At 64.4% G+C, this 111,277-nt stretch carries 114 protein-coding genes, 1 tRNA gene and 1 pseudogene (1 of these 116 cut by a window edge); 47 read left to right on the top strand and 69 right to left on the bottom strand.

All coding sequences use genetic code 11. The annotated features are described in order from the left end of the window. A protein-coding gene (locus U5A67_RS00580) for an NADP-dependent malic enzyme (RefSeq protein WP_321815925.1) crosses the window boundary here: on the bottom strand, positions 1 to 1,541 show its 5' portion. Its footprint begins 754 nt before the window's first position; the window shows 1,541 of its 2,295 coding nt (coding positions 1-1,541); its start codon is at positions 1,539 to 1,541; its stop codon lies beyond the left edge, outside the window. Between the two features lie 181 nt (positions 1,542 to 1,722). On the opposite strand from U5A67_RS00580, the gene thiL reads away from it, so the two are divergent. The 4 genes from thiL to U5A67_RS00560 are packed head-to-tail and all read left to right on the top strand — an operon-like array spanning position 1,723 to position 4,396. Beyond that, entirely contained in the window at positions 1,723 to 2,712 is a 990-nt protein-coding gene (gene thiL, locus U5A67_RS00575; RefSeq protein ID WP_321815924.1) for a thiamine-phosphate kinase, read from the top strand. Next, a complete protein-coding gene (locus U5A67_RS00570) occupies positions 2,702 to 3,271 on the top strand; it encodes a phosphatidylglycerophosphatase A (protein WP_321815923.1) in 570 nt (189 codons plus the stop codon). Before thiL ends, U5A67_RS00570 begins: the two co-directional genes overlap by 11 nt. A gap of 45 nt (positions 3,272 to 3,316) precedes the next feature. After that, positions 3,317 to 3,817, top strand: a complete 501-nt coding sequence (locus U5A67_RS00565) for a CinA family protein (RefSeq protein WP_205981467.1) — start codon at positions 3,317 to 3,319, stop codon at positions 3,815 to 3,817. A 39-nt stretch (positions 3,818 to 3,856) separates the two neighbouring features. Continuing rightward, complete coding sequence (locus tag U5A67_RS00560) at positions 3,857 to 4,396, top strand: cupin domain-containing protein (RefSeq protein WP_321815922.1); 540 nt, start codon at positions 3,857 to 3,859, stop codon at positions 4,394 to 4,396. A 15-nt stretch (positions 4,397 to 4,411) separates the two neighbouring features. On the opposite strand, the gene U5A67_RS00555 is transcribed toward U5A67_RS00560, so the two are convergent. The 15 genes and pseudogenes from U5A67_RS00555 to U5A67_RS00485 form a co-directional block, all read right to left on the bottom strand. Beyond that, positions 4,412 to 4,852 (bottom strand): nuclear transport factor 2 family protein, encoded by a 441-nt coding sequence (locus U5A67_RS00555; protein ID WP_321815921.1) that lies wholly within the window; start codon positions 4,850 to 4,852, stop codon positions 4,412 to 4,414. A gap of 138 nt (positions 4,853 to 4,990) precedes the next feature. Further along, a complete protein-coding gene (locus U5A67_RS00550) occupies positions 4,991 to 5,770 on the bottom strand; it encodes a glycosyltransferase family 2 protein (protein ID WP_321815998.1) in 780 nt (259 codons plus the stop codon). 301 nt (positions 5,771 to 6,071) lie between these two features. Continuing rightward, complete coding sequence (locus U5A67_RS00545; RefSeq protein ID WP_321815920.1) at positions 6,072 to 6,494, bottom strand: OmpA family protein; 423 nt, start codon at positions 6,492 to 6,494, stop codon at positions 6,072 to 6,074. A 31-nt stretch (positions 6,495 to 6,525) separates the two neighbouring features. Then, positions 6,526 to 6,603: pseudogene (locus U5A67_RS00540) on the bottom strand (ESPR domain-containing protein); the annotation flags it as partial. 887 nt (positions 6,604 to 7,490) lie between these two features. Continuing rightward, positions 7,491 to 8,306 carry an orotidine-5'-phosphate decarboxylase gene (pyrF, locus tag U5A67_RS00535; protein ID WP_205984002.1) on the bottom strand — a complete coding sequence of 272 codons (816 nt, stop codon included), beginning with the start codon at positions 8,304 to 8,306 and terminating at the stop codon, positions 7,491 to 7,493. A 163-nt stretch (positions 8,307 to 8,469) separates the two neighbouring features. Continuing rightward, positions 8,470 to 9,660 carry an aldose 1-epimerase gene (locus U5A67_RS00530; protein WP_321815919.1) on the bottom strand — a complete coding sequence of 397 codons (1,191 nt, stop codon included), beginning with the start codon at positions 9,658 to 9,660 and terminating at the stop codon, positions 8,470 to 8,472. Positions 9,661 to 9,991: 331 nt separating this feature from the next. Beyond that, positions 9,992 to 10,900: an SMP-30/gluconolactonase/LRE family protein gene (locus U5A67_RS00525; RefSeq protein WP_321815918.1), complete on the bottom strand. Its 909-nt coding sequence runs from the start codon at positions 10,898 to 10,900 to the stop codon at positions 9,992 to 9,994. Beyond that, a complete protein-coding gene (locus tag U5A67_RS00520) occupies positions 10,897 to 11,697 on the bottom strand; it encodes an SDR family NAD(P)-dependent oxidoreductase (protein WP_321815917.1) in 801 nt (266 codons plus the stop codon). The genes U5A67_RS00525 and U5A67_RS00520 overlap by 4 nt, the downstream gene beginning before the upstream one ends. 31 nt (positions 11,698 to 11,728) lie before the next feature. Next, positions 11,729 to 12,763: an L-arabinose ABC transporter permease AraH gene (gene araH / locus U5A67_RS00515; protein ID WP_205984006.1), complete on the bottom strand. Its 1,035-nt coding sequence runs from the start codon at positions 12,761 to 12,763 to the stop codon at positions 11,729 to 11,731. Between the two features lie 19 nt (positions 12,764 to 12,782). Next, positions 12,783 to 14,294, bottom strand: coding sequence for an L-arabinose ABC transporter ATP-binding protein AraG (araG, locus tag U5A67_RS00510; protein ID WP_321815916.1), 1,512 nt, complete (start codon positions 14,292 to 14,294; stop codon positions 12,783 to 12,785). A gap of 103 nt (positions 14,295 to 14,397) precedes the next feature. Beyond that, complete coding sequence (locus U5A67_RS00505) at positions 14,398 to 15,399, bottom strand: arabinose ABC transporter substrate-binding protein (RefSeq protein ID WP_321815915.1); 1,002 nt, start codon at positions 15,397 to 15,399, stop codon at positions 14,398 to 14,400. 180 nt (positions 15,400 to 15,579) lie between these two features. Next, positions 15,580 to 16,356 carry an SDR family oxidoreductase gene (locus U5A67_RS00500; protein WP_205984009.1) on the bottom strand — a complete coding sequence of 259 codons (777 nt, stop codon included), beginning with the start codon at positions 16,354 to 16,356 and terminating at the stop codon, positions 15,580 to 15,582. Beyond that, the gene (locus U5A67_RS00495; RefSeq protein ID WP_205984010.1) at positions 16,353 to 17,063 is read right to left on the bottom strand and encodes a 2-dehydro-3-deoxy-6-phosphogalactonate aldolase; all 711 of its coding nucleotides are present in this window, start codon (positions 17,061 to 17,063) and stop codon (positions 16,353 to 16,355) included. Before U5A67_RS00495 ends, U5A67_RS00500 begins: the two co-directional genes overlap by 4 nt. 45 nt (positions 17,064 to 17,108) lie before the next feature. Continuing rightward, the gene (locus U5A67_RS00490; protein WP_321815914.1) at positions 17,109 to 18,137 is read right to left on the bottom strand and encodes a 2-dehydro-3-deoxygalactonokinase; all 1,029 of its coding nucleotides are present in this window, start codon (positions 18,135 to 18,137) and stop codon (positions 17,109 to 17,111) included. A gap of 23 nt (positions 18,138 to 18,160) precedes the next feature. Then, the gene (locus U5A67_RS00485) at positions 18,161 to 19,138 is read right to left on the bottom strand and encodes an IclR family transcriptional regulator (protein ID WP_321815913.1); all 978 of its coding nucleotides are present in this window, start codon (positions 19,136 to 19,138) and stop codon (positions 18,161 to 18,163) included. 404 nt (positions 19,139 to 19,542) lie between these two features. Between U5A67_RS00485 and U5A67_RS00480 the strand changes: the two genes are divergently transcribed. Both U5A67_RS00480 and U5A67_RS00475 read left to right on the top strand, forming a co-directional pair. Further along, positions 19,543 to 19,956 carry a type II toxin-antitoxin system RelE/ParE family toxin gene (locus U5A67_RS00480; protein ID WP_415767510.1) on the top strand — a complete coding sequence of 138 codons (414 nt, stop codon included), beginning with the start codon at positions 19,543 to 19,545 and terminating at the stop codon, positions 19,954 to 19,956. Beyond that, positions 19,953 to 20,273 (top strand): helix-turn-helix domain-containing protein, encoded by a 321-nt coding sequence (locus U5A67_RS00475; RefSeq protein ID WP_321815912.1) that lies wholly within the window; start codon positions 19,953 to 19,955, stop codon positions 20,271 to 20,273. The genes U5A67_RS00480 and U5A67_RS00475 overlap by 4 nt, the downstream gene beginning before the upstream one ends. Before the next feature lie 66 nt (positions 20,274 to 20,339). Here the strand turns inward: U5A67_RS00475 and U5A67_RS00470 are convergent, their stop codons facing one another. From U5A67_RS00470 to U5A67_RS00460, 3 genes are all read right to left on the bottom strand, one after another. Next, a complete protein-coding gene (locus U5A67_RS00470) occupies positions 20,340 to 20,729 on the bottom strand; it encodes a RidA family protein (RefSeq protein WP_027815644.1) in 390 nt (129 codons plus the stop codon). A gap of 72 nt (positions 20,730 to 20,801) precedes the next feature. Further along, entirely contained in the window at positions 20,802 to 22,283 is a 1,482-nt protein-coding gene (locus U5A67_RS00465; protein ID WP_321815911.1) for a D-aminoacylase, read from the bottom strand. Positions 22,284 to 22,378: 95 nt separating this feature from the next. Beyond that, on the bottom strand, positions 22,379 to 23,377 hold the full coding sequence (locus U5A67_RS00460; RefSeq protein ID WP_321815910.1) for a MurR/RpiR family transcriptional regulator: 999 nt from the start codon (positions 23,375 to 23,377) through the stop codon (positions 22,379 to 22,381). 157 nt (positions 23,378 to 23,534) lie between these two features. Between U5A67_RS00460 and U5A67_RS00455 the strand changes: the two genes are divergently transcribed. Then, positions 23,535 to 24,827, top strand: a complete 1,293-nt coding sequence (locus U5A67_RS00455) for an amino acid deaminase (protein WP_205984017.1) — start codon at positions 23,535 to 23,537, stop codon at positions 24,825 to 24,827. A 12-nt stretch (positions 24,828 to 24,839) separates the two neighbouring features. Here the strand turns inward: U5A67_RS00455 and U5A67_RS00450 are convergent, their stop codons facing one another. Together U5A67_RS00450 and U5A67_RS00445 are read right to left on the bottom strand one after the other, a co-directional pair. Then, positions 24,840 to 25,298, bottom strand: a complete 459-nt coding sequence (locus tag U5A67_RS00450) for a MarR family winged helix-turn-helix transcriptional regulator (RefSeq protein WP_321815909.1) — start codon at positions 25,296 to 25,298, stop codon at positions 24,840 to 24,842. Between the two features lie 85 nt (positions 25,299 to 25,383). Beyond that, on the bottom strand, positions 25,384 to 26,979 hold the full coding sequence (locus tag U5A67_RS00445; protein WP_321815908.1) for an MDR family MFS transporter: 1,596 nt from the start codon (positions 26,977 to 26,979) through the stop codon (positions 25,384 to 25,386). Between the two features lie 107 nt (positions 26,980 to 27,086). Between U5A67_RS00445 and U5A67_RS00440 the strand changes: the two genes are divergently transcribed. Next, positions 27,087 to 27,917: an EcsC family protein gene (locus tag U5A67_RS00440; protein WP_321815907.1), complete on the top strand. Its 831-nt coding sequence runs from the start codon at positions 27,087 to 27,089 to the stop codon at positions 27,915 to 27,917. On the opposite strand, the gene U5A67_RS00435 is transcribed toward U5A67_RS00440, so the two are convergent. From U5A67_RS00435 to U5A67_RS00420, 4 genes are all read right to left on the bottom strand, one after another. Further along, complete coding sequence (locus tag U5A67_RS00435; RefSeq protein WP_321815906.1) at positions 27,887 to 28,900, bottom strand: alpha/beta hydrolase; 1,014 nt, start codon at positions 28,898 to 28,900, stop codon at positions 27,887 to 27,889. The two genes, U5A67_RS00440 and U5A67_RS00435, sit on opposite strands and share 31 nt — an antisense overlap. Before the next feature lie 58 nt (positions 28,901 to 28,958). Further along, positions 28,959 to 29,393, bottom strand: a complete 435-nt coding sequence (locus U5A67_RS00430; RefSeq protein WP_205984022.1) for a CHRD domain-containing protein — start codon at positions 29,391 to 29,393, stop codon at positions 28,959 to 28,961. 302 nt (positions 29,394 to 29,695) lie between these two features. Continuing rightward, the gene (locus tag U5A67_RS00425) at positions 29,696 to 29,872 is read right to left on the bottom strand and encodes a hypothetical protein (protein ID WP_321815905.1); all 177 of its coding nucleotides are present in this window, start codon (positions 29,870 to 29,872) and stop codon (positions 29,696 to 29,698) included. Between the two features lie 145 nt (positions 29,873 to 30,017). Then, complete coding sequence (locus U5A67_RS00420) at positions 30,018 to 30,167, bottom strand: hypothetical protein (protein WP_321815904.1); 150 nt, start codon at positions 30,165 to 30,167, stop codon at positions 30,018 to 30,020. Positions 30,168 to 30,263: 96 nt separating this feature from the next. Here U5A67_RS00420 and U5A67_RS00415 point away from each other — a divergent pair, with 96 nt between their 5' ends. Then, positions 30,264 to 30,695: a LysR substrate-binding domain-containing protein gene (locus U5A67_RS00415; RefSeq protein WP_321815903.1), complete on the top strand. Its 432-nt coding sequence runs from the start codon at positions 30,264 to 30,266 to the stop codon at positions 30,693 to 30,695. 586 nt (positions 30,696 to 31,281) lie between these two features. Here the strand turns inward: U5A67_RS00415 and U5A67_RS00410 are convergent. Further along, complete coding sequence (locus U5A67_RS00410; RefSeq protein ID WP_321815901.1) at positions 31,282 to 31,563, bottom strand: hypothetical protein; 282 nt, start codon at positions 31,561 to 31,563, stop codon at positions 31,282 to 31,284. Positions 31,564 to 31,919: 356 nt separating this feature from the next. After that, positions 31,920 to 33,269, bottom strand: a complete 1,350-nt coding sequence (locus U5A67_RS00405; RefSeq protein WP_321815900.1) for an MFS transporter — start codon at positions 33,267 to 33,269, stop codon at positions 31,920 to 31,922. A 129-nt stretch (positions 33,270 to 33,398) separates the two neighbouring features. Between U5A67_RS00405 and U5A67_RS00400 the strand changes: the two genes are divergently transcribed. Further along, complete coding sequence (locus tag U5A67_RS00400; RefSeq protein ID WP_321815899.1) at positions 33,399 to 34,304, top strand: LysR family transcriptional regulator; 906 nt, start codon at positions 33,399 to 33,401, stop codon at positions 34,302 to 34,304. Between the two features lie 30 nt (positions 34,305 to 34,334). On the opposite strand, the gene U5A67_RS00395 is transcribed toward U5A67_RS00400, so the two are convergent. The 5 genes from U5A67_RS00395 to U5A67_RS00375 form a co-directional block, all read right to left on the bottom strand. Then, a complete protein-coding gene (locus U5A67_RS00395; protein ID WP_321815898.1) occupies positions 34,335 to 35,306 on the bottom strand; it encodes a threo-3-hydroxy-L-aspartate ammonia-lyase in 972 nt (323 codons plus the stop codon). Continuing rightward, entirely contained in the window at positions 35,303 to 35,977 is a 675-nt protein-coding gene (locus U5A67_RS00390; RefSeq protein WP_321815897.1) for a transcriptional regulator, read from the bottom strand. Before U5A67_RS00390 ends, U5A67_RS00395 begins: the two co-directional genes overlap by 4 nt. A 57-nt stretch (positions 35,978 to 36,034) precedes the next feature. After that, positions 36,035 to 36,157 (bottom strand): hypothetical protein, encoded by a 123-nt coding sequence (locus tag U5A67_RS00385; protein WP_321815896.1) that lies wholly within the window; start codon positions 36,155 to 36,157, stop codon positions 36,035 to 36,037. Between the two features lie 177 nt (positions 36,158 to 36,334). Further along, a complete protein-coding gene (locus U5A67_RS00380; RefSeq protein WP_321815895.1) occupies positions 36,335 to 36,874 on the bottom strand; it encodes a single-stranded DNA-binding protein in 540 nt (179 codons plus the stop codon). Positions 36,875 to 37,046: 172 nt separating this feature from the next. Beyond that, the gene (locus U5A67_RS00375) at positions 37,047 to 38,252 is read right to left on the bottom strand and encodes an MFS transporter (RefSeq protein ID WP_321815894.1); all 1,206 of its coding nucleotides are present in this window, start codon (positions 38,250 to 38,252) and stop codon (positions 37,047 to 37,049) included. Between the two features lie 230 nt (positions 38,253 to 38,482). Between U5A67_RS00375 and uvrA the strand changes: the two genes are divergently transcribed. Continuing rightward, positions 38,483 to 41,383 (top strand): excinuclease ABC subunit UvrA, encoded by a 2,901-nt coding sequence (gene uvrA, locus U5A67_RS00370; protein ID WP_205984033.1) that lies wholly within the window; start codon positions 38,483 to 38,485, stop codon positions 41,381 to 41,383. Positions 41,384 to 41,507: 124 nt separating this feature from the next. Next, complete coding sequence (locus tag U5A67_RS00365) at positions 41,508 to 42,605, top strand: AI-2E family transporter (RefSeq protein ID WP_321815893.1); 1,098 nt, start codon at positions 41,508 to 41,510, stop codon at positions 42,603 to 42,605. Between the two features lie 83 nt (positions 42,606 to 42,688). Here the strand turns inward: U5A67_RS00365 and purU are convergent, their stop codons facing one another. The 5 genes from purU to U5A67_RS00340 form a co-directional block, all read right to left on the bottom strand. Continuing rightward, the gene (gene purU, locus U5A67_RS00360) at positions 42,689 to 43,558 is read right to left on the bottom strand and encodes a formyltetrahydrofolate deformylase (RefSeq protein ID WP_205984035.1); all 870 of its coding nucleotides are present in this window, start codon (positions 43,556 to 43,558) and stop codon (positions 42,689 to 42,691) included. A gap of 64 nt (positions 43,559 to 43,622) precedes the next feature. Continuing rightward, positions 43,623 to 44,492: an NUDIX hydrolase gene (locus tag U5A67_RS00355; RefSeq protein ID WP_321815892.1), complete on the bottom strand. Its 870-nt coding sequence runs from the start codon at positions 44,490 to 44,492 to the stop codon at positions 43,623 to 43,625. An 18-nt stretch (positions 44,493 to 44,510) separates the two neighbouring features. Then, entirely contained in the window at positions 44,511 to 45,137 is a 627-nt protein-coding gene (locus tag U5A67_RS00350; RefSeq protein WP_321815891.1) for a LysE family translocator, read from the bottom strand. 21 nt (positions 45,138 to 45,158) lie between these two features. Continuing rightward, the gene (locus U5A67_RS00345) at positions 45,159 to 45,725 is read right to left on the bottom strand and encodes an adenine phosphoribosyltransferase (protein WP_205984038.1); all 567 of its coding nucleotides are present in this window, start codon (positions 45,723 to 45,725) and stop codon (positions 45,159 to 45,161) included. Positions 45,726 to 45,804: 79 nt separating this feature from the next. Beyond that, positions 45,805 to 47,811, bottom strand: coding sequence for a cation:proton antiporter (locus U5A67_RS00340; protein WP_321815890.1), 2,007 nt, complete (start codon positions 47,809 to 47,811; stop codon positions 45,805 to 45,807). Positions 47,812 to 48,107: 296 nt separating this feature from the next. Here U5A67_RS00340 and kdsD point away from each other — a divergent pair, with 296 nt between their 5' ends. The 11 genes from kdsD (at position 48,108) to U5A67_RS00285 (ending at position 57,901) form a co-directional block, all read left to right on the top strand. After that, positions 48,108 to 49,094: an arabinose 5-phosphate isomerase KdsD gene (kdsD, locus tag U5A67_RS00335; protein WP_205984040.1), complete on the top strand. Its 987-nt coding sequence runs from the start codon at positions 48,108 to 48,110 to the stop codon at positions 49,092 to 49,094. Beyond that, complete coding sequence (locus U5A67_RS00330; protein ID WP_321815889.1) at positions 49,094 to 49,669, top strand: HAD family hydrolase; 576 nt, start codon at positions 49,094 to 49,096, stop codon at positions 49,667 to 49,669. The genes kdsD and U5A67_RS00330 overlap by 1 nt, the downstream gene beginning before the upstream one ends. Beyond that, the gene (gene lptC, locus U5A67_RS00325; protein ID WP_321815888.1) at positions 49,666 to 50,265 is read left to right on the top strand and encodes an LPS export ABC transporter periplasmic protein LptC; all 600 of its coding nucleotides are present in this window, start codon (positions 49,666 to 49,668) and stop codon (positions 50,263 to 50,265) included. Before U5A67_RS00330 ends, lptC begins: the two co-directional genes overlap by 4 nt. 32 nt (positions 50,266 to 50,297) lie before the next feature. Then, complete coding sequence (gene lptA, locus U5A67_RS00320; protein WP_321815887.1) at positions 50,298 to 50,990, top strand: lipopolysaccharide transport periplasmic protein LptA; 693 nt, start codon at positions 50,298 to 50,300, stop codon at positions 50,988 to 50,990. 20 nt (positions 50,991 to 51,010) lie between these two features. Then, positions 51,011 to 51,778, top strand: a complete 768-nt coding sequence (gene lptB / locus U5A67_RS00315; protein ID WP_205984151.1) for an LPS export ABC transporter ATP-binding protein — start codon at positions 51,011 to 51,013, stop codon at positions 51,776 to 51,778. Between the two features lie 326 nt (positions 51,779 to 52,104). Beyond that, the gene (locus U5A67_RS00310; protein ID WP_205984044.1) at positions 52,105 to 53,619 is read left to right on the top strand and encodes an RNA polymerase factor sigma-54; all 1,515 of its coding nucleotides are present in this window, start codon (positions 52,105 to 52,107) and stop codon (positions 53,617 to 53,619) included. A gap of 177 nt (positions 53,620 to 53,796) precedes the next feature. After that, positions 53,797 to 54,153 (top strand): ribosome hibernation-promoting factor, HPF/YfiA family, encoded by a 357-nt coding sequence (hpf, locus tag U5A67_RS00305; protein ID WP_027815676.1) that lies wholly within the window; start codon positions 53,797 to 53,799, stop codon positions 54,151 to 54,153. Positions 54,154 to 54,599: 446 nt separating this feature from the next. Beyond that, positions 54,600 to 55,055 carry a PTS IIA-like nitrogen regulatory protein PtsN gene (gene ptsN / locus U5A67_RS00300; protein ID WP_027815677.1) on the top strand — a complete coding sequence of 152 codons (456 nt, stop codon included), beginning with the start codon at positions 54,600 to 54,602 and terminating at the stop codon, positions 55,053 to 55,055. A gap of 189 nt (positions 55,056 to 55,244) precedes the next feature. After that, the gene (hprK, locus tag U5A67_RS00295; protein ID WP_027815678.1) at positions 55,245 to 56,213 is read left to right on the top strand and encodes an HPr(Ser) kinase/phosphatase; all 969 of its coding nucleotides are present in this window, start codon (positions 55,245 to 55,247) and stop codon (positions 56,211 to 56,213) included. 119 nt (positions 56,214 to 56,332) lie between these two features. Then, a complete protein-coding gene (gene rapZ, locus U5A67_RS00290) occupies positions 56,333 to 57,226 on the top strand; it encodes an RNase adapter RapZ (protein ID WP_205984045.1) in 894 nt (297 codons plus the stop codon). 39 nt (positions 57,227 to 57,265) lie between these two features. Further along, positions 57,266 to 57,901 (top strand): LON peptidase substrate-binding domain-containing protein, encoded by a 636-nt coding sequence (locus U5A67_RS00285; RefSeq protein ID WP_205984046.1) that lies wholly within the window; start codon positions 57,266 to 57,268, stop codon positions 57,899 to 57,901. Between the two features lie 32 nt (positions 57,902 to 57,933). Here the strand turns inward: U5A67_RS00285 and mutY are convergent, their stop codons facing one another. Further along, complete coding sequence (gene mutY, locus U5A67_RS00280; protein ID WP_321815886.1) at positions 57,934 to 59,082, bottom strand: A/G-specific adenine glycosylase; 1,149 nt, start codon at positions 59,080 to 59,082, stop codon at positions 57,934 to 57,936. A 15-nt stretch (positions 59,083 to 59,097) separates the two neighbouring features. Then, the gene (mutM, locus tag U5A67_RS00275; RefSeq protein ID WP_205984048.1) at positions 59,098 to 59,928 is read right to left on the bottom strand and encodes a bifunctional DNA-formamidopyrimidine glycosylase/DNA-(apurinic or apyrimidinic site) lyase; all 831 of its coding nucleotides are present in this window, start codon (positions 59,926 to 59,928) and stop codon (positions 59,098 to 59,100) included. 153 nt (positions 59,929 to 60,081) lie between these two features. On the opposite strand from mutM, the gene U5A67_RS00270 reads away from it, so the two are divergent. The 8 genes from U5A67_RS00270 (at position 60,082) to hisC (ending at position 67,457) form a co-directional block, all read left to right on the top strand. After that, positions 60,082 to 61,941 (top strand): tetratricopeptide repeat protein, encoded by a 1,860-nt coding sequence (locus U5A67_RS00270; RefSeq protein WP_321815885.1) that lies wholly within the window; start codon positions 60,082 to 60,084, stop codon positions 61,939 to 61,941. A 10-nt stretch (positions 61,942 to 61,951) separates the two neighbouring features. Then, positions 61,952 to 62,611 carry a lipoprotein insertase outer membrane protein LolB gene (gene lolB / locus U5A67_RS00265; protein WP_321815884.1) on the top strand — a complete coding sequence of 220 codons (660 nt, stop codon included), beginning with the start codon at positions 61,952 to 61,954 and terminating at the stop codon, positions 62,609 to 62,611. A gap of 129 nt (positions 62,612 to 62,740) precedes the next feature. Beyond that, positions 62,741 to 63,643: a 4-(cytidine 5'-diphospho)-2-C-methyl-D-erythritol kinase gene (gene ispE / locus U5A67_RS00260; RefSeq protein WP_321815883.1), complete on the top strand. Its 903-nt coding sequence runs from the start codon at positions 62,741 to 62,743 to the stop codon at positions 63,641 to 63,643. Between the two features lie 50 nt (positions 63,644 to 63,693). Next, positions 63,694 to 63,770, top strand: a tRNA-Gln gene (locus tag U5A67_RS00255). A 64-nt stretch (positions 63,771 to 63,834) separates the two neighbouring features. Then, positions 63,835 to 64,791: a ribose-phosphate pyrophosphokinase gene (locus U5A67_RS00250; RefSeq protein WP_205984152.1), complete on the top strand. Its 957-nt coding sequence runs from the start codon at positions 63,835 to 63,837 to the stop codon at positions 64,789 to 64,791. 169 nt (positions 64,792 to 64,960) lie between these two features. Then, positions 64,961 to 65,563, top strand: coding sequence for a 50S ribosomal protein L25/general stress protein Ctc (locus tag U5A67_RS00245; RefSeq protein ID WP_205984052.1), 603 nt, complete (start codon positions 64,961 to 64,963; stop codon positions 65,561 to 65,563). A 155-nt stretch (positions 65,564 to 65,718) separates the two neighbouring features. Further along, on the top strand, positions 65,719 to 66,321 hold the full coding sequence (gene pth, locus U5A67_RS00240) for an aminoacyl-tRNA hydrolase (RefSeq protein ID WP_167067373.1): 603 nt from the start codon (positions 65,719 to 65,721) through the stop codon (positions 66,319 to 66,321). Positions 66,322 to 66,389: 68 nt separating this feature from the next. Further along, positions 66,390 to 67,457, top strand: coding sequence for a histidinol-phosphate transaminase (gene hisC / locus U5A67_RS00235; protein WP_321815882.1), 1,068 nt, complete (start codon positions 66,390 to 66,392; stop codon positions 67,455 to 67,457). An 84-nt stretch (positions 67,458 to 67,541) separates the two neighbouring features. On the opposite strand, the gene U5A67_RS00230 is transcribed toward hisC, so the two are convergent. The 3 genes from U5A67_RS00230 to rsmD all read right to left on the bottom strand — a co-directional run bounded on the left by U5A67_RS00230 (position 67,542) and on the right by rsmD (position 69,168). Beyond that, positions 67,542 to 67,799 carry a YfhL family 4Fe-4S dicluster ferredoxin gene (locus tag U5A67_RS00230; RefSeq protein WP_205984054.1) on the bottom strand — a complete coding sequence of 86 codons (258 nt, stop codon included), beginning with the start codon at positions 67,797 to 67,799 and terminating at the stop codon, positions 67,542 to 67,544. A gap of 83 nt (positions 67,800 to 67,882) precedes the next feature. Next, a complete protein-coding gene (coaD, locus tag U5A67_RS00225; protein ID WP_205984055.1) occupies positions 67,883 to 68,383 on the bottom strand; it encodes a pantetheine-phosphate adenylyltransferase in 501 nt (166 codons plus the stop codon). Positions 68,384 to 68,502: 119 nt separating this feature from the next. After that, positions 68,503 to 69,168: a 16S rRNA (guanine(966)-N(2))-methyltransferase RsmD gene (gene rsmD, locus U5A67_RS00220; protein WP_205984056.1), complete on the bottom strand. Its 666-nt coding sequence runs from the start codon at positions 69,166 to 69,168 to the stop codon at positions 68,503 to 68,505. Positions 69,169 to 69,489: 321 nt separating this feature from the next. Between rsmD and ftsY the strand changes: the two genes are divergently transcribed. After that, entirely contained in the window at positions 69,490 to 70,653 is a 1,164-nt protein-coding gene (gene ftsY, locus U5A67_RS00215; protein ID WP_321815881.1) for a signal recognition particle-docking protein FtsY, read from the top strand. A 93-nt stretch (positions 70,654 to 70,746) separates the two neighbouring features. Here the strand turns inward: ftsY and maiA are convergent, their stop codons facing one another. Then, positions 70,747 to 71,394, bottom strand: coding sequence for a maleylacetoacetate isomerase (gene maiA / locus U5A67_RS00210; protein ID WP_321815880.1), 648 nt, complete (start codon positions 71,392 to 71,394; stop codon positions 70,747 to 70,749). A gap of 46 nt (positions 71,395 to 71,440) precedes the next feature. Next, complete coding sequence (locus U5A67_RS00205; RefSeq protein ID WP_205984059.1) at positions 71,441 to 72,139, bottom strand: fumarylacetoacetate hydrolase family protein; 699 nt, start codon at positions 72,137 to 72,139, stop codon at positions 71,441 to 71,443. A gap of 263 nt (positions 72,140 to 72,402) precedes the next feature. Here U5A67_RS00205 and ybiB point away from each other — a divergent pair, with 263 nt between their 5' ends. From ybiB to leuA, 3 genes are all read left to right on the top strand, one after another. Then, the gene (gene ybiB, locus U5A67_RS00200; RefSeq protein WP_321815879.1) at positions 72,403 to 73,374 is read left to right on the top strand and encodes a DNA-binding protein YbiB; all 972 of its coding nucleotides are present in this window, start codon (positions 72,403 to 72,405) and stop codon (positions 73,372 to 73,374) included. 380 nt (positions 73,375 to 73,754) lie between these two features. After that, on the top strand, positions 73,755 to 73,958 hold the full coding sequence (locus U5A67_RS00195; RefSeq protein WP_205984061.1) for a hypothetical protein: 204 nt from the start codon (positions 73,755 to 73,757) through the stop codon (positions 73,956 to 73,958). Continuing rightward, the gene (gene leuA, locus U5A67_RS00190) at positions 73,948 to 75,594 is read left to right on the top strand and encodes a 2-isopropylmalate synthase (RefSeq protein ID WP_321815878.1); all 1,647 of its coding nucleotides are present in this window, start codon (positions 73,948 to 73,950) and stop codon (positions 75,592 to 75,594) included. Before U5A67_RS00195 ends, leuA begins: the two co-directional genes overlap by 11 nt. A gap of 149 nt (positions 75,595 to 75,743) precedes the next feature. Here the strand turns inward: leuA and U5A67_RS00185 are convergent, their stop codons facing one another. Continuing rightward, the gene (locus U5A67_RS00185) at positions 75,744 to 76,127 is read right to left on the bottom strand and encodes a nuclear transport factor 2 family protein (RefSeq protein ID WP_205984063.1); all 384 of its coding nucleotides are present in this window, start codon (positions 76,125 to 76,127) and stop codon (positions 75,744 to 75,746) included. 617 nt (positions 76,128 to 76,744) lie between these two features. On the opposite strand from U5A67_RS00185, the gene rpoH reads away from it, so the two are divergent. From rpoH to cydB, 4 genes are all read left to right on the top strand, one after another. Beyond that, complete coding sequence (rpoH, locus tag U5A67_RS00180) at positions 76,745 to 77,686, top strand: RNA polymerase sigma factor RpoH (RefSeq protein WP_321815877.1); 942 nt, start codon at positions 76,745 to 76,747, stop codon at positions 77,684 to 77,686. 380 nt (positions 77,687 to 78,066) lie between these two features. Next, on the top strand, positions 78,067 to 78,345 hold the full coding sequence (gene cydP, locus U5A67_RS00175) for a cytochrome oxidase putative small subunit CydP (protein ID WP_205984065.1): 279 nt from the start codon (positions 78,067 to 78,069) through the stop codon (positions 78,343 to 78,345). Then, entirely contained in the window at positions 78,335 to 79,921 is a 1,587-nt protein-coding gene (locus U5A67_RS00170; RefSeq protein ID WP_321815876.1) for a cytochrome ubiquinol oxidase subunit I, read from the top strand. The genes cydP and U5A67_RS00170 overlap by 11 nt, the downstream gene beginning before the upstream one ends. A 31-nt stretch (positions 79,922 to 79,952) precedes the next feature. Then, positions 79,953 to 81,089, top strand: a complete 1,137-nt coding sequence (cydB, locus tag U5A67_RS00165) for a cytochrome d ubiquinol oxidase subunit II (protein WP_321815875.1) — start codon at positions 79,953 to 79,955, stop codon at positions 81,087 to 81,089. An 81-nt stretch (positions 81,090 to 81,170) separates the two neighbouring features. On the opposite strand, the gene nagE is transcribed toward cydB, so the two are convergent. The 5 genes from nagE to U5A67_RS00140 form a co-directional block, all read right to left on the bottom strand. Continuing rightward, on the bottom strand, positions 81,171 to 82,922 hold the full coding sequence (nagE, locus tag U5A67_RS00160; RefSeq protein ID WP_321815874.1) for an N-acetylglucosamine-specific PTS transporter subunit IIBC: 1,752 nt from the start codon (positions 82,920 to 82,922) through the stop codon (positions 81,171 to 81,173). A gap of 185 nt (positions 82,923 to 83,107) precedes the next feature. Then, positions 83,108 to 85,744, bottom strand: coding sequence for a phosphoenolpyruvate--protein phosphotransferase (gene ptsP, locus U5A67_RS00155; protein ID WP_415767490.1), 2,637 nt, complete (start codon positions 85,742 to 85,744; stop codon positions 83,108 to 83,110). Between the two features lie 12 nt (positions 85,745 to 85,756). Beyond that, positions 85,757 to 86,764, bottom strand: coding sequence for an SIS domain-containing protein (locus U5A67_RS00150; protein ID WP_321815994.1), 1,008 nt, complete (start codon positions 86,762 to 86,764; stop codon positions 85,757 to 85,759). Further along, positions 86,757 to 87,860 carry an N-acetylglucosamine-6-phosphate deacetylase gene (gene nagA / locus U5A67_RS00145; RefSeq protein ID WP_205984070.1) on the bottom strand — a complete coding sequence of 368 codons (1,104 nt, stop codon included), beginning with the start codon at positions 87,858 to 87,860 and terminating at the stop codon, positions 86,757 to 86,759. Before nagA ends, U5A67_RS00150 begins: the two co-directional genes overlap by 8 nt. Before the next feature lie 127 nt (positions 87,861 to 87,987). Then, a complete protein-coding gene (locus U5A67_RS00140) occupies positions 87,988 to 88,722 on the bottom strand; it encodes a GntR family transcriptional regulator (protein WP_205984071.1) in 735 nt (244 codons plus the stop codon). Between the two features lie 399 nt (positions 88,723 to 89,121). Here U5A67_RS00140 and U5A67_RS00135 point away from each other — a divergent pair, with 399 nt between their 5' ends. Next, entirely contained in the window at positions 89,122 to 89,559 is a 438-nt protein-coding gene (locus U5A67_RS00135; RefSeq protein WP_205984072.1) for a MarR family winged helix-turn-helix transcriptional regulator, read from the top strand. A gap of 93 nt (positions 89,560 to 89,652) precedes the next feature. Here the strand turns inward: U5A67_RS00135 and U5A67_RS00130 are convergent, their stop codons facing one another. The 6 genes from U5A67_RS00130 to U5A67_RS00105 form a co-directional block, all read right to left on the bottom strand. Continuing rightward, complete coding sequence (locus U5A67_RS00130) at positions 89,653 to 90,465, bottom strand: MetQ/NlpA family ABC transporter substrate-binding protein (protein WP_321815873.1); 813 nt, start codon at positions 90,463 to 90,465, stop codon at positions 89,653 to 89,655. 218 nt (positions 90,466 to 90,683) lie between these two features. Continuing rightward, positions 90,684 to 91,328 (bottom strand): SCO family protein, encoded by a 645-nt coding sequence (locus U5A67_RS00125; protein ID WP_205984074.1) that lies wholly within the window; start codon positions 91,326 to 91,328, stop codon positions 90,684 to 90,686. 4 nt (positions 91,329 to 91,332) lie between these two features. Further along, positions 91,333 to 92,238, bottom strand: coding sequence for a heme o synthase (gene cyoE / locus U5A67_RS00120; protein WP_321815872.1), 906 nt, complete (start codon positions 92,236 to 92,238; stop codon positions 91,333 to 91,335). A gap of 9 nt (positions 92,239 to 92,247) precedes the next feature. After that, a complete protein-coding gene (locus tag U5A67_RS00115; protein ID WP_321815871.1) occupies positions 92,248 to 93,357 on the bottom strand; it encodes a COX15/CtaA family protein in 1,110 nt (369 codons plus the stop codon). A gap of 39 nt (positions 93,358 to 93,396) precedes the next feature. Then, positions 93,397 to 94,050: a cytochrome C oxidase subunit I gene (locus tag U5A67_RS00110; RefSeq protein ID WP_321815870.1), complete on the bottom strand. Its 654-nt coding sequence runs from the start codon at positions 94,048 to 94,050 to the stop codon at positions 93,397 to 93,399. Between the two features lie 100 nt (positions 94,051 to 94,150). Next, a complete protein-coding gene (locus U5A67_RS00105) occupies positions 94,151 to 94,945 on the bottom strand; it encodes an SURF1 family protein (RefSeq protein WP_321815869.1) in 795 nt (264 codons plus the stop codon). Positions 94,946 to 95,074: 129 nt separating this feature from the next. Here U5A67_RS00105 and U5A67_RS00100 point away from each other — a divergent pair, with 129 nt between their 5' ends. After that, positions 95,075 to 95,284 (top strand): twin transmembrane helix small protein, encoded by a 210-nt coding sequence (locus U5A67_RS00100; protein ID WP_027815714.1) that lies wholly within the window; start codon positions 95,075 to 95,077, stop codon positions 95,282 to 95,284. Between the two features lie 130 nt (positions 95,285 to 95,414). Here the strand turns inward: U5A67_RS00100 and U5A67_RS00095 are convergent, their stop codons facing one another. From U5A67_RS00095 to U5A67_RS00060, 8 genes are all read right to left on the bottom strand, one after another. Next, positions 95,415 to 96,272 (bottom strand): cytochrome c oxidase subunit 3, encoded by an 858-nt coding sequence (locus U5A67_RS00095; protein ID WP_205984079.1) that lies wholly within the window; start codon positions 96,270 to 96,272, stop codon positions 95,415 to 95,417. Positions 96,273 to 96,373: 101 nt separating this feature from the next. After that, positions 96,374 to 96,598, bottom strand: a complete 225-nt coding sequence (locus U5A67_RS00090) for a DUF2970 domain-containing protein (RefSeq protein ID WP_205984080.1) — start codon at positions 96,596 to 96,598, stop codon at positions 96,374 to 96,376. Between the two features lie 17 nt (positions 96,599 to 96,615). Further along, the gene (locus U5A67_RS00085) at positions 96,616 to 97,197 is read right to left on the bottom strand and encodes a cytochrome c oxidase assembly protein (protein WP_415767483.1); all 582 of its coding nucleotides are present in this window, start codon (positions 97,195 to 97,197) and stop codon (positions 96,616 to 96,618) included. A 40-nt stretch (positions 97,198 to 97,237) separates the two neighbouring features. Then, complete coding sequence (locus tag U5A67_RS00080; protein WP_205984082.1) at positions 97,238 to 97,378, bottom strand: cytochrome oxidase small assembly protein; 141 nt, start codon at positions 97,376 to 97,378, stop codon at positions 97,238 to 97,240. 158 nt (positions 97,379 to 97,536) lie between these two features. Beyond that, complete coding sequence (ctaD, locus tag U5A67_RS00075) at positions 97,537 to 99,150, bottom strand: cytochrome c oxidase subunit I (protein ID WP_183722503.1); 1,614 nt, start codon at positions 99,148 to 99,150, stop codon at positions 97,537 to 97,539. A gap of 154 nt (positions 99,151 to 99,304) precedes the next feature. Further along, the gene (gene coxB / locus U5A67_RS00070; protein WP_321815868.1) at positions 99,305 to 100,936 is read right to left on the bottom strand and encodes a cytochrome c oxidase subunit II; all 1,632 of its coding nucleotides are present in this window, start codon (positions 100,934 to 100,936) and stop codon (positions 99,305 to 99,307) included. A 93-nt stretch (positions 100,937 to 101,029) separates the two neighbouring features. Continuing rightward, positions 101,030 to 101,506, bottom strand: a complete 477-nt coding sequence (locus U5A67_RS00065; protein WP_321815867.1) for a DUF2244 domain-containing protein — start codon at positions 101,504 to 101,506, stop codon at positions 101,030 to 101,032. 297 nt (positions 101,507 to 101,803) lie between these two features. Further along, positions 101,804 to 102,808, bottom strand: coding sequence for a methyltransferase domain-containing protein (locus U5A67_RS00060; protein ID WP_321815866.1), 1,005 nt, complete (start codon positions 102,806 to 102,808; stop codon positions 101,804 to 101,806). A 227-nt stretch (positions 102,809 to 103,035) separates the two neighbouring features. Here U5A67_RS00060 and U5A67_RS00055 point away from each other — a divergent pair, with 227 nt between their 5' ends. Continuing rightward, entirely contained in the window at positions 103,036 to 103,824 is a 789-nt protein-coding gene (locus U5A67_RS00055; RefSeq protein ID WP_415767480.1) for a ComF family protein, read from the top strand. Between the two features lie 44 nt (positions 103,825 to 103,868). Beyond that, positions 103,869 to 104,339, top strand: coding sequence for a tRNA (uridine(34)/cytosine(34)/5-carboxymethylaminomethyluridine(34)-2'-O)-methyltransferase TrmL (gene trmL / locus U5A67_RS00050; protein ID WP_205984086.1), 471 nt, complete (start codon positions 103,869 to 103,871; stop codon positions 104,337 to 104,339). A 13-nt stretch (positions 104,340 to 104,352) separates the two neighbouring features. On the opposite strand, the gene U5A67_RS00045 is transcribed toward trmL, so the two are convergent. From U5A67_RS00045 to secB, 3 genes are read right to left on the bottom strand one after another with little or no spacing between them, the layout of a single operon-like run. Then, the gene (locus tag U5A67_RS00045) at positions 104,353 to 104,886 is read right to left on the bottom strand and encodes an O-acetyl-ADP-ribose deacetylase (RefSeq protein ID WP_321815864.1); all 534 of its coding nucleotides are present in this window, start codon (positions 104,884 to 104,886) and stop codon (positions 104,353 to 104,355) included. 47 nt (positions 104,887 to 104,933) lie between these two features. Next, complete coding sequence (locus tag U5A67_RS00040) at positions 104,934 to 105,932, bottom strand: NAD(P)H-dependent glycerol-3-phosphate dehydrogenase (protein WP_321815863.1); 999 nt, start codon at positions 105,930 to 105,932, stop codon at positions 104,934 to 104,936. Positions 105,933 to 105,970: 38 nt separating this feature from the next. Beyond that, positions 105,971 to 106,438 (bottom strand): protein-export chaperone SecB, encoded by a 468-nt coding sequence (secB, locus tag U5A67_RS00035; protein WP_205984089.1) that lies wholly within the window; start codon positions 106,436 to 106,438, stop codon positions 105,971 to 105,973. Positions 106,439 to 106,553: 115 nt separating this feature from the next. On the opposite strand from secB, the gene U5A67_RS00030 reads away from it, so the two are divergent. Beyond that, on the top strand, positions 106,554 to 106,694 hold the full coding sequence (locus tag U5A67_RS00030; RefSeq protein WP_321815862.1) for a hypothetical protein: 141 nt from the start codon (positions 106,554 to 106,556) through the stop codon (positions 106,692 to 106,694). A gap of 3 nt (positions 106,695 to 106,697) precedes the next feature. Here the strand turns inward: U5A67_RS00030 and grxC are convergent, their stop codons facing one another. Both grxC and U5A67_RS00020 read right to left on the bottom strand, forming a co-directional pair. Beyond that, on the bottom strand, positions 106,698 to 106,961 hold the full coding sequence (gene grxC / locus U5A67_RS00025) for a glutaredoxin 3 (protein ID WP_027815727.1): 264 nt from the start codon (positions 106,959 to 106,961) through the stop codon (positions 106,698 to 106,700). Further along, positions 106,958 to 107,383, bottom strand: a complete 426-nt coding sequence (locus tag U5A67_RS00020; RefSeq protein WP_205984090.1) for a rhodanese-like domain-containing protein — start codon at positions 107,381 to 107,383, stop codon at positions 106,958 to 106,960. Before U5A67_RS00020 ends, grxC begins: the two co-directional genes overlap by 4 nt. A 203-nt stretch (positions 107,384 to 107,586) precedes the next feature. Between U5A67_RS00020 and gpmA the strand changes: the two genes are divergently transcribed. From gpmA to U5A67_RS00005, 3 genes are all read left to right on the top strand, one after another. Beyond that, positions 107,587 to 108,333 (top strand): 2,3-diphosphoglycerate-dependent phosphoglycerate mutase, encoded by a 747-nt coding sequence (gene gpmA / locus U5A67_RS00015; protein WP_205984091.1) that lies wholly within the window; start codon positions 107,587 to 107,589, stop codon positions 108,331 to 108,333. A gap of 398 nt (positions 108,334 to 108,731) precedes the next feature. Further along, on the top strand, positions 108,732 to 110,303 hold the full coding sequence (locus tag U5A67_RS00010; protein WP_205984092.1) for a S41 family peptidase: 1,572 nt from the start codon (positions 108,732 to 108,734) through the stop codon (positions 110,301 to 110,303). A gap of 171 nt (positions 110,304 to 110,474) precedes the next feature. Further along, positions 110,475 to 111,230, top strand: a complete 756-nt coding sequence (locus U5A67_RS00005) for a molybdopterin-synthase adenylyltransferase MoeB (RefSeq protein ID WP_321815861.1) — start codon at positions 110,475 to 110,477, stop codon at positions 111,228 to 111,230. Positions 111,231 to 111,277: the final 47 nt, after the last annotated feature.

Below are 111,277 nucleotides of genomic sequence, written 5' to 3'. Positions count from 1 at the left end.
CGATAGCGCTCGTCATGGTCGGTGTTGACGACCGAGTAGTCCTGACCCGCGATCAGACGCAGGCCGTAGCGCGCGATGCGCTGCTCGATCACTGCCGGACGGCCGATAAGAATAGGCTTGGCGAGCTTTTCGTCGACCACGATCTGCACCGCGCGCAGGATGCGCTCTTCTTCGCCCTCCGCGAACACGATGCGCTTCTTCTCCGGCTCCACGGCGCGCGCGAGCTGGAAGATCGGCTTCATGGTGGTGCCGCTGTGGTAGACGAACTGCTGCAGATGCTGCTCGTAGGCGTCCATGTCCTCGATCGGACGAGTCGCGACGCCCGAGTCCATTGCCGCCTTGGCCACTGCCGGCGCAATCTTGACGATCAGGCGAGGGTCGAAGGGCTTCGGAATCAGATACTCGGGCCCGAACTGCAGATCCTGAATGCCGTAGGCCGTGGCCACGACATCGCTTTGCTCCTGACGCGCCAGTTCCGCGATCGCGTTCACCGCGGCGATTTCCATTTCGCGCGTGATGGTGGTCGCACCCGCGTCGAGCGCGCCGCGGAAGATGAACGGGAAGCACAGAACGTTGTTGACCTGATTCGGATAGTCCGTGCGGCCAGTGGCGAGCACGGCGTCCGGGCGCACTTCCAGCGCGAGTTCCGGCAGGATTTCCGGTGTCGGATTCGCGAGCGCCAGAATCAGCGGCTTCGGCGCCATCACCTTGACCATGTCCTGCTTGAGCACACCGCCGGCAGAAAGACCGAGGAAAATATCGGCGCCTTCGATCACTTCGGCGAGCGTGCGCGCCTCGGTTTCGCGGGCGAAACGCTCCTTGTCCGGGTCCATCAGCTCGGTGCGGCCCTTATAGACCACGCCGGCGAGGTCGGTCACGTAGATGTTTTCGAGCGGCAGGCCCAGATCCACCAGCAGATCCAGACAGGCCAGCGCCGCCGCGCCCGCGCCCGACGCGACCAGCTTCACTTCCTTGATGTCCTTGCCGACCACCTTCAAACCGTTGGTGAAGGCCGCAGCCACCACGATGGCCGTACCGTGCTGGTCGTCGTGGAAGACCGGAATCTTCATGCGCTTTCGCGCTTCGCGTTCGACGATAAAGCACTCGGGCGCCTTGATGTCTTCCAGATTGATGCCGCCGAAGGTGGGTTCGAGCGCGGCGATCACGTCGACCAGCTTGTGCGGGTCCGACTCGTTCAACTCGATATCGAACACGTCGATACCGGCGAACTTCTTGAACAGCACCGCCTTGCCTTCCATCACCGGCTTCGAGGCCAGCGGCCCGATATTGCCCAGACCCAGCACGGCCGTGCCGTTGGTCACGACGCCCACCAGGTTGCTACGCGCCGTGAAGCGCGCGGCGTTGAGCGGGTTCTCGACGATGGCCTCGCACGCGAACGCCACGCCCGGCGAGTAGGCCAGCGACAGATCGCGCTGGTTGATCATCTGCTTGGTCGGCGCGATGGCGATCTTCCCGGGCGTCGGGAACTCGTGGTAATCGAGGGCGGCTTCGCGCAGCTTGTTCGTAGCGGAATTCGACATGGGAGGCGGGAGATGGGAGGTGAGTGCGGATTAGAATGACAACTCGAACGCGGACCGAACCAATTGTAGCGCCAATACTCACAGGCATTCCTTTCAGTTCGGGTGCAACTGCCGCGACCGGATTGCGGGGAACACCGCACACGAATTCATCGCCACCGCATTGCCATCGTCACCTTTCGTCATGCTTTCCGAGTTTTCCCTGATCGATCGATACTTCGCGCAACGCGCGCGCACCAACACGCGGCGCGCGGCGCTCGGCATCGGCGACGACTGCGCGCTGATCGCGCCCGCCGCCGGCGAGATGCTGGCCGTCTCGACCGACATGCTGGTCGAAGGCCGTCACTTTTTCCCCGATGTCGATCCGCACGCGCTGGGTCATAAAACACTGGCCGTGAACCTGTCGGATCTGGCCGCGATGGGCGCGCGGCCGATTGGCTTCACGCTGGCGTTCGCGCTGCCCAGGCCGCAGGAAGACTGGCTGGCCGCCTTCAGCGCAGGCCTGTTCGAACTGGCCGACCGCTTCGACTGCGAGCTGATCGGCGGCGACACCACGGCCGGGCCGCTCAATCTGTGCGTCACCGTGTTCGGTTCGGTCCGGCAGGACGTCGCGCTTCGGCGCGATACCGCCCAGCCGGGCGACGACATCTGGGTCTCCGGCACGCCCGGTGACGCACGCGCGGGTCTGGGCGTGCTGCGCAACGAATGGCGGGTCAGCGACGCCGATGCCGCCGTGTTCCGCCGCGCGCTCGAATACCCGCAGCCGCGTGTCGAGCTGGGCCTTGCGCTGCGCGGCGTGGCGAGCGCGGCGCTCGACATTTCGGACGGCGTGGCCGGCGATCTGCGCCACATCCTGGAGCGCTCGAAGCTTGCCGCGACCATCGACGTGGACAGCCTGCCGGTCTCGCCCGCGCTCGCGCGTCTGCCGCGCGACACCCAGTTGCAGTGCGCGCTCGCGGGCGGCGACGATTACGAACTCTGTTTCACGGCGGCGCCCGCGCAGCGCGCAGCCGTCGAGGCGGCCGCGCAACAGGCCAGTATTCGTGTCACACGCATCGGTACAATGAGTGCCCCGACTTCGCCGCGCGCCGCACCCACGATCGCCTGGCGCGATGCAGCGGGCACGGCACTCAACCTGACGTTGCAGGGTTTCGACCACTTCCATGCAGACTGACCCCACGCCCTCGCCCGCCAACGAACTCGCGACGACCGGCGCACCGGCCCAGAGCAACGGCCCGCGCCAGGACGGCCCGCGTCGCGCCGATGCGTCCTTCATGCTTTCGCATCCGTTTCACATCATTTCGCTCGGCTTCGGCGCGGGGCTCTCGCGGCTTGCGCCCGGCACGGCCGGCACGCTGTTCGCGTGGGCCGCGTTCGAAGTGCTCAACCGCTACATCACGGTGACCGACTGGGGTCTGCTGATCATCGTGGGCTTTTTTGCGGGCATCGGCATCACGGGGTTCACGGCGAAGAAGATGGGCGTGAGCGACCCGTCCGCCATCGTCTGGGACGAGATCGTCGCGTTCTGGCTCGTGCTGCTGATGATCACGCCCGTGGGCATCGAAGGCAGATTGTGGGCCTTCATCGTCTTCCGCTTCTTCGACATGGTGAAGCCGCCGCCCATCCGCTACTTCGACCGGCGCTTCAAGAGCGGCCTCGGCATCATGCTCGACGATATGGTCGCCGCTTTCTTTACGCTGCTCGTCATCGCGCTCTGGCGCATGTCGGTTTAACGCCATCTGCGCGACTTCACCGCGCTACCCACCGGATTGCCCGCAATGCCTACCGATTCCGTCGTTCATCAACTCGCTATCCGCGTCGGCAACAAGCTGCGCGACGGGCGTCTCATGCTCGCGACCGCCGAATCCTGCACGGGCGGCATGGTCGCCACCGCCGTCACCGATATCTCGGGCAGCAGCGGCTGGTTCGAGCGCGGTTTCGTCACCTATTCGAATCAGGCCAAGACCGAGATGATCGGCGTGCCCGCCGAACTGATCGAGAAACACGGCGCGGTGAGCGAGCCGGTCGCGCGCGCGATGGCCGAAGGCGCGCTGCGCAACAGCCGGGCACAAGTTTCGCTCGCCATCACCGGCATCGCCGGTCCGGGTGGCGGCACGCCGGAAAAACCGGTCGGCATGGTGTCGTTCGGCTGGAGCAACCGGCTGCATACGAGCGTCGAGACGCTGGTCTTCAAGGGCGACCGCGAACAGATCCGCGTGCAGGCTGCCGCGCACGCACTGCGCGGGCTGCTTGCGCTGATCGACGAACAGGAACGTTGAGCGCCCGGCCAGGCCGGGCTCATTGAGGAGACGCGCGTCATGGCCGTGGCACACAACGAGGTCGAAGAACTGATCCGCCGCTTCGGGCTCGAACCGCACCCCGAAGGCGGCTACTACAGCGAAACTTATCGCGCCGACACCTTCGTGCAACGCGAAGGCGCGACGCCCGGCGACGGCACGCGCGCGGCCTCGACGGCCATCTACTTCCTGCTCGCGCACGGCGCGTATTCGGCGTGGCACCGCATCCGCTCCGACGAACTCTGGCACTTCTACGCGGGCTCGCCCATCGAGATTCATTCGATCGACGAACGCGGCGTGCTCTCCACGCGCAAGCTCGGCCACGCGCTCGATCATCCGGGGACGGTGTTTCAGGCGGTGGTGCCGGCGGGACACTGGTTCGCGGCGCGCTGCTGCGATCCGTCGACTTACGCGCTGGTGGGCTGCACCGTCGCGCCCGGCTTCGAGTTCAGCGAGTTCGAGATCGCCGATGTGGACGCGCTCATCGAGCAATTTCCGCTGCATCGCGCGCTGATCGAACTGCTCGGCAAACGCGCGACGCTTGCCGCAAAAAAAGACTAAAGCCTGCGCGCCCGCCTAGCGCTGCGGCGTGCCTTGCGACGAAACGGCTTGCCAGCCCATCGGGCCGCCACGGACGAATACATCGGTGAAGGTCGAGTGGCGAAGCGGCGCTTTGGGCGAGAGCTGATACTCGCACACGCCATTGACGATCGCCATATCGCCATAAATGCGGATCGCCATCGACGTGAATCGTTGCTGCATGCTCTGCCCAGGCTTGTGGCCCATGACCACGTCGCTCTTTTCCTGGATGCTGCCCGTGTCCGTCACCAGCAGGAAATCGGGATGCAGGATTGCATCGACGATACGCGGGTCGTTCGACATGCCCGAAGCCAGCCAGGTTTGCTCGATGCGTTCAACCTGAGCCCGATCCGACGCCACATCCGCGTGAGCGGTCGATACCAGCGCCGCGCCGCAGAACAGGCAAGCAGCGATGAGTTTTGAAAACCGGTGTTTCATTTTTCTACCTTAAACATTCAAAGTACCGTTGCGGGCAAACCTGCTGCGGCCCGCACCGCAAGAGTCACGAATCATACTGGCCCACGTATCGCAAATTACATCGGCATCCTGAATTTCGAAGAAGTTCGATCGGCGATTTCAATGGCTGCCGCTCGCCTCCATGTCCCAATTGGACTCGCGCAGTTCGCGCATCGCCGCGCGGGCGCGCTCGAGGAAGCGCAGCGACGCATCGCGGGGCGCCGCAATGGCCTCGTCGGTCACCGACTGCATCCCCATCGATATGCGAAAAAATCGTTCGGCGTGAATCGACCGGTGATAGTGCATGCGCACGCGCTTGCAATCGCTTAGTCGCGGATTGCCAAACAGGCGCAACAGGGCAAGCGCCAGCGCACCGTCCTCGCCGCCGACGCGCCGGAACAGGTCATCGAGCGGAAAGCCACCGAGCGCCGCGAACACGGCGCGGCGAATCACAAGACAGCTCGGCACCGTGTTGCTCAGCGCTGCTGCCAGCTCCGGGAATTGCGGATGAGAAACGATCTCGGCGGGAAAACCATCGAAGTCCATGTCGAGCCGGATCGATTTCTGGCGCGGATGTTCGACAAGATAAGCGGCCGCCGCGCCAAGCGCTCCAGGCAAATATTCATCGTCGGCATCGAGGAACGCCAGCACGGGATGCGCCGCGTGCATGGCACCCCAATTCCGCGCGCGAGCGGCGCCGCCATTCAGCGGCATGGGCAACAGTTCGATCTGCGGGGACTGGTGTGCATAACGGCGCACGAGTTCGGCTGAACCGTCGCACGAACCGTCATCCACCACGATGATCTGCGCGGCCTCGGGCTGCCTGACGCAACTGTCGAGGGCGCGCGCGAGCGTGTGCTCGGCATTGAAACAAGGGATGACGACGGACATCGGCAGCACGGCGGCCGATGAAACGGCTGATGTCAGTGAACGCATGGCGGACCCTTCATTGGACGATGACTAGCACCCGGCCAATTATGAGGAGAAGAAACGTCCGCTTCATTCGTCATAGTTCGAATGTGTCGATGACCGTGAGCGCTATCGACGCAAACATCGTTAAAAAAAAAGGCGTGTCCGAAGACACGCCATCAAACGCCCTACTACTTCATGCGATCTCCGTTGGCATTGAACAACGCCAGGAGATCGCATCCGGGCCCGCGCTCCCTACAGGCTGGCCCGTTTTTCTCTACTGCTTCTCTGCTTATTGCGCAGAGATCTTGACGCGCCGGTTAGGCGCCAGACACGCCACCACGGCAGGCGTGGCCTTCGCACCCGGACAGACCTTCACCGCCTCGACCGCACCGCGACCGTAGGTTTCGAAACGTTCCGGCGCAATGCCCTCTTCCTGGAACGCCTTCTCGACCGCTTGCGCACGTTGCAGCGACAGCTTGCTGTTGTGTGCGACCGAGCCGAAGCGGTCCGTGTAGCCGTCGATGCGCAGCACCTTCAGCTTCACACCGGAATCGCGGATCTGCTGGGCCAGTGCACCCACCATGCGCTGGCCTTCCGGCTTGAGCACGGCGCTGTCGAAATCGAACAGCGCATCGGCGGATACCCACCGTCGCCCCGGTGCCAGCCGAATACGCGTGAGCCTGCGAAGCCGCGCCCAGCGCAACTGCTGCAACCGCCACCGCCTTGACGCTCTTGCTCTTGCCCTTACCTCTGGCGTTCTCCTGCGCAGCTACCCACGTTCCCGTAGCTTCATTCCAGACGGAACGATATGCCTTATTCATTTGCAATCCTTAACTAACTTTAAAGATAAAAGGTGGACTTCAAAAACCTGCTATTCGCAGTCCGAACCGCACCAGGTTGACCGGATGCTCGACGTATTGACTTGCATCCGCTTTTCGCTGGCATTAAAGAGATGACTCACCAGCCGTTGGGAACGAGTATCTGCGCCGCGACACAATCGTTAAATCGAACGAGTTCGATTAGCGCGAGAACCGCGTGCTGACGCCCGCCGTGAGAACAAAGTGAAGAACAGCCGGATGGCACAACGCAGCAAGCGGTTGGAGCAAGCTTCGAATCCGCTTTCGCCCTGGGCAAACAACAGACGGTCCTATCAACTTTGGGAGCGATCTTAAGGAAGGGAAATGCGTGGGAGAATCGGAGAATTCTTATTGTCGTGCACCGTGATCAAACTAAATTCTTGGTTTTTGATGCAAGTTTTAAGGGATATTTAGGACAATCGTTGAATATCACTGACATTCTCTTAAACATCACAGATCGACATGATCCAAATCTCAATATCAATCCTGTATATAAGGAGTTTTTATAGGAGTATTCCTATATCGAAATTTCAGATACACAGGAGGGAGATAAAACCGATTCCGACTGATGACAACGTCGTAGGGCGACAGGAGTAAGCCGGGCGGGGCTTGAGCCGCTTCAGGTGAAGAACATCGCGAAAATATGTTTGCAATCCTGATCAATACGCCGAAACGTGAGCGGGATTTGCCAGGATTTGCCATACAAGAAGTCAAAAAAAAGACGGCTGGTGCCCGTTCACGTGAGTGACAGACCCCAGCCGTCTCGGCCAGCAATCCGCTGGCTATGCGCTTTTAGCGCCCCGCGCCGACACGCGGCTCCCGTGCGTCGGCAGCAAGGTTGAAACCGCGAATCAACGGTAGGCGTTGATCGTATCGCGCGTCTTCTGGGCAGCCGTTGCAGCCGCCTGCGCGTAGTCCTCGCCCTTGCTCGCGTAGATGATCGCGCGCGACGAGTTGATCAGCATGCCGGTGCCGTTGGCGGTGCGGCCGGCCTTGACCGTCGCTTCCACGTCGCCGCCTTGCGCGCCGATGCCCGGAATCAGCAGCGGCATATCGCCGACGATACCGCGCACCGTCTCGATTTCCTTCGGGAAGGTCGCGCCCACCACGAGGCCGAGTTCGCCGCTGGCGTTCCACTTGTTCGCCGCGAGATCGGCCACGACCTGATAGAGTGGCTTGCCGTCGGTCGTCAGGAACTGCAGATCCGAACCGCCGGGGTTCGACGTGCGGCACAGCACGATCACGCCCTTGCCTTCATGCGCGAGCCACGGCTCGATCGAATCGAACCCCATATACGGATTGACCGTCACGGCGTCGGCCTTGAAGCGCTCGAAGGCTTCGCGCGCGTACTGCTCGGCCGTGCTGCCGATGTCGCCGCGCTTGGCGTCGAGGATCACCGGCAGGCCCGGATGCTTGTCGTGGACGTGGGCGATCAGCGCTTCGAGCTGGTCTTCGGCGCGATGGGCGGCGAAGTAGGCGATCTGCGGCTTGAACGAGCACGCGTAAGGCGCGGTGGCATCGACGATATCGCGGCAGAACTCGAAGATCGCGTCGCTGCGGCCAGCCAGCGCGGCGGGGAACTTGGTCGGCTCGGGGTCGAGACCGACGCACAGCAGCGAGCCGGTACGCTGCCAGGCGGCGGCGAGGGTCTGATTGAAGGAAGTCATGATGAAGCGCTCGGGCGAGCGGGTGTAGGGGAAACGGCGCGTATTTTACCCGGCCTGAGCGCGGGCGCTTCGCGGCGTTCGCCAGAAACGGCCACGCGCGGCTGCCAGAACGGTCGCCGCGCGTGGCGCCGAAGGTTTTTCGTCCGATGAATGCGAAATGGCGTCAGGCGCGGGCACGCGCGCTCTTGCCGCCTCTCGCCCCGGCGCGCCCGCGTGCGCCCGCGCGATGCGGACTGGCCGCCGCGCGCATGTCCATGCGCTCGACCGTGAAGCTGAACTTGCGCACGAGGCGCTCGCCGTGCGCGAGCACCGTCATGCCGTTGGCGTCGCCGCCGCCGCGCAGGTTCACCGCATTGATCGGATGATCGACCGGTTCGAAGCAGAAGAAGTCCTTGCCCGGCGGCGTGTAGAGCACGTAATAGTCGGTGTTCGCGCAGATCGACAGCGACAGGCGGCGGCGCTCCCACACCACGGCCGCGCGCCCGCTCCAGCCGCTGAAGGCGTGATTGACCATCTGTTCGGGCAGCGGATACGCCACGCCGAACTGCCAGGCGGGCGGCGCGGGCACGTGGCGCACCGGCAGCCAGTCGGCGCCCGAGAGCCACAGGCCGCTTGCGGGCGCGGAAAGCTCGGTGCTCGTATCGCGCGCGAGGAACGGATGCACGCCCAGCCCGAACGGCAGCGCCTCGCGGCCGACGTTTTCCACTTCCAGCGCCATGCCGAGCGTCGCGCCTTCGAGCGTATAGGTGAGCACGGCGCGATACGCATACGGTTCGCCCTGGCTGCGGTCGAGCACGAGGCGCACGCTTTCGCGCGCGGCGCTCTCGACGCTCCAGTTGGCGAGCCAGCCGTCGCCGTGGATCGGCAAGGGTTCGCTGGCGCGATTGCGCGGAATTTCCACGTCGCGCCCGCCAAACTGAAAACGACCATCGCCGATGCGGTTCGAATACGGCAGCAGCGGATAACAGGCGAGATCGTTCGGGTCCATGCGGGCGCTGACCTGCTCGCACCGGCGGAATACGGGTTCGAGCGCGCCTTCGCTGCGCCAGTCGAAACGGGTGATGCCGCCGCCCAGTTGCGGCGCGACGTCGAGGCGCAGGTAGGCATTCGTGAGCGTGACGCAGGCCACGTCGCCGGCGCCGGCCGCGCCGATCGCGACCGCCGATGTGCTCGGCCCCGGCATGACGGGGTGCGTGGCGGCTTCCAGCCGCGCGCGGCGGGCGGCTGCGGGCGATCCCGCGGCAGGCGATCCTGCGGCGGGCAGCGCAGCGGCGGCAGCGTCGCCGGCAAGCGGCGCGCTGGCAGATTTGCGGGATCGGGCGGTAGGACGCAAAGCGGAATTCGCGACGCTCATGAGCGGCTCCTCGAGAGGCATGATGGATCGCCGCCTTCGATAGCGGCGCATGGGCGGCCTGCCGGTCACTTCGCCACGATGTCCCGGCAGCGCCTTTCGTGCGCTGCGCCTGCCTGCATCGGGTGACGGCCGCTTCTTGTCTAAGCCCTGCTGCTACACGTACTGCAACAACACTGCTAGCACCTTAGAGATGGCAGCGCTTTCACGCCAGATTGGTGCGCGATTACCGTGTGCTTGTGTTGCCTGGCTACAACGAAGGCGATGCGCCTTGCTGCAATGGCAGGCTCGCGTGCTCTCGAGTTCCGCAGCGTCGAACGCTGGTTCGGATAACTCAGCGTTTGCCCTGGAAACGCGGCTCGGGCAGTCCCGTGCGGCGCGTCTGCGCCACGAACACGCCGCCCGCGTGCGGTTCGCGCTCGAGCGCTTCGTTGCTGAGACCGTCGCGCGCGCTCGTCACATAGAGCGTCGAATGATGCGGCCCGCCCAGCGTCACGCACGTGGGCTGCACCGTGGGCACGCGAATGCGGTCGGTTTCCACGCCATCCGGCCCGTAACGCACGACGCATCCGCCCGCCCATTGCGCGTTCCAGAGGCCGCCGTCGCTGTCGACGGTCGAGCCGTCCGGCTCGCCTTCGTGATCCGGCACGCGCACGAACAGACGATCGTTTGCAATCGTTCCATCCGCGCCGTAATCGCAGGCGCGAATCTCGCGCGTGAAGGAATCGGCGTAATACATGGTGCGGCCGTCGGGGCTGAAGCCGATGCTGTTGGCAATCGCCGCCACCGGCAGCGGCAGTTTTTCCAGCGTGAGATCGTGATTGAGCCGATAAAAACCGCCGATATGCTCGAACGGCTTGCGCTCGTATTTCGTGCCGAACACGAAGCGGCCCTGGCGGTCGCAACGTCCGTCGTTCAGGCGCACCGGCAGATCCGGCTCGACATCGACGATGGGCGTGATCTCGCCCGTGCGCAGATCGAAGAACGCCAGCCGCGAAGCCAGGCCGATCAAGAGCACGTCCGGGTCTTCGCAGAGCGCCAAGCACGCGAGGCGCTCGGGCATCGGCCAGGTGCGATGCGACTGGTCGGCCGTGTCGTAGCGCGCGAGGCTCGCGCCTTCGATATCGTTCCAGTAGAGCCGCGCGCTGCGCGAGCACCACGTCGCGCCTTCGCCCAGCGTGTTTTTCGCGTGAACGAGGAGTTCGGCGACTTCGTCCTGCGTTGCGTGCTGTCCTGCGCTCATGCCCAGCCTCCATCCACGACGATGTCCTGCGAGGTGATCATGCGGCTGTCGTCGGCGGCGAGGAACAGCGCCATGCGCGCGAGATCTTCGGGCAGCAGTTCGGCGTCGATGCACTGGCCGCGCTTGATGTTTTCGCGGCCTTCGTCGGTGAGCCACAGGCGGCGCTGCTTCTCGGTCAGCACCCAGCCCGGCACCAGCGAATTCACACGAACCCCGTACTGGCCGAGATCTTTCGCGAGGCCACGCGTGAGCCCCTGCACCGCCGATTTGCTCATCACATAGACCGGATAGTCGCTGTTCTTGAGCATCCAGCTAATCGAGCCGAGATTGATGATCGAGCCGCGTTTTGCCGCCTTCATGTCTTCGGCCACCGCCTGCGCCGCGAACAGCTGATGCCGCACGTTCACGGCGATGCCCGCATCGAACGACTCGGGCGTGACATCCGCGAGCGTGTGGCGCTTGTCGTTCGCGGCGTTGTTCACGAGCACTTCGATGGGGCCGAGCGCGGCTTTCACATCGGCGATGGCGGCGCGCAAGGCGGCGATATCGGTGAGATCGACGCGTGCGAACAGCGGCTTGTGACGTGAATCACCGAGTTCATCGGCCAGCGCTTCGCCCGCCGTGGCATCGATATCGAAGAACGCCACGCGTGCGCCCTGCACGACGAAGTGCTCGACGAACGACGCGCCGATCCCGGTCGCGCCGCCCGTGATGAGAACGACGCGATCCGCAAGGCTGGGATAGCGCGCGAAGCGGTCGTGCGCGTGATGCGTGCTGGCGTTGGCCGGTGAAGACATATCAAGCTTCCTGGTGGGTTGAGTCGTGCGTTTAATCCCGCGCGCCGCGATTCTTCAACTGGTCGAGCAGCACCGCCGCGAGCAGGATCGCACCGCGCACGAGGTACTGATAGAACGCGTCGATGTTGAGCAGATTCATCACGTTCTCGACCGTGCCCATGATCAGCACGCCGATCACCACGCCCGAGATCGTCGCGCGCCCGCCCAGCAGCGACACGCCGCCCAGCACGCACGCCGAAATCACGTTCAGCTCGAAACCTTCGGCCGCATTCGGCTGGCCCGAGGTGATACGCGCCGCCAGAATCACACCGGCCAGCGCCGTCACCGCGCCCTGAATCAGGAAGATCCACACGCGCGTGCGCTCGACCTTGATACCCGCGAGACGCGACGCCTCGGGATTGCCGCCGATCGCCAGCGTGTTACGCCCATACACGGTCTGATTGAGCATCACGCCGAACACGATGAAGCAGAACAGCGTGACCCAGATCGGCAATTGCACGCCGAAGAAAGCCATCGTGCCCATCGCAATGAAGGTATCCGACGACACGCCCACCGCCTGGCCGTGCGAGACGATGAAGCCCAGACCGCGCACGATTTCCATCGTCGCCAGCGTGGTGATCAGCGCGTTGATGCGCAGATACGCGATCACCGCGCCGTTCACGAAGCCGATCGCCGCGCCCGCCGCCACCGCCGCGATAATCGCGATAAAGGTATTGCCGGTAGCGTTGAGCACCATCGCGCAGAGCACACCCGCGAATGCGACGGTCGAGCCCACCGAAAGGTCGAAGTCGCGCGAGGCCAGACAGAACATCATCGTGCAGGCCACCATGCCGATCTGCGAGATCGACAGTGCAAGGCCCAGCATGTTTTCGATCGAGAAGAAGTGATCGACGGTCAGCGACATCGTGATGAACATGACCGCGAAAATCACGATCAGGCTGTACTCGGTGATCTGCTGCCACCACTTCTGTTTGTCGCTGGTTTTAGGGATCAGCGCTTCGGCGGCGCTGTGCGCCACGCTCTTCGCTGCGTCGGCGGCTTCGGCCGCAAGGTTGTCTCGTTGCATTTCCATCACTCCTTCCCCGTCAAGCGGCGCGACGCTGCGCGCCTTGCGGCAGCGCGAGGTCCAGCACCGCATGTTCGCTCGCCGCGCTGCGCGGCAACTCGCCCGAAATACGGCCCTCGCGCATCACCACGATGCGGTCCGAGACACCGAGCACTTCCGGCAATTCCGATGACACCATCACGATCGCGCAGCCGCGTGCCGCCAGCTGGTAGATCACGTTGTAGATTTCATGCTTCGCGCCCACGTCGATCCCACGCGTGGGTTCGTCGAGAATCACGACCTTGAGATCGGGTTCCGCCAGCCAGCGCGACAGAATCGCCTTCTGCTGGTTGCCGCCCGACAAAAAGCGGATCTTCTGGCGGCGGCTCGGCGTCTTGATCTTCAGCAGCTTGATGAAGCGGTCGGCGGTTTCGGCCTCCTTCTTGCGGTCGAGGAACATGCCCGCGCGCAGGAAATGCCGGCGGCAACTGATGTTGATGTTCTCCGAGACCGTTGCCATCGCAACGATGCCCTGCTCCTTGCGATCTTCCGGGCACAGCACGATGCCGTGACGGATCGCATCGCTCGCGCTCTTCACGCGAATGCGCTTGCCGTCGAGTTCGATCTCGCCCGCGCGACGCTTGTGCGTGCCATAGATCAGCTGCATCAGTTCGCTGCGGCCCGCGCCCACGAGACCGAAGAAGCCGACGATCTCGCCCGCCTTCACCGCGAAGCTCGCCGGTTGCGACAGCGGATGACCTTCGATCCCGCTCACCGCAAGGCGCACGTTGCCGTGCTCGCGCGGCGTGTAGTTGTAGATATCGCTGATTTCGCGACCCACCATTTCCTGCACGAGCGTTTCGCGCTTCACCTCTTCGAGCTTCTCGTGCGAGGCGATCTTGCGGCCATCGCGGAAGATCGTGCAGGCGTTGCACAGCTCGTAGATCTCGTCCATGCGGTGCGAGATGTAGATGAGCGCGCGATTGTCGGCCTGCAGTCCGCGCACGAGCTTGAACAGCACTTCGGTCTCGCGATGCGAGAGCGAACTGGTCGGCTCGTCGAGCGCGATCACGCGCGCATTGCGCAGCAGCGCCTTGCAGATTTCCACCATCTGGCGCTGCGCGATGGAGAGCTTGCGCAGCTTCGCGGCGGGGTCGAGATCCACGCCCATCGCCGTGAGACGTTCGCCCACGAACTTGCGCGCCTCGCTGCGCCGGACCCAGCCGAGCGCATTGGGCAGCGCGCCCAGCAGCAGATTTTCCGCGACCGTGAGGTCGGGCACGTATTGCAGTTCCTGGTGAATCACGGCGATGCCGGAGCCGATCGACGCCGCCGCATCGGCGAACTTCACCTCGTTGCCGTCCATCAGGATGCGGCCGGAATCGGGCTGATATTCGCCGCCGAGAATCTTCAGCAGCGTCGATTTGCCCGCGCCGTTTTCGCCCATGAGGCCATGCACTTCGCCCGCGTTCACGTCGAACGACACGCCGTCGAGCGCGCGCACGCCGGGGAACACCTTGCCGATATTGTCAAAACGCAGTGTCGCTGACACTTCGGTTTCCTCTCATTCGATGCGCCGCGGGCGCGCTGCGCAAAAACCATCGGTCTTGCAAGCGCCCCGCAGCGGGAAACACCTAACAACCTCTATCCAGCGCTTACTTCGACGCGAGACCCATCTGCTGACGCACGTTTTCCACGTTGTCGCGCGTGGCCAGCATGCCCGTCGTCAGCGTGAGCTTCGGCGGTTCCTTGCCTTGCGTGATCCATGCGTACATCAGGTCCGAGGTTTCTTCGCCGTGACGCTTCGGGCTGATGATGACGGTGCCGTAGAAGCCCGTCGGCTGCGGCTTCTTGAACTCGTTCAACGCCGAGTCCGAACCGCCAATGCCGATACCGATCATGTTGTCGGCCTTGAAGCCGCGGCCTTCCGCTGCACGCACGGCGCCGAGCACGCCTTCGTCGTTCAGCGCGTAGGCAACCCAGTGCTTGAACTGCGGGTTCTTCGTCAGCGCGATGTTGGCGGCGTTGAAGGCGTTTTCCGTGTCGGTCTTCGCCTGCGGCGCCATGACGATGTTCGCCTTCGGGAAACCGGCGGCGACCAGCGCGTCGGTTGCGCCGCTGGTGCGGTCATGCGCCGTCGGCAGCTGCTCGTAGGTCACGTCGATGGCACCGACGTCCTTCATGTCCCAGCCGCGCTTCTTGATTTCGGCGGCGATGCCGTCACCCACCTGCTTGCCGATGTTGTAGGCCGAAATGCCCATGTGCGGCACCGACTCGATCGGCTTGCCCGCGCCGTCGACGAGGCGGTCGTCGACCGTCATCATCTTCAGGCCGTCGGCCTTGGCCTTGGCGACGATGCCCGGCCCGAGCTTGACGTCAGGCGTGCAGATGATGAAACCCTGCGCCTTTTGCGCGGCCAGGTTGTCGATCGCGCTCATCACCTTTTCACCCGACGGCGCACCGATCTTCACCAGCGTGAAGCCCTTTTCCTTCGCGGCGGTTTCGGCGAACTTCCATTCGTCCTGGAACCACGGTTCTTCGGGCTGCTTGACGAGAAAGCCGATCTTCACCGGATCGGCGGCTTGTGCGACGGGCGCATGGGCGAGCACGGCAGTCGTCGCGGCGGCGATCAGCGTGAGGAAAATCCTGCGTTGCATGGTGTCAGTCTCCTGTCTTCTTCAGTCACGGGAAGGGTGGCGGCCGCCTTTTTCTGCCTTCGCCCGCGCGCGGCCAGCGCTGCGGCGAAAGTGCTGCAATGTCTTGCTGCGTTTTGTGCCTTCGTGCTGCTTTTTGGGTGCTGCTTTTGGGTACTGCGTTTTTACTGCTGTTTTACTGCGTTATTCGTGATGCAGCGCCGTGCGCCCGCCATCGATCGTGATGCAACTCGCGTTAATGAACGGCGCTTCGTCGGACGCGAGGAACACGGCCGTCATCGCCACTTCTTCGGGCTTGCCGATGCGCTTCATCGGCGGCAATTCGAGCGTCGCGCGGCGCGCCGCTTGCGGGTCCGGCTGCGCGTTCCACCAGTCGTGCGTCAGTTGCGTCTCGATGTAACCAGGCGCGATGGCGTTCACGCGCACGTTCTTCGGCGCGTATTCGATGCCGAGCGCGCGCGTGAGGCCAATCACGCCATGCTTCGCGACCGGATACGGAAAGCAGCCCGGAATGATCTGGAACGCGTGCGTCGAAGCGATGTTGATGATGCTGCCCGCGCGGCGCTCGACCATGCCCGGCAGCACGGCGCGGCAACCGTTCCAAACGCCGTCCAGATCGACGGCGAAGCAGCGCCGCCAGTCGTCGTCGGTCATCGTGAGCGGATCGGCGAACACGTTGATGCCCGCGTTGTTGACGAGCACGTCGACCGGACCGAACGCCTGCTGCGCTTCGCTCACCGCCGCCTGCACCGACGCGGATTGCGTGACGTCCGTGCGCACGGCCAGCGTTTTCGCGCCGGTCTGCCCAGCGATCTCGCGCGCGCTTGCCTGCGCGGTTTCGATATCGAGTTCGGCGAGCACGACCGCGGCGCCCTCGGCGGCGAACGCGCGCGCAATCGCTGCGCCGATGCCGCGTCCCGCGCCGGTAACCACCGCGACCTTGCCCGTCAGGCGGTTCACGCCTTGACTCCCGCCGGCATGCCCGCGTGGATACCCTGCGCGCGCGCCGTCTCGTGCCAGCCCGCGATAAAGGCGAGCGCGTTGGCGCGCGTCGCGGCCACGTCCTGGCCCGGCTTGTAGAGCGCCGATCCCAGACCGAAGCCGCTCGCGCCCGCCGCCAGTTGCGGGCCCATGTTGTCAGGCTTCACGCCGCCCACGGGCAACAGCGGCACGATCGCCGGCACCACCGCGCGCCAGGCCTTCGTGACTTCGGGGCCCAGTTGCTCGGCGGGGAACATCTTCAGGCCGTCCGCGCCGCACTTGAGCGCAGCGAACGCTTCCGTCGGCGTCGCGACGCCCGGCACGCAGGCCATGCCTTGCAGCTTCGCGGCGAGGATCACGTCGGTATCCGCGTGCGGCATGACGATCAGTTCGCCGCCTGCGGCCTTCACATCGCGCACGCGCTCGGTCGAGAGCACAGTGCCCGCGCCGATCATCGCGTCGGGCGGCAGCGTCGCGCGCAGCGCCGCGATGCTTTCCAGCGGCGACGGCGAGTTGAGCGGCACTTCGATAATGCGAAAACCGGCCTCGTAGATCGCGCGGCCATGTTCGGCGGCCTCGGCGGGCTTGATGCCGCGCACGATCGCGATCATCCGGCACGCCGCAAACGCGGCCACGAAGCCCGCGTGAGGCGTGTACGGAGCAGGCAGATTCAGTTCGGGTTGCATGGACGTTTCCTGTGTGTGCTGCGTCGTTGCGTGTTCGATGCGAATTCAGGCAGCGGCACGGACGAGGCCCGCGCGCACCGCGATGCGCCAGAGACCGCGCTCGGTGGCGGCGTGGACGATCCGCGCGCCGGTGCAGCCGAACTGCGCCAGCGCAAGCCGATAGCGCTCGCACAAGGCATCGGCGCCAATCAGTTGCGGCGTGCAGGCCGCAAGCGCCACGTCGCGACGCGCCAGCACGGCTTCGAGCCCGGCGAGTTCATGGCCGATCACGAGACCCGAGAGATAGTCGGGTTGTTCGTCGGCGGCCAGTTGATCGGTGAGACCCAGCGTGCGCGTGCTGAATGCGGTCGCGAGCAGCCCCGCGCTGCCGTGTTCGCGCGCCACCGTCACGCCGCGCAGGAACGCGGCCGTGTCGGGCGCGGCCGGAAGCTTCATCGTGCGGCCGAGAATCGTGTGCGCCTTGAGCGCCGCGTAGACCTCGCCGGTCATGAAGGTGTAGAAACGCGCGATGCGCGCGCCTTCCAGCACGGCCCATTTGGCGTGCGTGCCGGGCAGGCCGATCAGCGCCGTCGGTGCTTCGGCTTGTGATTCGCTTTGTGCCTCGCTTTGTGGCTGGTCTTGCGAAGATTCGCCGCTCAACGCGCCGAAGATCTGCGTTTCCTCGCCGCGCATCACGTTCGGCAGCGCGCCCGGTTCGAGCACGCCCGGCACCACGGCAACCTGCGCGCCACAGGCCGCACGCACCGTGACGATGCCGGCCACGAGCGCGTCTTCGCCAGCGGGCGTTTCCACGTACGGCGCCTGCACCCAGCCCTGCGCGCTGCCGACCATGCCGGCGGCCAGCACAGGCAGCGACGGACTGGCGGCGAGCCACACGCCGCACGCTTCGTCGAAGGCGGCGTCGAAACCGCCCTCTTCGGCCGGCACCGGCAGATTCATGATGCCCGCCGTCGAAACGCGCGTATCGAGCACCTTGCCCGCCGCATCGAAGAGATACGCGCGCAGCGAAGTCGTGCCCCAGTCGAGCGCGATCAGCGCCGCTGCAGCGTGTCCCGCGTTTTTGCCCTGTTCCATAGCGTGTTCAGTCGTGCGGCCGGTCATCGGCGAATCCTGCGCGTTGCGGGCTGCGGCGCGCGCCAGCCGAGTTCCTGCGAAATCGCGCGCGCTTCGCGCTGGATCACCGGAATCAGTTCGTCCATGCGTTCGAGCGGCATATAGGGAATCGTGCTCGCCACCGACAGCGCCGCGACGATCGCGCCCGACGCATCGCGCACCGGCGCCGCCACGCAGCGGATCGACACTTCGTTTTCCTCAAGATCGAAGGTGTAGCCGCCCGCGGAATAGGTGGCCATGCGCTTGAGGAAGGTATCGGGATCGAGGCTGTGATCGGGGCGGAAACTCACGGCCGCCAGCGTGCGGCGCGACGCTTCGAACAGATCGCGCCAGGACTGCGGCGCGAGGTCGAGCATCATCGCCTTGCCGATGCCCGTCGACGCGAGCGGCATGCGGTGCCCCACGCGCGAGCGCATTTCCAAGCCGCGCTGGCCGGGAATCTTGTCGATGTAGAGCACGTCGTCGCCGTCGCGCACGCCGAGGTGAATCGTGTCGAGCGTGGCATCGGCGAGCGCTTCGAGGTGCGTGCGCGCGACCGCCGTGAGCGGCATCTGTTCGAGCGCGATGGTGCCGAGTTCGATCAGCTTCGGGCCGAGCAGATAGCCGCCCTGCACCTGACGCAGATAGCGCGCCTGCACGAGACTCGAGACGAGCCGGTGCGTGGTGCTGCGCGTGGTGCCGAGCACGGCGCCGAACGAGCGCAGATCGCGCACGCCCGCCGCAGCGGCTTCGAGAATCGCGAGACCGCGCAGCAGCGTCTGCGTGCCGGCTTGCGCCGAGCCGTCGAGCAGCGTGCCCGGCAACCCGACGATTTCGTCGTGACCGGCGCGAGCTTTGGCTTGTGGCTGCGTGGGCGAAGGCACTTGTGCGGCCGAGGCGACGTTCGTCGCAACCTTCGGCGCGGCGTTGGCGTCGATGCCGTTGAGGCTTTCGGTGAGATGGTGAGACATCGCTTTGTTCATGGCGAGGTCGATCTGGAAGACGGGAGAAGAGCGCGCGGCGTCAGACGACGGCGTGCGGGCCATGGTTCGGGATGCAGCGGCGCGCATTGGCGCTGGACGGCGGACGGCGAACGGCCGCGCACTGAGCGGGCTGGAACATGGCAAACGTCTCCGGTTTTGCCCGCTGGAGCGCATCGAAGGCGCGGCTGCGGGCTTTTCTTTAGGTTTGGCCGATCTCGACAGGCGTCGTTCTGGACTGCGATACACGTCGGATCGGATGCATCGGATTGTAGGGCGGTTTTTCTGCGATCTCCAATATGTGATTGGGTCGCTCATATATTGGGAAACTCACCCTTATCCGGATGGCTAACGTTGCAGCCCGCCTTGACGGAATCGAGGGCGCGATCAAGCGCCCTTGCAGAGACTTGAGCCACGTCATCTCCGGCGCACGCCGGAATCGCTCAAATCGCTGGAGGGCATATAAGATTTTGTATAACCTCAATCCACCCAAACCCTTGCACTTCTGCACCGGTGCGCTGGCCGATCTCCACGTTTTTCCTGAGAAAGCCCGCAAGGAAGCTGGCCGGCAGTTGCGGCGCGTGCAACTGGGCCTCGATCCGCACGACTGGAAGCCCATGAACCCCGTCGCGCCGGGAGCGCGCGAGATCCGCATCCGCGACGAACGCGGGGCGTTCCGCGTGCTCTACGTCGCGAAGATCCACGAAGTCGTGCTGGTGTTGCACTGCTTCAAAAAGAAAACCGAAAAGACGGCCTTTGCCGACCTTTCGCTGGCCAGGCAACGTTATCGCGCTGCCCTCACACAGGAGTTCGAGCGATGAAGATCCAAACCTTCGACAGCGTCTGGGACGCGATCGAGGCCACGCCCGAAGCGGCGCAAAACATGACGCTGCGCTGCGATCTGATGATCGCGCTCGAGGAACATATCAAGCGCCATGACATGACGCAGGCTCAGACCGCCGCGCTGTTCGGCGTGACGCAGCCGCGCGTGTCCGATCTCGTGCGCGGCAAGATCGATCTGTTCTCGCTCGATGCGCTCATCAACATGGCGGTGGCGGCGGGCATGAAGATCGAACTGCGCATCACGCCGCGCGGCCCGCACGATGGCGGCACCCATGAAAAAACGGCCACCCGCTAACGCCGGCAGCCGCTCCTTCACTTCTTGCACGTCAAGCGAAGCGCCCGCGCGCCCCACTCACCCGCCTCACTTCCCAGCCGGCGCCTTGTAGGCAACGCAATCGACTTCCACCTTGCAGTCGATCACCATGCTCGACTGCACGCAGGCGCGCGCCGGCGGATGATCGCCGAAGTACTCGCGGAACACCTTGTTGAAGGACTGGAAATCGCGCGCATCGTCGAGCCACACGCCGCAACGCACGACATGCTCCGGGCCATAACCGGCTTCCTTGAGAATCGCGAACACGTTCTGGATCGTCTTGTGCGACTGCTCGACGATCCCGCCGTTGATCACTTCGCCGTTTTCCATCGGCGTCTGGCCCGAGACGAACAGCCAGCCATCGGCTTCCACTGCGCGCGCGAACGGCAGATGTTGTCCGCCCTGGCCCTTGCCGCCTTCTACTCCATATCGTTTCATCGTTTGCTCCTTTGAGTTCGTGTGGCGCGCCCGCGCAAGCGAATGCCAGCGCGCCAGAGGTCGAATGAGTGCTTAAAATGCCGCCGCGTCGGCGCTCGCATCGCGCGGACCGCGCGCAACGAAGTGCCCGGCGCGCTCGCCGGTCGGCTGGCCGTCGCGATACGACAGCACGCCGTTCACCCACACGGCGTCGATGCCTTCGGCCACCTGCTGCGGCTTGTCGAAGGTGGCGGCGTCGCGCACCTTCGCGGGATCGAACAGCACGAGATCGGCGTGCCAGCCCACATGCACTTCGCCGCGCTGCTCAAGGCCAAAACGGCGCGCCGACAAACCGGTCATCTTGCGCACCGCTTCTTCGAGCGGCAGCAGCTTCGCATCGCGCGCGTAGTGGCCGAGCACGCGCGGAAACGCGCCCCACAGACGCGGATGCGGCAGCGGATCGTTCGGCAACCCGTCCGAGCCCACCATCGTCGCCGGATGCGAGAGGATGCGGCGCACGTCGTCTTCCGACATGTTGTGATAGACCGCGCCCGCCGGTTGCAGGCGCTTGCCCGCTTCCTGCTGCGACACGCCCCACTGCGCCGCGATGTCCTTGATGAGCTTGCCGGCCTGTTCGGGATGCGGCGTCGACCACGTAATCGTGATGTCGATATCGCCCGTCACCTGCTTGAGATCGAGCGTCGACGAACTGCGGCTGTACGGATAGCAGTCGCAACCCACCGGCTGATACTTGCGCACGCGTTCGAGCGATTCGAGCACTTCCGTGCTGCGCCCCCAGTTCGACGGCCCCGCGCATTTCAGATGCGAAATCACCACCGGCACACGCGCATGCTTGCCGATGTGATACGCCTCGTCCATTGCGTCGAGAATCGCGTCGAATTCGGTGCGCATGTGCGTCGTGTAGAGCGCGCCCGCGAGCGCGAGCGGCTCCGCCAGCGTGGCAACTTCTTCGGTCGACGCCTCGTAGGCCGAGCCGTAAGCAAGGCCCGTCGACAGGCCAAGCGCGCCGTGCACCAGCGCCTCTTCGAGTTGCGCGCGCATCGCCTCGATCTCGGCGCGGTTCGCCGCGCGCTTGAGATCGTCGAGATGGTTGTTGCGCAGCGCCGTATGGCCGATCAGCGCGCCCACGTTCACGGCCGGTTTTGCCGCGTTCACGGCATCCACGTAATGCTTGAAGGTCGGATACTGGAACGCGTCGCGCGCGCCGAGCAGGTTCATCGGATCGGGCGGCTCGCCCTTGAGCGAGACCGGCGACGCGCTGATGCCGCAATTGCCGACGATCACCGTCGTCACGCCCTGGCTGATCTTGGGCAGCATCTGCGGCGCCTGAATCACGTGGGTGTCGTCGTGCGTATGCACGTCGATGAAACCGGGCGCGAGCGCGCGGCCTTCGGCTTCGATCACCTCTTCGGCGAGCCAGTTCGACAGATTGCCGATGGCGACGATGCGCCCGTCGCGCAACGCCACGTCGCGTTCGACCGGCGGCGCGCCCGTACCGTCATAAAGCATGGCGCCGACGATCAGGGTGTCGGCGGCTTCGGGATGCGAATGCATGTCAGGGTCTCCTGTCGATCCCAAACGTCAGAAAGAAGTGATCGATCGTCGATCGTATCCGGATGGCGGCGCGGCTGCGCTTTCGCAGTGTGCGCTCAATCGCCCAGCGGCTGCCGCTCGCCGCCGCGTCCGGCCGTGCCGCGATGCGCATCGAGCGCATGTTTCATGCGGCGCAGCAATTCGCGGCTTTGCTCGGGCTGCGCGAGCGCGAGTTCCGTGACGAGCACGTCGAGCGCCATCATCATCGCGTAACGCGACGACGACGGCTTGTAGATGAAATCGGTTTCGCTGGCGACGATCGGCACCAGCCAGTCGGCGATCGCGGCCAGCGGCGAAGCGGGCGCGGTCAGCGCCACCAGTTTCGCGCCGTAGTCGCGCGCGATGCGGCACGCGTCGAGCAGTTCGGGCACGCGCCCGGTGACCGACAACGCGACCACCACGCAATCGGGCGACAACGTGCTCGCCACCATGCGCTGCAACAGGCTGTCCTGGTACGACGCGACCGGCCGGCCCAAGCGCACGAGGCGAAAGCGCATTTCGTCGGCAAGCGCGCTGGAGCCGCCGCCCATGCCGAACACGTAAATCATGCGCGCATTGGCCAGCGCCGCGGCGGCATCGGCGAACGGCGCCTGGCGCAGCAGTTCGTGGTTGCGCGCCAGCGCGCCGTGGATTTCCTCGTAGACGCGCGAGGCAAGCGACTCGTCGACTGCGGTGGCGTTTGCAACCGCCGCTGCGGCGGCTTCGGCCGCACGCTTCTTGCGCTTGCCTTTGCCCGCCTCGCCTTTGGCCACCTGAGGTTCGGGCGCGGCGCGCAGGAAACGCTCGCCCACCGCGGCCGCCTGGGCAAGCCGCAGCTTCAACTCGCGCACATCGTGGCACCCTACGGTTTTGGCGAAGCGCGTAACCGACGCCACGCTCACGCCCGCGCGCTGCGCCAGCTCGCCGATGCTGGCGCGCGCGGCGGCGGCCAGATTGTCGAGGATCAGCGCGGCGACATCGCGCTCGGCCGGACGCAGATCCGGCACGCATTGCGCGATGTGCGCGACGATGTCGAAGCGGCCGGTGAATTGAGCGGGCTCGGCGGCGGAATTCATATGATGCGCGGTAGATTCAAATTGAGCTGCGGAAACAGCTCTGTTAGTAAATAACATTTCACGCAGCGATGGTACTTTGTGTACTATCAGCGAGTCAACGCCTCAAGCTGTCGATACTGTCATATCAGGCGTTATAGAGATTATGGAGCGAGATTACATGAAAGTTACAAACTATCAGAGTGCGACGATCGACCCGAACAGCAAGGGCCTCGGCAACGTACCCGGCGCGAGCGTGCCGCTGGGCGACGCGGGGCGCCTCGAATGGAATCTGCTCGCTGAAGACGTCAGCCTGCCGGCCGCCGTTCTCTATGCGGATCGCGTCGAGCACAACCTCAAGTGGATGCAGGAATTCGTCACGCGCTACGGCGTGAAGCTCGCGCCGCACGGCAAGACCACGATGGCGCCGCAGCTGTTCCGCCGCCAGATCGAAACCGGCGCGTGGGGCATCACGCTCGCCACCGCGCATCAGACGCGGGCGGCGTATCGCGGCGGCATCTCGCGCGTGCTGATGGCGAACCAGCTCGTGGGGCGCCGCAACATGGCGATCATCGCCGAACTGCTCAGCGATGCCGATTTCGAGTTCTTCTGTCTGGTCGATTCGGTGGAAGGCGTCGAGCAGCTCGGCGAATTCTTCCGCGCCGCGAACCGCAAACTCGAAGTGCTGCTGGAACTGGGCGTGCCGCGCGGACGCACCGGCGTGCGTGACGCCGAAACGCGCCGCGCCGTGCTGGAGGCGATCGAGCGTTACCCGGATTCGCTCAAGCTTGCGGGCGTGGAGATTTACGAAGGCGTGCTCAAGGAAGAAAGCGAAGTGCGCACCTTCCTGCGCGACGCCCTCAACGTGACCGAAGAACTGGCCGCCGCGGGCCGCTTTTCGCGTTCGCCGGCGCTGCTGTCGGGCGCGGGATCGGCGTGGTACGACATCGTCGCCGAAGAGTTCGCGCAGGCGTCCAAGGCGGGCAAGATCGACGTGGTGCTGCGTCCCGGCTGCTATCTGACGCATGACGTGGGCGTCTACAAGCAGGCGCAGTCGGACATCCTCACGCGCAATCCGGTCGCGCGCGAAATGGGCGTGGCGCTGCTGCCTGCGCTGCAGCTATGGGCGTATGTGCAGTCGATTCCCGAACCGGGCCGCGCGATCATCGGCTTCGGCAAGCGCGATGCGGCCTTCGATGCGGGTTTTCCGGAAGCATCGCGCCACTATCGTCCGGCGCGCGATGGCGAAGTGCATGGCAAGCCGCGCGAGATCGACGCCAAGGAAGGCTGGCAGGTGTTCCAGATGATGGATCAGCACGCCTATCTGCAGATTCCGGCCGGCGCGGATATCAAGGTCGGCGACATGATCGGCTTCGATATCTCGCACCCCTGCCTCACCTTCGACAAGTGGCGTCAGTTGCTGGTGCTGGACGACGCGTATCGCGTGACGGAAGTGATCGAAACGTTTTTCTGAGGGCCCGGCGTGTCAGGTCGTGCCGGCGGCGTTTTCGGCCGCCAGCGCGGCCGCCACGCCAATGCGCTCTTCCATCATGCGCAGCGCGCCCGACAGCGCCGTGAGCGCGTCGTCGGGCAAGGACATCGTTTGTTCAAGGAAGTCGTTGCGAAGCGGCAGGCTCGCTTCGACCACTTCGCGGCCCGCGGCCGTCAGCTTGACGTTGGTGATGCGGTTATCGCGTTCGTCGGCGCTGCGCTCGATCCAGCCGAGCGACTCGAGCGGTTTCAACTGGCGCGTCAATGCGCCCGGGTCCACGCGCAGGCGCTCGACCAGGCGCTTCTGCGACGATGCGCCGTCCTGATCGTGCAACGCGAGCAGGATGCGCCAGCGCGGCATCGGATGACCCACCTGCGCCTCGAACGCCGACATGAACGCACGATAAGTGCGTCCGAATTGCTGAACGATGGCGATGCGGTCGTGTGCTTCCATGCTGTGTCTTCCTGCTGTTTTTCCTGAGTAGCGTTGTCGGGCGGGTAGCGGGCGCGGGTATCGAGCGGTTTTCAGGCGAACACGCTCAATCGGCGTGAATCACCGGCTCGACCTTGCGGCGCAGCGTGATGAGCGGCACGCGCCGCGTCTGCCAGACCGACACCAGCGCGATCACCGCCGCCAGCGCAATACCCAGATGGATCGCACCGACCAGCGCCTCGCGCGCGGCTTCGAGCAACGGCGCGCCATTGTGCCCGGCCTTCGCCAGTTCGCCAACGAGCGCGTTCTGCGCGTTCCGGTTGATCAGGATCTGCGGATCGGCGAGTTGCGAAAACCATTGCAGCGCGCCATCGGCGTCGAGCGCCTTGTGCACGCCGCTCGAATACAGCTGCGTGACGAGCGTGCCGGTCAGCGCCGTGCCGATCATCCCGCCGATCATGCGCAGCGACTGCAGCAGCGCCGTGGCGATGCCCAGATGCTCGCGGCCCGCCGTCTGCTGCGCAAATACGGTGAGGTTCGGCATCACGAAACCCAGCCCGAGGCCGCCGATAATCATCAGCGTCATCAGCAAGGCGCGCGGCGTGGTGTGCGACGCCAGCGCGACCGCGAAACACGACAGCGCCAGCATGGCGAAGCCGATGTAAAGCATCAAATTGGGATTGCGGATACGCGAAACGATGCGCCCGTTCGCGATACTGCCGATCGTGATGAACACCACCAGCGGCGTGATGACCACGCCCGCCTCGTTCGGCGACATGCCGAAACCGCCCTGGAACAGCAGCGGCGCGTAGAACAGCAGCGAGAACATCGTGAAACCGCCCAGTACGGCCAGCGTGAACAGCGCGTTGAGACTGGCGTTGCGGAACATATCGACGGGCAGGATCGCCTGCGGACAGCGCCGCTCCCACTGCCAGAGCGCCCAGCCCGACGCCGCCGCAATCGCGAGCAGGCCGAGCGCCGACAAAGTCACGCCGTGCTCCGGCAAACGCTCGACGAAAAGCTGCAGGCTGCCGAGCGTCACGGCGATCAGCAGCGCGCCCGGCCAGTCCAGACGCATGCGCTCCTTGTGCACGACATGGCGCAGATGCGGCAGATAACGCCAGACGAAAAACAGCGAAAGCAGCCCGACCGGCAGGTTCACGTAGAACACCGAGCGCCAGCCGTAGTACTGCGTGAGAAAGCCGCCCAGCGACGGCCCCACCGCATTGGCGATGCCGAACGCCGAACTCATCAGCACCTGCCAGCGCAGGCGCACGACCGAATCGGGGAAAAGGTCGGGAATGCAGGCGAAGGCGGTGCCCACCAGCATGCCGCCACCGATGCCTTGCAGCCCGCGCGCGATCACGAGGAAGCCCATGCTGTTGGCCGCGCCGCACAGCACCGAAGCGCCCGTGAACACGACGATCGAGGCAATCACGAAGGGTTTGCGGCCGTAGTAATCGCCGAGTCGCCCGAAAATGGGGACGGTGATCACCGAGGTCAGCAGATAGGACGTGGCGACCCACGCGTAAAGCTCGAAGCCGCGCAGTTCGGCGACGATGGTCGGCAGCGCGGTGCCCACGACAGTCTGGTCGAGCGCGACCAGCATGGTCACGAACGAGACGCCGAGCATCGCCAGTAGCGACTCCCGGAACGGCAGCACCTGGCCGCTAGAGTGATGGGCGGCGGTATGAACGGCCATTTTTTGATCCTGCAACGATTGACGCGTCAAAGGATTCACATCTTAGCACGCCGATCCTCGATAAACTGGGGGCCACGGCACCTGCCGCACCGTCTTTCGGGAGACTTATGGCTACATTCAGCGCATTGTCCGAAGCCGATCTGATCGCGCTCAAACGCGCGAAGCATGAACTGGAAACGCCGCCGCTGGGCATGAAGCTGGCAGCGATCGTCGGCGCGCCGGTCGAGAAACTGATCGCGCGACTGCCCGCCGTCGCCAACGACAAGGTCAACGATGCCACCCAGGCGGCGCTGCGCAAGTGCCTGCAGCTCGCGCTCAAGACGCTCGGCAAACAGGGCGAAAGCGCGCTGGCGATTGCGGTGCCGGCCAAACCCAGCAATCTGCTGCACAAGTTCGCGGTGGCGACCACGGGCGCGGCGGGCGGCGCCTTCGGCCTCTTCGCGCTGCCGGTCGAATTGCCCGTGACCACGACGCTGATGTTCCGCTCGATCTGCGACATCGCGCGCAGCGAAGGCGAAGATCTGGCGAGCCCCGATGCGCAGCTTCAATGCCTCACCGTTTTCGGCATGGGCGGACGCTCGGCCGCCGACGACGAAGCCGATTTCGGCTACTTCGTCGTGCGCGGCGCGCTGGCGCAGGCGGTGTCTAAAGCATCGTCGGAGATGGCGGCGAAGGGCTTTGCCGCGCACGGATCGGCGGCGCTGCTCAAACTGATGCAGACCGTGGCCGCGCGCTTTTCGGTGCAGGTCAGCGAACAGGTCGCGGCGAAGTCGATTCCGGCGATCGGCGCGGTGCTGGGCGCGATGGTGAACACGGTCTTCATCGACCACTTCCAGAACGTGGCGCATGGCCACTTCACCGTGCGGCGGCTCGAACGCATTTACGGCGAGCCCGCCGTGCACGCGGCTTATGACGAAATCGAAGTCTCGCTCGATTGATTCGCGGGTTTTTGCGGCGTGCTTTGTGTCGATGAAGCGGCGTCGAACGGCGCCGCTTTCTGCGCGCGGGCCGTTGTATCGACGGTCGTCACGCGCTGAATGAAGCTCGCCGAATGGTCGAGCGAGCGACGCGCTTCAGGCATGAACGGCGCGTAGATCGGCCAGATATGCGGCAAGCCGCGGCCGATTTCGCAATCGACGGAAACGCCCGCTGCACGTGCGCGCTCGGCGGCGCGCAGCGTGTCGTCGAGCAGCGTTTCGGTGCTGCCCGCGAGCATGAACAGCGGCGGCAAGCCGTGAAAATCCGCATAGAGCGGCGAGACATAAGGATCGCTCGCGCTGGCCTCGCCCAGATACAGCGCAGCGACGCGCGTGAACACCTCGCCGCAGAACATCGGATCGCGTCCGTCGTTCGTCTGGATCGACGCGCCCGTCACGGCGAGATCGGTCCACGGCGAATAGAGCAGCGCACCGGCGGGCAACTTGTCGCCAGCGTCGCGCAACGCCACGAGCGTTGCCAGCGCCAGGCCGCCGCCCGCCGAATCGCCGGCGATCACGAGCGAGTCGGCGCGCACGCCATCCGCGAGCAGACGGCGGTAGGCCGCGAGCGCGTCGTCGAGCGCCGCCGGAAACGGATGCTCGGGCGCAAGACGGTAATCGAGCGAGAAGATATCGGCGTCGGCGCGCGGCGCAAGGCCGAAGGTGATCGCACGATGCGTCTTCGGCGAGCAGAAGTAATAGCCACCGCCATGCAGATAAAGAATCGTGCGCGGCGCCCCGCCCTCGCGCACCAGCCACTCGCCGCGCAGTTCATCGGGCTTGCCGTCATAGTGCTCGCGCAGTTGCCAGCCCGGCGGCACCGGCGGCAACCACACGCGTTTCGACGTGCCCGCACGCGTGCGCGCAACGTCGATCGGCTTGCGCGTGATGGGCAAAAAGCGGCGGCGCAGCCACCAGCAGATGAAGCGGCTTTGCAGACTCATAACGAGGCGGGGACGCAGTTCATCGGACGATCATCGTGTGCTTACGCCGGTTCGCAGATCAGTTCGCGGGCAACACCTGACCACGAATCTCACCCGACGGATTTTGTTGCGTGTGCACGTTGAAGTACCACTGGCCGGCCATCAGGTCGGTGACCTGTTTGTCGGTGAGCGTGGCGCTGCCCTTGATCGGGCTGGCGAGTTCGCCTTTGGGAATCGGCACCTGCACATTGGCGTTCTGGCCAACCGGCGCGGGGCCGTGGAAATGCGCGGCCGTCACCGGCGTGGAGAGACCTTCGTAGGAAATGGTCCAGTTCAGCGATTTGCTCGCCGTATCGAAAGTGGCGTTGAGCATGCCGTGCCCGTGACTCACGCGCGGCGGCACTTCACTGGAGGGTTCGAGATCGGCTTTCAGCGCGACGGTATCGGCAAATGCGGCACCGGAAGCGAGGACACACAGAGCGAGAGCGAGCTGCAGCGGGCGAAGCGCTTTCATGGGATTTCTCCGTTGTTGTGACGCGCTGCACAGAAAGAACTGAAAGGAACCTCTGGGAATCTCAAGCCAACCGAGGGCAACTGAGGTCGCAGCCGCGTAGCCACATGCTAGAGCAAATCCGCCAAATGCGTTGGGAGTGCCGCGGCGGTGGAGTGGTGAATCGATTGTGAAGCAGTCGTGAATCGATCGCGGATAAAAAAGAGCGCTGCGAACGGCGCTCTGAACCCAAGTACTACGTTCTACAGTGCTACCCGGTTGCGTGTGCGGCCCGGTTCGATGCCAGGCCGCGCACGTCTGTCTTGTTAGAAGCGATGACGGATACCCGTCGACACGACGCCCTGGCTCTTCGACGACGAGAAGTTGTCCGACGAGACGTAGCCAACTTGCGTGATGCCGTTTGCGTTCTGGCCAGCACCCCAAGCGCCCACGCCTTCGAGGTAGACGTCGGTGCGCTTGGACAGTGCGTAGTCGGCTTGCACGAGTTGCTGCCCGTACCGGCGTTGAGCACGCCGCCGTTGGCGTTGGTGTACGCGTACATCGCGCCGAGGCCGACAGTCGGCGTCAGGTTGTAACGCAGGTTAGCTCCGATGTTGTTGACGCGAACCGAATCGCCGCCAGCATTGTTCACGCGCGACTGCGTGAACACACGCCGCCAACCATCGGACCGTACGTGTAGTTGCCGCCCGCACCCCAGGTACGCTGGCGATGGTTCGCGCCCACGATCGCGCCTAGCGGATCGTTCACAACAGCGCCTGCACCGTTGTTGCTATCCATGCCGCGCCTGCAGTCAATACGCGCCTGACCGATCACAACACGCGCAGTATTTCGCTAACCGAAGCAGGCACCACCTACGCGCAGGCCTGTTGTCGCGTGCTGGAAGATCTTGAGCGCATCGCAACACAAATTGCGCGTGGCGTGTCGGTGCCTTCGAGCAAATGGCGCGTGGTCACGCATGCGTCGTTTTCGCTGCACGGCCTCACGCCGCTGCTCAAGCAATATCTGGCGACGTTCGATCAGGTGCGGCTCGCGCTAACGCTCCTGCATCGCCCTGTCGATCTCATCGAAGAAGGTTTCGATGAGGGCATCGTCGCGCTGCGCCAGGTAAACGGCAGCACGCTGATCGACCGCCCGCTCGTGACCGTCGCGCCGGTTGCCGTGGCGTCGCCCGCCGATCTCGGCACGCATCGCGCGCCGCTTCATCCCGACGATCTCGTGCGTCACACGCTGCTTGCGCCATCGGCCGATGTTCACGGCTACGAAGGCACTTCGAGGCCACCGACGGCACGCGCGTGCCGGTGCTGATCGACGCGACCTACGCGGTCAATAATTAGGAAATGTTACGTCAGGCAGCACTCGCCGGCATGAGCGTCACGATTCTACCCGCGAACTAGGTGGCCGCCGATCTCGCACTGGGTACGCTCATACGCGTACTCGCCGGTCACGAGATCCGCGACGCCGACAAGGAGCTCTCGCTCGTCTATCCGGGGCGCCGCCACGTGCTGGCGAAAACTCGTTCGTCGATTTCACGGTCGACTGGTTCCGACAGAGCGAAGTAACACGCGCGCCGATTATCGACACTTCGTGTAATAGTTAATTGATCGTTTTTATCTCGATTTCTAACTTCTCGCGAACTATCCTTGTGTTTGCGAGAAGTGACTCTTCATCGAAGGGTCTCCAAGCTTGAACGCGGCTTCGGCCGCGTTTTTTTTCGCCTGTTTTAATGAGTGTATGAGTGCGGAATGAGTTTCTGACAGAACTGCCAGTTTTGCGCCATATTCCGATCATCAAGCCAGCAGCGCGGCCTGTTGCTCGATGCCATCGAGCATTGCCTGACACGTGCGCATCAGCGACTTGCCTTCCTCGCGCACCTGGTTTTCCGTGTGACAGTTCATATGACGGCGATACGTTTCGAGCATCGGCTTTTGCGGATCAGCGCGGTGCCGCCCGTGTTCATAACCGCGCGCAGGATCGCGACGTTCGCGATCCTAGTGAGAACAACGATACGCAGTTGCGGCCAGTCGCACCGCAGCCCCCGCACGCGATGCAGATCATCTTCCGCGTCGTCGGGCTCGCCCAGCATCGTGAGGTCGGTGAGCACGACGTCGCATGGCACGTTTTCAAGAAGCCGGAACAGTTCGCGCGGACCAGTAGCTTCGCCGACGATCTGCATGTCTCAAGCCGCCTCGAGCGCGGAACGCACACCAAGCAACACAAAAGGATGATCATCTTCGAGGACTAGTCTTAATTTCAAAGTGGCTCGCTCTCGATGTAGTAGGGGTATCGGATCGGCCAACGCGTTCCCGGTTTTTCAGCCGGAACGCGGCATAGTCGCGAACGCGCTTTACGCGGCGTTTCTGAAGGCCCTCATATGACCATCGATTAAAGATTGCCAGAATCAGAAATATCCTAATCGTCACAACTTCTGTAAGGTCACCTATACAATTAAATATGCTAATTAACTAATAAAGGCGCGCATTATTCACCTTATCCGTCACAACTGTCGGATAACACTGAGATGGCTACTGGTCAAACGGTCGCGCCGCTGCGTGACGGGCGTTGCGGAGTGCGCGCGGCCGCTGGGATTATTTCGGTCGATGCCGGGCAATGCGCGTTATTCGATAATGCGGGCGCAAATGCAGGCCATGCCAATGCCGCGCAAGCCGCCGCACTGAGCCACACCACCGGCCATCCCGACAGCGCCAGCAGCATTGGAATCGCAGAAGGCGCAATCCAGAAAGCGATAAACGCGCCGGTATTACCCATCGCAAGCGCACTGCCGACGCGGCCGTGGCCAGCCAGCGTCGCGAGTTCGGTGTAGGCGACGCCATGCCACGCGGAGGCCATGATGCCGCCCGCCACGAGCAGCACCGACAGCGCGATCACGGCGCCCGGCGACAGGCCCGGAGCATGATGCGCAGCCGCCGCACAGAGCGCGGTCGCCGCCGCCAGCAGCACGAAGAACGCCACGCTCAGCGCCACACAGGTACGCAGCCAGACGTTGCGATTGCCGTGCCGGTCGGTCCAGCGTCCGCCCCAGACGCGCAGACACGCCGCGCCCATCTGCACGATCGCGAGCACCACACCCGCCGTCGCCGCGCCGGCGTGCGCGAAGTCGTGCAGGAAGACGCTCGCAAACGCGATCACCGCGACCTGCGGCATGCACAGCGCCGCGATGCCGCCGACCAAAAGCCAGACCTCGGCGCGGCGCAGCGGCGAGCGTGCCAACGGTGTATTGCCTGCGGGATTGTGGATGGCGGCATCGGACGGGGTGGTATCGGGTTCCCGCACCCACAGCACGGTAAAAATCGCCGAGACCAGACACATCGCCGCCAGCGCGCCATACACCCAGACGAATCCCGCCCACGACGCCAGCGCCGGCAGCATCAACGCACCGATGCCCGCGCCCGCCGGCACCGCGGTCTGCCGGATACTCATCGCAAGGCCGCGCTCCTGCGGCCCGAACCAGGCCATCACCGCACGTCCGCTCGAACCGTTGACGCTGCCGCCCAGCAGCCCGATGGCGAGAAAGCCCACCGCCAGCGCATGCGGTCCCGGCACGCGGGCAGCGGACGGGACGCACCAGAGCGCCATGGCGACTAGCGCGGCCATCGTCGATGCGAGCCCCAGCATCTGCACGCGGCGATCGCCCCAGCGGTCCGTTAGCAGTCCCCAAGGTAATTCGCTGAGCACGATGCCAAGCCCGAGCATGCCGACCACGAAACCCAGTTCGCCCGTGCCGATGTGATAAGCCGGGCGCATCCACACCGCGGTGGCGGGAATGCCCGAGAACGTGGCCGCGAAGCTCGCGTTGGCCACGACGCCCACGCCCAGCACCTTCCATCGATGCGACGCGGCGCGCCCGTTCGCCTGATCCATGACTGCCTCCAGAAATGCATTGACTGAGGGCATGCTATGGGCGCACCATTTATCGGAAAAGCAGGAATATCGAATAAGAGTGATCGGTTTTACCGAAACATCTTCCCCGTCTGCACACACAGTCTCGACATGAACGCTCGCGGTCTCGATCTCGCGCAGTTGCGCACCTTTCTCGCCGTCACCGAAGCAGGCAGTGTGTCGGGCGCAGCCGAGCGCATATTTCTTTCGCAATCCTCAGTGAGCGAGCAGCTCAAGAAGCTCGAAGATCGCATCGGCCTGCCGCTGTTCGTGCGCAGCAAGCAGGGCGTGACGCCCACGCCCTCTGGCGCGAAGCTCGCCGAGCATGCGCGCCGCATCGTGGCGATGTGCGACGCGGCCTTCGACGATATGCTCGGGCGCTCGCTCGACGGCGAGGTGCGCATCGCCATCACCGATTACTACCGCCCGCACGACGTAGCCGCGATCATCCGGCGCTTTGCAAGCCAGCATCCGCGTCTGCGCCTGCATGTGACCGTGCTGCCGAGCGCCGTGATCGACGCGAGCGAGCAGGAGAACATCTTCGATATCGGTCTGTCACTGCGGATGGTCGATGTGCCAGCCGCACGCGCGGCGACGCGTTCCGGCGAGGGGCGCGCACGCCAGAGCACCGTGATCCGTCGCGAGAAATTGCAGTGGGTGGCTGCGCGCGAAACGCTGCGCGAACAGGCGTCGCTTGCGCCTCCGTGGCCGCTGGTGTTGTTGCCGTCGGCCTGCCAGCTGCAGCGCTATGTAGTGAAACTGCTCGAACGCGCGCGTATACCGTATCTGATTTCGCATTCGGCATCAGGCGTGGCCGGGCTGCAACTGGCGCTCAAGGCGGGGTTGGGGTTGTCGTGTCTGAACGAATCGGCGATTGGCGAGGGCGTGGAGGTGTGCCCCGCTTCGTTCGGCCTGCCGGCGCTGCCGGCAGCCGAATTCCATCTGTTGCCGGGGCAGCCCGGCGAGAGCGCGCATATCACGCATGCGCGCGAGGCGCTCGCGGCTCTGCTGGGCTAGCGGGCCGCGCCGCGTTTCACGGCGGGTGCCTCAGGCTCTCGCGCTCACCAGATCGGCGAAACGCAGCAGATCGACGTTGCCGCCGGAAATCAGCACGCCGACGCGCTTGCCGCGCACATTGACCTTGCCGTGCAGCACGGCAGCCGCCGCGAGGCAGCCCGTCGGCTCGACCACAAGCTTCATGCGGCTCGCGAAAAACTTCATCGTCTCGACCAGTTCGGCATCGCTCACCGTGACGATCTCCTGCACGCGCTCGCGGATTACCGCGAAGGTGTAGTTGCCGAGGTGCTGCGTCTGCGCGCCATCGGCGATGGTCTTGGGCGTGTCGATATGGACGATGTCGCCCGACTGGAAGCTGCGCTGGCCGTCGTTGCCCGCTTCCGGCTCCACGCCGATCACCGCGCAGCGCGGCGCAAGCGAATGCGCCGTCGTCGCGCAGCCCGAGAGCAGGCCGCCGCCGCCCAGCGGCGTGAGCAGCACGTCCAGTTCGCCCACGTCCTCGAACAGCTCCTTGGCCGCCGTGCCCTGCCCCGCCATCACATGCGGGTGGTCGTAGGGCGGAATCAGCGTGAGGCCGCGCTCTTGCGCCAGACGCTGGCCCAGCGCCTCGCGGTCTTCGGTATAGCGGTCGTAAAACACGACTTCGCCGCCGTAGCCGCGCGTAGCCTCGACTTTCACAGCTGGCGCGTCGTGCGGCATCACGATCACCGCCTTCACGCCGAGCAGTTGCGCCGAGAGCGCAATTGCCTGCGCATGATTGCCCGACGAGAACGTGATCACGCCGCCCTGCTTCTGCTGCGGCGTGAACTGCGCGATGGCGTTGTATGCGCCGCGGAACTTGAACGCGCCCATGCGCTGGAAGTTCTCGCACTTGAAGAACAGCTCCGCGCCGGCGAGCGCGTTGGCGGTGCGCGAAGTCATGACGGGCGTGCGATGCGCGACGCCGCGAATGCGCTCGTGCGCGGCGGCAACGTCTTCGAAGGTGATCGGCAAGGTGCTCATGGTCGGTGCTCGCTGGGCAAGTAGGAATAGACGGTCGGACGCGCCACGCCGAGCGTACGCGCGACTTCGGCAAGCGCGTGGCGCAGGTTGAGGTGGCCGCTCTCGGCGAGTTCGCGCACGGCTTCGCGGCGCTGCGCGAGCGTCATGCCGATGGGCGTGGTGTTGCGCGCGGCGGCGAAACGTTCGAGCGCGGCGCGGATGGTTTCGCGCGCCTCGCCGTTGGCGTGCGGCGCGAGCGTTTCGGTGACAGGCGCGGCCGGGCCGGCCTGCATCAACTGGCCGAGCCCCGCGGTGACGGCGCCGAGCAGCGATACGTCCATGTTCAGACAGATCGCCGCGACACACTCGCCCGCGCTGTTCTTCAAGCCGATAGAGGTGCTTTTGACCGGGCGGCCATCAGGGAAGCGATTGGGATAGTTGGCAACCACATCGGGGAAGCCCGGGTCCGCGATGCGCGCGAGCCCCATTTCGGTAGCCGCTTCGCCAACCTGGCGGCCTGACAGATTGTTCGCAATAGCGGCGACCGATTGTTCGGGCGCGGTGAGATCGTGCAGCACCACCTCGACGAGCGGCGCGAGCGTCTGGCCGAGCGCCTCGACGATCTTGCGGCCTTCGCGCAGGAGGAGCTGGTTTTCGCGCTCAACGGCGCTGGGATTGGCTGGCTTCGACATGAATGACATTTTGACGGTTTACGACAAATTGTCAAACGCTACACGTAGCGCGGGAGATCAGTTGCCGAGCAGGAGCGCGAAGAAAGCGAAGACGATGCTGGCCACCGAAGCGCGCAGAGGGGCGACGGGCGCGGGGGACAGTTGCAAACGGGTAAGGTCGGTCGCTGGGCCAGGACTCATGGCGTAACTCCGGTTAAACGCAGCGATATGCCGCGCTTAGAAAAGAGTCAGCTTAGATATCCCGTTTTCTTGCCTGAATCGGACGAATACTAAAACACTTGAAACCCATGAAAAACGCCCTTGCAGCGAGCGGGCTGCAAGGGCGTTTTTGAAGCGGTACTACGCGCGCGAACGCTATTAGAACGGAATATCGTCGTCCATTTCGTCGAAGCCGCCGCCAGCCGGCGCGCTCGGACGGCCGCCGCCGCTGCTTGCGCCGCCACCGCTCGAACGCGGAGCGCCACCGCCGCCGGACATACGGCCGCCGCCGCGCGGTGCCGACGATTGCTGGCTGTAGCCGCCGTCGTCGCCCATATCGCCGCCAGCCGGAGCACCGCCGCCGCTGCGGCCGCCCAGCATCTGCATCTGATCCGCGACGATTTCCGTCGAGTAACGGTCGGTGCCGTCCTGCGCCTGCCACTTACGGGTGCGGATACGGCCTTCGATATACACCGACGAACCCTTCTTCAGGTATTCCGAGACGATCTCGGCCAGACGGCCGAAGAACGCCACGCGGTGCCATTCGGTCATTTCCTTGAACTCGCCGGACGCCTTGTCCTTGTAGCGGTCGGTCGTCGCGAGGCGGATGTTCGCCACGGCGTCGCCGCTCGGCAGATAACGGACTTCCGGCTCAGCGCCGAGGTTGCCGACGAGGATCACCTTGTTCACGGATGCCATGAAATTCTCCTGTTGATTCAGTTGCAAGGAGCGGCCGGGCGCACACCACGCAATCGCTCACCGTGCGACTGCCGGGCGCGGACCATCTCCGCGAAAGTTGTTGCTGCGCGGCGCACCTCATGGCGCGCGAGCGCTTCTATTCAGATTCAGGCCCGCCGGGCGCGGGTCTGGCTCAAGCCTGCTTCGGCTCAGCCCGCTTCGGCGGGGCCTTCATGGTGGCCGCGATTATAAGCCAGCACGCTACGAGGCCCGAACACGTGTAAAACACGGCGCTCGCGCCGTCGTGCTTGAGCATCCAGCCGCCCACCACGCCGCCCAGCGCGAGGCCAATCGACTGCGTGGTGTTATAGACGCCAGTTGCCGCGCCCTTACGGTTGCCCGGTGCGAGTTTCGACACCAGCGAAGGCTGCGACGCTTCCAGAATATTAAAGCCGAGGAAGTACACGAAGAGCACAGCCGCCACGATTGCAATGGTATGCGCAAGCGAGCCAAGAAGAAGCTGGCCGATCAGGATAAGTCCAATGGCCGATACCAGCACCGCCTTCATCTTGCCCTTCTTCTCCGCCGCGATGATCGCAGGGACCATCAAGACGAACGACAGGCCCATCACCGGCAGATAAATCTTCCAGTGCGCCGACACCGGCAGGCCCGCATCCACGAGCAGGCGCGGCACGACGAGGAACAGCGCTGTCTGCGTGGCATGCAGCACCAGCACGCCAAAGTTAAGCCGCAGCAGTTCGACGTTATGCAGGACTTCGGAGAACGGCGCGCGCACGTGCACGGGCTTGGGCGCATCCGGCACCACCCACAGCACCACGCCCACGGCCACGATCGAGAGCACACCCACCAGCGTGAACAGCCCGCTCATGCCGAGCCAGTGGAACACGACCGGCGCGCCCACGATCGCCACGGCGAACGACAGGCCGATCGAGCCGCCGACCGTCGCCATCGCCTTGGTGCGGTTCTGCTCGGAAGTCAGATCGGCGATAAAGGCGAGCACGGCGGACGACACCGCGCCCATGCCCTGAATCACCCGGCCGACGATGATCCACGTCATATCGTGCGCACCAGCCGCGACAAAGCTGCCGATCGCGAAGATCACGAGACCGGCGGCGATCACGGGCTTGCGCCCGATCCTGTCGGAGATCCAGCCGTAGAAAATGTAGAGGAGCGACTGCGTCACGCCGTACGCGCCCAGCGCGATACCGACGAGCAGCACGTTGTCGCCGCCGGGAATGGTTTTCGCATAGACCGAAAACACCGGCATGATCATGAACAGGCCCAGCATGCGCAGCGCGAAGATCGCGGCAAGCGACACGGTCGCACGCCGTTCAGGCGCGCTCATGCGTGAAGAGGTAGCGGGTGAGTTGGAGGACATCGGAGCGTTTTGTGATTTGGCCGCCGCTGCCCGCCGGTCATGCGCGTTGGGGCTTTGGCGCTGACCGAGGCCCGGTACTTGTCCGGGTCGCATGCTAGAGCTGTCGATTCGCTTGCAGGGTCCTCGTGCGAACGCTTCAGAACCCTTTCAAAGACCGTCAGCAAGCCGTAACGGCGGTCTGGAAAAGTCGTTATAGTAGCAGGTTTAGCCTCCCTTTCTCCCGCAGGTTCATGGAACAGATCCGTATCCGTGGGGCCCGAACCCACAACCTGAAGAACGTCAATCTGGACCTGCCGCGCCACAAGCTCGTGGTGATCACCGGGCTTTCGGGCTCGGGCAAGTCCTCCCTGGCATTCGACACGCTTTACGCGGAAGGCCAGCGCCGCTACGTGGAAAGCCTCTCGGCCTACGCCCGTCAGTTCCTGCAACTGATGGAAAAGCCCGACGTCGACCTGATCGAGGGTCTGTCGCCGGCTATCTCCATTGAGCAGAAAGCGACCTCGCACAACCCGCGGTCGACAGTCGGCACGGTCACCGAAATTCACGACTACCTGCGACTTCTTTACGCACGTGTGGGCACGCCATACTGCCCGGATCACGAGATCGCGCTGGAATCGCAAAGCGTCTCGCAGATGGTGGACGCCGCGCTCGCGCTGCCCGAAGAAACGAAGCTGATGATCCTCGCGCCGGTCGTGGTCGACCGCAAAGGCGAGCACGCAGAACTCTTCGACGACATGCAGGCGCAGGGTTTCGTGCGCTTCCGGGTGCGCTCGGGCGGCGGCACGGCCAACGAGGGCGAGGCAAAGATCTACGAAGTGGAGTCGCTGCCCAAGCTCAAGAAGAGCGAGCGCCACACCATCGACGTGGTGGTGGACCGCCTGAAGGTGCGCCCGGACATGAAGCAGCGTCTCGCGGAATCGTTCGAGACAGCGCTTCGTCTGGCCGAAGGCCGCGCCATCGCGCTCGAAATGGATACGAACAAGGAGCATCTGTACAGCTCGAAGTTCGCCTGCCCGATCTGCTCGTACTCGCTGCCGGAGCTGGAGCCGCGCCTCTTCTCGTTCAACAACCCGATGGGCGCGTGCCCGGAGTGCGACGGCCTCGGCCAGATCACCTTCTTCGATCCGAAGCGGGTGGTCGCGCATCCGTCGCTGTCGCTCGCGGCGGGCGCCGTGAAGGGCTGGGATCGCCGTAACCAGTTCTACTTCCAGATGCTGCAAAGCCTGGCGGCGTTCTATGACTTCGATATCGATACCGCGTTCGAAGATCTGCCGGAGAAAGTGCGCAAGATCCTGCTGTACGGTTCGGGCAAGCAGGAAATCCCGTTTTCGTACATCAACGAGCGCGGGCGCACGTCCGTGCGCGAGCATGTGTTCGAGGGGATCATCCCGAATCTGGAGCGCCGCTACCGCGAGACCGATTCGTCGGCGGTGCGCGAGGAACTGTCCAAGTACCAGAACAACCAGGCGTGCCCGCACTGCGAAGGCACGCGACTGCGCCGCGAGGCGCGCTTCGTTCGCATCGGCATGAACGAGGACGCGCGCGCCATCTACGAGGTGAGCGGCTGGCCGCTGCGCGACACGCTCGGCTACTTCCAGACGCTGCGCCTCGAAGGCGCCAAGCGCGAGATCGCCGATAAGGTCGTCAAGGAAATCGTCGCGCGTCTGATGTTCCTGAATAACGTCGGGCTCGATTACCTGTCGCTGGAGCGCAGCGCCGAGACGCTTTCCGGCGGCGAGGCGCAGCGTATCCGGCTGGCGTCGCAGATCGGTTCGGGCCTGACGGGCGTGATGTACGTGCTCGACGAACCGTCGATCGGCCTGCATCAGCGCGACAACGACCGCCTGATTTCCACGCTCAAGCACCTGCGCGACCTCGGCAATTCCGTGATCGTCGTGGAGCACGACGAAGACATGATCCGCATGGCGGATTACGTCGTCGATATGGGACCGGGCGCGGGCGTGCACGGCGGCATGGTGATTGCGCAAGGCACCCCTCAACAGGTCGAGCATGATCCGGCTTCGATGACGGGCCAGTACCTGTGCGGCGCGCGCCGCATCGACTACCCGGACGAGCGCATCGAGCCGGGCGAGCGCCGGCTGCGCATCGTCGAGGCTTATGGCAACAACCTCAAACACGTCACGCTCGATCTGCCGGTCGGGCTGCTGACCTGCGTGACGGGTGTGTCTGGCTCGGGCAAGTCCACGCTCATCAACGACACGCTGTACCACGCGGTCTCGCAGCATCTGTACGGATCGTCGGCGGAACCGGCGCCGTTCGAGGCCATCGAAGGTCTGGAGCACTTCGACAAGGTCATCAACGTCGATCAATCCCCGATCGGGCGCACGCCGCGCTCGAATCCGGCTACCTACACGGGCCTCTTCACGCCGATCCGCGAGCTGTTCGCGGGCGTGCCGGCGGCCAAGGAGCGCGGCTACGAATCGGGCCGCTTCTCGTTCAACGTGAAGGGCGGGCGCTGCGAAAGCTGTCAGGGCGACGGCGTGCTGAAGGTGGAAATGCACTTCCTGCCCGATGTCTACGTGCCCTGCGACGTCTGCCACGGCAAGCGCTACAACCGCGAGACGCTGGAGATCCAGTATAAGGGCCGGAACATCAGCGAAGTGCTCGACATGACGGTGGAAACCGCCTACGAGTTTTTCAAGGCGGTGCCGGTCGTGGCGCGCAAGCTCAAAACCTTGCTGGACGTGGGTCTGGGCTATATCCGCCTGGGCCAGTCGGCCACCACGCTTTCGGGCGGCGAGGCGCAGCGCGTGAAGCTTTCGCTCGAACTGTCCAAGCGCGATACCGGCCGCACGCTCTACATCCTGGACGAGCCGACCACCGGTCTGCACTTCCACGACATCGCGCTGTTGCTGGAAGTGATCCACCGGCTTCGCGATCAGGGCAATACGGTCGTGATCATCGAGCATAATCTCGATGTAATCAAAACCGCGGACTGGATCGTCGACATGGGGCCCGAAGGGGGCGCGGGCGGCGGACAGATCGTGGCGCAGGGCACGCCCGAGCACGTGGCGAAGGCGAAGGCCAGCTTCACGGGCCGCTATCTCGCCCCGCTGCTCAAGCGTTCCGGCGGCAAGGTCACGGCACTCGACACGGCGTCGGGAAAATAAGCAGTCACTAAAACTGCACAAACAACGGGACGGGGGCTTCACGCTTTGAGCGCGTCGCCCCCAACGAACGGGACGGGGACCGCTCAGGCGATCGGCCCCCAGGGTCTGGAGACGGGAAACACGCATGGTCAAGCGCAACGAAGCGACCGACTCGACGGACGACAAGCAACAGGTTCGCGACCTGCGGCCGCGGCCCGTCAGGCTCACGAGCGACATGAGCCTGCCGAAGCTTTCGGCGGTGGAGATCGGCAGCTATGTGGCTGCACTCGCCGGCATGCTGGCGATACTGCACCTGAACCTGCTGGGCGCCCTGCTCGCGGGCATGCTGGTTTATCAGCTCGTGCATACGATTTCGCCGCTGATCGAGCGGCGCATGTCGAGCAGCCGCGCGCGCTGGCTTTCGGTGGTGCTGGTATCGATCGTGATCGTGGGCGTGCTCACGGGCCTGACGATCGGCGTCATCGAGCAGTTCGAGAACGACGTGCCGAGCGTGCAGAAGGTCATGGCGCAGATGATGAATTTCGTCGATCAGGCGCGCGGGCGCATTCCCGACGCCATCGCCGCCTATCTTCCCGTCGATGTCGCGCAGATGAAGCTCAAGGCGCTTGCGCTGATGCACGAGCACGCCACCCAGCTGGGCCAGGGCGGCAAGAACGCGGCGCGCATCCTCGGGCATATCGTGATCGGCATGATCATCGGCGCGATTATCGCGATTGGCGCGCAGAAAAACGCCACGCGCTTGCCGCTGTCTACCGCGTTCGTCGCGCGCGTGTCGCGTTTCGCCGATGCGTTCCGCCGCATCGTGTTTGCGCAGGTGAAGATTTCGGCGATCAACACGGTGTTCACCGGTTTGTTCCTGCTGCTGGTGCTGCCGGTGTTTCACGCGCCGCTGCCGCTGGCGAAGATGCTCGTGGTGGTGACGTTCGTGGTGGGCCTGCTGCCGGTGATCGGCAATCTGATTTCGAATACGCTGATCGTCGCGATTGCGCTGACGGTGAGCCTGCCGGCGGCGGTCACGGCGCTGGCGTTTTTGATCGTGATCCACAAGCTCGAGTATTTCCTGAACGCGCGCATCGTGGGCGGGCAGATCGAGGCGCGCACGTGGGAACTGCTGGTGGCGATGCTGGTGATGGAGGCCGCGTTCGGCATCCAGGGCGTAATCGCCGCGCCGATTTTTTACGCGTATATCAAGCGCGAGCTGATTTATTTGCGGCTGGTTTGAGGGCTGGTTTTAGAAGCGCGCGATTCATGAAAAATGGCCCCTTTTCGGGGCCATTTTCTTTGACTGCCAGGGCATTCAGCCAATCAACGGAACACCACCGTCTTGTGCCCATTGAGCACGATGCGGTGCTCGACATGCCACTTCACCGCACGCGCGAGCGTCACGCACTCCACATCGCGACCGATCGCGGTGAGTTGCTCCGGCGTCATGTTGTGATCGACGCGCTCGACTTCCTGCTCGATGATCGGGCCTTCGTCCAGATCCGACGTCACATAATGCGCCGTCGCGCCGATCAGCTTCACGCCGCGGTCGAATGCCTGGTAATACGGCTTCGCGCCCTTGAAGCTCGGCAGGAACGAATGGTGAATATTGATCGCGCGGCCTTCCAGCGCCCCGCACAGTTGCGGCGACAGAATCTGCATGTAGCGCGCGAGCACCACCAGATCGGCGCGCTCGTTGTTCACCACGTCCAGCACGCGCGCTTCCTGCGCGGCCTTGTCGGCAGCCGTGCCGCCGAGCAGCGGGAAATGATGGAACGGGATGTTGTAGCTCGCCGCCAGTTGATAAAACTCCTTGTGATTCGAGATGATCGCGGGAATTTCAATCGGCAACTGGCCGGTGCGGTAGCGGAACAGCAGATCGTTCAGGCAGTGACCGATCTTCGACACCATGATGACCACGCGCGGCTTCACGCTCGCGTCGTGCAGCTCCCAGCGCATGCCGAACTCATCGGCCAGCGGCGCGAACGCTGCGCGCAGACCGTCGAGGCCCGCGTCGCCGCCCACCTGCTGGAAGTGCACGCGCATGAAGAACTCGCCCGTGTGGCTGTCGCCGAACTGGGCCGAATCGAGAATGTTGCTGCCGCGCTCGAACAGGAAACCCGACACGGCATGCACGATGCCCGGCCGGTCGGCGCACGACAGTTTGAGAATGAAGCTGTGATCGGTCGACATGACCTTGGTAACTCCCGTCATTGCTATCTGATTCAAAAGGGCTAGTTAAAAACCCAACGCCCTTTCACAGCGTCGGTGATTCGAAAATCGCGGCGATGCCCTCGCACGCGTCTTCGTCGATCCATTGGCGGCGCAGCAGCAGATCGAGCGTCGCGAGGCTCGCGTCGACCGTCATGCGGCCTTCCTCGACCCAGCGCGCGGCTTCGCCGATGCGCGCGAGACGATGCTCGCCCACTTCGCCGTCCTGATTGTGCGGCACGAAATCGTCCGGCAACACGAGGTCGTAGACGAAGATCTGCTCGGCCTGAGTGCCTTCGGGTAGCGATTGCAGCACGTGTACCGTGCGGCCGGGCGTGGCGCGCGCGGCCAGTTCGGCGGCGATGCCCGCTTCTTCCCAGCATTCCTTGGCGAGCGTGGCCTCGATGCCCAGACCCCAGCCGATGCCGCCCGCCACGACGTTGTCGAGCATGCCGGGATCGGTGGCCTTGGTGTCGGCGCGGCGCGCGATCCACAACTTCGGCTCGCCGGGTGTTGAAGACGCCGCATATTCTACGACGCCGTTCAGATGCACCGCGTAGGTCAGGGTGCCGAAGAAGCGCGAAGCAGCGCGCTCGATAAACGCAAGCGGCGGCGCATCGAAGCTATTGCGGATCGCGTAGGTTTCGTCGCGCCAGCCCGGAATACGGCCTTCGGCCGCCAGCGCGCCGATCACCGAACCCAGCGCCGCGCTGCGCGCCGTCACGTTGTCGAAGTGCTCGCCGAGCGCCACGCGCGCATCCGGCCCGGCATCGACGATCGTGAAGACATCCGGCCAGCGTGCGAGCAGCGCGACATCGGCGCGGCGAATCCAGCCCACGCGTTCGTCGGCGATAAAAAACGGCAGATGCGCGCTCGCGTCGAAGCGGCGCGCGTCGGTGATGCAAGGCAAGGTCATCTCGGGAAACTCCGGGCGTCAGTCGCGCAGCGCAATGCGCATACCGATGGCGATGAAGGTGATACCGGCGAGGCGGTCGAGCCACACGCCCGCGCGCGGACGGCGCTTGAGCCAGCCGCCGATGGTGCCCGCGCACAGCCCGAACGCCGAAAATACCACGAGCGTCTGCAGCATGAACACGAGGCCGAGTTCCAGCATCTGCAGCGTCACGCTTTGCGCGCCGCCTTGCACACCGCGCGTATCGATGAACTGCGGCAGAAACACCACGAAAAACAGCGTCACCTTCGGGTTCATCACGTTACCCAGCACGCTCTGGCGAAAGATCGTCGAGAGCGGCTGGCGCGGCCGCTCGCCCGCCGCGGCCAGCCCCTGGCTGCGCAAAGCCTTCACGCCGATCCAGATCAGATACGCGGCGCCCGCGAGCTTGAGAATCTGGAACGCGAGCGGCGACGAACGCAGCAGCGCGGCAATGCCGAGCGCCGCCAGCGTGGTATGAAACGTCACGCCCGCAGCGAAGCCGAGCGCGGACACCAGCCCGGCCGCGCGGCCCTGCGAAATGCCGCGCGCGAGCACCTGAAGGTTGTCCGGGCCAGGCGCGAAGGTGATGGCAAGCGACGTCGCCAGAAAGAGCGCGAAGTTGGGCATGGCCTCAAGGCCTCCGTGGAATCAATGTCCGCTGAACGAGGTGATGGTGAAGAGCGGCAGGCCCGCTTCGGTGAGCAGCTTCGAGCCGCCCAGTTCCGGCAGGTCGATGATCGCTGCGCCCTCCACCACGCTTGCGCCCAGACGCTCCAGCAGGCGCTTGCCCGCGAGCATGGTGCCGCCCGTGGCGATCAGATCGTCGACGATCACCACGCGGTCGCCCTGGCCCACCGCATCCTCGTGAATCTCGACCGTCGATTCGCCGTATTCGAGCTTGTAGGTCTCCGACACCGTCTTGTACGGCAGCTTGCCGATCTTGCGGATCGGCACGAAGCCCACGTTCAGTTCGTACGCCACGATCGGCCCGATGATGAAGCCGCGCGCGTCCAGACCCGCGATGCAGTCGAGCTTCATGTCCACGTAACGCTCGACGAACAGGTCGATCAGCACGCGCAGGCCCTTCGGGTCGCCGATCAGCGGCGTGATGTCGCGGAACTGCACTCCCGGCTGAGGCCAGTCGGGCACCGTGCGGATCAGGCTGTTTACGAACTGCGCAGAATCGGCGCTCGCGTTCGCAGGTGCGTTGGACATGATTTCTCCGGGTAGTAGCAAGAGTTGAAGCAGGAATAAAGAGAGGAGCCGATAAACGGGGCTGGACCCCGTTCGCGCCTTACGCCGCCGCTGCGCCCGTGCCCGACTTGCGGTGCCGGGAAAGGCGCTCCTCGGCCAGCGCGAGCTGTTCGGGCAGGCCGCGCAGCACGACGATGTCGGCTTCGCGCAGCTTCGTCGACGGATCCGGCTCCACGCCGCGAATGCCGTGGCGGCGGATCGCCGTCACTTCCACGCCGAGATCGACGAGGCCCAGATCGGCCAGCGTTCGGCCCACGGCGTCGGCGCGCGGATCGACCGGTACGGATTGTAGCCGCACCTGCTCGTGACCGTCCTCGCCGGCATCGTCGGTGCCGTGGAAATAGCCGCGCAGCAGGCTGTAGCGCTCGTCGCGCAGTTCTTCCACGCGCCGCACCACGCGGCGCATCGGCACGCCCATCAGCACCAGCATGTGCGAGGCCAGCATCAGACTGCCTTCGACGATTTCCGGGATCACCTCGGTCGCGCCGGCCGCCAGCAGACGTTCGAGATCGGCATCGTCGACGGTACGCACGATCACCGGCAGCGTCGGCTCCAGTTCGTGGACGTGGTGCAGCACGCGAAACGCCGACTGCGTATTCGCATAGGTGATCGCCACGGCCGCCGCACGATGGATGCCCGCCGCGACCAGCGACTCGCGCCGCGCCGCGTCGCCGAACACCACCGATTCGCCCGCCGCCGCCGCTGCCGCCACGCGATCCGGGTCGAGGTCGAGCGCCACATACGAGAGCCCTTCGTATTCGAGCATGCGCGCCAGGTTCTGCCCCGCGCGGCCATAACCGCAGACGATCACGTGACCGCTCTGCTTGAGGCTTTGCGTGGCGATGCGCGTCATCATCAGCGACTGCTGCATCCATTCGGTCGAGGACAGGCGCAGCACGATGCGATCGGCGTTCTGGATCAGGAACGGCGCGGCCAGCATCGACAACAGCATCGCCGCGAGAATCGCCTGCAGCAGCGTGGGATCGACGAGGTGCTTGTCCAGAATGAGGTTCAGCAGCACGAAGCCGAATTCGCCGGCCTGCGCGAGACCGAGGCCCGTGCGCATGGCCACGCCAGGCGAGGCGCCAAAGAGACGCGTGAGCGCCGTAATGAGCACGGCCTTGAGCACGATCGGCGCGACCAGAAACGCCGCCACCATGAACGGGTGCTGCCAGATCACATGCGGATTGAGCAGCATGCCCGTGGTCACGAAGAACAGACCGAGCAGCACGTCGCGAAACGGCTTGATGTCCTCTTCCACCTGATGCTTGTAGGGCGTCTCGGCGATCAACATGCCCGCGATGAACGCCCCCAGCGCCAGCGACAGGCCGAATTTATCGGTGATGAACGCTGCGCCCAGCGTGACCAGCAGCACGTTCAGGACGAACAGCTCCTGCGAGCGGCGGCGCGCGACCACGTTGAACCAGCGCGTCATGAACTTCTGGCCGACGAACAGCAGAATCCCCAACGCAAGCACGATCTTGATCGCCGCCATGCCGAGCGATTCGATCAGCGACTTCGACGATCCGCCGAACGCCGCGATCACGATCAGCAGCGGCACCACCGCCAGATCCTGGAACAGCAGCACGCCCAGAATATTGCGGCCATGTTCCGATTCGATCTCCAGCCGCTCCGCCAGCATCTTGCTGACGATGGCCGTCGACGACATCGCCAGCGCGCCGCCCAGCGCCACGCACGCCTGCCAGGTGATATGCACCCACGGCGAGAGCGCGAGGCCCACCAGCAGCGCCACCGCGATCGTCCCCACGACCTGCGAAAGCCCGAGCCCGAACACGGCGCGCCGCATCGCGCGCAGCTTGGCGAGCGAAAACTCCAGCCCGATCGAGAACATCAGAAACACCACGCCGAACTCGGCCAGATTCTGCGCGCCGTGCGTGTCCGGCACGATGCCGAGCGAGCGCGGCCCGACCAGAATGCCGACCGTGAGATAGCCCAGCATCGGCGGCAGGTTCAGGTAACGGAACAGCACGACGCCGACCACCGAAGCGAGCAGCAGGAACAACGTCATTTCCAGCGGGGAGATCATCGTGTGAAGCGTCCTCGTTCTCTTAGGCGTTGCCGAAACTGCTTGTCAGAAAGCGTGTAGCCGGCGGTAATAAAATTTGCCCGCGCCGGTCGGGTCCATGATCGGCGCAAACGATGCGAATTGGGAAGTGCTGCGAGGGACTGTCGAAGAAAGCCAGGCGGGCGGCAAGCGCCAGTGGACGGGCCACGGAGCGCCAGACACGGTGCGCCGCACGCGCATCGATCGCTGTCCGGACACGGGCCACGCGCGCGGGGTGCGCAGGCGCGGCGCGCAGACGCCTTTGCTATACTTCCCGGATGATAGCGAAAATCAATGGCGACCGGGCGCTGAAGCTCGCTCGCGACGTGCTCGACATCGAAGCTGACGCCGTGCGCGGGCTTCGCGACCGGCTCGACGACAACTTCGTCAGCGCGGTCGACCTCATCCTCAGTTGCCGCGGACGCGTCGTCGTTTCCGGCATCGGCAAATCGGGCCACATTGCCCGCAAGCTCGCGGCAACCCTGGCTTCCACGGGCACGCCTGCCTTCTTCGTGCATCCCGCCGAAGCCAGCCACGGCGACCTGGGCATGGTGACCGCCGAAGACGTCTTTATCGGCCTGTCCAATTCCGGCGAATCCGAAGAACTCGTGGCGATCCTGCCGCTCGTCAAGCGCATCGGCGCGAAGATGATCGGCATGACAGGCAATCGTCCGCAATCGACGCTCGGCAAGCTGTGCGACGTCCACCTGGACGCCGGCGTCGAAAAAGAAGCCTGCCCGCTGAATCTCGCGCCGACCGCCAGCACCACGGCGGCGCTCGCGCTGTCGGACGCGCTCGCGGTTGCGGTGCTCGACGCACGCGGCTTCGGCGCGGACGACTTCGCGCGCTCGCATCCGGGCGGCGCGCTCGGCCGCCGTCTGCTCACCTATGTGCGCGACGTGATGCGCACCGGCGACGCCGTGCCGCAGGTCAGCGACACCGCCAGCGTGCGCGACGCCCTCTTCCAGCTCACCGCCAAGCGCATGGGCATGACGGCGATCGTCAACGCCGCGGGCCACGTGGCCGGCATCTTCACCGACGGTGACCTGCGCCGCGTGCTCGAACGCACGGGCGATTTCCGCGATCTGCCGATCGCCGACGTCATGACGAAGGGCCCGCGTACCATCGGCCCGGACCAGCTTGCTGTCGAAGCCGTGGAACTGATGGAGCGCCATCGCATCAATCAGATGCTGGTGGTGGACGCCGAGGGCGCACTCATCGGCGCACTCAACATGCACGACCTGTTCTCCAAGAAGGTGATCTGATGGCGGCTTCCGGCCTTGATGCGAATGCGCGCGCCGCGCGCGTTCGACTGATGATTTTCGACGTCGATGGCGTGCTCACCGACGGCGGCCTGCTGTTCACCGGAGCAGGCGACACCATGAAGGACTTCAACTCGCTCGACGGCCACGGCGCGAAGCTGCTGCGCGAAGCGGGCATCGACACGGCCATCATCACCGGGCGCAAGTCCGAGATCGTCGCCGTGCGCGCGAAGGAGCTGCGCATCACGCATCTGTATCAGGGCGTGGACGACAAGCGCGTCGCGTTCAAGCAGTTGCTCGCCGAAACCGGCGTGACGCCCGAGCAATGCGGCTACATGGGCGACGACTGGCCCGATCTGGCCGTGATGCTCCAGTGCGGCTTCGGCGCCGCGCCGGCCAACGCGCACACCGAAGTGCTGGCGCGCGCCCATTGGGTCACCGACCGCACCGGCGGCCACGGCGCCGTGCGCGAAGTCGCCGACATGATCCTGCGCGCCCAGGGCCACTACGACGCGATGCTCGCGCAGGCCTGTGCACCCGAGAGCCCGGATGCCGGACACGCCGGGGCGCCCCGATGAACCAGAAGTTCCGCCTCACCTCGCTGATTCCGATCGTCTGCGTGGCATTTCTCGCTGGCTTTACCTGGTGGCTGTTTCAGGCCGTCAAGCCGCACGAGAACGAGGCTGCGCCGCGTCCGCTCACGCATTCGCCGGACTATTTCGCCGATAACTTCTCGGTTTCGGAGCTCGACCAGTCGGGCGCCACGCAGTACCGCCTGACCGCCACCCATATGGTGCATTACGAGGACGATCAAGACAGCGACCTCACGATGCCCGCGGTGCGCGCGTTCCAGCCCGGCAAGCCGACCGTCACGGCCACCGGCAAGCGCGGCACGGTGAATTCGGACGCCTCGATCGTCAATCTGTACGACGATGCACGGATCTTGCGCGCGGCCGGTTACGGCGACCCCGAAATGCAGGCTGATTCCGAGCATTTCCGCGTGCTGGTGAACGACGATGTGATCCTGACCGAAAAGCCGGTTAAACTTCGTCGCGGCCTGTCGGTCATGACGGCCACCAACGGCATGAACTACAACAACGTCACCCGGGTCATCCAGCTCTACGGCAACGTCCGTGGCGCGATCGCCCCGGCTGATTCCGGCGGCTCGTCCTGATCCCCCGGGCCGTCCACGCAAGGCATGATTGCATGAACGAATCGCTTTCCCGTCCCTTGTCCGGTCTGTCGAGCGCCGGGCGCTGGCGCCGCGCCGCGTTTGCGACGCTGGGCGCGCTCGTCCTGGCGCTGCCGCTCGCGGGCTTCGCGCCCGCCGCGCACGCCGAACGCGCCGACAAGGACAAACCGCTCAATATCGAAGCGGACAACATGACCTATGACGACCTCAAGCAGCAGACCATCTTCACCGGTCACGTGGTCGCCACCAAGGGCACGATCCTGATCAAGGCCGACAAGCTTGTCGTCACCCAGGACCCGCAGGGTTACCAGTACGCCACCGGTACGGTTGCGCCGGGCACGCCCGACGCCAACCTCGCCTACTTCCGCCAGAAGCGCGAAGGCATCGACGAATACGTCGACGGCACGGCAGAACGCATCGACTACGACGGCAAGCAGGACCTCACCACGCTGACGACACGCGCAACGGTACGCCGCTTGCAAGGTTTGTCGACGGTGATGGACCAGGTCCACGGCAGCGTCGTCACCTATGATGGCCAGAACGACTTCTACACCGCGAAGTCGGGTTCGGACGTCGCGGGCCCGGGCAATCCGAAGGGCCGTGTGCGCGCCATGCTGTCGCCGCGTAACGGCGGCGCGCAGCCGCTCACGGGCGCTTCGACCACGCTCGCGCCCTCCACGAAGCTTCAGGAAGCGCCGCAACAGTGAACATCGCCACCGCCTCCCCCATCCATCAGCGCCCGTCCGCGGGCAAGACGAGTTCGCTCGTCGTGCGCAACCTCAAGAAGCGTTACGGCTCGCGCACCGTGGTCAAGGACGTTTCGCTCGACGTGAAAAGCGGCGAAGTGGTCGGGCTGCTCGGTCCCAACGGCGCGGGCAAGACCACCTCGTTCTACATGATCGTGGGGCTCGTGCCACTCGACGCGGGCGAAATCGATCTCGACGGCCAGTCCATCAGCCTGCTGCCGATCCACAAGCGCGCTGCGCTGGGCCTGTCGTATCTGCCGCAGGAAGCATCGGTGTTCCGCAAGCTGACCGTGGAAGAGAACATCCGCGCGGTGCTCGAACTGCAAAAGGACGAACACGGCAAGCGCCTGGCGAAGGACGTCATCACGGCACGCGCCGAAGCGCTGCTTGACGAACTGCAGATCGCGCATCTGCGCGAGAATCCGGCGCTGTCGCTGTCGGGCGGCGAGCGCCGTCGCGTGGAAATCGCCCGCGCACTGGCCACCGACCCGAGCTTCATCCTGCTGGACGAACCGTTCGCCGGCGTGGACCCGATCGCCGTGCTGGAAATCCAGAAGATCGTCAAGTTCCTGAAGCAGCGCAACATCGGCGTGCTGATTACGGACCACAACGTCCGTGAAACGCTCGGTATCTGCGATCACGCCTACATCATCAGCGACGGCACCGTGCTCGCGGCCGGCGCGCCTGGCGAGATCATCGAAAACGAAAGCGTGCGCCGCGTGTATCTCGGCGAACACTTCCGCATGTAATACGGCCATCCGGGCGCCGCACGCGCCCGGACTCGGCCTTGCCGTCCCCGGGGCACCCTCGCGCCCCACGCTTCCCCTGAGTTTTCCGTTGTATTTGCCCGCCGCCGCGTTCACTCGCTGCGGGCGAGCGATGCGCTATCGTGTGTGCGCGCCATGTGGCTGCGCGCCGCTGTTGCATCGCATCGAACCCGCATCCGGCATCACTGTTTGCGCACCAGATTCGCCCCTGCAGCCGTAACGGCACCATGGCGGGGCACGCGCGTTTTCGCGAATGTCGCGTGGTATCGCGAGCGTGGCAAACTCTTTACAATGAATCGCACATTGCCATGAAAGCCAGCCTCCAACTCCGCCTCTCGCAGCATCTTGCGCTCACGCCACAACTGCAACAGTCGATCCGGCTGCTGCAGCTGTCGACGCTTGAACTGCAGCAGGAGGTCGCCACGGCGATCTCGCAAAATCCGCTGCTCGAGAACGACGACTGGATCGCGAGCCCCTTGCGCGTCGCCGCTGACGGCTCGCTCATCGCGCAGCCGCCGCAGTCCTCCGGCGCGGAATCGATGCAGGGCGCGAGCAACGGCTCGAGCTCGTCGGGCAGCGATAGCGACAACAGCGACGGCGAACCGCGCGGCGTAGACGACTACAACGGTCTCGGCGGCGACTCGAACGGCGACTCCAGCCAATGGAACCTCGACGACTACGGCCGCTCCGGCAGCGCCTCGGACGACGACGACCTGCCGCCGCTGCAGATCCACGAATCCACCACCACGCTGCGCGATCACCTGATGGCGCAGCTGCGTGAAACGAATGCGAGCCTGCGCGATCGGGCGCTTATTACGTTCCTGATCGAATCGCTCGACGAAGACGGCTATCTCTCGTCGACCTTCGACGAAATTCTTGCCGATATCCCGGAAGAACTCGAAGTCGACGCCGACGAACTGAACGCCGCGCTCGCCCTGCTGCACAGCTTCGACCCGGCAGGCGTGGGCGCACGTTCGGCCTCCGAATGCCTGAAGCTGCAACTGCTGCGCGTCAATTCGTCGCCTACGCGCACGCTGGCGCTCGAAATCGTGTCGAACCATCTGGAACTGCTCGCGGCGCGCGATTTCACGCGCTTGCGCAAGCAACTGAAGACCGGCGACGACGAACTGCGCGACGCGCACACCTTGATCCGTTCGCTCGAACCGTTCCCGGGCGCGTCGTACGGCAAGGCCGAAGCCGACTACGTGGTGCCGGACATCATCGTCAAGAAGACGGGACAGAACTGGTTCGCAGAACTGAATCCGGAAGTGGTGCCGAAGCTGCGCATCAACCATCTGTACGCGAATATCCTGCGCAACAACCGTGGCGATCCGGGCAGCGGCTCGCTGCGTCAGCAACTGCAGGAAGCGCGCTGGCTCATCAAAAATATCCAGCAGCGCTTCGAAACCATCCTGCGCGTGGCGCAGGCTATCGTCGAGCGTCAGAAGAACTTCTTCGTGCACGGCGAGATCGCCATGCGCCCCTTGGTTTTGCGGGAAATTGCTGATACGCTGGGCCTACACGAATCAACTGTCTCGCGTGTGACAACCGGTAAATACATGCTGACTCCGTTCGGGACACTTGAATTTAAGTACTTCTTCGGATCGCATGTATCGACGGACACGGGAGGCGCAGCATCGTCTACCGCGATCCGCGCGCTCATCAAGCAACTCATAGGAGCCGAGAACACCAAATCCCCTCTTTCGGACAGCCGCATCGCCGAACTGCTGGCTGAACAGGGTTTCGTGGTGGCGCGACGCACCGTCGCAAAGTATCGCGAAGCACTGAAGATTCCAGCGGTCAATTTGCGCAAGTCTCTTTGAGCCTGTTCCGGCCTTTACGGAGCAGGCGTTTTCCGGCCGCAACGCCAGTTGGCGGAAATGGCCGGCCGCGCTAGTCGTTCGTAGCAGGCCTTTCGGGGAGCCGCACGCATCGGCAAGTCAGTCGACCGGCACAGCCGCGCTTCACGCGTCACGCGGCCATCAGCCTGGAGAAGCACTATGAATCTGAAGATCAGTGGACACCATCTCGAAGTAACGCCAGCGTTGCGCGAATACGTGATCACCAAACTGGACAGGGTGCTAAGGCATTTCGATCAGGTCATCGATGGCAATGTGGTCCTCTCGGTCGACAACCACAAGGAAAAGGACAAGAGACAGAAGGTTGAAGTGAACCTTCATCTGAAAGGCAAGGACATCTTCGTCGAGAGCTGCAATGGCGACATGTATGCCGCCATCGATCTCGTGGTCGATAAACTCGATCGCCAGGTCGTGCGTCACAAGGACCGCGTGCAGGGACATCAGCACGAAGCGCTCAAGCATCAGCCGCAGGTACAGATCGAACTACCGCCGCAATGATGCGATGAAGATGTAGGTGCAGTGGCGTTCGCGGGGCAAGCCGGTTGAGTTCCGATGCAGCCCCGTTAAAAACTGGTTCGAGCGCCCATTCAATGCGCCCGCGCAGCCGCCCCACCGGGCGGCTTTTTTAATGGAAGCATGCAGGAAAGCAACGGCAGGCACGCGGCGCGCGTTCGGCATCGAACGGTGTTGCCGGGTGCAACCGTGCAACAATGGTTGCGCCGATGCACGGTGCATCGCACCATCGGCCAGTACGCTTGATCTATAATGGACTGGTCGTTTTTCGGGGTATCACGTCCCCACGGTCCCGGCTCCGCGCAGGTAGTGCCATCGAGGCGCCGGCCGCGCACGCATTGCCCGGTGCGCAAAGGCATGATTGCCTCGCGTATCCGTCGTGTCGTTTGCCGGGGTGAGGAGCATTTCAGGCCACGTTTTCGCCTGCCAACATGAATCGTTTAGCCAAAATACTTCCCATCGAGAACGTCGTCGTCGGCCTGTCCGTTACCAGCAAAAAGCGCGTATTCGAACAAGCTGGCCTGATCTTCGAAAACCAGAACGGCATTGCCCGCAGCACGGTCACCGACAATCTGTTCGCGCGCGAGCGCCTCGGCTCCACCGGTCTCGGTGAAGGCGTGGCGATCCCGCACGGCCGCATCAAGGGCCTGAAGCAGCCGCTCGCCGCCTTCGTGCGACTCGCCGAACCGATCGCTTTCGAAGCGCCGGACGGCCAGCCCGTCTCGCTCCTCATCTTCCTGCTCGTGCCCGAACAGGCGACGCAGCAGCATCTTGAAATTCTGTCCGAGATCGCCCAATTGCTGTCGGATCGCGAAACGCGCGAGCGCCTGCACACGGAAGAAGATCGCGAGACATTGCATCGCCTGCTCACCCAGTGGCAACCTTGATGTAGTGCGCGTTCGCGCGGGCGCAGCGCTTGCCGGCCACGTGCCTCGCAGGCGCCGCTGCGCGCATGCATTGCAGCGGTGCGCCGCCCATCCGTGAAAACACGGGACAACCGGGCAAGGCAGGTATCCGTTAAAACGGTGGAAGTACTGAAGAAGTAGTCAAGCGAGTCACTGCGGAGTCACCGACTCATGGACACGTCCAGCATCAACGCCCAAAGCATCTTCGACGACAACGCCACCACGCTGAAGCTCAGCTGGTTGACGGGGCACGAAGGCTGGGAACGCGGCTTTTCGGCCGAAACCGTTGCCACGGCCACGGCCAGCGCCGACCTCGTCGGCCACCTGAATCTGATTCACCCGAACCGTATCCAGGTGCTCGGCGACGCCGAAGTGCATTACTACCAGCGTCAGACCGACGAAGACCGCTCGCGCCACATGGCCGAGCTGATCGCGCTGGAACCGCCCTTCCTCGTGGTCGCCGACGGCATGACCGCGCCGCCCGAACTGGTCCTGCGCTGCACGCGCTCGTCCACGCCGCTGTTCACCACGCCGATGTCGGCGGCTACCGTCATCGACAGTCTGCGTCTGTACATGTCGCGCATTCTCGCGCCGCGCGCGACGCTGCACGGCGTGTTTCTCGACATCCTCGGCATGGGCGTGCTGCTCACCGGCGATTCGGGTCTGGGCAAGAGCGAGCTGGGGCTCGAACTCATCAGCCGCGGCCACGGTCTGGTCGCCGACGACGCAGTGGATTTCGTGCGCCTCGGCCCCGATTTCGTCGAAGGCCGCTGCCCGCCGCTGTTGCAGAATCTGCTCGAAGTGCGCGGTCTGGGCCTGCTCGACATCAAGACGATCTTCGGTGAAACGGCCGTGCGCCGGAAAATGAAGCTCAAGCTGATCGTGCAACTGGTGCGCCGCCCCGACGGCGAATTCCAGCGCCTGCCGCTGGAAAGCCAGACCGTGGACGTGCTCGGGCTGCCCATCAGCAAGGTCACGATTCAGGTGGCGGCGGGTCGAAACCTCGCCGTGCTGGTCGAAGCGGCTGTGCGCAACACGATCCTGCAACTGCGCGGCATCGACACATTGCGCGACTTCATGGACCGCCAGCGTCTGGCGATGCAGGACCCGGACAGCCAGTTTCCGGGCAAGCTGATCTAAAACCACACAGCAAATACCCAGCGCGCATCGCGCTGCGGCCAGCCCGGCTGCGCCCTCCTGTCATCGCGAGGGCGCGGATCGGATGCTATGATGACCCAATCGGGTTCATCGACTTTCCCATGCGTATCATCCTGATCACCGGCATTTCGGGCTCCGGCAAGTCAGTGGCGCTCAACGCGCTCGAAGACGTCGGCTATTTCTGCGTCGACAATCTCCCCCCGCGTTTTCTGCCGCAACTCGCGCAATATCTCTCCGAAGATCGCTACGAGCGGCTTGCGGTGGCGATCGACGCGCGCTCGAGTTCGTCGTTCGAAGACATGCCGGAGATGATCCGCGACCTCGCGCGCGAGCACGATGTGCGGGTGCTGTTCCTCAACGCGAGCACGCAGTCGCTGATCCAGCGCTTCTCGGAAACGCGCCGCCGCCATCCGCTTTCGGGTTCGGCCGCGCACGACGCCAACGTGGGCATGCTCAAGTCGCTGGAAGAAGCGATCGAGCACGAGCGCGAACTGGTCGCCAATCTCGCCGAATTCGGCCATCAGGTCGATACCAGCAATCTCAGCTCGAACTCGCTGCGCCAGTGGGTCAAGGTGTTCGTCGAAGGCGAGCGCGGCTCGCTGATGCTCACCTTCGAATCGTTCGGCTTCAAGCGTGGTGTGCCGCTCGACGCGGATCTCGTGTTCGACGTGCGTACGCTGCCCAATCCGCATTACGACGCCCGCCTGCGGCCGCTCACCGGGCTCGACCAGCCCGTGATCGACTTCCTCAAGGCGCAGCCGGCCGTGCATGAAATGATCGACGATGTCTATGCGTTCGTGGCCAAGTGGCTGCCCCATTTTCGCGCCGACAACCGTAGCTATCTGACCGTCGCGATCGGCTGCACCGGCGGCCAGCATCGTTCGGTCTTTATCGCCCAGACGCTCGCCGCGCGCTTTGCGGGCGAGTCGAACGTGATCGTGCGTCATCGCGATGCACCTCTCGACGTCGGAGAATCGTCCCGGCTGATCGCCTAACCGGTCGCGCGTGCGCGGCCTTTTATGAAGCGTTGCGCCATGTCCTCCTCTCCTGCCGTGCTCGCCGATTTGCCGCTGTTTCCGCTGCATACGGTGCTCTTTCCCGGCGGCCTGTTGCCGCTGAAAATCTTCGAAGCGCGTTATCTGGACATGGCGCGCGAATGTCTGCGCGAGAAAACGCCGTTCGGCGTGTGTCTGCTCAAGAGCGGCGGCGAAGTCGCGCTGCCCGACGAGAAGTCCGTGCCCGAAAACATCGGCTGTCTCGCGCAAATCGAGCAATGCGATGTGGAGGCGTTCGGCATGCTGCTGATCCGCGCGCAGGGCACGCGGCGCTTCCGCTTGCTCTCGCATCGCACGCAACCCGACGGCCTGCTGGTCGGCATGGCCGAGCCGCTACCCGACGATATCCCGCTGGAAGGCGCCGATCATCTGGCGCGTTTTGGCGCATGCGCGGAAGTGCTGGAGCGCATCATCGCGACCATCAGCGAGCGCGACGCGGCCAGCGTGCCTTTTGCGGAGCCGTTCCGCTTCGACGATCCCTCGTGGGTCTCCAACCGTCTCGCCGAAGTGTTGCCGATTGCACTGCGGGCGCGCCAAAAGCTCATGGAACTGAACGACGCCAGCGAGCGCATCGACGTCGTTCATCACTACATGCAACAGCATCAGTTGCTCTGACGCTCTGACGCCGCGGCCCTGAACCCCATCGCTCAGATCAGCGAACCGCGCAGACCGTCGAGCAGTTTGCGCACCGGCGCGGGCACGCCGTAGGCGTCGATATCGGGCAGCGGAACCCAGACCGTTTCGGCTTCCTGCGCAACCAGCTTGCCGCCCTTGCGGCCTAGCTCCGCCACACGCGGCTCGATATCGAGTTTGAAGTGCGTGAACGTATGCGTGAGCGGCGCGAGCGGCGAAACCGTTGCGACATCGGCGCCAAAACCTTCGGCGCGCGCAGCCAGCGCGGCTTCGTCGGCCGCTTCGGGCAGACTCCACAAACCGCCCCAGATGCCCGAAGGCGGGCGCTTTTCCAGCATCACCGAATCGCCGTCCATCAGCACGAGCATCCACGTCTGGCGCAGCGGCACGGCCTTCTTCGGGCGCGACGCGGGCAACTGACGCTGACGGTTGGTCGTCTTCGCGACGCAATCGTCCGCGAACGGGCAGCGCTCGCAATCGGGCTTGCCGCGCGTGCACAGCGTTGCGCCCAGATCCATCAGACCTTGCGTGTAGGAACTCACATCGGCGTCGGTGGCGGCGGCGTCCGGCACCAGCGACTCGGCCAGCGTCCACATGCCGTTTTCCACGCGCTTTTCGCCCGGAAACCCTTCCACGCCGAACACGCGCGCCAGCACGCGCTTCACGTTACCGTCGAGAATCGTCTCGCGCGCGCCGAAAGCGAACGAGGCAATCGCCGCCGCGGTCGAGCGCCCGATGCCCGGGAGTTCCGCGAGTCCTTCGACGGTGCGCGGGAACTGGCCGCCGTGCTGCTCCGCCACCACCTGCGCGCAGCGATACAGATTGCGTGCACGCGTGTAGTAGCCGAGCCCGGCCCACAAGGCCATCACATCGTCGACGGGCGCATTGGCGAGCGCTTCGACGGTCGGGAAACGATCGAGAAAACGTCCGTAATACGGAATCACGGTGGAAACCTGCGTCTGCTGCAGCATGATTTCCGATAACCAGATGCGATACGCGTCGCGCGTGTTCTGCCACGGCAGGTCGTGACGGCCGTGCTCGCGCTGCCAGGCGATCAGGCGCGGCGCGAAGCTGGCCAGCAGCGCGACGGGGTAGGTGGACTTCAGCGCGGCCTGGCGCGCGGCGCTCGTGAGCGTGTCGGTGGATGCGGTCGAAAGATACATGTTGATGCGTGCCCGTCAGCGCTGGCAGCGCGGACAGAAATAAGTGGAGCGCTGGCCCTGCACGATCTGCTTGATCGGCGTGCCGCAAACGCGGCAAGGCTGGCCCGCGCGGTCATAAACGAAATATTCGAGCTGGAAATAGCCGCTCTCGCCGTTGCTGCCGACGAAGTCGCGCAGCGTGCTGCCGCCCTTCTCGATCGCCGATGCGAGCACGGCGCGCACGGCGTCCGCGAGCAGTTCATAGCGCGCGAGCGAGACGCGGCCCGCCGGCGTGGTCGGGCGAATGCCGGCGCGAAACAGACTCTCCGACGCGTAGATATTGCCCACGCCCACCACGATATCGCCCGCAAGCAGCGCCTGCTTGACGGCAACCTTGCGCCCGCGCGTCTCGCGAAACAGCAGCGCGCCGTCGAAGGCGGGCGTGAACGGCTCGATGCCCAGACCCGCGAGCAGCGGATGACCGAGCACGTCGCCCGCTTCGCGCGGATGCCAGAGCACGGCGCCGAAGCGGCGCGGGTCGCGGTAGCGCAGCGTGAAATCGTCGAATAGCCAGTCGACGTGATCGTGCTTTTCGGCCGCCGGCGGCTTTGGAAGATTACGTAACACCCGCAGCGTGCCAGTCATGCCAAGATGGACGATGAACCAGCCTTCGTCGACTTCGAACAGCAGATATTTGCCGCGCCGCCCCACGGAACGAATCGTGCGACCGCGTAGCGTGCGGGCAAGCGTGGCGGGCACGGGCCAGCGTAGCGACGCGTTGCGCACGTCCACGCGCTCGACGCGGCGACCCGCGACCCACGGCTCGATGCCCCTGCGGGTGACTTCGACTTCTGGCAGTTCTGGCATGTCTGGCTGCTGGAGAAAGGCTGGTGAGATTGAGCTGGCACTAAAGCTTCAATAATGCGCGGATGGCGCCGGGCTGGTCTGCAACTTGCGTCATCGTCGTGCGCGTATTGTAGCCAGCGCGTTACAATCGACCGAAACATTCGACGGAATTCCATGGAACTGTCTTTCGTAAAGCTGTTTGCGAAGCGCCTGCCTGGAGCAGCGCCGCGCCCGCGCAACACCTCGGCGCTACGTGCGTTCGGACCCCGTCGCCTGATCGGCGCAGCCGTGCTCGCAGCGTGGGCGTTGACCACTTCGAGCGCCTACGCGCAAGGTCCGTCCCCCGACGCGGACGACACCTCCGTCACGATGCCGGATGCCTTCGGCCCCGCCACGGCGGACGAGCAGAAGGATCTGCCGGGCGTCCCGCTCTCCAGCCAGATCGTCTTCCAGGTGCTCGCCGCCGAAGTCGCGTTGCAACGCGATCAACCGGCGCCGGCCTTCCAGACCTATCTGGCGCTCGCGCGCGACACGCATGATCCGCGCATGGCGCAGCGTGCGACGGAAATTGCGCTCGCCGCGCAAAGCCCGACCGACGCGCTCACCGCCGTGCAGCTCTGGCAACAGTACGCGCCCGATTCGGAGCGCGCGGCCCAGCTCGACGCCTCGCTGCTCGTGCTCGGCGGCAAGCCCGCCGACGCGCAGCCGCTGCTCGCGCGCGAACTGGCCCGCGTGCCGGCCGACAGCCGCGGCCCGGCCATCCTGTCGCTGCAACTGCTGCTGTCGCGCGGCCCGAACCGCTCGGGCGGCCTGGACGTGCTCAAGTCGCTGCTCGCGAACGACATGAACCGCCCGGAAGCGCAACTCGCGATCGGCCGTCAGCAACTGCTCGCCGACGATGTGCCCGGCGCGCGCAAGTCGTTCGAACAGGCGCTCACGATCAAGCCCGACTATCTGCCGGCCGCGCTGATGCTCGCGCAGATGGGCCCGGAAGAGCGCAAGGAAGGCATCGCGTCGATCGAAAAATACGTGCAGGCCAATCCGAAGTCGCGTGACGGGCGCCTTGCGCTCGCGCAGACCTATCTGGCCTCGGATCGCCTCGACGACGCGCAGAAGCAGTTCGAGATTCTGCACAAGAACGACGCGAAGGATCTGATGCCGCTGATGGCGCTTTCGCTCATCAGCGTGCAGCAAAAGAAGTTCGACGACGCGAAGAAGTATCTGGTTCAGTACGCGCAGCAGGCGGAAAAGACGCCGGGCGCCGATCCTGGCCAGGCTTACATCTATCTGGCGCAGCTCTCCGTCGAGCAGAAGGACGACGCGGGCGCGCAGGCGTGGCTCAACAAGATCGGCCCGAGCAGCCAGCAGTACGTGCCCGCGCAGATCACGCGCGCGCAGATGCTCGACCGTCAGGGCAAGATCGACGATGCACGCCGTCAACTGGCCAGCATCCAGAGCGACGATCCGCGAGACCAGGCGCTGATCGCCCGCACGGACGCCGCCATCCTGTTCGACGCGAAGCGCTACCCGGAAGCCGAAGCGCGTCTGGCCAAGGCCACCGCCGATTTCCCGGATGATCCCGACCTGACCTACGACTACGCGATGTCCGCCGAAAAGAACGGCCATTACGAAGTCATGGAAGCGCAGTTGCGCAAGCTGATCAAGACGCAGCCGGATAACCCGCAGGCGTACAACGCGCTCGGTTATTCGCTGGCCGACCGCAACCAGCGCCTGCCGGAAGCGGACAAACTGGTCACGAAGGCTTCGGCGCTTGCCCCGGACGACGCGTTCATCATGGACAGCGTGGGCTGGGTCAAGTACCGCATGGGCGATACCGCAGACGCCATCAAGGTGCTGCGCAAGGCTTACAGCCTGCAGCCGAACGCGGAAATCGGCGCGCATCTGGGCGAAGTGCTCTGGAAGAACGGCGACCAGGACGCCGCGCGTCAGGCATGGCGCGAAGCGCGCAAGCTCGAGCCCGACAACGACACGCTCCTGAAGACGCTCAAGCGCTTCCAGGTCAACGATCTTTGATCGATATCCGATGGCTGAACTTCAACTGCATCAAGGCTCGCACTCTGGTCTGTCCGGGCGCCTGATCCGGCGCCCGGCGCTGGCGCGGGGTGTTGCCGCCGCCGCCGCGCTGCTCGCCCTCGCGGGCTGCGCGACGCAAACGCCGCACCAGCCGTCCACCGCGCGCGCGACCACCTCGCTCACGACGCAGACGTCGCGCGCCTGGCACGGCCGCTTCGCGATCCAGTACAACGATCAGAACGGCCAGCAACGTAACGCCTACGGCAATTTCGACTGGCGCGAAACCGACTCGACCGTCACGCTGCAACTGCTCAATCCGCTTGGGCAAACGCTGGCGATCGTGACGTCGGCGCCGGGCCAGGCCACGCTGGAACTGCCGAACAAGCAGCCGCTGACCGCCGATAACACCAGCACGTTGATGCAGCAGGCGCTGGGCTTCGCGCTGCCGGTGGAAGGATTGCGCTACTGGCTGCAGCCGTCGGCGGCACCGGATTCGCGCGCTCATACGACGCCCGATCCGCAGAATCCGCAGCGCCTCTCGAAGATCGAGCAGGATGGCTGGACCATCGACTATCTCGCTTACGCGGACGCGCCGGCTAGCGGCGTCAAACGCGTGAACCTCACGCGCGAAGATCCGCCGCTGCAGATCAAGCTCGTGATCGATCAGTAACGCACACGCACACCCAGGCGTAATCCAGATAACCCAGGTAAATCCAGGAATGCGCCCGGCACGCGCCGCACGCCTCTCTCGCCGGCCCGGCGCAGGCGTCAAAGCGCGCGAAGCCGGGCACCAGGCATCATGACCGAAACTCAAGACTCGCTGCGCGGCTGCCTCGCGCCCGCGAAACTCAATCTCTTCCTGCACATCACGGGCCGCCGCCCGGATGGCTATCACAATCTCCAGACCGTATTCCAGTTGCTCGACTGGGGCGATACGCTGCATTTCACGCGTCGTCAGGACGGCCGCATCACGCGCACGACGGAAGTCGACGGCGTGCCCGCCGAAACCGATCTCACGGTGCGCGCCGCGACCTTACTCAAGCAGCACACGGGCACCCAGGAAGGCGTCGAAATCGACATCGAAAAACGCCTGCCGATGGGCGCGGGTCTCGGTGGCGGCAGCTCGGACGCGGCGACCACGCTGCTCGCGCTCAACCGTCTGTGGAAATTGAATCTGCCGCGCGAAACCCTGCAGGCGCTCGCCCTGAAGCTGGGTGCGGATGTGCCCTTTTTCGTGTTCGGCAAGAACGCGTTCGCAGAAGGCGTGGGCGAAGCGCTACAGGCGGTAGAATTGCCGGCACGCCACTTTCTGGTGGTTACGCCGCAGGCGCATGTCCCTACCGCCGAAATTTTCTCGGAAAAGCAGTTGACAAGGGACACACAGCACTGCACAATAGCATTCTTTCTTGCACAGCAAGCAACGCAGCAGGGATGGCCAGATAGCTTCGGTCATAACGATATGCAAGCGGTTGTCGCAGGAAAATACGCGGAAGTAGCGCAAGTGCTGCGATGGTTTGATGATGTATCAAACAGTGTCGCGCCAGCGCGGATGACCGGATCGGGTGCAAGCGTCTTCGCAGCATTCGCCAGTCGGAACGAAGCAGAATCGGCTCAGGCCAAACTGCTTGCGGAACAGCCGAACTGGAGAAGCGCAGTCACCTCGAGTCTGGACAAGCATCCACTCTTCACTTTCGCGTCATAGTTTTGCGTGGCTGATCGTCCTACCGGTCAGTCAGGCTCGAAGTTGAGTGTAGGGGAGTCGCCAAGTTGGTTAAGGCACCGGATTTTGATTCCGGCATGCGAGGGTTCGAGTCCTTCCTCCCCTGCCAAAAATTCTAAAGTAGTTCGCCCAAGTAGTTCCTCTCGCCCCCCCAAGTCCGCAGCAGGTGCATGATGAGCAGCCATGACGGCCTGATGGTTTTTACTGGCAACGCAAATCCCGCGCTTGCACAGGAAGTCGTCAAGACCCTCGGTATTCCCCTCGGTAAGGCTATGGTTAGCCGCTTCTCCGACGGTGAAATCCAGGTCGAAATCCAGGAAAACGTGCGCGGTAAGGACGTCTTCGTCCTTCAGTCGACCTGCGCACCGACCAACGATAACCTGATGGAACTGATGATCATGGTCGATGCGCTCAAGCGCGCATCTGCTGGCCGGATCACCGCAGCCATCCCCTACTTCGGCTATGCCCGTCAAGACCGACGCCCCCGTTCGGCGCGCGTCGCCATCTCGGCGAAGGTCGTGGCGAACATGCTGGAAATCGCGGGCGTCGAGCGGATCATCACGATGGATCTGCACGCTGACCAGATCCAGGGCTTCTTCGATATTCCCGTCGACAACATCTACGCTACGCCCGTGCTGCTCGGCGATCTGCGCAAGCAGAACTACGAGAACCTGCTGGTCGTTTCGCCGGACGTCGGCGGCGTGGTGCGCGCCCGTGCGCTCGCCAAGCAGCTGGGTTGCGATCTCGCGATCATCGACAAGCGTCGTCCGAAGGCGAACGTCGCCGAAGTGATGAACATCATCGGTGAAGTCGAAGGCCGCACCTGCGTGATCATGGACGACATGGTCGACACCGCCGGCACGCTCTGCAAGGCAGCGCAAGTGCTGAAAGAACGCGGCGCCAAGCAGGTATTCGCTTACGCTACGCACCCGGTTCTCTCGGGTGGCGCAGGCGAGCGTATCGCTGCTTCGGCTCTGGACGAACTGGTCGTGACCGACACGATTCCGCTGGGCGCAGAAGCCCGTGCGTGCCCGAAGATCCGCGCGCTCACGAGCGCCGGTCTGCTGGCAGAAACGTTCTCGCGTATCCGTCGCGGCGACTCGGTGATGTCGCTGTTCGCGGAAAGCTAAAAAGATTGGCGCGAAGGCGCGGCATTCGCAAGGATGCCGCGCCTTCGTGTAATCAGCGCAAGCGGACGAAGGTTTGCGCTGCATCGTCGGGGGCCTTCTGGCAAATCGCCGAAAGGACCCCGTTTTATTTACTGCCTGGTCGCGGGCAGTGCATTGAAAAGAGAACACCATGAAAGTCATCGCTTTCGAGCGTAACCTGCAAGGTACGGGTGCGAGCCGCCGCCTGCGCATCGCTGGCAAGACCCCTGGCATCGTTTACGGTGTCGGCGCTGAGCCGGAACTGATCGAAGTCGATCACAACGCGCTGTGGCACGCCCTGAAGAAAGAAGCTTTCCACTCGTCGATCCTCGAGCTCGAAGTGGCAGGCAAGTCGCAACAAGTTCTGCTGCGCGACGTGCAATACCACCCGTTCCGTCAGCTCGTGCTGCACGTGGACTTCCAGCGCGTTGACCCGAGCAAGAAGATCCACACGAAGGTGCCGCTGCACTTCCTGAACCAGGAAACCAACCCGGCTGTGAAGACGGGTGGCGCGATCATCTCGCACGTTCTGGCTGAAATCGAAGTCCAGTGCCTCCCGGCCCAACTGCCGGAGTTCCTCGAAGTCGACCTGGCAAAGATTGAAGCCGGCCAGTCGCTGCACGCCAAGGACATCACCCTGCCCGCAGGCGTGACGCTGGTTCAGCACGTTGAAGTCGAAAACCCGGTCGTCGCTTCGGCACCGGTTCCGGCTGGCGCGCAAGCTGCTGCTGAAGGCGAAGCTGCTGCTGAGTAATCAGCCGGCAACAGCCGATCCTCTCGATCCGTTTGCATAAAACGGTCGAAGTGACCCGCCGCGGTTAGCCCCGGCGGGTTTTTTTTCGCACTCTTTTCGACTCTTCCGTACACTTGCGAATCCATTAAGCGATTTACGCAGGCGGAACACCCAACATGATCAGGTTGATCGTCGGGCTCGGCAATCCGGGCGCCGAATACACGGCGACGCGCCACAACGCGGGCTTCTGGCTCGTGGACCAGCTCGCGCGCGAAGCCGGCACGACGCTGCGCGACGAGCGCCGCTTCCACGGCCATTACGCGAAAGCGCGCCTCTACGGCGAGGAAGTGCATCTGCTCGAGCCGCAGACCTATATGAACCGCTCGGGCCAGTCGGTCGTCGCGGTGGCGAACTTCTTCAAGATCCTGCCCGATGAAATCCTCGTCGCGCATGACGAACTCGATCTGTCGCCCGGCACCGTCAAGCTCAAGCTCGGCGGCGGCAGCGGCGGCCACAACGGCCTGAAGGACATTTCCGCGCATCTGTCGACGCAGAATTACTGGCGTTTGCGCATCGGCATCGGCCATCCGCGCGACCTGATTCCCGAAGGCGCACGCGCCGGCGCGAAGCCCGATGTGGCGAATTTCGTGCTGAAGCCGCCGCGCCGCGAGGAGCAGGACGTGATCGATGCGTCGATCGAGCGCTCGCTCGCCATCATGCCCACCTTCGTCAAGGGCGAAACCGAACGCGCTGTGATGCTGCTGCATCGCAACGGCTGATTTTCGCGCGCGGCACAGCCGACCAGGCGGCCGCGCGCCGCTGGTCAATTCGAAGCAAGGAGAGCGTCTTGAGTCGTTTCTGGAGTGACATCGTCCACCGTCTCGTGCCTTACGTGCCCGGCGAACAGCCGGCGCTCGCGCATCCGGTGAAGCTGAACACCAACGAGAACCCGTACCCGCCCTCGCCGCGCGTGCCCGAAGCGATTCGCGCCGAACTGGGCGAGCATGGCGAATCGCTGCGCCGCTATTCCGATCCGGTCGCGAAGCGCCTGCGCGCCGCCGTGGCCGCGCATCACGGCCTGCGCGCCGATCAGGTGTTCGTGGGCAACGGCTCCGACGAAGTGCTCGCCCACGCCTTCCAGGCGCTGCTCAAGCACGACAAGCCGATCCTCTTCCCGGACATCAGCTACAGCTTCTATCCGACCTACGCGCGCCTGTACGAAGTCGAGTTCGAAACCGTGCCGCTCGACGACAAATTCGAGATTCGCGTGGACGATTACCTCAAGCCGAACGGCGGGGTGATTTTCCCGAATCCGAATGCGCCGACGGGCCACGCGCTGTCGCTCGCCGAAGTCGAGCGTCTGGTCGCGGGCAACCCGAACGTGCCCGTGATCGTCGATGAAGCCTATGTGGATTTCGGCGCGGAATCGGCGATTGCGCTGATCGATCGCTATCCGAATCTGCTGGTCGTGCACACGACCTCGAAGTCGCGCTCGCTCGCGGGCATGCGAGTGGGCTTCGCGTTCGGCCACGCCGATCTGATCGACGCGCTCAACCGCGTGAAGGACAGCTTCAATTCGTATCCGCTCGATCGCCTCGCGCAGGCGGCGGCCACGGCCGCGTACGAAGACGATGCGTACTTCAAGTCGACCTGTGAACGCGTGATCGCGAGCCGTGAGCGCTTGACGGCTGCGCTCGAAACGCTGGGCTTCGCGATCGTGCCTTCGGCGGCGAACTTCGTGTTCGCGAAGCATCCGAAGCACGACGCCGCGGCGATTTCGGCGAAGCTGCGCGAGCAGGAGATCTTCGTGCGCCACTTCAACGCGCCGCGTATCAACCAGCATCTGCGCATCACGGTCGGCACCGATGCCGAATGCGACACGCTGGTCGAAGCGCTCAAAGCCATCCTCGTGTAAAAACCGAGGCGCTTTCCCGCGTCCAGCCATAAAAAAACGCGCCCTTGGGCGCGTTTTCTCTTTGCAGCAGCAGTTCGTGCAGCTTCAGGCGTTTTTCGTCGCCGTCAGCGTCTCGTACTTCTGCATCAACTGCTCCTGCGACTCGATGTGCTCGGGATTCTTCGGGATGCACTCAACCGGACACACCTGGATGCATTGCGGCTCGTCGAAATGGCCGACGCACTCCGTGCATTTGTTCGGGTCGATCACGTAGATTTCCGGGCCCATCGAAATCGCGTCGTTCGGGCACTCGGGCTCGCAGACGTCGCAATTGATGCACTCGTCGGTAATCATCAGGGCCATACTTCTCTCGCGTTTCCCTTAAAAAACAACACATTATAACGCTGCGGCCCTGCGCTTGCCGGCCTCGCGAAATGCCTGCGAGGTCAGACTTTAGGCGCTGCGCCGAGCGCCGCGACCTTGTCCTGCAGACGCTTTTCCACTGACGGAAACACGAACTTGCTGACATCGCCGCCCAACTGGGCGATTTCGCGCACGATCGTGCCCGAAATGAACTGATATTGATCCGACGGCGTCATGAACATGGTCTCGACGTCCGGCAGCAGATAGCGGTTCATGCCCGCCATCTGAAATTCGTACTCGAAATCCGACACCGCACGCAGGCCGCGCACGATCACGCGCGCGTTGTTGCTGCGCACAAAATCCTTCAGCAGCCCCTTGAAACTCATCACCTGCACATTCGGATAATGACCGAGCACCTCGTGGGCAATTTCGAGCCTTTCGTCGAGCGAGAAGAACGGCTTCTTGTTGCGGCTGTCGGCCACGCCGACCACCAGCGTGTCGAAAATGCTCGATGCGCGCCGCACGAGATCTTCGTGACCGCGCGTGAGCGGATCGAACGTACCGGGGTACACGGCGACTACCATGAGGCTTCTCCTCTCAACAGAAATGGGGCGCATTGCAACGCCGCTGACGGTATGCACGGCATGCGCGAGTGCTTGCGTGACGCCCCTGGGCGCCCGCCCGCTTCGTTATCGAACGCGCATTATTCCTCATTTTCGCGCTGCAGCAAATGATAGCGAACCGCACCGGCCTTGCCCTCGCGCACCACGCTCCAACCCGCCAGCGCGGGCTGCGTGGCGGGATCGAGCGCGTCGCCGCACTCGACGTAGAGCCAGCCGTCGGACGCCACGAGCGGCGCGGCCAGTTCGAGCGCGCGCTGGAACAGCGCGGTGTCGCCGAACGGCGGGTCGAGAAACACCACGTCGAACGAGCCCGGCGCGAGGTTGGCGGCGAGCCGCAATGCGTCGGCTTCGGCGATCTCGATCATGCGTGCACCCAGGCGCGCCTGGTTCGCGCGCAGCTGAGCGGCCGCGCGGGCGCTGCGCTCGACCATCACGACGCGCGCGGCTCCGCGCGACGCCGCCTCGAAGCCGAGCGCGCCGCTGCCCGCGAACAGATCGAGGCAGCGCTGGCCGTCCAGATTCTGGCCGAGCCAGTTGAACAGCGTTTCGCGCACACGGTCGGGCGTGGGGCGCAGGCCGTCGAGATTGAGCACCGGCAGCGGCGTGCGTTTCCACTCGCCGCCGATGATGCGGATCGCGTGCGGGGCGTTGACTGGCGCCTTTGAGGCGGGTTTGGCGGCAGGCTTCGCGGCCTGCTTTTCAGCGGCTTTGAAGTCTTCCGGACGTGACAATGTTGAACGGCCCATACGTGTTGAAGTCAATCTGTTAGAGCGGAGGGATCGGTGCGGCTTGTGCCTGGGCGTGCAAAGCGCATGTCGCCCGCGCCGCACCGGCCATTGCGCGAACGTTACCACAGGGCCGCCTGCTCACCGCAACCCGATCCGCAACCCCGAGGCCTGATAGCCAGCATACGGCGCCCGCAACGGTCGCATGCGCGCCAGGCGCGCCGCGGCGACGCGCGCGGGGACGCCTGATAAAATGCTGTGTTTTCCACGCGTTGCCCGTATTTTCGACGTCGATGACCGTCCCTCGGTCAGACCCGCAACGCGACCCCACCACACCAGATCATGTTCAGTTTCTTCAAACGACTCCGGGGCTCGAAGGGCGCCGAAAACGAGGCAGCCGAGTCCGCCGCGAGCGAAGCCGAAGCCGCACACGACGAAGCGCCTGCAGCCGCCGAGACAGCCCCTGAAGCGCCCGCGCCCATCACGAGCGCCCCGGCGCCTGCGCCGCAAGCCGCCAGCGTCAACGTAAGCGACGTCAACGAAAGCGATGTCGACGAATTCGAAACCGTCGAAATCGTGCCGCCGCCCGTGCAAGACGCGAGCGCCAAGAAATCCTGGCTCACGCGTCTGAAGTCGGGGCTGTCGAAGACCGGCTCGAATATCCAGAGCATCTTCGTCAACGCGAAGATCGACGACGATCTCTACGAAGAGCTCGAAACCGCGCTGCTGATGTCCGACGCGGGCGTGGACGCCACCGAATATCTGCTCGACACGCTGCGCCAGAAAGTGCGCGCCGATCGCCTGACCGAAGCGCAACAGGTGAAGACCGCGCTGCGCCAGTTGCTGATCGATCTGCTCAAGCCGCTCGAGCGCTCGCTGATGCTCGGCCGCGCGCAGCCGCTCGTGATGATGATCGCGGGCGTGAACGGTGCGGGCAAGACCACCAGCATCGGCAAGCTCGCCAAGCATCTGCAGAGCTTCGACCAGAGCGTGCTGCTGGCCGCCGGCGACACGTTCCGCGCCGCCGCGCGCGAGCAGTTGACGATCTGGGGCGAGCGCAACAACGTGACCGTCGTGCAGCAGGAAAGCGGCGACCCGGCCGCGGTGATTTTCGACGCCGTGAACGCGGCGCGCGCGCGCGGCATCAACGTCGTGATGGCCGATACGGCCGGCCGTCTGCCGACCCAGTTGCACCTGATGGACGAGTTGAAGAAGGTCAAGCGCGTGATCGGCAAGGCTTTCGATGGCGCGCCGCACGAAGTCCTGCTGGTGATCGACGCCAACACGGGCCAGAACGCGCTGACCCAGGTGAAAGCTTTCGACGATGCGCTGGGCCTCACCGGCCTGATCGTGACCAAGCTCGACGGCACGGCCAAGGGCGGCATTCTGGCGGCGATTGCGCGCCAGCGTCCGGTGCCGGTGTATTTCATCGGCGTGGGCGAGAAGGTCGAAGATCTGCAACCGTTCGTCGCCGAAGAATTCGCGGACGCGCTGCTCGGCAACTGATCAGCGCCAACGCTGTCGCCGCACCGCTCAAAACAAAGGGCGCCGCTCTCACGAACGGCGCCCTTTTTCCATCCAACTCACGCGAACGCGAGCTTATTCCGCGTCAGGCTGCGCGCCTGGCGCCGCGCGCGCAAAGGCATCGAGTTGCGACGCGTGATCGCAGATGCGCTGGATCGTCGGGTAACGCGTGGTGTCGATCTTGAAGCGATTTGCGTTGAACACCTGCGGCACGAGGCACAGATCGGCGAGCGTCGGCGTATCGCCGAAGCAGAACTTGCCCGTGCGCGCGTCGCTGGCCAGCCGCGCTTCCAGCGTTTCGAAGCCGCTTTCGATCCAGTGGCGATACCACGCGTCTTTGGCCGCATCGTCGACGCCCAGCGTGTGCTTGAGGTACTTCAGCACGCGCAGGTTGTTGACCGGGTGAATCTCGCAGGCAATCTGCAGCGCCAGCGAGCGCACGTGCGCCCGGTCGGCGGGCGACTTCGGCAGCAGCGCCGGCTCGGGATGCGTCTCTTCGAGATACTCGATGATCGCGAGCGACTGCTGGATCGCGTGATTATCGTCGTCGACGAAGGTGGGCACGATCCCGTCGGGATTGAGCGTGCGGTACTCGGGCTTCAGCTGCTCGCCGCCGTCGCGCAGCAGATGCACGGGCACGGTCTCGTAGGGCAGATTCTTCAGGTTCAGCGCAATTCGCACGCGATACGACGCAGAACTGCGGAAATAGCTGTAAAGCTTCATGCTTTCCTCTCACGCTCTCTGGCTGAGTGTTATCAGGCGCGCGCTTTCAGACCACACGCACGGCAAATTCGCCGATGCCGTCCACGCCGCCCGTCATGACGTCGCCGGGCTTCACGGCGCCCACGCCTTCAGGCGTGCCCGTGTAAATCAGGTCGCCGGCCTTCAGCTCAAACAGCGTGGAAAGGAACGCGATCGTGTCGGCAACCGGCCAGATCAGCTGCGAAATGTCCGAGCGCTGCTTTTCTTCGCCGTTCACCTTCAACCAGATCGCGCCCGCGCCAATCTGGCCGACCTGCGCAACCGGATGAATCGGGCCGATAGGCGCCGAATGGTCAAAACCCTTCGCGGTATCCCACGGACGGCCGAGCTTTTTCGCTTCCGCCTGCAGATCGCGGCGCGTCATGTCGAGGCCGAGTGCGTAACCAAACACGTGATCGAGCGCGCTTTCGACGGGAATGTTTTTCCCGCCCTTGCCGATCGCAGCGACCAGTTCCATTTCGAAGTGCACGTTCTGCGACTGGTCCGGGTACGGAAAATCGGCGGTCGTGCCGGGCGCGACGTAGAGCACGGCGTCGGCGGGCTTGGCGAAGAAGAACGGCGGTTCGCGGTTCGGATCGTGGCCCATCTCGCGCGCATGCGCCTCGTAATTGCGGCCAACACAGTAGATGCGGCGCACCGGAAAGCGCGCGTCGCTGCCAGCGACCGGCACGGCGGCGAGCGGCGCCGGATCGAATACGTAAGTCATCGAAATCTCCGTCTTCTTGATGATGCCGGGTCTGCGCCGAGGGATTCGCGCGCGGCCTGGCGCAACGCACGAGTGTAACGCGCGCTGAACAAGAGGCGTCAGCACGCCGCGGCAATCCTGGCGGCGCGACGCTTGCTGCTGCGGTCATTGCGGCTCTCACTGCGTCGGGCTGGGCCGCGCGGGTCGTGCGATACTTCCTGCATCCCCGACATCTCCAACTTGACCCGGAGCAGCGCGCGCCGCCGGCTCCGCCCCACGCTGCCATGAACGCCCCCGAATCCGCCGATACCAACGCCCCCTTCTCCTGCGCCCGCTTCATCAAGGAGATCGGCCGCGGGCCGCACGGTGCGCGCTCCTTGTCGCCCGACGACACGCACGCGCTCTACGCGGCGATGCTCGACGGCCGCGTGTCCGATCTCGAACTGGGCGCGGTCCTGCTCGCCTACCGCCTGAAGGGCGAAACCGCCGAGGAACTGGCCGCGATGCTGGCCGCCGCGCACGCCTCGTTCGCGCCGCTCGTGGTGGCCGGAGGCGACTATCGTGCGGTGTCGATTCCGAGCTACAACGGCGCGCGCAAGCAGCCCAATCTCGTGCCGCTGCTCGCGCTGCTGCTCGCGCGCGAAGGCGTGCCGACGCTCGTGCATGGCGTGGTCACCGATCCGGGCCGCGTCACCAGCGCGGAGATTTTCGCGGCGCTGAACCAGCCCGCCGCCCGCGATCATGCGCAGATCGAAGCGCAACTGGCCGCTCAAAAAGTCGCGTTCGCGCCGATCGAAACGCTCGCGCCGCAACTCGCGCGGCTGCTTTCGCTGCGTCGGCGCATGGGTGTGCGCAACTCCACGCACACGCTGGTGAAACTGCTGCAGCCGTTCGCGCTGCCGGGTCTGCGCCTCGTCAACTACACGCATCCGCCGTATCGCGAAAGCCTGAGCGCCCTGTTCTCGGCGCACCCGGATGCCGCCGTGGGCGGCGCACTGCTCGCGCGCGGCACCGAAGGCGAAGCCGTCGCCGATACGCGTCGCCAGGTGCAGGTGGACTGGCTGCACGATGGCATCTGCGAAACGCTGATCGAGCCGGAGCGTTCGTCGCCGGACGCGCCCGAAGTCGATCTGCCTGAAGCCCGCGACGCCGCCACGACCGCCGCGTGGATCGCCGAGGTGCTGCGCGGCGATGCGCCGGTGCCCGACGCCATCGTCCGTCAGATCGAGACGATCAAGCGCATCGCCCGACGCTAAAGCCTGCGCCGCATCAATTCGCCGAAAGCCGCGCGGGGCGGGCGACCCGCGCGATTGCGAAAGCTACATCGGCGCGCTTCGTCGGCCAACTTCCGGCATCTTCCCGCCGCCGATCTGTCAATTCCCTGTTGACACGCGCATCCGCCCTGATTTACATTGGACGAATGCGTTCCTTCCCGAACACCCTCCGCATTGCCCACGGCCTACTATCGGCCCTATCGCTACGCCTAGCCTAAAGCTGGTGTAGCGCCGCAACGACCACCTCTCCGGTCACCGCGGTCCTCCCAAAGCAGTTCTCGCAGTACCCCAAATCCGCTGTATCTCTACAACCTGTCGTCTGCATTCGTCCGCTTACCGTTCGGACGAGTCGCGAGGTCAAAATGCACGTTGCATGGGCATCGTTCACGTCCGCTTTCGCCGCGCCGGCTACCGCCGTCACCGTGGCCGTCTTCTTCGCGTTCGAGGTTGCCGCCCGAACGCGTGAAGTTTCGCGCATCGTGCTCCGTCGCCAGCCCGCCAGCCGCCCGCTGCCGACCGCCATCGCAAACGACACCATGAAGAACGAGGCTCGTCATGTTGCGTAATCCCGCCGAGAAATACCGCCCTTTCCCCGCCATCCGCCTGAACGGCCGCAAATGGCCGACGCGCACAGTCGAACGCGCGCCGATCTGGATGAGCACCGATCTGCGCGACGGCAACCAGTCGCTGATCGAACCGATGAGCATCGAGCAGAAGACCGAATTCTTCGACATGCTCGTGGCAATCGGCTTCAAGGAAATCGAAGTCGGCTTTCCGTCCGCTTCGCAAACCGACTTCGATTTCGTGCGCAAACTGATCGACGAAAAGCGCATTCCCGACGATGTCACCATCGAAGTGCTCGTGCAGTCGCGTGAAGACCTGATCGCACGCACCTTCGAAGCGCTCCAGGGCGTGCCGCGCGCCATCGTTCACCTCTACAACGCGATCTGCCCGTCGTTCCGCAAGATCGTGTTCGGCCAGTCGCAGGATCAGGTGAAGGCGCTCGCCGTCGAAGGTACGCGCATCATCCGCGAATTCGCCGACAAAAACCCGCAAACGCACTGGATTTACCAGTATTCGCCCGAAACGTTCAGCATGACCGAGCTGACCTTCGCCCGCGAAGTCTGCGATGCGGTCGCGCAGCAGTGGCGTCCGACGCGCGATCACAAGATGATCGTCAATCTCCCGGCGACCGTCGAAGCGGCCATGCCCAACGTCTACGCCGACCAGATCGAATGGATGGACCGCAATCTCGCGTATCGCGACAGCATCGTGCTCTCCGTGCATCCGCATAACGATCGCGGCACCGCCGTGGCCGCAGCCGAAATGGCCTTGCTCGCGGGCGCGGATCGCATCGAAGGCTGCCTGTTCGGCAACGGCGAGCGCACCGGCAATGTCGACATCGTCACGCTCGCGATGAATCTCTACACGCAGGGCATCGACCCGGGCCTCGATTTTTCGGATATCGATTCGGTGCGCCGCATGGTCGAGCGCTGCAATCAGCTTCCCGTGCATCCGCGTCATCCGTATGCGGGCGACCTCGTGTTCACGGCGTTTTCGGGCTCGCATCAGGACGCGATCCGCAAGGGTTTTGCCGTGCAGCAGCCGGATGCCGTGTGGGAAGTGCCCTATCTGCCGATCGATCCGGCCGATCTCGGCCGCAGCTACGATGCGGTGATCCGCGTGAACAGCCAGTCGGGCAAGGGCGGCGCGACGTATCTGCTCGAACGCGGCATGGGCTTCACGCCGCCGCGCCGCGTGCAGATCGAGTTCAGCCACGCCGTGCAGAAGGTCACCGATACCTCCGGCGAAGAAATCACCGGCGAGGCGATCTGCGCGCTGTTCGCGAGCGAGTACTTCGAAACCGAAGGTCCGGCGGTTCATGCGGGTGCGGGACGTGTGCGCTTCGAGGGTCGCGATGTGGCGACGCCCACCGCCGCGCAGATCGACGAAACGCACGCACAGGCCGTGGCGACCGCGATTGCCGCAGCGGCCGGCGAAAGTATCGAGATCACGTCGTATGAAACCGCGCGCACGGCGCAAGGCGGCACCGCGGTGTTCGTGGGCGCCCGCGTGGGCGGCCAGACGCTGCGTCACGGCGTAGGGGTCGCGGACGACGCGGCGCATGCCGTCGCCGCCGCCATCGTCAGCGCGGTCAATCGCGCGGCGTGGCAGGACATCGACCGCCGCGTCGCGGCTTGAGCCTGATCCTGATCGACGGATTTAGCCAGTTTTAGAAGCAGTATCAGCAGTCAGGAAGGCGGCGCCGTTGAGCGCCAGCGGCATAACGGGCCGCTGGCGTGCGCCCGATCCACTTAACGTGCGGAATCGGCGAGTGGACTTACCGGTCGTCACTCGAGAGCACAACGCGTCGCCTGCCACGCGAGCAGACGCCAGTGGCCATCCTCCTGGGTCTGGATCGCGGTATAGGCAATCGGATAAAGCAGCGCGCCATTGTTGGCTTCCATCTCGATGAGCGCGCGGCCCGAGATCAGACAGGTCTCGGTGCCCACCGGCAGCACGTCCTGCGACTGGATCTCGATCTGGCGATAGCGGCGGCGCCCCGCCGTAATCGCGTCGATAAACTGCTGCTTGGTTTCGCGCTTGCCGTTCGTATGCACGAAGGTCGCGCTATCGGAAAGAAGCTGGTCCAGCGACGAGCCGTCGCCATCCACCATCGCGCGGAACCGCTCGCGCTCCAGTCCGCGAATCGCATCGATTACTTTCGCCGCCATTGCTCGAGCCCCTTGCGTGCGAGCCAGCCTGACTCCGCCTACTCACACCTAAGATTTACCCCACGCGCCTGGCTGAAATTTATACCAGGATTTCGCGCATGGATACTTGCGATCAAAGGCAGCGCCCTTATATAAGTGGGCAAGCGCACACGCGCTACGTGAATGCGCGCTCCAATGCCGCAGCCGAGCACTTTCAGATAATTCCGATGTCTATTGATCGTGCTCAGGAATCACAATGCCTGCCCTTCTTCTGACCCGCTTAAACGCCGTTTAAGACCAGATTAAGAACTGCTCGCTACGATAAGAATCGTGGCAAACATTATTCCGAAGCAGCGCTATTCCAGCCCTTTTTCTCCTCCGTTTCCGGTGTGGAAGCGGTCCAGTTCTAGAGTCTTTCTTCGGCCCGCCGATGTGCGCGGACCCGTCCGGGCCGCAGGCCCCGTGCAGCTTGCCTGCCAGCGTTTCGCTGAAATCTATTGATACAAGTTTTCGATAGCATCAGTGGAACCATGAAGCCCCTACAGACTCCAAGTAATTAGCACTCACTGATTCAGAGTGCTAACATCCACCGTGGAGTCGCTGTCTGACTTTTGCAAGATTCCTGAGGAGTTCGCTACGTGAGCAACGCAATGACCATGACCCTTCCGAATATGCTTAGCCCGTCGTCGGCCAAGGCCGGGGGTTCGGGTGTACTGGCGCTCGCGAACGCTTCCATGCTGCCCGGCCAGCTGGGCAACATCGACGCCTACATTCAGGCCGTGAACCGGATCCCGATGTTGACGCCGCAAGAGGAGCGCCAGTTCGCGACCGAGTTCCGCGAGCAAAACAATCTTGAAGGCGCGCGCCGCCTGGTGCTTTCGCACCTGCGTCTCGTCGTCTCGATTGCGCGCAATTATCTCGGCTACGGCCTGCCGCACGCCGACCTGATCCAGGAAGGCAACATCGGCCTGATGAAGGCCGTGAAGCGCTTCGACCCGGAGCAGAACGTTCGACTCGTGTCGTACGCCATGCACTGGATCAAGGCCGAAATCCATGAATACATCCTGCGCAACTGGCGCATGGTGAAGGTCGCCACGACCAAGGCGCAGCGCAAGCTGTTCTTCAACCTGCGTAGCCACAAGCAGGGCCTGCAGTCGTTCACGCCGGAAGAGATCGAAGGCCTCGCGCAGGAACTGAACGTCAAGCGCGAAGAAGTCGTCGAGATGGAAACGCGTCTGTCGGGTGCCGACATCGCGCTGGAAGGCCAGAACGACGACGGCGAAGAATCCTTCGCGCCGATCGCCTGGCTGGCCGATTCGCACAACGAGCCGAGCGCCGTGCTCGCCGCCCGTTCGCGCGACCGTCTGCAGTCGGACGGCATCGCCAGCGCACTGGAAGCGCTCGATGCGCGCAGCCGCCGCATTATCGAAGCGCGCTGGCTGAACGTCGAAGACGACGGTTCGGGCGGCTCGACGCTGCACGAACTGGCCGACGAATTCGGCGTGTCGGCCGAGCGTATCCGCCAGATCGAGGCAAGCGCGATGAAGAAGATGCGCACGGCACTGGCCGAATATGCCTGATCGACAACGGCGCGGGTCTTAAGACTCACCTCCCGCGCCAGGCTTCGCCACATACAAGCCCCGCTCACTGCGAGCGGGGCTTTTTCTTTTTGCGCGCACGGACAACGCGACGTACAACTTCGCGCCGTCGTTTTGCGTTCCCTCATAAGATATTTTCGAGATGATGCCGCCCTATCCAAGGAAGGCAGCGGTAAAGGTGTCGCGCAGTTTTGCATTCGACCCTGTCAATCTGACCTATAACATCTGCACGCAATGCCTTAGCAGTCCGTAGTAGTTAGCAAACGAATCATCGATAAAAAAGGGAGAAGCGAGCGTTCGCGACGCTGACAACCAGCGCCGGCGCTCCGGAAACAGGACACAGGAAGGAGCCATCCGTCGCCATGCTTTCCACTTCCGGCCAGTCCCGCCGTATGCCCACGGAGTTGGGCGCGCGCGTGCTTCGTTGGGCGCGCGGCCCGACCTTCGCGCGCGACATCGTGCTCGTCCTGATCTTCAAGCTCGCGCTGCTGATGGCGCTGAAGTACGCATTCTTCAATCATCCGCAAGCCGAAAACATGTCGATGCGGCCCGCGGAAGTCGCACAGGCGATTCTTTCCGTGCCCGTGCCGCCCGAGTCGACTCCGCCGCAAGCGCACCAGGGGGACCACCATGCCCATTAGCGAAACTGTAGATCTCTCGCGCCTGCAGTTCGGCGTCACGGCGCTCTATCACTTCCTGTTCGTCCCGCTCACGCTGGGTCTTTCGTGGCTGCTCGTGATCATGGAATCGGTCTACGTGATGACCGGCAAGCAGATCTACAAGGACATGACGCAGTTCTGGGGCAAGCTCTTCGCGATCAACTTCGTGATGGGCGTCACCACCGGCCTGACGATGGAGTTCCAGTTCGGCACCAACTGGTCGTACTACTCGCATTACGTCGGCGATATTTTCGGCGTGCCGCTCGCGGTGGAAGGTCTGGCCGCGTTCTTCCTCGAATCGACGTTCGTCGGCCTGTTCTTCTTCGGCTGGAACCGCATGACGAAGGGCGGCCATCTGATCACCACGTTCTTTGTCGCGCTGGGCTCGAACCTTTCCGCGCTGTGGATTCTGATCGCCAACGGCTGGATGCAGAACCCGGTGGGAGCTTCGTTTAACTACGAAACCATGCGCATGGAACTCACCAGTCTGTTCCAGGTGATCTTCAATCCGGTCGCGCAGGTGAAGTTCGTGCATACGGTGTCGGCCGGTTATGTGACGGCGTCGATGTTCGTGCTGGGCATTTCCTCCTGGTATCTGCTGCGCCGCCGCGATACCGAATTCGCGTTACGCTCGTTTGCCATCGCCGCGGGTTTCGGACTGGCATCGACGCTCTGCGTGATCGTGCTCGGCGACGAATCGGGTTACCGCACCGGCGAAGTGCAGCAGATCAAGCTCGCCGCGATCGAGGCCGAATGGGACACTGCTCCGGCGCCCGCGCCCTTCACGCTGTTCGGCATCCCTAACCAGAAGGAACAGCGCACCGACTACGCGATCCGCATTCCGTATCTCATGGGCATCATTGCGACGCGCTCGATCGACGAACCGGTGATCGGTCTGCGCGATCTGATGGGCCGCGCCGAAGTGCGTATCCAGAACGGCATGCTCGCCTACGCCGCGCTGCAAAAGATGAAAGACGGCAGCGCCGATAACGACACCCGCGCCGTGTTCGAAGCGCACAAGGCCGACCTCGGCTACGGCCTGCTCGTGAAGCAGTTCGCGCCGAATGTCGTCGATGCCACGCCCGAGCAGATCAAGACGGCCGCGAATCACTCGATTCCGCCGGTCGCGCCGGTGTTCTGGTCGTTCCGCGTGATGGTCGGTCTGGGCATGCTGCTCCTGCTGACCTTCGTGCTGGCGTTCTGGTTCTGCGCGCAGCGCTCGCTGCTGCAGGACAACCGGCGCTGGTTCCTGCGCTGGGTCGTCTGGGCGATTCCGCTGCCGTGGCTCGCCGCCGAGTTCGGCTGGGTGGTCGCGGAAATGGGCCGCCAGCCGTGGACCATCGCCGAGGTGCTGCCGACGCATCTTTCCGCCTCGAGCCTCGCGCCCGGCGATGTGTGGCTGAGCCTCGCGGGCTTCGTGGTGTTCTACACGGCGCTATTCGTCATCGAGATCACGCTGATGTTCAAGTACGCGCGCCTCGGGCCGTCCGCGCTGCATACGGGCCGTTATTTCCACGAGCGCACCGCCACGGTGACGAGCGACAACCGCGTCGCCTGACCCACGCCATCGCCCTTTAAGGAACCACACCATGGACTACGCAACGCTCAAAGTGATCTGGTGGGTGCTGATCGGCGTGCTGTTGATCGGCTTCTCGCTCACCGACGGCTTCGACATGGGCGCGGCCGTGCTGCTGCCCTTCATCGGCAAAACGGATTCGGAGCGCCGCATCGTCATCAACACGGTGGGCGCGACCTGGGAAGGCAATCAGGTCTGGCTGATCACCGCGGGCGGCGCGATGTTCGCGGCCTGGCCGCTCGTGTATGCGGCGTCGTTTTCGGGCTTTTACTTCGCGATGCTGCTCGTGCTGTTCGCGCTGTTTTTCCGGCCCGTGGGCTTCGACTATCGCGGCAAGCGCGACAACCCGAAATGGCGCGGCGCGTGGGACTGGGCGCTGTTTATCGGCGGCTTCGTGCCGGCGCTGGTGTTTGGCGTGGCGTTCGGCAACCTGCTGCAAGGCGTGCCGTTCCAGTACGACAGCGACCTGCGCGTGACCTACTACGGCAGCTTCTGGGCGCTGCTCAATCCGTTCGCGCTGATCTGCGGGCTCGTGAGTCTCACCATGCTCACCGCACACGGCGCGGCGTTCGTGAAGATGAAAAGCGACGGCATCGTGGCCGCGCGCGCGTCGAAGGCGCTGCGCATCACGGCGGGCATCGCGGTACTGCTATTTATCGTGGCGGGCGCGCTGGTGGCGACGCTGATCGGCGGCTTCGTGATCACCAATCCTGCGCCCTACGATTCGGTCGCCAATCCGCTATTGAAGAGCGTGGAGCCCGGCACGGGATTGTGGATCAGCAACTATGTGCAGTATCCGTGGATGGCCATCGCGCCGATCCTCGGCATTCTGGGCGGCGTGATCGCCTTCGCGGTGGCCGGTTCGCGGCTGGAGAAAACCGCGTTCCTGGGCACTTCGCTGCTGATCATCGGCGTGATTCTGACGGCGGGATTCTCGATGTTTCCATTCATCATGCCGTCGTCGCTCGATCCGCGTTCGAGCCTGACGGTGTGGGATGCCACATCGAGCAAGACGACGCTGGAAATCATGCTGGTCGCCGTGATCATCTTCCTGCCGATCGTGCTCGCTTATACGACCTGGGCGTATCGCATCATGCGCGGCAAGGTGACGGTCGAGGCGATCGAGGACAAGCGCAATTCGCTGTACTGATTTCCGAATCCATCGCGGAGACAAAAAAACCGGCGCCAGGCGCCGGTTTTTTCATGAGCTTGCAGAACGTCAAGCCGATCTTTAAGCCGATTGCAGCGAGAGCGCCTGAGCGTAGCGCGACGCCGCGCTGCCCACGACGATGTGCAGCGTATCCGCCGACACCCACACCACATCCAGCGCACCGAGCCGCGCACGATCGACCGCGGAAGGATCGCGCACGATCACGCGCAGACGCGTCGACGCCACGGCATCGAGCGACACGATGTTCGCCGCGCCGCCCAGCACCGCGAGCCAGCGCGAGGGATCGGGATCGAGCGGACCGGCATCGGCCGCCGCAGCTTCGGCCGCCGCGACAACCGGTGCTGCCTTCACGGCGCTGGCCACAGGCGCGGCCGACGCAGCGACCGCAGCCGCAGGACGCCCACTCGCAATCTCACGACGAATCTCATCGGCGATGATGTCCGCTTCCGGCCCGATGATGACCTGCACGCTTTCGCCGCCGCGCTTGAGCACGCCACGCGCGCCAATCGCCTTGAGCGCCGGTTCGGAAACATGCGCCGGGTCCACCACGTTCAGACGCAGACGCGTCGTGCACGCATCGACCACCTTGAGGTTGGCCGCGCCGCCGAGCGCATCGATATAACGCGCCGCACGCGAAGCCGATGCGGCACCGCCCGCCGCCACGCCCGACATCGACGCCGCGATTTCCGTGTCGCCCGCCGATGCTTCACGGCCCGGCGTCGGCAGATTGAACCGGCGGATGAAGAAGCGGAACAGCCCGTAATACACGACCGCGTAGACGAGGCCGAGCGGAATCGCTTCCCAGCCATGCGTCGACAGACCGTAGTTCAGGAAGTAGTCGATCGCGCCCGCCGAGAACGTGAAGCCGAGCTTGATGTTCAGCAGCGAGCAGATCGCCAGCGACAGCCCCGTGAGCACCGCGTGGATGCCGTACAGCACCGGCGCGAGGAACATGAAGGTGAACTCGATCGGCTCGGTCACGCCCGTGAGGAACGACGTGAGCGCCATCGACAGCAGCAGGCCGCCGACCATCGCGCGCTTGTCCTTCGGCGCTTCGTGCAGCATCGCCAGACATGCGGCCGGCAGGCCGAACATCATCACCGGGAAGAAGCCGGCCATGAAGCCGCCCGCGCTGGGGTCGCCTGCGAAGAAGCGATGCAGGTCGCCCGTGACCGGTGCGCCGCCCGCCGGCGTGAAGGTGCCGAACACGAACCACACGAGCGAATTGAGAATGTGGTGCAGGCCCGTCACCAGCAACAGACGGTTCAGCAGACCATAGACGAAGGTGCCGATCGCGCCCGCCGTGGTGAGCCAGTGCCCGGCCGTATCGATCACGGCCTGCACCGGTCCCCACGCATAGCCGAATATCACGCCCAGCAACAGACACACGAGCCCGGTGATGATCGGCACGAAGCGTTTGCCGCCGAAGAACGCCAGGAACTCGGGCAGCTTGATGTCCTTGAAGCGGTTGTACAACATGCCCGCGACGACACCGGCCACGACGCCCGACAGCACGCCCATGTTCAGCTTGTCGTTGATGTCCTTCATCACGGCGGTTTCGACCAGATAGCCGAGCGCGCCCGCGAGCGCCGCCACGCCGTTGTTATCCTTCGCGAAACCCACGGCAATGCCGATCGCGAACAGCAGCGGAAGATTGTCGAAGATCGCGCCACCGGCATCGGCGATGATCTTGATATTGAGCATGTCGCTCTGGCCGAAGCGCAGCAGAATGCCCGCAACGGGCAGCACTGCGATCGGCAGCATCAGCGCGCGGCCGAGGCTTTGTATCTTGAGAAACGGATTGCCATCCATCGAACTGCCTCCAGTCCCTGTCTCTTGCGTGACGTATTGAGGTGAGAGAAACCGGCGCGCGATCGCTGCGCGCGCCGGCGTGATTAACGACGCTTAATGCAATGACTTAGTGCGATGACTTCGTGCACTTAATCAGGATACTCAACGATTGAATCTGCCGACCGCGTGAATCGCGGTCGAGCGGATCAGTCGAGCGGCCAGTGCGCGCGGCTTGCAGCGCGCACTGCTTGCGCCGATTCGAGCGCAAGGATGTCGAACACGCGTTCGCGGCATTGATTGAAGCCGAGATTGCGCACGCGCGCCTTGATCGTCGGCACGGAAACCGGATCGACCGACAACTCCGTGATGCCAAGGCCAACGAGCAGCGGCACCGCCAGCGGATCGCCCGCCAGCGCGCCGCACACGCCCACCCATTTGCCATGCTTGCTTGCGCCTTCCACCGCCACGGCAATCAGGCGCAGCACGGCCGGATGCAGCCCGTCGGCCTGCGCCGCGAGATCGGGCTGGCAACGGTCCATCGCCAGCGTGTACTGCGTCAGATCGTTGGTGCCGATCGAGAGGAAATCGGCATGGCGCGCCAGTTGATCGGCCAGCAGCGCGGCGGACGGCACTTCGATCATCACGCCCACTTCGATGCGGCCGGTGCGCCCCGCTTCCTTCGCGAAAGTATCGATACGTTCGCGCAGGCGGATCAGTTCGCCCACATCGGTGACCATCGGCAGCAGGATGCGCACCGCGCCGAGCGGCTCGACCGCGAGCAGACCGCGCAACTGATCGTCGAGCAGATCGGGGCGCACCTGGGCGAGGCGAATACCGCGCAGGCCCAGCGCCGGATTCGGCTCGGGCGGCAGCGTGAGGTAATCGACTTCCTTATCTGCACCCACGTCGAGCGTGCGGATGATGGCCGTGCGACCGTTCAGCGCCTGCGCGATGGCCTGATAACTTTCGCGATGCTCGTCGACGCTCGGCGCGGCCTGGCGATGGATGAACATCAGTTCCGTGCGCAGCAGGCCCACGGCGTCCGCGCCGTTTTCCACGGCGGTGCGTGCATCGTCGAGCGTGGCGATGTTCGCCGCGACTTCGACGGCATGGCCGTCACGCGTAGCGGCGGCCTGCTGCGAGGTCAGACGGTTCGCTTCGCGCACGCCCGCGAGGCGTTGCTTCTCCGCGCGCGCACGTTCGATGTCCTGCGCGCTGGGTGCGTGCAGCAGACGGCCCGCGCCCGCATCCACCACCACTTCCGTGCCTTCGGCGATCCGGTTCAGCGCATCGCCGAGCGCGACGATGGCCGGAATGCCCGCCTGACGCGCGATGATCGCCGCGTGCGAGGTCGCACCGCCGCGCGCCATCACGAGCGCGGTCACCCGCTTGCGATCGAGCGTGGCGAGGTCCGAAGGCGTGAATTCATCGGCGGCCAGCACGGCTTCGTCGGGCAACTCGCGCGTGACGTTTGCATTCGCTGTGCCGTTGGTGAGCGCGAGCGCGCGCAGCACGCGCTTTTCCAGATCGCGCAGATCGGCGGCACGCTCCGCGAGCAGCGGATCGTCCACCTTGCCGAGCACGGCGATCTGCGCGCGGATCGACTCGCGCCACGCAAAGCCCGCGCTCTTGCCGAGGCTGATGAGATCGCGCGCCGCGTCGATCAAAGTGGGGTCTTCGAGCAACACGCGATGCATCTGGAAAATGCCCGCTTCGCCGATCGCTCCGCGCTGCGACGCCGCGCGCACGGAGGTGTCGAGTTCGGCGTCCACCGCGGCAACGGCCTTGTCGAGCAGACGGCTTTCTGCCGCCGACGGCCCGCTCGCGAGTTCCACCGGCGCGATATCGGCATCGTCCCAGCGCACCAGCTTGCCGACCGCCACGCCCGGCGCCGCGCACACGCCCGAGAGCGTGCCCGGCGCGGCGCTGGTCGCCGTGGGCGCAGTCGCCACGAGCGCAGCCGGCGCCGGCGACAACGCACGCGCCGGCGCTTCACCGCCCTCGCCCGGCGCTGCGCGCAGCAATTCGTTGGCGACCGCATCGACGGCCTTCTGCGCCTCGCGGCCCATGCCGACGAGCTCGATCGTCGCGCCTTCGCCCGCGCCAAGACCCAGCAGGCCCACCACGCTTTCGATCGCCGCCTTGCGCTCGCCGAAGCGCACTTCCACGCGCGCCTCGATGCCGCGCACCGCTTCGCGCGCCCGCGCCGCCGGACGCGCATGCAGACCGCCCGCATGCGTGAGCGTGACGTTGCGGCGCACTTCGTCCATCACCAGATTCGCGCTGCCCGCCGCGCCCACCGTGTGCGCCGCGCCGTCACGCGCGCGCAGCACCAGCAGCGGCGTCTTGCCCGCTTCCACATGGCCCGCGCCCGCGCGCTGGATCACTTCGAACGCATCGGAGTTCGCCACGGCGATCACCGAAACGAGGCTCGGCGCCTCGCACGCCACGACATCGAGATCGAATTCGATCAACAGGTCGCCGCGACGCACCTGCGCGCCCTGCTCGACCTTGGGCGCAAAACCCTTGCCGCCCAGCTCGACCGTATCGATGCCGATATGCACGAGCACCTGCGCGCCTTCGGCGGTCTCCAGCGTGACCGCATGGCCGGTGCGCGCGAGATGCATGACGGTGCCGTCGCACGGCGACAGCAGCTTGCCCGCGAGCGGATCGATGCCGATACCGTCGCCGAACAGGCCTTCCGAGAACACCGGATCGGGCACCGCTGCGAGCGGCACGACCGGGCCGGTGAGCGGCGCGACCAGCGCGATGCTGCCCTCGCGCTGGCTCTGATCGGCGGAATTTTCCGGGTTCATCAGGCGAGACTCCTGGATGCGTTCCATCAGCTTTCCAATCTAGTGGGTTTCGGTGACTTTGTTCAGGTAACGCGGCTCGTCCGGGTTGCGGCCGCGCGCGGCGGCGAGGCCCGCCGCCATCACGTAGAACGAAAGAATCGCGGCGATCGGATCGAGTGCCGCATCGGCGCTTTGCGCGAGCGGCAGCGTGGCGCCTTCGACGCCCTCGGGCGCGGCCAGCAACACGCGCGCGCCGCGCTTTTGCATGTCGTGCGCGAGATCGACGAGACCCGCCTGCTCCGGCCCGCGCGGCGCGAACACCAGCAGCGGATAGTCGCGGCCGATCAGTTCCATCGGGCCGTGACGCACTTCGGCGCTGGAGAACGCTTCGGCCTGGATGCCCGAGGTTTCCTTGAGCTTGAGCGCCGCTTCCTGCGCGATGGCCAGACCCGCGCCACGGCCGATCACGATCATTTGTTTGACGTCGCGCAGTTCGTCGACGGCCTTCGACCAGTCGAGCGAGCCCGCGCGGTGAAGTGCATCGGGCAGTGCGCGCACGGCGTCGAGGAACGCCGCGTCGCGCTGCCAGAAGGCCACGAGTTGCGCGGACATCGCGAGCATCGCGATATAGCTCTTGGTGGCGGCCACGCTCAGTTCCGGCCCCGCCAGCAGCGGCAGTTCGGTGCCCGCGGCTTCGGCCAGCGGCGAATCGGCCACATTGACCATCGCCGCTGTCAGCGCGCCTGCGTCACGCAGCGCCTTGATGGTCGCGACGAGATCAGGACTCCTGCCTGATTGGGAGAAAGCAAGGGCAAACTGGCCGCTTACACGTAAGGGCGCCTGTTGCAGCGTGGCGATCGACATCGGCAGCGAAGCCACTGGCACGCCGAGGCGGCTCATGGTCAGCGCGGCGAAATAGCTCGCCGCGTGGTCGGAGCTGCCGCGCGCGACGGTGAGTGCGACGTGGCGCGGCGCGGCGTCGAGCGCAGCCACGAGCGCCTCGACGCGCGAGGTGTCCGCGAGCTGCGCGGCGACGACGCTGGCCGAGGCCAGCGCTTCTTTAAGCATATTCGACAATCGATTCTCCTTCGACATAGGTCGCGGTGAGCGCGAGGTCGCGATCGAACACGTTGACATCGGCCCAGGCGCCGCGCTTGAGGCGGCCCCGATCTTCGATGCCGAGGTAGTCGGCCGCGTAGCGCGACAGGCGTGCGGATACGTCCGCGATCGGCAAGCCGAGCGAGACGAGATTGCGCAACGCCTGGTCCATGGTGAGCGTGCTGCCGGCCAGCGTGCCGTCCGCAAGACGCACGCCGCCGAGGCATTTGGTGACGTGCTGGCTGCCGAGGCGGTATTCGCCGTCGGGCATGCCGGTCGCCGAGGTGCTGTCCGTCACCACGTAGAGGCGCGGAATCGCGCGCAGCGCGGCGCGGATCGCGCCCGGATGCACGTGCAGCAAGTCGGGAATGATTTCGGCGTATTCGGCATGCGCCAGCGCCGCGCCGACCACGCCGGGATTGCGGTGATGCAGCGGCGACATCGCGTTGAACAGGTGCGTGAAACCGCAGGCGCCGTGCTTGAGCGCGTTCACGGCGTCGTCGTAGGTCGCCAGCGTATGGCCGATCTGCACGCGCACGCCGCGCGCCGCCATCTCGCCGATGATCTCGATATGACCGGCGATTTCCGGCGCCACCGTGACCACGCGGATCGGCGCGATCGACAGATACTTGAGCACTTCGTCGAGCACGGCGGAGACCGCCGCGTCGGGCTGCGCGCCCAGCTTGCCCGGGTTGATGTACGGCCCTTCCAGATGCACGCCCAGCACGCGCGCACCGCCCGCCGTGCGCGTGCGGGCGACGTCGCCCAGACCCGCGACCACGTTCATCAGCTCCGCGCGCGGCGCGGTCATGGTGGTGGCGAGCAGGCTCGTGGTGCCGAAGCGCGCATGCGTGCGCGCGATGGTTTCGATGGCGTTGCCGGCTTCCATCACGTCGGCGCCACCGCCGCCGTGCACGTGCAGGTCGATGAAGCCCGGCAGGATGTAGGGCGCGTCGTTCTTCGCCGGATCGGCGGCCTCGCCCTCGATCGACGTGATGCGTCCGTTTTCGAACGTCAGCGTGCCGTTGATCCAGCCATCAGGGGTGAGAATGTTTCCGCTCAGCATGAGATTTTTCCGATATTGCACGCGGCGACGGCCTGCGCGCGGTCAGTCTTGACGGTGACGTGCATGAGAGAGTCATGGTGCGCGCAGGTGTTCCCGCACGCCGTATTTTTTGCGAGATTCGGTACGGTCATTGGCGCAGCTCCGCCACGAAGTCGTAGTAGCCGTCGCGGCAGTAGGTGTCGGTCAGCTCGATGGCGTGCTGGTCGCGCGAGAAACCCACGCGCGTAATCACGAGCAGCGCCGCGCGCGGTTCCACCCCCATCAGTTCGGCGATCTCGCCGGTCGCGTTGACGGCGCGAAAGTGCTGCAGCGCGCGCACCACCGGCATTTCGCGCGCCTCCAGATACGCATAGAGCGAACCGTCGAAGCCCTGCGGGTCCGGCACGATCGACACCGGCAGCGCCGAGTGCTCCACCGCCATCACGATGCCGTCCGCGCGGCGCAGCCGCCGCAGACTCGACACCGACGCGCCCGGCGACAAGCCAAGCTGCACGATTTCCTCGCGATGCGCGGGCCGCACGCCGCGTTCGAGCCACACCGAATCCGCCGTGAAACCGCGCTGCTCCATCTTTTTCGTGAAGCCGGTCAGGCGCGAAAGCGGATCTTCCACGCGCGGCGTGATGAAGCTGCCCGCGCCGCGTGCGCGCCGGATCAGGCCCTGTTCGACCAGCAACTCGATCGCCTTGCGCGCAGTGATGCGCGATACGCCGATGGCGTCCGACAGCGTGCGCTCCGAAGGCAGCGCCTCACCGGCCGACCAGACACCGCAATGAATGGCCGTGGCAAGGTTGCGCGCCAGCTGCAGATAGAGCGGCGTGACATTGCGCGCATCGGGCATCAGGGCAGACCAACGGGTTTCCATGGAACTCCGGCCAGCGGTTTGACGAATATCGTGGGGGTAAGGCTTCGATCAGATGCAAGCTGCTTCAAAAGCGAGCCCATTATATAACCACAATAATACCAGTCAACCTGCGCGACACTTATCGCCGATCAGATATAAACTTATTTAAAATCAACAATTTGCACGAAACCATAAGGCACCGGGAGGTGCCACTGGAACATTGGGATTTTCCCTGGATCGGAGTCCAGTGGGCTCTTTTGTGGTGACCATAAAAGGGCCATTTGGGCTCTTTCAATCGCCCGACGGAATTCAGCGTTGGATCCAATATGTAGGTTCAGACAAAGAACGATATCGCGCGCCTCTGACATCCCATATAGTGATAGCTGACCTACATCAACGAACTGACCACGGGGCCCCAGTTTGTCGAATGATTCCGACACGAGACGGCGTGCAGAAGCCGTCCTGCAGTTCAACCGCTTTTACCGCACATTTTTAGGTGCGCAGCAGGATGACCAGCCTGCCTCGCCGTTTTCGCTGACCGAAATTCGCGTGCTACGCGAGCTCTACAGCGGCGGCACGCAGACCTCCGCCACGCTGGCGCGTATGCTCTCGCTCGATTCCGGCTATCTGAGCCGTATCCTCGCGAGCTTCGCGCGACGCCATCTGATCGCGCGCGCCGCCTCGCAGGCCGATGCGCGCCGCAGCTTCATCTATCTGACCGAAACGGGCCGGGAAACCTATGCGTCGCTCAAGAACGCAGCCATCGGCGGTCTGGCGGAACGGCTCGGCAAACTCTCGGCGGCCGAACAGGAAGAATTGATTGGCGCGATGCAGGTCGTGCAACGACTGCTCGGCTGAAAAAACAAAAAAGCCGCGCCATCGAAATGGCAGCGGCTTCTTCGCTTGCGGGACTGACAGTGCGCGGCACGCGGGCCGCGCTACGTCATACGCTTAGAACGACGGGACCATCGAGCCCTTGAATTCGTTCTTGATGAACTGGCGCACGTCTTCCGACTGGTACGCAGCAACCAGCTTCTTCACCCACGGCTTGTCCTTGTCCTGCGCGCGCACGGCGATCAGGTTGGCGTACGGGCTGTGGATGTCTTCGATCGCGATCGCATCCTTGGTCGGCTGCAGGCCGGCGGCCAGCGCGTAGTTCGTGTTGATCACGGCGGCGTCCACGTCGCCCAGCGCGCGCGGCAGTTGCGCGGCGTCGAGTTCGACCAGCTTCACCTTCTTCGGATTCGACGCGACATCCAGCGGCGTAGCGTTGTTGCCGTTCACGCCTGCGCCTGTGCGCAGCTTGATCAGGCCCTTGCTTTGCAGCAGCAGCAGCGCGCGGTTTTCGTTCGACGGATCGTTCGGCACGGCGACCTTCGCGCCTTGCGCCAGGTCGTTGAGCGACTTCAGCTTCTTCGAGTACACGCCGATCGGCGAGATGTACGTGAGGCCGGCGTTGACGATCTTGTAGCCGCGCTGCTTGATCTGGCTGTCGAGGTACGGGCCGGTCTGGAAGCTGTTCGCGTCGAGGTCGCCCGAATCGAGCGCCGCGTTCGGCTGCACGTAATCGTTGAACTCGATGACCTTGACGTTCAGGCCTTCGCGCTTCGCGACCTTCTGGACGACGGCCCACACCTGGGCGTCCGGGCCCGACACCGTGCCGACCTTGATGACCTGGTCGTCTGCGCGTGCGCCGAAGCTGGCTGCGAGCGTGGTGGCGGCGACGCCGGCGAGGAGTACTTTGATCAGATTTCTGCGCTGCATGGAGATGGTAGTTCCGCTTGTTGCTTGTTTATTACGTTATCGAGCCGCTGGGCCGCATTGTGTGCCGCCCGCGGCAGACATAAATGCTCTCATATGGCACCGGCCCCGCGAAATATAGAAATCGCATACTGGTATGCCCGCGGGCTGGGCCGGCGCGCGCCAGTGTGGCGCATCGGGCTTTCAGGGAGCCTGCGAGCCCCTGAAATACCCGCTTGAAATCAGTTGCCGTCGTTCGAACCGAGCAGGATCTTGAGATCGTGCACCCAGGGCGTCACGCCCTGACCGTCGCGCGCGAACAGACGCAGCTTGCCGGTGGTGTCGAACACATAGCTCGCGGCGGTGTGATCCATCGTGTAACCGTCCGCGGTCTGGCCCGGCACCTTCGCGTAATAGACGCGGAAATCCTTGGTCACCTGCTTGAGCTGCGCGTCGTCGGCCGGGCGCAGGGCGATGAAGGTGGGATTGAAGGCGCTCACGTACTGGCCGAGGATCTGCGGCGTATCGCGCTGCGGATCGACGCTCACGAAAATCACCTGCACGCGCTTTTCGGCATCGGGCCCCAGTTGCTGGAGCGCCTGCGACAGCTCGGCCATGGTGGTCGGGCAGACGTCCGGGCAATGCGTGTAGCCGAAGAACAGCACGACCACCTTGCCCTTGAAATCCGCCATCGTGCGGGTCTTGCCGTTCGAATCCGGCAGCGAGAAGTTGTTGCCGAACTGCGTGTTGCCGGTGATGTCGAGATTCGAGAACGACGGCGGCTGCTGGCCGCAGCCTTCGAGGCCGAGCGTCGCGCCAAGCGCGCCCGCCGCGGCAAGCGCAACCACCGTGGCGCGCGCGAGGCGCGCAAGTGTGCGTCGGGTCATCGTCTTATGCCCCGATCAGTGCGTGCACGTAATGATCGACGAGCAGCGCAACGAACAGCAGCGAGAGATAGATGATCGAGTAACGGAACATCGCACGCGCGAGGGCATCCGAATACTCGAGGTAGATCTTCCACGCGTAAGCCAGGAAGACCGCGCCGAGCAGCACGCTCGACACCAGATACACCAGACCGCTCAAGCCCGAAATGTAGGGCATCAACGCGACCGCGAAGAGAATCAGCGAATACAGCAGCATGTGCAGACGCGTGTACTTTTCGCCGTGCGTGTTGGGCAGCATTGGCAGGCCGGCTGCTTCGTAGTCCTTGCGGCGATACAGCGCGAGCGCCCAGAAGTGCGGCGGCGTCCACACGAAGATGATCAGCACGAGAATCCAGGCGTCGCCGGGCACGTGGCCGGTGACGGCAGCCCAGCCGAGCGCAGGCGGCATCGCGCCCGACGCACCGCCGATCACGATGTTTTGCGGCGTAGCCGGCTTGAGCAACAGCGTGTAGATGATCGCGTAACCGATGAAGGTCGCCACGGTCAGCCACATGGTCAGCGGGTTGCAGAACGTGTACAGCACCCACATGCCGATGCCGCCGATCACCATCGAAAACAGCAGGATCTGCCGGCTCGTGATCTCACCGCGCGCGGAGGGACGCCACGACGTGCGGCGCATGCGCGCATCGACTTTTTGTTCGACCAGACAGTTGATCGCGAAGGCCGCGCCGGCCGTCAGCCAGATGCCGACGGTGCCGCCGATCAGTTGCTGCCAGGGCACCATGCCCGGCACTGCGAGGAACATGCCGATGACCGCGCAGAACACGGCCAGCTGAGTCACGCGAGGCTTGGTGAGGGCCAGATACTGCGACATCCGGCTGCCGGGCGACTGGGGGAGGGTTGTACTTTCCATAGGGCGGGATCACACCGCAGCGGTGTCGCGCGCAGGGAGAACGGCGCGGCCGGGGCGGCTACAAGCAATTCGAAAGTTTAGCACGACGAGCAAAAGCAGCAGGATCGCCGCGCCACCGTTATGGGCCACCGCGATGGGCAGCGGCCATTGCAGGACGATGTTAGAAAGTCCTGTCAGAAACTGGATTGCGATCACGATCAGAACCCAGTTCGCGGGGCGGCGCAACGAGGCATAGCGCCGCATTTTGAGGGCGAACCATACCAGATATGCGATGACCGCGAAGGCAAACGTGCGGTGCGTCCAGTGAATCGCGACGAGCGCATCCTGGGTAATCACATCGCCGTTTCCATCCATGCCGAGCGCGCGCCAGAGATGAAAACCGTGATGGAAATCCATCGGCGGAATCCAGGCGCCGTTGCAGGTGGGGAAGTCGGTGCAGGCGAGCACGGCGTAGTTCGTGCTGACCCAGCCGCCCAGCGCGATCTGCACGATCAGCAGCACGAGCGCTGCGAGCGCGGCCACGCGCCAGCGTGCGGCGTCGGGTTCGAACGCCGGCAGCGGCGTCATGCGCGCGCCCAGCCAGGCGAGCGTGCCGAGCAGCGTGAGGCCCAGCAACAGATGCGTCGTGACGATCACCGGTTGCAGCTTCATCGTCACGGTCCACGCGCCGAAGATGCCCTGCACGAGAATCAGGCCGAGCAGCGCGGTGGGCCACCACGGCGACACATGCAGCGGCAGACGCTTGATGCGCGCGCGCCAGGCGATCGCCATTTGCGCAATGATCAGGACACCGATAGCCATCGCGAAGTAGCGGTGAATCATCTCGATCCACGCCTTCGACATGCTCACGGGGCCGCTCGGCATGGCCAGATGCGCGGCGGCGATCTGCACATGCGCGATGAACGGCGAGGACGTGCCGTAACAGCCCGGCCAGTCCGGGCAGCCGAGGCCCGAATCGGTCAGGCGCGTGAAGCCGCCGAACATCACGAGGTCCAGCGTCATGAACGTCGTGAGCCACACGAGCTTGCGGAATTTGTTGTCGTCGGCTTTGACCCACACCCACGAAAGCGGCAGCAACGCGATGCACAGGCCGATCAGGCCCAGCTCCAGGATAAACATCTCTCTTACTCTTCTCTGTCAGAACTCGCGCTGCGCACCTTAACCGATGCGGGACCACTTGAGGAGCTTAGTCACGTCTTGTTTGATCTTTGACGGATCGGCATGCGCGGGGAAACGCTCCATCAGGTTGCCGTTGGGATCGACCAGGTAGATGTGATCGGTGTCTTTGGTGCTGTCGGTGGCGGGCAGCCACGCGGCCAGGGCGGCGGAATCCGCGCGCAGCACGCGCGTGTCCGGGTAGGCGCTGCGCACCACGGCGGGAACGCTGGCGTCGTCGGTGCGCAGCCAGACCGTGAGCACGCGCTCGCGTTCGGCGCCTTGCGTCGCGCGCACCTGACGCATGAAGTAGAGCTTCTGCACGCAGGCTTCGTTGCAGGCGCTGCCATCGACGGAAATCATCAGCCAGCGGCCGCGCAACGAATCGAGCGGCACTTCATGGCCGTCGTCGCCGGTCACTTTCAGCGCGGACGGAATCGGGCGCTGCGGCTCGATCAGCGTGCCGTAGCTCGTGCTGCCGCCCTTCGGCTTGATCACGTAATACGTGAAGTACGAAATGACGATGGGCGCGCCGCAGATCAGCGCGATCAGCAGCAGCATCCAGCGGCCGCGCCGCCAGGAACCTTGTTGCGGCGCGCCGTTCGAGCCGGCCGCGTCGCGGGAAACCTGCGTGGTATCGGGAGAATGCGTCGACACTGCATGAACCTCGTTTCTGTCGCTTCCTGTTGACCGTGCGCTGCCGGATTGCAGCGCCGGATTGCCAGCGATGCCTGACGATTGCGTTACGTCGAAATCGTCAGGCGTCCTTCGCGCCGTGTACCGGCCCTTGTGAACCTGGCGAGCCTTGCGTGCTCTGCGCGGCTTGCATGCGCTCTTTTGTCGCAGCCCGGCGGGCCGCGTAAAGACCGAATCCGAGCGCCGCGACCGCCATGCCCCACCACTGGAACATGTAGCCGTAATTACGCTCGACGTCCGTGGCCGGTGCGGGCCAGTCGCGCACGAGACCGTCCGTGAGGGCCGGCGCCGTGGACGATACGAAGCCCGTCTGCTGGATCACGAACGGCTGCAACGGCAGCCCGGTTTCCGTCGCGAAGGAAGCGACGGCCAGATTCTGCCGGATCTTCTGATGCGCTGCAGAGCCGCCGGCACCCAGCTCGAACGCGCGCGTAGCATCCGCGCGCGCGATGCCCTCCACTTCCACCGGCCCTGTCGGCGTCACATAGGGCGCGATCCGCGTGCGATCGTCGATGCTGCGCGGCAGCCAGCCCCGGTTGACCAGCACGTAGCCGCCGTCGTCCAGTTTAAGCGGCATCACCACGTAAAAGCCTGGCTGGTCGTTATAGGGACGATTGTCGAGATACACCACCTGCGCGGGCAGGAACGTGCCCTTCGCACGCACGCGATGAAATTCGATGTCCTTGAGCGCGAGCGGCACGGCGCTCACCGTCTGCGCGCTGGCGTTTTCGAACTGCGTGATCTGCGCCTGCAAGGCTTCCTTCTGATGCGCGCGATCGCGCTGCCAGAAGCCGAGCCGGATCGTCACGGCCATCACGATCAGGATCAGCAAGGCGGGGACGAGCCGGATCTTCATCGGGCACGACCGATGCGGCACATACGGCTGATCGAACCCCGCGCGCCCAGGCGCGGTGCGATAATGAGACAGGCTTTTTCAGACATACGAGACTCCGCAAACTTCGCCGCACATCCCGCCGTGAACTTCATGCACATACTCGTCCCCATTGCCTTCGCGCTGATCATCGCGAGCATGATCTCCGCGCTCTATTTCATGATGCACGACCGGGGCCGCACCAAGCGGATGGTCTGGTCCCTCGCCACGCGCGTGGGCTTTTCCATCTCGCTGTTCCTGTTCATTCTGTTCGCGCACTGGATGGGCTGGATTCAGCCGACCGGCATTCCGCTCGGGCGCTAGGCGCTCGACTTCTTCAGCACTGCCGCGCATTCTGCGCGACTGCAAAAACCAAGGCGCCGCGCCGACCATGTCGGAGCGGCGCCTTCGTGTTTCAGGCGCGCCGCGTGAGCCGCCGCGCGCGCCATCGGCATCAGAGCCAGTAGACCACCACGTAGAGGCCGAGCCACACCACGTCCACGAAGTGCCAGTACCAGGCCGCGCCTTCGAACGCGAAGTGATGTTCGGGCGTGAAGTGTCCGCGAATCATGCGGAACATCACGACCGCGAGCATCGTGCCGCCGAGGAACACGTGGAAACCGTGGAAGCCCGTCAGCAGGAAGAAGGTCGAACCGTAGATGCCCGAAGCGAGCGTCAGATTCAGTTCGTTGTACGCGTGAATGTATTCGAAGGCCTGCAGGCAGAGAAAGCAGAAGCCCAGCACCAGCGTGCCCGCGAGCCACGCGATGGCCTTCCTGCGATGGTTGTCGCGCAGCGCGTGGTGCGAGACCGTCAGCGTCGCGCCCGACGAGAGCAGCAGCGCGGTGTTGATGGTCGGCACCGGCCACGGCGTCATCGAGCGGAAGTGCGAGACCAGCGCCGCCGGGCCGTTGTTGGGCCACACCGCCGCGAAGTCCGGCCAGATCAGCTTGAAATCGAGGCTGCCGAGCTGATGCAGCGCGATCTGGCGGGCGTAGAACAGCGCACCGAAGAACGCGCCGAAGAACATCACTTCGGAGAAGATGAACCAGCTCATGCTCCAGCGATACGACACGTCGACGCGTTTGCCGTACATGCCACCCTCGGATTCGGCGATCGCGTCGCCGAACCAGTGCCAGAGCGTGAAGAGCAACCACAAGAGTCCGATCACCACGCCGATCGGCGCCCACGAGTCGCCGTTGATCCACGACGCGAGCGACGACAGCATGACCAGCAGGCCAATGGCCGCGCTGATCGGATGCCGCGACGGGTGCGGTACGAAGTAGTACGGGCTATCGTTTTGACCGCTCATGCCTGTTTCTCCAGTTTCCAGTTGCTCCCGGACGCTGCCGGTGTCTCTGCGTTATTCATTGTTCGTCGCGCTTGGCGCACGGCGATTGCGTTGCGACCGCTCTACTTGCCGACGACTGCGTGCACGATCAGCAGCAGCACGACGATAAACAGGATCGCGCCGAGAATGCCCGCGCCGATCAGCGCCGCCGGATGCAGTTGCGCGGCGTCGGATTCCAGATCGGCACGCTTGCGCACGCCGAGAAACGACCACGCCACCGCCTTCACCAGTTGCAGCACGCTGCCCTTCTTCGCTTTTGCCGCGCCTGCGCCGCTGTCGTCGTTCATCGCCGCCTCATCCTGACTCACGCTCCGGCCGCCTGCTTCGGCGCCTGCGGCACCGCCGGCTTGTTCAGCTCGAAGAAGGTGTACGACAGCGTGATTGTCTTCACGTCTTTCGGCAGTTTCGGATCGATCACGAATACCACCGGCATGCGCTTCGTTTCGTTCGCCTTCAAGGTCTGCTGCGTGAAGCAGAAGCACTCGATCTTGCGGAAGTATTCGGTTGCCTGTTTCGGCGCGTAGCTCGGAATCGCCTGCGCGTCGATCGTGCGTCCTTCGTTGTTCGAAATGTCGTACATCACCGTCATCACTTCGCCGGGATGCACGTCGATGCTGTTCTGTTCCGGCTTGAAACCGAGCAGCCCGCGCGCATTGGCGTCGAGTTCCACCGACACCGTGCGCGTCATATCGACCTGCGTGTTGCGCGCCTCGCGTGCGCTTACATCTCGCTGCACCAGATTGTTGACGCCCGCGACCTCGCAGATCGCGCGATACATCGGCACCAGCGCCCAGCCAAAGCCGAACATCAGCAACGCCACCACCACGAGCTTGATCAGCATCGAGCGGTTGAATGCGCGGTCGCTACCTGCGTGCTGCGTGGACATCGGACTTCCTCGAACAGTGTGCGGGCACGACGCCAGCGCGTCAGTGTCCGGCGAAATACACCTGCTTCACGACGCCGCCCAGAAAGAACGCCGCGGCGACCAGCAGCAGAATCAGGCCGAGCCGGCGGTTGCCCGCGCGAATCTGCTCGGGCGTGCGTCGTGTCTGAGAATTACGCGTCATGCTTGCAGTACGGTTGGCCGCGGCGTGTTCATCCAGCGCGACTGGCGTGATTCCCTGCATCGTGAATCGCTCCCTGCGTGAATCGTGCGGCTGCGTTGCTGTTTCGATGTGTCCGGCCAGGCCATACATGAACCCGGACACTGTATGTCGAGCGGGTTTTATTCGACCGTCGGCGGATTCTCGAAGGTGTGGAACGGCGCCGGGCTCGGCACGGTCCATTCGAGGCCGGTTGCGCCATCCCAGGGCTTGTCGCCGGCCTTTTCCAGCTCGCCGCCGCCGCGATACGCGGGCAGCGCGACGAAGAACAGGAAGTACACCTGCGACAGACCGAAACCGAATGCGCCGATCGTGATGACCTGGTTCCAGTCGGTGAACTGGGCCGGATAGTCGGCGTAGCGACGCGGCATCCCGGCGAGGCCGACGAAGTGCATCGGCAGGAACGCGACGTTGAAGAACACCAGCGAGCACCAGAAGTGGATCTTGCCGCGCATCTCGTTGTACATCCAGCCAGTCCATTTCGGCGACCAGTAGTACCACCCCGAGAACAGCGCGAATAAGGACCCCGCCACCAGCACGTAGTGGAAGTGCGCCACCACGAAGTAAGTCCCGTGATACTGGATGTCGAGCGGCGCCATCGCCAGCATCAGACCCGACAGCCCGCCGAACGTGAACACGATCAGGAAGCCCACGGCCCACAGCATCGGCGTTTCGAACGAGAGCGAACCGCGCCACATCGTCGCGACCCAGTTGAACACCTTCACGCCCGTGGGCACGGCGATCAGCATGGTGGCGTACATGAAGAACAGCTGGCCCGTCACCGGCATGCCCGTGGCGAACATGTGGTGCGCCCAGACCATGAACGAGAGAATCGCGATCGACGCCGTGGCGTAGACCATCGAGCTATAGCCGAACAGCGGCTTGCGCGAGAACGCCGGAATCACCTGCGAGACGATCCCGAACGCCGGCAAGATCATGATGTAGACCTCGGGGTGACCGAAGAACCAGAAGATATGCTGGTACATGACCGGGTCGCCGCCGCCTGCCGCATTGAAGAAGCTCGTGCCGAAGTGGCGATCGAACAGCAGCATGGTGATCGCGCCTGCCAGAACCGGCATCACGGCGATCAGCAGATAAGCGGTGATGAGCCACGTCCACGCGAACATCGGCATCTTCATGAGCGTCATGCCCGGCGCGCGCATGTTCAGGATCGTGACGACGATGTTGATGCCGCCCATGATCGACGAGGCGCCCATGATGTGGACCGCGAAGATCGCGAAGTCCATGCCGGGGCCCATCTGCGTGGAAAGCGGTGCGTAGAGCGTCCAGCCCGCGGCGGTCGCGCCGCCCGGCACGAAGAACGAACCGACCAGCAGACACGCTGCGGCGGGCAGCAGCCAGAAGCTGAAGTTGTTCATGCGCGCGAAGGCCATGTCCGATGCGCCGATCTGCAGCGGCACCATCCAGTTCGCGAAGCCCACGAAGGCCGGCATGATCGCGCCGAACACCATGATCAGGCCGTGCATCGTGGTGAGCTGGTTGAAGAACTCGGGGCGCATGATCTGCAGGCCCGGTTCGAACAGCTCGGCGCGGATGCCTAGCGCCATCACGCCGCCCGACAGGAACATCACGAACGAGAACAGCAGGTACAGCGTCCCGATGTCCTTGTGGTTGGTGGCCATCAGCCAGCGGCGCCAGCCGTGCGGCGTCGCGTGGGCGTGGTCGCCATGCACGTGACCGTGCCCCCCAGCTACATCGTGTCCGATGCTAGACATGACTTATCTCCTGAAGCGAATTGCTTTGCGTCTCTTACTGCAGTGTTGGCCAGTGCGGTAGGTCCGCGACTCGTGCCCGCTTTTTTACAGCGTACTGAGCGTTTCTTGTTATCGAATTCGTTATGGACTGCTTGTGGACCCGCCAGGCTGCGTTTTATGCAGCCGGGCCGATTTCCACGCGGCGCGCTTCTTTCGCGTCCGCACCGCCGGTGACGGTTTCCGGCTTCTTCAGAATGATGTGATCTTCGGCGATGCCGGCGGCCTTCAGCGCGTCGCGCACGGCTTGCGCGCGGTGCTTGGCCAGTTCCGCGTTGGCGTCGGCCTTGCCGCTTGCATCGGTATAGCCCGAAAGCGTGAACTTCGCGTCCGGATGCGCCTTCGCGTAGTCGGCGGCGGCCTGGATCGCGTCCTTCGCGTCGGCGGGCAGCGTGCTCTTGCCCACTTCGAAGTAGACGCTCGCCGGCAGCGCGGCCGTGCTTTGCGCCGCGCCCGAAGCCTGATCGGCGCCGCTTGCTGCCGCTGCCGGTGCGCTGGCTTCAGCCGCACCACTGGCACCCGCCGCCTGATCCGCACCTGCCGCAGCCGTCGTGCCGCCGCCTTCCGGCATCTTGCCGTTGCGCGCATCGGCCACCTGACGCGGCTGCAGGATGTCGCCCGTGTGGTTGCCCCACGCGTTGCGCTCGTAGGTGATGACCGAAGCGATCTCGACGTCGTTGAGCGTGGGCGCCCACGACGGCATCGCCGCCTTGCCCTTGAGCACGATGCTCACGTGTTCCGCGATCGGACCGTTGGCGACCTTGCTGCCGTCCAGCGCCGGGAACGCGCCTGCGCCCTTGCCGGTGGGCTGGTGGCACACCGCGCAGTTCGAGGCGTAGACCTTCTCGCCGCGCTCCTTGAGTTCGGCCATCGTGTAGGTCTTGTTCGGGTCGTCGTTGGCCGCGGCCATCTTCGCCTTCTGCGTCTGCACCCACTTGGCGTAATCGTCGTCGGACAGCACTTCGACCACGACCGGCATGTAAGCGTGTTCCTTGCCGCAGAGTTCGGTACAGAAGCCGCGATACGTACCCACCTTCTCGGCCTTGAACCAGGTGTCGCGCACGAAGCCCGGAATCGCATCCTGCTTCACGCCGAACGCGGGCACGTACCACGAGTGCACCACGTCGTTGGCCGTCGTGATCACGCGGATCTTCTTGTTGACCGGCACGACCAGCGGATTGTCGACTTCCTGGAGATAGGTATCGGTGATCGGCGCGAGGCCATTCACTTCGCTACGCGGCGTGGTGAGCGTGGAGAGGAAGCTGATGCCCTCGCCCGGTCCCTTCACGTAGTCGTAGCCCCACTTCCACTGATAGCCGGTCACCTTCACGGTGATGTCGGCGTTGGACGTGTCCTTCATGGCGACAACGGCCTTGGTGGCCGGCAACGCCATCAGCACGACGATGATGAACGGCACGATCGTCCAGATGATTTCGACAGTCGTACTTTCGTGGAAATGCGAAGCCTGGTGACCCTTCGATTTGCGATGCGCAAAGATCGAATAGAACATGACGCCGAATACGCCGATGAAAATCACCGTGCATAGAATCAGCATCATCGTATGGAGGCTGTAGAGCTCTTCTGCGATGCGCGTGACGGGCGGCTGGATATTGATCTCGTTGACCGCTGGGCCGCCCGGACTGTCTCCGACTGCGAGTGCCGCGCCGGCGAATACGAGTCCGCTGCACGCCAGCACGCCCTGTAGGGCTCGCTTGATTGTTTTCATAGCTTCCTTACCCATAATTTCCATTCAAACCCTCGACCCCGCAGGAAGGTTTTGCAACCAGGTCACGCCCTGGGGGCGCACACGCCGCGTCGCGATTCACTCACAACGCGCATGAATTCACAGTGCGCGCACGAGCCACATGCGCAGTTCCCGCGCGAACTGCGCACGCCGATATTGCGGCAGATGCAAGCCGACAGCGACCGCCTGGCCGCGGGACACGAGACGCACCGGGTCGCGTGGGGTAGCGCCCGGCTCGACCCGGACCCAGCGGGGATTGAATTCGAACTGCGTGAGCGCGTCGGCGCTCATCTGCTCGATCACCAGCCGGTTCGGATAAAGCCTGATTCGTTCGTAATCGACAGCATGGCGCGCATAGATGGCGAAGGCGCCCCCAACGACCAACAGATCGATGCCAGTGAACGGCAAAACCAGCCAGGCGCCGTGGATCAACAGCAGAACGGCGATCGCGATGGAGACCAGCGCCAGCGAGACATAGAACAACACGAATTGCCTGGGCGAAACCGAACAGTTGCGCTTCATCGTCCAGTCCTTGAGGACCGGCTCCGGACTCGCCAGCAGATCAGATGTCTGCATCGCTCGTTTCCCCCACTGCAACATCCTCAGACTATCGCCGCTTTGCGCCTTGCACAACTGCGGGAGAATCTGGAGGCGCCGCGGTGTTGCACGGTTCCCGATACGGCTAACCGGCCGCCCCGCCACCTGCAGACGGACGCATTATAGGCGCGATCCCCAGCCCTAACAAGCAAGCCACAATCTGCCGCAAACCCAATACCAACGGGCATTCCGGCGATTTTTCGACAAATTTCCGGGGGCTTTTCAGGCGCTAATTTCAGGCATAACGAAAGCCCCCTTATTACCTTACCGATTACCTCAACGATTCCTCGACGGACCGCGCCCGATATCTTCGATCCGCACGATGCCGTGGCCTTCCGCCGTCATGCGCGGCACGGCTTTCCACGCGTGACCGTAGATGATCTCGAAGGTCAGCGGGATCGTGCCGGCGTTCGGGCCGTCCTTCAGGCGGCGCGCTTCGAGCGCGGCCAGCAGCGCACGATAGAGGCGCTTCGACGGGCCGCCCGCAGGCGGCGTGTGCTCGCCTTCGGCTGCGTCAAATGCGCGCGCGAACGGATACGCGCCCCAGCGGCGCACATCGGCGAGCAGCTTTTCCGGCGTCTTGTAGGTCACGGTGAGGGTTTCCTGATCCATCACCGGGATCTCGAAACCGTTCTCGACCAGCATGTCGCCCAGATCGTGCATATCGACGAAATCGATCACATGCGGCTGCGTGGGCACGCCATGCGCCGCCTCGACTTCCGCGTAGGCTCCGCGCAGTTCCTTGAGCGTGTCGGGCCCGAGCGTGCTGAACATCAGCAGGCCGTTGACCTTGAGCACGCGCTGCCATTCGCCGAACACGAGGTCCGGGCGCGGATGCCAGTGCAGCGCGAGGTTCGACCACAGCAGTTCGAAGGCTTCGTGCGCGAACGGCAGCGCCGCGAAATCGGCCTGCGCGAAACGCGGCCCGCGCGAGCCGAGCGCGCGGCCGATCGAGGCCGGCAAGAAACGCCGCCAGCTAGTGTCGTTGGCGTCGTGCGCGCGGGCGCGTTCGAGCATGGCGAGGGAGAGATCGGCGCCGAACACGGGCGCTTCAGGGAAGCGCTCGCGCAGTTTCGGCAGATCGTCACCGGGTCCGCAGCCCAGGTCGAGCACGCTCGACGGGCTCACCTTGATGTATTCGAGGCGCTCGCGCATCCGCTCGGCGATTTCTCGCGGCAGAAACGCAACCTCGTCGAAAGCCGCGGCGCGACGGTCGAAAGTCCGCTGCAGATAGCGCGGATCATAGGCCGGACGGCCGGGTCTGGGGTGAGACGGGGACATGTCGGTCGTATTGGCGAAGTCTGCGAAGTATACTCGCTCACTCCCATCCTTTCAGTTCACTCGCCCTGTCCGGGCTGTCCACGATGCCGCCGCCGCCCGATTCGACGTCCGATTCGCCTTCAACCGTGACGTCCAACCTGTCGCCTGCCCCGCGCCGCGCGTGCCGGAATCTGGCGTTGCGCGCGTTTCGGAGCGGGCGGGCGCGATGGCCGCGGCTCGTCCAGTTCGTGCTGACGGATCTGCTGCCGAATTCGCTACCGCATTGGTTACCCAGTGCCTGCGCATTATGCGGCAATTTGCCGCGACGCTCGCCCGGTGTGCGCAGTGCGGGCGCAAGGCCACGGGGCGCACGCCCGGTCCTGTGCGCAGCCTGCGATGGCGCGTACTGGAACGAGGCGCGGCTGCGCTGCACGGTCTGCGCGTTGCCGCTGTCGAGCCGGCGCGGCCGGCACGGCGGGCATGCGCGTTACCGATGTGACGCTTGCGTGAAAACGCCGCCCGCCTTCGACGCGACCATCGCACTGGCCGACTATCGCGCGCCGCTCGATGCGCTCGCGCGGGGCCTGAAGTTTCGCGCGCGGCTGGGATTGGGAGAAGAATTCGCGCGGCGTCTCGCGCGCGCAGCCGAAGACGCCCTCGATCCCGCCGATCCGCCCGCGCTGATCGTGCCCGTGCCGCTCTCGCGCGAACGGCTGATCGAGCGCGGCTACAACCAGGCGTGGCAGATCGCGAAGCCGCTCGCCCGCGCGCTAGGCGCTCGCGCCGACGCCACGCTGGTGCGCCGCACGCTGGACACCGCCGCGCAACCGAAACTCGATCGCGACACACGCCGCCGCAACGTGGGCCGCGCGTTCGCGCTGCGGCCCGCGCGAGTGCCGCTGGACGGCCTGCACATCGGCGTAGTCGACGATGTGATGACTTCGGGCGGGACGCTCGACGCCATGGCTCAACGGCTCAAAGCTGCCGGCGCGCGGCGCGTGACCAATTTCGTCGCCTTGCGCACCCCGAAGGACTGAGCTCCTTCATTCGTTTTCACGTTCTCTTCACGGTTGTTATCGTCATGTTCAACGTCGTTCTGGTCGAACCGGAAATCCCGCCGAATACCGGCAACGTGATCCGCCTGTGTGCCAACTCGGGCGCGCGGCTGCATCTGATCGAGCCGCTCGGCTTTCCGCTCGACGACACCAAGCTGCGCCGCGCCGGCCTCGACTATCACGAGTACGCGCAGATGCAGGTGCACAGCGACTGGGAGGCCTTCGTCGCGAAAGAAACGCCCGATCCATCGCGCATGTTCGCGTTCACCACGCGCGGCTCGGGCCGTTTTCACGATCACGCTTTCCTGCCCGGCGACTGGTTCGTGTTCGGCGCGGAAACGCGCGGTCTGCCCGATGGCGTGCTCGAACGCTTCGCGCCCGAACAGCGCGTGCGCCTGCCGATGCGGCCGGGCAACCGCAGCATGAATCTGTCCAATACCGTCGCCGTGGTGGTGTTCGAGGCGTGGCGGCAGGCGGGTTTCGAGGGCGGAGAGTAAGTTTGCGGCGCGCTTAGCTGGACTCGCGCGCGGCGAGTTCGCGCTGGTAGCGCGCGAGCATCGCATCGTCGAAACAGGCGAAGATCACATGTTCGAGCGCAGCAAACGCAGGCAATGAATCGATGACGGTTGCAAGCGCAATCGTCACGGCCTGGTCGGGCGGAAAGCGGTACACGCCGCAACTGATCGCCGGAAACGCGATGCTTTTCACGCCCGCAGCGCGCGCCACGTCCAGCGAGCGCCGGTAGCACGAAGCGAGCAGCGCTGCTTCGTCGCGCGCGCCGCCGTTCCAGACCGGCCCGACCGTGTGGATCACATGTTTGGCGGGCAGTTGATAGCCCGCGGTGATTTTCGCGTCGCCGGTTTTGCAGCCGTTGAGCGTTTCGCATTCGCACAGCAATGGCTTGCCGGCTGCGCGATGGATCGCGCCATCCACGCCGCCGCCGCCGAGCAGCGACGTATTGGCGGCGTTCACGATGGCGTCGACATGCAGCGTGGTGATGTCGACGACTTCAGCGCCGATACGGCAATTTCCGATTGTCAGCATGACGGCACTCCTTGTTCAGCACGAGGCAGAAGCACCGTCGCCCGGCGCTATTCCGCCTTCGCGTCGCGCCGGAGCAGCGCGCTCACGGCGTCGCGCGGCGCGACGCCATCGAACAGCACGGCGCATACCGCTTCGGTAATCGGCATATCGATCTGATGGGCGCGTGCAATCGCCAGCACGGCGCGCGCGCAGCGCACGCCTTCGGCCACATGACCGAGCGCGCCCAGAATATCGTCGAGGGTGCGCCCGCTCGCGAGCTGCTTGCCCACGGTGCGGTTGCGTGACAGATCGCCGGTTGCGGTGAGAATCAGATCGCCCAGGCCCGTGAGACCGGTGAAGGTTTCTGCGCGGCCGCCCAGCGTCACGCCCAGACGCGACATTTCCGCGAGACCGCGCGTGATGAGCGCGGCGCGGGCGTTGAGGCCGAGGCCCAGACCGTCGGAGATACCGGTGGCGATCGCCAGCACGTTCTTGACCGCGCCGCCCACTTCCACGCCCACGACATCGTCGCCGGTATAGATGCGCATGGCGCGATGATGGAACGCGGCGAGCGTGCGCTCGCGGCAATCGGCCGAGGCGCTGGCCACCGTCAGCGCGACCGGCAGGCCATCGCCCACTTCGCGCGCGAAGCTCGGGCCGGACAGCACGCCGTTACTCGCATGATCGGGCAGTTCGGCGGCCACGACCTGATGCGGCATCAGTTGCGAATCGGCTTCGAAACCCTTGCACAGCCACACGAAATGCGCAGGCACGCGGCCCATGTCGCGCATGGTGCGCAGCATGTCGCGCAGGCCCGCCACGGGCGTGCCGAGCACGACGAGATCCGCCTCGCCCGACGCATGGTCGAGCGCCGCAGCCAGATCGGTTTCGTATTTGAGTGTTTGCGGCAGCGAGACGCCCGCGAGATAGCGGGCGTTCTCGTGCGTCTTGCGCAGCGTATCGACGAGCGCGCCATCGCGCGCCCATAACAGCGTGTCATGCGCCTGGGCGAGATGCCCTGCCAGCGCGGTGCCCCACGCTCCGGCGCCGAGAACGGCGACTTTCATTCCAGTACTCCGCACCGGTTGTGAGGTTCAGCGGTCAATCAATGCGTGGCGTTGCTGCTGGCGCCTTGTTGCTGCGCGAGCTGCTGCAGGCGTTGCTCGTAGAGCGCCTGGAAGTTGATTTCGGCCAGATGGATCGGCGGGAAGCCCGCACGCGTGATCGCGTCGGCGATGTTCGAGCGCAGGTACGGGAACAGGATCGTCGGGCAAGCGATGCCGACGAGCGGGTCAACCTGCTCTTCCGGGATGTTGCGGATGTCGAAAATGCCGGCTTGCTTGGCTTCGATCAGGAACGCGACCTTGTCCTTGACCTTGGCGGTGACCGTGCCGGTCACGAGGATTTCGAACACCGATTCCGCGAGGCGCTCGGCCTTGACGTCGACTTCCACTTCGACGGAGGGCATGTCCTGCTCGAGGAAGATGGCCGGCGAGTTCGGCTGCTCCAGCGAAAGGTCCTTGAGGTAGATGCGCTGGATGTTGAAGAACGGCTGGTTGTTCTCGTCAGACATGGTGTTTGGCTTCCTGATTAGATGGAGTTGCGGTGGCACAGTATCGCGATGTTTGGCTCTGGCCGATATCGGCCAGCATCAAAACGTCACTGCGAAACTTCACTGCGCAGCCGCAATGAGCAGCAACGGCAAAAACGACAATAACAAGCGACTAACAAGCGACAGCAAGCCCGCGCGCGCCTTACCGGCCCGCACGGGCGAAAACATCGCGACGCGGCCGTCGAGCCAGGCACCGCATGCCCGGCTGGACGCGTGAAGCTCAGGCCGCCGCTTCGAGCAGCGGCATCAGGCCGCCGGCACGGTCGAGCGCGGAGAGGTCATCGTAACCGCCCACATGCGTCTCGCCGATGAAAACCTGCGGCACGGTACGGCGGCCGGTGCGCGTCATCATTTCTTCGCGCCGCGCCGGGTCCCGGTCGATCAGCACTTTCTCGATGTGTTCGACGCCGCGCGACTTTAAAAGACGTTCGGCCATCTGGCAATACGGGCACACCTGGGTGCTGTACATGACAACCTTGCTCACTTCGTACCTCCTTGTTTCACGACCGGCATGCCGGCCTGCTGCCAGGCGTTCACGCCGCCGTCCAGCACGTGGACTTCGGCAAAACCGGCTTCCTTCACGAGGTTTGCGGCCTTGTGCGACTGCTGGCCCGTCTGGCAGACCAGCAGCACCGGGTTGCTCTTGTTCTTCACGAACTGGGCGACCTTGCCTTGCAACTCGCCGACCGGCAGGTGGCGGGCAGCAGGCAGGTGGCCCTTCGCGAATTCGTCCGCGGAACGCACGTCGATCACGACCGCGTTGCGGCGGTTGATCATCTGCGTCGCTTCAGCGGCCGAAACGCCGCCGCGCCCGCCGCGTTTAAGCGTCGGCCACAGGAGCAACCCTCCTGAGATGAGGACGATCGCGATGAGTACAAGGTTGATGTAATTGGTAAAGAACGTCACGGATGAGCCGCCGGGAAAAAGAGAAATCGAGGGAAATCCAGTTCAGACAATCCGCTCATTATAAAATAACCCTTTGTCGCAGGGTTGCCGCCCCCCAGCCCGGGTGTGCAGCCCGCTGGACCGGGCAGCGTTCGCCAGGTAGCCGTATCACCGACGTTCCCCGTCCCCGATTACCGCTTCCCTCACTACCGACCGTCATCCACATGTACAAACTCGTACTCATCCGCCACGGCGAATCGACCTGGAACAAGGAAAACCGCTTCACCGGCTGGGTGGACGTCGACCTGACCGAACAGGGCAACCGCGAAGCCCAGCAGGCCGGCCAGCTGCTCAAGGCTTCGGGCTTTGCGTTCGACATCGCCTATACGTCGGTGCTCAAGCGCGCGATCCGCACGCTCTGGCACGTCCAGGACCAGATGGACCAGATGTACCTGCCCGTCGTCCACTCGTGGCGCCTGAACGAGCGCCACTACGGCGCGCTTTCGGGTCTGAACAAGGCCGAAACGGCCGCCAAATACGGCGACGAACAGGTCCTCGTCTGGCGCCGCAGCTACGACACGCCGCCGCCCGCGCTCGATCCGTCGGACGACCGCACCGCCTACAACGACCCGCGCTACGCGAAAGTGCCGCGCGAAGAGCTGCCGCTCACGGAATGCCTGAAGGACACCGTGGCGCGCGTGCTGCCGCTGTGGAACGAGTCGATCGCCCCGGCCATCAAGGCAGGCAAGAAGATCGTGATCGCCGCGCACGGCAACTCGATCCGCGCGCTCGTGAAGTACCTCGACGGCATTTCGGACACCGACATCGTCGGCCTGAACATTCCGAACGGCGTGCCGCTCGTCTATGAACTGGACGAGAACCTCAAGCCCATCACGCACTACTACCTGGGCGACGCCGATGCCATCGCCAAGGCGCAGGCTGCCGTGGCGAACCAGGGCAAGGCGGGCTGAACCCACGCGGGTTGAACCCATCTTTTCCCTGTTCCGCATCACATCCACCGGCCGTGCGCGCCACGCCTCGGCCGGTGGGTGCTTGCGCGACGCGCGCCGCCGCGCGCCTCTTGCGCCCGCGCAAAGTCGCACTCAAGACCGATCCAGTATTTCCTGCCGATTTGCGCGCGCTCACTGGCAAAGCTGCCAGCTGCCCGACACATCGCTGCCAGACCCGCACCCAGCAAGGCTCTGCGGCACGCGCCTTGCGAACCCGCAGGCATTCCGACTGTCGAACCCGCAACGTTCGTCCCTGCATCGCGCCTTATATACAGGGCGGCCGGGTGTGCAGTTATACTTGTCCGTCGCTTTTCCATTAGACGCTGCCACGCGCCTTTCGACCGCACGCAACAACCTCTATGCGAAAGAACCTAAAAAACATCGGCCTGATTGCCGCTGGCCTCGCGACCGGCGTATTTGCCACGCTGCAGATTTCCGCCGAGGCGCAGCAAACCCAGCAGACGGTGATCGAGCCGCTGCCACTCGACCAGCTCCGGCTTTTCGCCGAAGTCTTCGGTCAGATCAAGCATGAGTACGTCACGCCGGTCGACGACAAGAAGCTCCTCACCGCTGCCATCAAGGGCATGGTGTCGAGTCTCGACCCGCACTCGTCGTATCTCGACAAGACCGACTACCAGGAACTCCAGGAACAGACCAAGGGCCGCTTTGCGGGCCTCGGCATCGAGATCTCCTCGGAAGACGGCCTCATCAAGGTGATCTCGCCGATCGAAGACACGCCCGCGTTCCGCGCCGGCATTCGTCCGGGCGACCTGATCACGCGTATCAACGACAAGCCCGTGCGCGGCATGACGCTCGACCAGGCGGTCAAGCAGATGCGCGGCGACCCGGGCACCAAGGTCACGCTCACGATCTTCCGCAAGACCGACGACCGCACCTTCCCGCTCACGATCACGCGCGCCATCATCAAGGTGCAGTCCGTGAAGTCGAAGATCCTGCAGCCGGGCTACGCGTACATCCGCATCACGAGCTTCCAGGAACGCACCACGCCTGACCTCGCAGCCAAGCTGCAGGACATCGCGCGTCAGGAGCCGAACCTCAAGGGCCTCATTCTCGACCTGCGCAACAACGGCGGCGGTCTGCTGCAAAGCGCGGTCGGTGTCGCGGGCGCATTCCTGCCGGCGGATTCGGTCGTCGTTTCGACGAACGGCCAGATCCCCGATTCCAAGCAGGTCTATCGCGACAACTACGAGAACTACCGCCTGCCGTCGTTCGACGGCGATCCGCTCAAGGGCGAAGCAGCCGAGTTCAAGACCGTGCCGATGATCGTGCTGACCAACGCCTACTCGGCGTCGGCATCGGAAATCGTCGCGGGCGCGCTGCAGGACCAGAAGCGTGCGCTGATCATCGGCAAGACGACGTTCGGCAAGGGTTCGGTGCAGACCGTGCGCCCGATGACGGCCGACACCGCGCTGCGTCTGACCACGGCGTACTACTACACGCCGAGCGGCCGTTCGATCCAGAACAAGGGCATCCGTCCTGATGTTGCGGTCGATCAGTACGCCGAAGGCGATCCGGATGACGCACTCGTCACGCGCGAAGTCGACTACTCGAACCACCTTGCGAACACGCAGGACCCGGACGAGAAGAAGGAACAGGATCAGCGCGAACAGGAACGCATGGACATGCTGCGCCAGCTCGAAGAGCAAAACGACAAGAAGACGCCGGAACAGCGTCAGAAGGATCGTGAGCGCAAGCCGGTCGAATTCGGTTCCACCGACGACTTCATGCTCCAGCAAGCCCTGAACAAGCTGCAGGGCAAGCCGGTGACGGAATCGAAGTCGCCGATGGAGCGTCGTCTCGCGCAAGCCAAGCCGCCTACGTCGGCATCGGCGCCTATCGCTGTGAAGCCGTCGGCTTCGGCAGTGCCGGGTGCATCGACGCCGGCTCCGGCCACGGCGCCTGCGAAGTAAGACGTAGCGTCACGCAATATCCAGGCAGTACGCGCCTTGCGGCCCTTCGCGCTTCACGCGCCAAGGGCCGCAAGGCCATCTACGCCAGCGCCGGTACAATAGGCGGTCTGTACTTCTGGCGCGCGTCGCGGCCTCCCGGCCCATCGTCGCGCCCGCACCGTGCGCATTGCGATGAACGACGACCAACTCCTCCGCTATTCCCGCCACATTCTCGTCGACGAGATCGGCATCGAGGCGCAGCAGCGCTTTCTCGACGCGCACGCGCTCGTGATCGGCGCGGGCGGCCTTGGCTCGCCGGCGGCCATGTATCTCGCCGCTTCGGGCGTGGGCACGCTCACGCTCGTCGATAACGACACCGTCGATCTCACCAATCTGCAGCGGCAGATCATGCACGAGACGGCTTCGGTTGGCCGCGCCAAGGTCGAGTCGGGCCGCGACGCCATCGCGCGCCTGAATCCCGAGGTGAAGGTGAACGCTGTGCAGGCGCGCATCGACGACGCCTGGCTCGACGAACACGTGCCGCGCGCGAGCGTCGTGCTCGATTGCACCGACAACTTCGCCACGCGCCACGCCATCAACCGCGCCTGCGTGAAGCATGGCGTGCCGCTGGTGTCGGGTGCGGCGCTGCGCTTCGACGGCCAGATCAGCACCTTCGATTTCCGCGACGAAAGCTCGCCCTGCTACGCCTGCGTGTTCCCCGAAGATCAGCCTTTCGAGGAAGTGGCGTGTTCGACCATGGGCGTATTCGCGCCGACGGTCGGCATCATCGGGGCGATGCAGGCGGCGGAAGCGCTGCGCGTGGTCGGCGAGATCGGCACGCCGCTGGTCGGGCGGCTCATGATGCTCGATTCGCTGCGCATGGAATGGAACACGATGCGCATCGCGCGTCAGCCCGACTGCCCGGTTTGCGGCGAGCGGCACGCATAACACAGCAAGCGGTACGCAGTACGCATAAAAAAGCCCCGGCATGCCGG

This window comes from Paraburkholderia sp. J69-1 (assembly GCF_905220255.1).
Taxonomy (GTDB): domain Bacteria; phylum Pseudomonadota; class Gammaproteobacteria; order Burkholderiales; family Burkholderiaceae; genus Paraburkholderia.
The sequence above is the reverse complement of the archived record's forward strand: the minus strand, read 5'-3'. Positions and strand labels throughout refer to the sequence as shown.

Coding starts and splice junctions, on each gene's coding strand:
- U5A67_RS00395 (WP_321815898.1), bottom strand. CDS start 35,306: ATGAGCACCTTGCCGATCACCTTCGAAGACGTTGCCGCCGCGCACGAG.
- ptsP (WP_415767490.1), bottom strand. CDS start 85,744: ATGGAACGCATCCAGGAGTCTCGCCTGATGAACCCGGAAAATTCCGCC.
- thiL (WP_321815924.1), top strand. CDS start 1,723: ATGCTTTCCGAGTTTTCCCTGATCGATCGATACTTCGCGCAACGCGCG.
- U5A67_RS00080 (WP_205984082.1), bottom strand. CDS start 97,378: ATGACGCGTAATTCTCAGACACGACGCACGCCCGAGCAGATTCGCGCG.
- maiA (WP_321815880.1), bottom strand. CDS start 71,394: ATGAAGCTTTACAGCTATTTCCGCAGTTCTGCGTCGTATCGCGTGCGA.
- rapZ (WP_205984045.1), top strand. CDS start 56,333: ATGCGTATCATCCTGATCACCGGCATTTCGGGCTCCGGCAAGTCAGTG.
- U5A67_RS00570 (WP_321815923.1), top strand. CDS start 2,702: ATGCAGACTGACCCCACGCCCTCGCCCGCCAACGAACTCGCGACGACC.
- U5A67_RS00340 (WP_321815890.1), bottom strand. CDS start 47,811: ATGATCTCCCCGCTGGAAATGACGTTGTTCCTGCTGCTCGCTTCGGTG.
- U5A67_RS00430 (WP_205984022.1), bottom strand. CDS start 29,393: ATGAAAGCGCTTCGCCCGCTGCAGCTCGCTCTCGCTCTGTGTGTCCTC.
- U5A67_RS00355 (WP_321815892.1), bottom strand. CDS start 44,492: ATGACCTTGCCTTGCATCACCGACGCGCGCCGCTTCGACGCGAGCGCG.
- U5A67_RS00330 (WP_321815889.1), top strand. CDS start 49,094: ATGGCGGCTTCCGGCCTTGATGCGAATGCGCGCGCCGCGCGCGTTCGA.
- U5A67_RS00130 (WP_321815873.1), bottom strand. CDS start 90,465: ATGCAGCGCAGAAATCTGATCAAAGTACTCCTCGCCGGCGTCGCCGCC.
- coxB (WP_321815868.1), bottom strand. CDS start 100,936: ATGGAAATTATGGGTAAGGAAGCTATGAAAACAATCAAGCGAGCCCTA.
- U5A67_RS00170 (WP_321815876.1), top strand. CDS start 78,335: ATGCCCATTAGCGAAACTGTAGATCTCTCGCGCCTGCAGTTCGGCGTC.
- kdsD (WP_205984040.1), top strand. CDS start 48,108: ATGATAGCGAAAATCAATGGCGACCGGGCGCTGAAGCTCGCTCGCGAC.
- U5A67_RS00560 (WP_321815922.1), top strand. CDS start 3,857: ATGGCCGTGGCACACAACGAGGTCGAAGAACTGATCCGCCGCTTCGGG.
- uvrA (WP_205984033.1), top strand. CDS start 38,483: ATGGAACAGATCCGTATCCGTGGGGCCCGAACCCACAACCTGAAGAAC.
- ybiB (WP_321815879.1), top strand. CDS start 72,403: ATGAACGCCCCCGAATCCGCCGATACCAACGCCCCCTTCTCCTGCGCC.
- U5A67_RS00420 (WP_321815904.1), bottom strand. CDS start 30,167: ATGGATAGCAACAACGGTGCAGGCGCTGTTGTGAACGATCCGCTAGGC.
- U5A67_RS00085 (WP_415767483.1), bottom strand. CDS start 97,197: ATGTCCACGCAGCACGCAGGTAGCGACCGCGCATTCAACCGCTCGATG.
- coaD (WP_205984055.1), bottom strand. CDS start 68,383: ATGGTAGTCGCCGTGTACCCCGGTACGTTCGATCCGCTCACGCGCGGT.
- U5A67_RS00100 (WP_027815714.1), top strand. CDS start 95,075: ATGCACATACTCGTCCCCATTGCCTTCGCGCTGATCATCGCGAGCATG.
- U5A67_RS00485 (WP_321815913.1), bottom strand. CDS start 19,138: ATGAACAAAGCGATGTCTCACCATCTCACCGAAAGCCTCAACGGCATC.
- ispE (WP_321815883.1), top strand. CDS start 62,741: ATGACCGAAACTCAAGACTCGCTGCGCGGCTGCCTCGCGCCCGCGAAA.
- U5A67_RS00040 (WP_321815863.1), bottom strand. CDS start 105,932: ATGAAAGTCGCCGTTCTCGGCGCCGGAGCGTGGGGCACCGCGCTGGCA.
- U5A67_RS00115 (WP_321815871.1), bottom strand. CDS start 93,357: ATGTTTATCCTGGAGCTGGGCCTGATCGGCCTGTGCATCGCGTTGCTG.
- ptsN (WP_027815677.1), top strand. CDS start 54,600: ATGAATCGTTTAGCCAAAATACTTCCCATCGAGAACGTCGTCGTCGGC.
- purU (WP_205984035.1), bottom strand. CDS start 43,558: ATGTCGACCGATCACAGCTTCATTCTCAAACTGTCGTGCGCCGACCGG.
- U5A67_RS00150 (WP_321815994.1), bottom strand. CDS start 86,764: ATGCTTAAAGAAGCGCTGGCCTCGGCCAGCGTCGTCGCCGCGCAGCTC.
- U5A67_RS00350 (WP_321815891.1), bottom strand. CDS start 45,137: ATGCCCAACTTCGCGCTCTTTCTGGCGACGTCGCTTGCCATCACCTTC.
- U5A67_RS00390 (WP_321815897.1), bottom strand. CDS start 35,977: ATGTCGAAGCCAGCCAATCCCAGCGCCGTTGAGCGCGAAAACCAGCTC.
- U5A67_RS00195 (WP_205984061.1), top strand. CDS start 73,755: ATGCACGTTGCATGGGCATCGTTCACGTCCGCTTTCGCCGCGCCGGCT.
- hprK (WP_027815678.1), top strand. CDS start 55,245: ATGGACACGTCCAGCATCAACGCCCAAAGCATCTTCGACGACAACGCC.
- nagA (WP_205984070.1), bottom strand. CDS start 87,860: ATGCTGAGCGGAAACATTCTCACCCCTGATGGCTGGATCAACGGCACG.
- cydB (WP_321815875.1), top strand. CDS start 79,953: ATGGACTACGCAACGCTCAAAGTGATCTGGTGGGTGCTGATCGGCGTG.
- U5A67_RS00125 (WP_205984074.1), bottom strand. CDS start 91,328: ATGACCCGACGCACACTTGCGCGCCTCGCGCGCGCCACGGTGGTTGCG.
- U5A67_RS00250 (WP_205984152.1), top strand. CDS start 63,835: ATGAGCAGCCATGACGGCCTGATGGTTTTTACTGGCAACGCAAATCCC.
- U5A67_RS00465 (WP_321815911.1), bottom strand. CDS start 22,283: ATGCATTCGCATCCCGAAGCCGCCGACACCCTGATCGTCGGCGCCATG.
- U5A67_RS00375 (WP_321815894.1), bottom strand. CDS start 38,252: ATGTCCTCCAACTCACCCGCTACCTCTTCACGCATGAGCGCGCCTGAA.
- hpf (WP_027815676.1), top strand. CDS start 53,797: ATGAATCTGAAGATCAGTGGACACCATCTCGAAGTAACGCCAGCGTTG.
- U5A67_RS00310 (WP_205984044.1), top strand. CDS start 52,105: ATGAAAGCCAGCCTCCAACTCCGCCTCTCGCAGCATCTTGCGCTCACG.
- U5A67_RS00185 (WP_205984063.1), bottom strand. CDS start 76,127: ATGGCGGCGAAAGTAATCGATGCGATTCGCGGACTGGAGCGCGAGCGG.
- U5A67_RS00060 (WP_321815866.1), bottom strand. CDS start 102,808: ATGTCCCCGTCTCACCCCAGACCCGGCCGTCCGGCCTATGATCCGCGC.
- pyrF (WP_205984002.1), bottom strand. CDS start 8,306: ATGACTTCCTTCAATCAGACCCTCGCCGCCGCCTGGCAGCGTACCGGC.
- U5A67_RS00065 (WP_321815867.1), bottom strand. CDS start 101,506: ATGCAGACATCTGATCTGCTGGCGAGTCCGGAGCCGGTCCTCAAGGAC.
- U5A67_RS00520 (WP_321815917.1), bottom strand. CDS start 11,697: ATGTCTTCACCGGCCAACGCCAGCACGCATCACGCGCACGACCGCTTC.
- U5A67_RS00205 (WP_205984059.1), bottom strand. CDS start 72,139: ATGACTTACGTATTCGATCCGGCGCCGCTCGCCGCCGTGCCGGTCGCT.
- U5A67_RS00400 (WP_321815899.1), top strand. CDS start 33,399: ATGAACGCTCGCGGTCTCGATCTCGCGCAGTTGCGCACCTTTCTCGCC.
- U5A67_RS00095 (WP_205984079.1), bottom strand. CDS start 96,272: ATGAGCGGTCAAAACGATAGCCCGTACTACTTCGTACCGCACCCGTCG.
- U5A67_RS00090 (WP_205984080.1), bottom strand. CDS start 96,598: ATGAACGACGACAGCGGCGCAGGCGCGGCAAAAGCGAAGAAGGGCAGC.
- cydP (WP_205984065.1), top strand. CDS start 78,067: ATGCTTTCCACTTCCGGCCAGTCCCGCCGTATGCCCACGGAGTTGGGC.
- U5A67_RS00435 (WP_321815906.1), bottom strand. CDS start 28,900: ATGAGTCTGCAAAGCCGCTTCATCTGCTGGTGGCTGCGCCGCCGCTTT.
- U5A67_RS00495 (WP_205984010.1), bottom strand. CDS start 17,063: ATGCAACCCGAACTGAATCTGCCTGCTCCGTACACGCCTCACGCGGGC.
- U5A67_RS00270 (WP_321815885.1), top strand. CDS start 60,082: ATGGAACTGTCTTTCGTAAAGCTGTTTGCGAAGCGCCTGCCTGGAGCA.
- lptC (WP_321815888.1), top strand. CDS start 49,666: ATGAACCAGAAGTTCCGCCTCACCTCGCTGATTCCGATCGTCTGCGTG.
- U5A67_RS00450 (WP_321815909.1), bottom strand. CDS start 25,298: ATGGAAGCACACGACCGCATCGCCATCGTTCAGCAATTCGGACGCACT.
- U5A67_RS00455 (WP_205984017.1), top strand. CDS start 23,535: ATGAAAGTTACAAACTATCAGAGTGCGACGATCGACCCGAACAGCAAG.
- cyoE (WP_321815872.1), bottom strand. CDS start 92,238: ATGGAAAGTACAACCCTCCCCCAGTCGCCCGGCAGCCGGATGTCGCAG.
- U5A67_RS00525 (WP_321815918.1), bottom strand. CDS start 10,900: ATGAGCGCAGGACAGCACGCAACGCAGGACGAAGTCGCCGAACTCCTC.
- U5A67_RS00505 (WP_321815915.1), bottom strand. CDS start 15,399: ATGCAACGCAGGATTTTCCTCACGCTGATCGCCGCCGCGACGACTGCC.
- lptA (WP_321815887.1), top strand. CDS start 50,298: ATGAACGAATCGCTTTCCCGTCCCTTGTCCGGTCTGTCGAGCGCCGGG.
- U5A67_RS00555 (WP_321815921.1), bottom strand. CDS start 4,852: ATGAAACACCGGTTTTCAAAACTCATCGCTGCTTGCCTGTTCTGCGGC.
- U5A67_RS00405 (WP_321815900.1), bottom strand. CDS start 33,269: ATGGATCAGGCGAACGGGCGCGCCGCGTCGCATCGATGGAAGGTGCTG.
- U5A67_RS00530 (WP_321815919.1), bottom strand. CDS start 9,660: ATGAGCGTCGCGAATTCCGCTTTGCGTCCTACCGCCCGATCCCGCAAA.
- U5A67_RS00385 (WP_321815896.1), bottom strand. CDS start 36,157: ATGAGTCCTGGCCCAGCGACCGACCTTACCCGTTTGCAACTGTCCCCC.
- U5A67_RS00345 (WP_205984038.1), bottom strand. CDS start 45,725: ATGTCCAACGCACCTGCGAACGCGAGCGCCGATTCTGCGCAGTTCGTA.
- U5A67_RS00245 (WP_205984052.1), top strand. CDS start 64,961: ATGAAAGTCATCGCTTTCGAGCGTAACCTGCAAGGTACGGGTGCGAGC.
- U5A67_RS00285 (WP_205984046.1), top strand. CDS start 57,266: ATGTCCTCCTCTCCTGCCGTGCTCGCCGATTTGCCGCTGTTTCCGCTG.
- U5A67_RS00005 (WP_321815861.1), top strand. CDS start 110,475: ATGAACGACGACCAACTCCTCCGCTATTCCCGCCACATTCTCGTCGAC.
- araH (WP_205984006.1), bottom strand. CDS start 12,763: ATGCAACGAGACAACCTTGCGGCCGAAGCCGCCGACGCAGCGAAGAGC.
- U5A67_RS00380 (WP_321815895.1), bottom strand. CDS start 36,874: ATGGCATCCGTGAACAAGGTGATCCTCGTCGGCAACCTCGGCGCTGAG.
- ctaD (WP_183722503.1), bottom strand. CDS start 99,150: ATGTCTAGCATCGGACACGATGTAGCTGGGGGGCACGGTCACGTGCAT.
- U5A67_RS00105 (WP_321815869.1), bottom strand. CDS start 94,945: ATGAAGATCCGGCTCGTCCCCGCCTTGCTGATCCTGATCGTGATGGCC.
- U5A67_RS00045 (WP_321815864.1), bottom strand. CDS start 104,886: ATGCTGACAATCGGAAATTGCCGTATCGGCGCTGAAGTCGTCGACATC.
- rsmD (WP_205984056.1), bottom strand. CDS start 69,168: ATGGGCCGTTCAACATTGTCACGTCCGGAAGACTTCAAAGCCGCTGAA.
- U5A67_RS00475 (WP_321815912.1), top strand. CDS start 19,953: ATGAAGATCCAAACCTTCGACAGCGTCTGGGACGCGATCGAGGCCACG.
- trmL (WP_205984086.1), top strand. CDS start 103,869: ATGTTCAACGTCGTTCTGGTCGAACCGGAAATCCCGCCGAATACCGGC.
- lolB (WP_321815884.1), top strand. CDS start 61,952: ATGGCTGAACTTCAACTGCATCAAGGCTCGCACTCTGGTCTGTCCGGG.
- gpmA (WP_205984091.1), top strand. CDS start 107,587: ATGTACAAACTCGTACTCATCCGCCACGGCGAATCGACCTGGAACAAG.
- U5A67_RS00410 (WP_321815901.1), bottom strand. CDS start 31,563: ATGCAGATCGTCGGCGAAGCTACTGGTCCGCGCGAACTGTTCCGGCTT.
- U5A67_RS00445 (WP_321815908.1), bottom strand. CDS start 26,979: ATGGCCGTTCATACCGCCGCCCATCACTCTAGCGGCCAGGTGCTGCCG.
- U5A67_RS00565 (WP_205981467.1), top strand. CDS start 3,317: ATGCCTACCGATTCCGTCGTTCATCAACTCGCTATCCGCGTCGGCAAC.
- U5A67_RS00140 (WP_205984071.1), bottom strand. CDS start 88,722: ATGGAAACCCGTTGGTCTGCCCTGATGCCCGATGCGCGCAATGTCACG.
- nagE (WP_321815874.1), bottom strand. CDS start 82,922: ATGGATGGCAATCCGTTTCTCAAGATACAAAGCCTCGGCCGCGCGCTG.
- U5A67_RS00440 (WP_321815907.1), top strand. CDS start 27,087: ATGGCTACATTCAGCGCATTGTCCGAAGCCGATCTGATCGCGCTCAAA.
- secB (WP_205984089.1), bottom strand. CDS start 106,438: ATGTCTGACGAGAACAACCAGCCGTTCTTCAACATCCAGCGCATCTAC.
- U5A67_RS00460 (WP_321815910.1), bottom strand. CDS start 23,377: ATGAATTCCGCCGCCGAGCCCGCTCAATTCACCGGCCGCTTCGACATC.
- U5A67_RS00490 (WP_321815914.1), bottom strand. CDS start 18,137: ATGGAACAGGGCAAAAACGCGGGACACGCTGCAGCGGCGCTGATCGCG.
- pth (WP_167067373.1), top strand. CDS start 65,719: ATGATCAGGTTGATCGTCGGGCTCGGCAATCCGGGCGCCGAATACACG.
- mutY (WP_321815886.1), bottom strand. CDS start 59,082: ATGTATCTTTCGACCGCATCCACCGACACGCTCACGAGCGCCGCGCGC.
- U5A67_RS00230 (WP_205984054.1), bottom strand. CDS start 67,799: ATGGCCCTGATGATTACCGACGAGTGCATCAATTGCGACGTCTGCGAG.
- ftsY (WP_321815881.1), top strand. CDS start 69,490: ATGTTCAGTTTCTTCAAACGACTCCGGGGCTCGAAGGGCGCCGAAAAC.
- U5A67_RS00010 (WP_205984092.1), top strand. CDS start 108,732: ATGCGAAAGAACCTAAAAAACATCGGCCTGATTGCCGCTGGCCTCGCG.
- U5A67_RS00365 (WP_321815893.1), top strand. CDS start 41,508: ATGGTCAAGCGCAACGAAGCGACCGACTCGACGGACGACAAGCAACAG.
- mutM (WP_205984048.1), bottom strand. CDS start 59,928: ATGCCAGAACTGCCAGAAGTCGAAGTCACCCGCAGGGGCATCGAGCCG.
- leuA (WP_321815878.1), top strand. CDS start 73,948: ATGTTGCGTAATCCCGCCGAGAAATACCGCCCTTTCCCCGCCATCCGC.
- U5A67_RS00030 (WP_321815862.1), top strand. CDS start 106,554: ATGAGCAGCAACGGCAAAAACGACAATAACAAGCGACTAACAAGCGAC.
- U5A67_RS00470 (WP_027815644.1), bottom strand. CDS start 20,729: ATGAAACGATATGGAGTAGAAGGCGGCAAGGGCCAGGGCGGACAACAT.